131 protein-coding genes, 2 rRNA genes, 1 pseudogene and 1 other annotated feature are annotated in these 96,646 nt (G+C 45.0%); of the genes and pseudogenes, 126 read left to right on the top strand and 8 right to left on the bottom strand.

Features of this window, described 5'->3' with window-relative positions; translation table 11 throughout:
- From rrf to rpsI (ACU1JV_RS26855), 68 genes are all read left to right on the top strand, one after another.
- A 5S ribosomal RNA gene (gene rrf, locus ACU1JV_RS27190) occupies window positions 1-108 on the top strand; the annotation flags it as partial.
- 160 nt (window positions 109-268) lie between these two features.
- Window positions 269-1,456 carry a GNAT family N-acetyltransferase gene (locus ACU1JV_RS27185; RefSeq protein WP_013373296.1) on the top strand — a complete coding sequence of 396 codons (1,188 nt, stop codon included), beginning with the start codon at window positions 269-271 and terminating at the stop codon, window positions 1,454-1,456.
- 540 nt (window positions 1,457-1,996) lie between these two features.
- Window positions 1,997-2,461, top strand: coding sequence for a CtsR family transcriptional regulator (locus ACU1JV_RS27180; RefSeq protein WP_013373295.1), 465 nt, complete (start codon window positions 1,997-1,999; stop codon window positions 2,459-2,461).
- A gap of 84 nt (window positions 2,462-2,545) precedes the next feature.
- A complete protein-coding gene (locus ACU1JV_RS27175) occupies window positions 2,546-3,070 on the top strand; it encodes a UvrB/UvrC motif-containing protein (protein WP_013373294.1) in 525 nt (174 codons plus the stop codon).
- 29 nt (window positions 3,071-3,099) lie between these two features.
- Complete coding sequence (locus ACU1JV_RS27170) at window positions 3,100-4,164, top strand: protein arginine kinase (RefSeq protein ID WP_058831482.1); 1,065 nt, start codon at window positions 3,100-3,102, stop codon at window positions 4,162-4,164.
- Between the two features lie 44 nt (window positions 4,165-4,208).
- Window positions 4,209-6,653 (top strand): ATP-dependent protease ATP-binding subunit ClpC, encoded by a 2,445-nt coding sequence (gene clpC / locus ACU1JV_RS27165; RefSeq protein ID WP_016818634.1) that lies wholly within the window; start codon window positions 4,209-4,211, stop codon window positions 6,651-6,653.
- Window positions 6,654-6,895: 242 nt separating this feature from the next.
- Window positions 6,896-8,269 (top strand): DNA repair protein RadA, encoded by a 1,374-nt coding sequence (gene radA / locus ACU1JV_RS27160; RefSeq protein WP_058831481.1) that lies wholly within the window; start codon window positions 6,896-6,898, stop codon window positions 8,267-8,269.
- A gap of 12 nt (window positions 8,270-8,281) precedes the next feature.
- Window positions 8,282-9,358: a DNA integrity scanning diadenylate cyclase DisA gene (disA, locus tag ACU1JV_RS27155; RefSeq protein WP_058831480.1), complete on the top strand. Its 1,077-nt coding sequence runs from the start codon at window positions 8,282-8,284 to the stop codon at window positions 9,356-9,358.
- Window positions 9,359-9,412: 54 nt separating this feature from the next.
- Window positions 9,413-10,159, top strand: a complete 747-nt coding sequence (gene pssA / locus ACU1JV_RS27150; RefSeq protein ID WP_013373289.1) for a CDP-diacylglycerol--serine O-phosphatidyltransferase — start codon at window positions 9,413-9,415, stop codon at window positions 10,157-10,159.
- A gap of 190 nt (window positions 10,160-10,349) precedes the next feature.
- Window positions 10,350-11,435, top strand: a complete 1,086-nt coding sequence (locus ACU1JV_RS27145) for a PIN/TRAM domain-containing protein (protein ID WP_413987083.1) — start codon at window positions 10,350-10,352, stop codon at window positions 11,433-11,435.
- 70 nt (window positions 11,436-11,505) lie between these two features.
- Complete coding sequence (gene ispD / locus ACU1JV_RS27140) at window positions 11,506-12,204, top strand: 2-C-methyl-D-erythritol 4-phosphate cytidylyltransferase (protein WP_013373287.1); 699 nt, start codon at window positions 11,506-11,508, stop codon at window positions 12,202-12,204.
- Window positions 12,201-12,677, top strand: a complete 477-nt coding sequence (ispF, locus tag ACU1JV_RS27135; RefSeq protein WP_013373286.1) for a 2-C-methyl-D-erythritol 2,4-cyclodiphosphate synthase — start codon at window positions 12,201-12,203, stop codon at window positions 12,675-12,677. The genes ispD and ispF overlap by 4 nt, the downstream gene beginning before the upstream one ends.
- Window positions 12,678-12,716: 39 nt before the next feature.
- Entirely contained in the window at window positions 12,717-14,177 is a 1,461-nt protein-coding gene (gltX, locus tag ACU1JV_RS27130; protein ID WP_013373285.1) for a glutamate--tRNA ligase, read from the top strand.
- A gap of 481 nt (window positions 14,178-14,658) precedes the next feature.
- On the top strand, window positions 14,659-15,339 hold the full coding sequence (gene cysE / locus ACU1JV_RS27125) for a serine O-acetyltransferase (RefSeq protein WP_013373284.1): 681 nt from the start codon (window positions 14,659-14,661) through the stop codon (window positions 15,337-15,339).
- A gap of 24 nt (window positions 15,340-15,363) precedes the next feature.
- Complete coding sequence (gene cysS, locus ACU1JV_RS27120) at window positions 15,364-16,767, top strand: cysteine--tRNA ligase (protein WP_040102787.1); 1,404 nt, start codon at window positions 15,364-15,366, stop codon at window positions 16,765-16,767.
- Window positions 16,764-17,222, top strand: a complete 459-nt coding sequence (locus ACU1JV_RS27115; RefSeq protein ID WP_058712138.1) for a Mini-ribonuclease 3 — start codon at window positions 16,764-16,766, stop codon at window positions 17,220-17,222. The genes cysS and ACU1JV_RS27115 overlap by 4 nt, the downstream gene beginning before the upstream one ends.
- A gap of 56 nt (window positions 17,223-17,278) precedes the next feature.
- Complete coding sequence (rlmB, locus tag ACU1JV_RS27110) at window positions 17,279-18,025, top strand: 23S rRNA (guanosine(2251)-2'-O)-methyltransferase RlmB (protein WP_013373281.1); 747 nt, start codon at window positions 17,279-17,281, stop codon at window positions 18,023-18,025.
- Between the two features lie 4 nt (window positions 18,026-18,029).
- The gene (locus ACU1JV_RS27105) at window positions 18,030-18,551 is read left to right on the top strand and encodes an NYN domain-containing protein (protein ID WP_013373280.1); all 522 of its coding nucleotides are present in this window, start codon (window positions 18,030-18,032) and stop codon (window positions 18,549-18,551) included.
- Window positions 18,552-18,713: 162 nt separating this feature from the next.
- Window positions 18,714-19,358 (top strand): RNA polymerase sporulation sigma factor SigH, encoded by a 645-nt coding sequence (sigH, locus tag ACU1JV_RS27100; RefSeq protein WP_016324748.1) that lies wholly within the window; start codon window positions 18,714-18,716, stop codon window positions 19,356-19,358.
- A gap of 333 nt (window positions 19,359-19,691) precedes the next feature.
- On the top strand, window positions 19,692-19,841 hold the full coding sequence (gene rpmG / locus ACU1JV_RS27095) for a 50S ribosomal protein L33 (protein WP_013373278.1): 150 nt from the start codon (window positions 19,692-19,694) through the stop codon (window positions 19,839-19,841).
- Window positions 19,842-19,861: 20 nt separating this feature from the next.
- Window positions 19,862-20,053 carry a preprotein translocase subunit SecE gene (secE, locus tag ACU1JV_RS27090; protein ID WP_013312170.1) on the top strand — a complete coding sequence of 64 codons (192 nt, stop codon included), beginning with the start codon at window positions 19,862-19,864 and terminating at the stop codon, window positions 20,051-20,053.
- Between the two features lie 22 nt (window positions 20,054-20,075).
- Window positions 20,076-20,609: a transcription termination/antitermination protein NusG gene (gene nusG, locus ACU1JV_RS27085; protein ID WP_007432596.1), complete on the top strand. Its 534-nt coding sequence runs from the start codon at window positions 20,076-20,078 to the stop codon at window positions 20,607-20,609.
- A gap of 73 nt (window positions 20,610-20,682) precedes the next feature.
- Window positions 20,683-21,108 (top strand): 50S ribosomal protein L11, encoded by a 426-nt coding sequence (gene rplK / locus ACU1JV_RS27080; RefSeq protein WP_007432595.1) that lies wholly within the window; start codon window positions 20,683-20,685, stop codon window positions 21,106-21,108.
- An 87-nt stretch (window positions 21,109-21,195) separates the two neighbouring features.
- Complete coding sequence (gene rplA, locus ACU1JV_RS27075; protein WP_007432594.1) at window positions 21,196-21,888, top strand: 50S ribosomal protein L1; 693 nt, start codon at window positions 21,196-21,198, stop codon at window positions 21,886-21,888.
- 68 nt (window positions 21,889-21,956) lie between these two features.
- Window positions 21,957-22,108, top strand: a sequence feature (ribosomal protein L10 leader region).
- Window positions 22,109-22,181: 73 nt separating this feature from the next.
- Entirely contained in the window at window positions 22,182-22,685 is a 504-nt protein-coding gene (rplJ, locus tag ACU1JV_RS27070) for a 50S ribosomal protein L10 (RefSeq protein WP_058831478.1), read from the top strand.
- A 68-nt stretch (window positions 22,686-22,753) separates the two neighbouring features.
- Window positions 22,754-23,119, top strand: coding sequence for a 50S ribosomal protein L7/L12 (gene rplL / locus ACU1JV_RS27065; protein ID WP_013373275.1), 366 nt, complete (start codon window positions 22,754-22,756; stop codon window positions 23,117-23,119).
- Between the two features lie 156 nt (window positions 23,120-23,275).
- A complete protein-coding gene (locus ACU1JV_RS27060; protein WP_013373274.1) occupies window positions 23,276-23,890 on the top strand; it encodes a class I SAM-dependent methyltransferase in 615 nt (204 codons plus the stop codon).
- Window positions 23,891-24,233: 343 nt separating this feature from the next.
- Window positions 24,234-27,779 (top strand): DNA-directed RNA polymerase subunit beta, encoded by a 3,546-nt coding sequence (rpoB, locus tag ACU1JV_RS27055; RefSeq protein WP_058831477.1) that lies wholly within the window; start codon window positions 24,234-24,236, stop codon window positions 27,777-27,779.
- A 140-nt stretch (window positions 27,780-27,919) separates the two neighbouring features.
- The gene (gene rpoC, locus ACU1JV_RS27050; protein WP_013373272.1) at window positions 27,920-31,534 is read left to right on the top strand and encodes a DNA-directed RNA polymerase subunit beta'; all 3,615 of its coding nucleotides are present in this window, start codon (window positions 27,920-27,922) and stop codon (window positions 31,532-31,534) included.
- A 222-nt stretch (window positions 31,535-31,756) separates the two neighbouring features.
- Window positions 31,757-32,008: a ribosomal L7Ae/L30e/S12e/Gadd45 family protein gene (locus ACU1JV_RS27045; RefSeq protein WP_013373271.1), complete on the top strand. Its 252-nt coding sequence runs from the start codon at window positions 31,757-31,759 to the stop codon at window positions 32,006-32,008.
- Window positions 32,009-32,152: 144 nt separating this feature from the next.
- Window positions 32,153-32,575, top strand: coding sequence for a 30S ribosomal protein S12 (gene rpsL / locus ACU1JV_RS27040; protein WP_007432587.1), 423 nt, complete (start codon window positions 32,153-32,155; stop codon window positions 32,573-32,575).
- 50 nt (window positions 32,576-32,625) lie between these two features.
- Window positions 32,626-33,096, top strand: coding sequence for a 30S ribosomal protein S7 (gene rpsG / locus ACU1JV_RS27035; RefSeq protein WP_007432586.1), 471 nt, complete (start codon window positions 32,626-32,628; stop codon window positions 33,094-33,096).
- A gap of 47 nt (window positions 33,097-33,143) precedes the next feature.
- Window positions 33,144-35,222 (top strand): elongation factor G, encoded by a 2,079-nt coding sequence (gene fusA, locus ACU1JV_RS27030; RefSeq protein ID WP_016324746.1) that lies wholly within the window; start codon window positions 33,144-33,146, stop codon window positions 35,220-35,222.
- A gap of 93 nt (window positions 35,223-35,315) precedes the next feature.
- Complete coding sequence (gene tuf / locus ACU1JV_RS27025; protein ID WP_013373267.1) at window positions 35,316-36,506, top strand: elongation factor Tu; 1,191 nt, start codon at window positions 35,316-35,318, stop codon at window positions 36,504-36,506.
- 341 nt (window positions 36,507-36,847) lie between these two features.
- Entirely contained in the window at window positions 36,848-37,156 is a 309-nt protein-coding gene (rpsJ, locus tag ACU1JV_RS27020) for a 30S ribosomal protein S10 (protein ID WP_005544556.1), read from the top strand.
- Between the two features lie 32 nt (window positions 37,157-37,188).
- Entirely contained in the window at window positions 37,189-37,812 is a 624-nt protein-coding gene (gene rplC, locus ACU1JV_RS27015; RefSeq protein WP_013312161.1) for a 50S ribosomal protein L3, read from the top strand.
- A gap of 26 nt (window positions 37,813-37,838) precedes the next feature.
- The gene (rplD, locus tag ACU1JV_RS27010) at window positions 37,839-38,462 is read left to right on the top strand and encodes a 50S ribosomal protein L4 (RefSeq protein ID WP_013312160.1); all 624 of its coding nucleotides are present in this window, start codon (window positions 37,839-37,841) and stop codon (window positions 38,460-38,462) included.
- On the top strand, window positions 38,462-38,752 hold the full coding sequence (gene rplW / locus ACU1JV_RS27005; protein WP_013373266.1) for a 50S ribosomal protein L23: 291 nt from the start codon (window positions 38,462-38,464) through the stop codon (window positions 38,750-38,752). The genes rplD and rplW overlap by 1 nt, the downstream gene beginning before the upstream one ends.
- 30 nt (window positions 38,753-38,782) lie before the next feature.
- Window positions 38,783-39,613, top strand: coding sequence for a 50S ribosomal protein L2 (rplB, locus tag ACU1JV_RS27000; RefSeq protein WP_016818651.1), 831 nt, complete (start codon window positions 38,783-38,785; stop codon window positions 39,611-39,613).
- Window positions 39,614-39,685: 72 nt separating this feature from the next.
- Window positions 39,686-39,964, top strand: a complete 279-nt coding sequence (rpsS, locus tag ACU1JV_RS26995; RefSeq protein WP_007432579.1) for a 30S ribosomal protein S19 — start codon at window positions 39,686-39,688, stop codon at window positions 39,962-39,964.
- A gap of 35 nt (window positions 39,965-39,999) precedes the next feature.
- Window positions 40,000-40,332 (top strand): 50S ribosomal protein L22, encoded by a 333-nt coding sequence (rplV, locus tag ACU1JV_RS26990; protein WP_007432578.1) that lies wholly within the window; start codon window positions 40,000-40,002, stop codon window positions 40,330-40,332.
- A 13-nt stretch (window positions 40,333-40,345) separates the two neighbouring features.
- A complete protein-coding gene (rpsC, locus tag ACU1JV_RS26985; protein WP_007432577.1) occupies window positions 40,346-41,011 on the top strand; it encodes a 30S ribosomal protein S3 in 666 nt (221 codons plus the stop codon).
- 2 nt (window positions 41,012-41,013) lie between these two features.
- Window positions 41,014-41,448: a 50S ribosomal protein L16 gene (rplP, locus tag ACU1JV_RS26980; protein WP_007432576.1), complete on the top strand. Its 435-nt coding sequence runs from the start codon at window positions 41,014-41,016 to the stop codon at window positions 41,446-41,448.
- Window positions 41,438-41,635, top strand: coding sequence for a 50S ribosomal protein L29 (rpmC, locus tag ACU1JV_RS26975; RefSeq protein ID WP_007432575.1), 198 nt, complete (start codon window positions 41,438-41,440; stop codon window positions 41,633-41,635). Before rplP ends, rpmC begins: the two co-directional genes overlap by 11 nt.
- Before the next feature lie 50 nt (window positions 41,636-41,685).
- Window positions 41,686-41,949, top strand: coding sequence for a 30S ribosomal protein S17 (gene rpsQ, locus ACU1JV_RS26970; RefSeq protein WP_007432574.1), 264 nt, complete (start codon window positions 41,686-41,688; stop codon window positions 41,947-41,949).
- A gap of 34 nt (window positions 41,950-41,983) precedes the next feature.
- Window positions 41,984-42,352, top strand: a complete 369-nt coding sequence (gene rplN / locus ACU1JV_RS26965; RefSeq protein ID WP_007432573.1) for a 50S ribosomal protein L14 — start codon at window positions 41,984-41,986, stop codon at window positions 42,350-42,352.
- Window positions 42,353-42,388: 36 nt separating this feature from the next.
- Window positions 42,389-42,742: a 50S ribosomal protein L24 gene (gene rplX, locus ACU1JV_RS26960; protein ID WP_013312155.1), complete on the top strand. Its 354-nt coding sequence runs from the start codon at window positions 42,389-42,391 to the stop codon at window positions 42,740-42,742.
- Window positions 42,743-42,773: 31 nt separating this feature from the next.
- Window positions 42,774-43,319, top strand: coding sequence for a 50S ribosomal protein L5 (gene rplE, locus ACU1JV_RS26955; RefSeq protein ID WP_007432571.1), 546 nt, complete (start codon window positions 42,774-42,776; stop codon window positions 43,317-43,319).
- A 75-nt stretch (window positions 43,320-43,394) separates the two neighbouring features.
- Window positions 43,395-43,580 carry a type Z 30S ribosomal protein S14 gene (locus tag ACU1JV_RS26950; RefSeq protein ID WP_010348808.1) on the top strand — a complete coding sequence of 62 codons (186 nt, stop codon included), beginning with the start codon at window positions 43,395-43,397 and terminating at the stop codon, window positions 43,578-43,580.
- A gap of 32 nt (window positions 43,581-43,612) precedes the next feature.
- Window positions 43,613-44,011 (top strand): 30S ribosomal protein S8, encoded by a 399-nt coding sequence (gene rpsH / locus ACU1JV_RS26945; RefSeq protein WP_007432570.1) that lies wholly within the window; start codon window positions 43,613-43,615, stop codon window positions 44,009-44,011.
- A gap of 33 nt (window positions 44,012-44,044) precedes the next feature.
- On the top strand, window positions 44,045-44,587 hold the full coding sequence (gene rplF / locus ACU1JV_RS26940) for a 50S ribosomal protein L6 (RefSeq protein WP_013373263.1): 543 nt from the start codon (window positions 44,045-44,047) through the stop codon (window positions 44,585-44,587).
- Between the two features lie 115 nt (window positions 44,588-44,702).
- Window positions 44,703-45,071, top strand: coding sequence for a 50S ribosomal protein L18 (gene rplR / locus ACU1JV_RS26935; RefSeq protein ID WP_007432568.1), 369 nt, complete (start codon window positions 44,703-44,705; stop codon window positions 45,069-45,071).
- A 27-nt stretch (window positions 45,072-45,098) separates the two neighbouring features.
- Entirely contained in the window at window positions 45,099-45,596 is a 498-nt protein-coding gene (rpsE, locus tag ACU1JV_RS26930) for a 30S ribosomal protein S5 (RefSeq protein WP_013373261.1), read from the top strand.
- A gap of 12 nt (window positions 45,597-45,608) precedes the next feature.
- Window positions 45,609-45,794, top strand: a complete 186-nt coding sequence (gene rpmD / locus ACU1JV_RS26925; RefSeq protein ID WP_013373260.1) for a 50S ribosomal protein L30 — start codon at window positions 45,609-45,611, stop codon at window positions 45,792-45,794.
- Between the two features lie 43 nt (window positions 45,795-45,837).
- The gene (rplO, locus tag ACU1JV_RS26920; RefSeq protein ID WP_013312149.1) at window positions 45,838-46,278 is read left to right on the top strand and encodes a 50S ribosomal protein L15; all 441 of its coding nucleotides are present in this window, start codon (window positions 45,838-45,840) and stop codon (window positions 46,276-46,278) included.
- Entirely contained in the window at window positions 46,278-47,576 is a 1,299-nt protein-coding gene (gene secY, locus ACU1JV_RS26915; protein ID WP_013373259.1) for a preprotein translocase subunit SecY, read from the top strand. The genes rplO and secY overlap by 1 nt, the downstream gene beginning before the upstream one ends.
- A 90-nt stretch (window positions 47,577-47,666) precedes the next feature.
- Complete coding sequence (locus ACU1JV_RS26910; RefSeq protein WP_013373258.1) at window positions 47,667-48,311, top strand: adenylate kinase; 645 nt, start codon at window positions 47,667-47,669, stop codon at window positions 48,309-48,311.
- Between the two features lie 5 nt (window positions 48,312-48,316).
- Window positions 48,317-48,856: a M24 family metallopeptidase gene (locus tag ACU1JV_RS26905; RefSeq protein ID WP_413987082.1), complete on the top strand. Its 540-nt coding sequence runs from the start codon at window positions 48,317-48,319 to the stop codon at window positions 48,854-48,856.
- A 9-nt stretch (window positions 48,857-48,865) separates the two neighbouring features.
- Window positions 48,866-49,174, top strand: coding sequence for a KOW domain-containing RNA-binding protein (locus ACU1JV_RS26900; protein ID WP_013373256.1), 309 nt, complete (start codon window positions 48,866-48,868; stop codon window positions 49,172-49,174).
- A gap of 2 nt (window positions 49,175-49,176) precedes the next feature.
- Window positions 49,177-49,392 carry a translation initiation factor IF-1 gene (infA, locus tag ACU1JV_RS26895; protein ID WP_006212898.1) on the top strand — a complete coding sequence of 72 codons (216 nt, stop codon included), beginning with the start codon at window positions 49,177-49,179 and terminating at the stop codon, window positions 49,390-49,392.
- Window positions 49,393-49,510: 118 nt separating this feature from the next.
- Window positions 49,511-49,624, top strand: coding sequence for a 50S ribosomal protein L36 (rpmJ, locus tag ACU1JV_RS26890; protein WP_003333770.1), 114 nt, complete (start codon window positions 49,511-49,513; stop codon window positions 49,622-49,624).
- Between the two features lie 21 nt (window positions 49,625-49,645).
- Window positions 49,646-50,014, top strand: a complete 369-nt coding sequence (rpsM, locus tag ACU1JV_RS26885) for a 30S ribosomal protein S13 (protein WP_007432560.1) — start codon at window positions 49,646-49,648, stop codon at window positions 50,012-50,014.
- 19 nt (window positions 50,015-50,033) lie between these two features.
- Window positions 50,034-50,429, top strand: a complete 396-nt coding sequence (gene rpsK, locus ACU1JV_RS26880) for a 30S ribosomal protein S11 (protein ID WP_007432559.1) — start codon at window positions 50,034-50,036, stop codon at window positions 50,427-50,429.
- Window positions 50,430-50,564: 135 nt separating this feature from the next.
- Entirely contained in the window at window positions 50,565-51,509 is a 945-nt protein-coding gene (locus ACU1JV_RS26875) for a DNA-directed RNA polymerase subunit alpha (RefSeq protein WP_013373254.1), read from the top strand.
- A gap of 34 nt (window positions 51,510-51,543) precedes the next feature.
- On the top strand, window positions 51,544-51,909 hold the full coding sequence (gene rplQ / locus ACU1JV_RS26870) for a 50S ribosomal protein L17 (RefSeq protein ID WP_013373253.1): 366 nt from the start codon (window positions 51,544-51,546) through the stop codon (window positions 51,907-51,909).
- Window positions 51,910-52,060: 151 nt separating this feature from the next.
- Window positions 52,061-52,846 (top strand): tRNA pseudouridine(38-40) synthase TruA, encoded by a 786-nt coding sequence (gene truA / locus ACU1JV_RS26865; RefSeq protein ID WP_025365929.1) that lies wholly within the window; start codon window positions 52,061-52,063, stop codon window positions 52,844-52,846.
- 183 nt (window positions 52,847-53,029) lie between these two features.
- The gene (gene rplM / locus ACU1JV_RS26860) at window positions 53,030-53,467 is read left to right on the top strand and encodes a 50S ribosomal protein L13 (protein WP_013373251.1); all 438 of its coding nucleotides are present in this window, start codon (window positions 53,030-53,032) and stop codon (window positions 53,465-53,467) included.
- A 20-nt stretch (window positions 53,468-53,487) separates the two neighbouring features.
- The gene (rpsI, locus tag ACU1JV_RS26855) at window positions 53,488-53,880 is read left to right on the top strand and encodes a 30S ribosomal protein S9 (RefSeq protein WP_013373250.1); all 393 of its coding nucleotides are present in this window, start codon (window positions 53,488-53,490) and stop codon (window positions 53,878-53,880) included.
- Between the two features lie 100 nt (window positions 53,881-53,980).
- On the opposite strand, the gene ACU1JV_RS26850 is transcribed toward rpsI (ACU1JV_RS26855), so the two are convergent.
- The 3 genes and pseudogenes from ACU1JV_RS26850 to ACU1JV_RS26840 all read right to left on the bottom strand — a co-directional run.
- The gene (locus ACU1JV_RS26850) at window positions 53,981-55,177 is read right to left on the bottom strand and encodes a tyrosine-type recombinase/integrase (RefSeq protein ID WP_446724755.1); all 1,197 of its coding nucleotides are present in this window, start codon (window positions 55,175-55,177) and stop codon (window positions 53,981-53,983) included.
- A gap of 18 nt (window positions 55,178-55,195) precedes the next feature.
- Window positions 55,196-56,074, bottom strand: a complete 879-nt coding sequence (locus ACU1JV_RS26845) for an ImmA/IrrE family metallo-endopeptidase (RefSeq protein ID WP_446724754.1) — start codon at window positions 56,072-56,074, stop codon at window positions 55,196-55,198.
- 255 nt (window positions 56,075-56,329) lie between these two features.
- Window positions 56,330-56,566, bottom strand: a pseudogene (locus ACU1JV_RS26840) (helix-turn-helix domain-containing protein); the annotation flags it as partial.
- Between the two features lie 204 nt (window positions 56,567-56,770).
- On the opposite strand from ACU1JV_RS26840, the gene ACU1JV_RS26835 reads away from it, so the two are divergent.
- From ACU1JV_RS26835 to ACU1JV_RS26730, 22 genes are all read left to right on the top strand, one after another.
- A complete protein-coding gene (locus ACU1JV_RS26835; protein WP_023990550.1) occupies window positions 56,771-57,028 on the top strand; it encodes a hypothetical protein in 258 nt (85 codons plus the stop codon).
- Window positions 57,004-57,339, top strand: coding sequence for a DUF771 domain-containing protein (locus ACU1JV_RS26830; RefSeq protein ID WP_279836121.1), 336 nt, complete (start codon window positions 57,004-57,006; stop codon window positions 57,337-57,339). The genes ACU1JV_RS26835 and ACU1JV_RS26830 overlap by 25 nt, the downstream gene beginning before the upstream one ends.
- Window positions 57,336-58,091 carry a Rha family transcriptional regulator gene (locus ACU1JV_RS26825; RefSeq protein ID WP_446724753.1) on the top strand — a complete coding sequence of 252 codons (756 nt, stop codon included), beginning with the start codon at window positions 57,336-57,338 and terminating at the stop codon, window positions 58,089-58,091. The genes ACU1JV_RS26830 and ACU1JV_RS26825 overlap by 4 nt, the downstream gene beginning before the upstream one ends.
- A gap of 17 nt (window positions 58,092-58,108) precedes the next feature.
- Window positions 58,109-58,264, top strand: a complete 156-nt coding sequence (locus ACU1JV_RS26820; RefSeq protein WP_446724752.1) for a hypothetical protein — start codon at window positions 58,109-58,111, stop codon at window positions 58,262-58,264.
- Window positions 58,265-58,279: 15 nt separating this feature from the next.
- On the top strand, window positions 58,280-58,621 hold the full coding sequence (locus ACU1JV_RS26815; RefSeq protein WP_446724751.1) for a hypothetical protein: 342 nt from the start codon (window positions 58,280-58,282) through the stop codon (window positions 58,619-58,621).
- 98 nt (window positions 58,622-58,719) lie between these two features.
- Window positions 58,720-59,139: a hypothetical protein gene (locus ACU1JV_RS26810; protein WP_446724750.1), complete on the top strand. Its 420-nt coding sequence runs from the start codon at window positions 58,720-58,722 to the stop codon at window positions 59,137-59,139.
- Window positions 59,136-59,525, top strand: a complete 390-nt coding sequence (locus ACU1JV_RS26805; protein WP_446724749.1) for a hypothetical protein — start codon at window positions 59,136-59,138, stop codon at window positions 59,523-59,525. Before ACU1JV_RS26810 ends, ACU1JV_RS26805 begins: the two co-directional genes overlap by 4 nt.
- A 4-nt stretch (window positions 59,526-59,529) precedes the next feature.
- Complete coding sequence (locus ACU1JV_RS26800; RefSeq protein WP_446724748.1) at window positions 59,530-60,606, top strand: DUF4373 domain-containing protein; 1,077 nt, start codon at window positions 59,530-59,532, stop codon at window positions 60,604-60,606.
- Window positions 60,603-60,803 carry a hypothetical protein gene (locus ACU1JV_RS26795; RefSeq protein WP_446724747.1) on the top strand — a complete coding sequence of 67 codons (201 nt, stop codon included), beginning with the start codon at window positions 60,603-60,605 and terminating at the stop codon, window positions 60,801-60,803. The genes ACU1JV_RS26800 and ACU1JV_RS26795 overlap by 4 nt, the downstream gene beginning before the upstream one ends.
- Window positions 60,736-61,014 (top strand): helix-turn-helix domain containing protein, encoded by a 279-nt coding sequence (locus ACU1JV_RS26790; protein WP_446724745.1) that lies wholly within the window; start codon window positions 60,736-60,738, stop codon window positions 61,012-61,014. Before ACU1JV_RS26795 ends, ACU1JV_RS26790 begins: the two co-directional genes overlap by 68 nt.
- Window positions 61,015-61,102: 88 nt before the next feature.
- A complete protein-coding gene (locus ACU1JV_RS26785; protein ID WP_446724744.1) occupies window positions 61,103-61,513 on the top strand; it encodes a hypothetical protein in 411 nt (136 codons plus the stop codon).
- A 30-nt stretch (window positions 61,514-61,543) separates the two neighbouring features.
- The gene (locus tag ACU1JV_RS26780) at window positions 61,544-61,927 is read left to right on the top strand and encodes a hypothetical protein (protein WP_446724743.1); all 384 of its coding nucleotides are present in this window, start codon (window positions 61,544-61,546) and stop codon (window positions 61,925-61,927) included.
- Window positions 61,928-62,101: 174 nt separating this feature from the next.
- On the top strand, window positions 62,102-62,251 hold the full coding sequence (locus tag ACU1JV_RS26775) for a hypothetical protein (protein WP_209440977.1): 150 nt from the start codon (window positions 62,102-62,104) through the stop codon (window positions 62,249-62,251).
- Between the two features lie 51 nt (window positions 62,252-62,302).
- The gene (locus ACU1JV_RS26770) at window positions 62,303-62,587 is read left to right on the top strand and encodes a hypothetical protein (protein WP_446724742.1); all 285 of its coding nucleotides are present in this window, start codon (window positions 62,303-62,305) and stop codon (window positions 62,585-62,587) included.
- Window positions 62,584-62,805, top strand: a complete 222-nt coding sequence (locus ACU1JV_RS26765; RefSeq protein ID WP_446724741.1) for a hypothetical protein — start codon at window positions 62,584-62,586, stop codon at window positions 62,803-62,805. Before ACU1JV_RS26770 ends, ACU1JV_RS26765 begins: the two co-directional genes overlap by 4 nt.
- A 33-nt stretch (window positions 62,806-62,838) precedes the next feature.
- Entirely contained in the window at window positions 62,839-63,180 is a 342-nt protein-coding gene (locus tag ACU1JV_RS26760; RefSeq protein ID WP_446724740.1) for a hypothetical protein, read from the top strand.
- Window positions 63,181-63,265: 85 nt separating this feature from the next.
- Window positions 63,266-63,649, top strand: a complete 384-nt coding sequence (locus ACU1JV_RS26755) for a TFIIB-type zinc ribbon-containing protein (RefSeq protein WP_446724739.1) — start codon at window positions 63,266-63,268, stop codon at window positions 63,647-63,649.
- 299 nt (window positions 63,650-63,948) lie between these two features.
- Complete coding sequence (locus ACU1JV_RS26750) at window positions 63,949-64,185, top strand: hypothetical protein (RefSeq protein WP_446724738.1); 237 nt, start codon at window positions 63,949-63,951, stop codon at window positions 64,183-64,185.
- Window positions 64,186-64,239: 54 nt separating this feature from the next.
- Window positions 64,240-64,398 (top strand): hypothetical protein, encoded by a 159-nt coding sequence (locus ACU1JV_RS26745; RefSeq protein WP_446724737.1) that lies wholly within the window; start codon window positions 64,240-64,242, stop codon window positions 64,396-64,398.
- Between the two features lie 2 nt (window positions 64,399-64,400).
- Window positions 64,401-64,679, top strand: a complete 279-nt coding sequence (locus ACU1JV_RS26740) for a hypothetical protein (RefSeq protein ID WP_446724736.1) — start codon at window positions 64,401-64,403, stop codon at window positions 64,677-64,679.
- A gap of 89 nt (window positions 64,680-64,768) precedes the next feature.
- Window positions 64,769-65,311: a sigma factor-like helix-turn-helix DNA-binding protein gene (locus ACU1JV_RS26735; RefSeq protein ID WP_446724735.1), complete on the top strand. Its 543-nt coding sequence runs from the start codon at window positions 64,769-64,771 to the stop codon at window positions 65,309-65,311.
- Between the two features lie 107 nt (window positions 65,312-65,418).
- Entirely contained in the window at window positions 65,419-65,703 is a 285-nt protein-coding gene (locus ACU1JV_RS26730; RefSeq protein WP_446724734.1) for a hypothetical protein, read from the top strand.
- Window positions 65,704-65,801: 98 nt separating this feature from the next.
- Here the strand turns inward: ACU1JV_RS26730 and ACU1JV_RS26725 are convergent, their stop codons facing one another.
- Window positions 65,802-66,029 carry a helix-turn-helix domain-containing protein gene (locus ACU1JV_RS26725; protein ID WP_446724733.1) on the bottom strand — a complete coding sequence of 76 codons (228 nt, stop codon included), beginning with the start codon at window positions 66,027-66,029 and terminating at the stop codon, window positions 65,802-65,804.
- Between the two features lie 558 nt (window positions 66,030-66,587).
- Between ACU1JV_RS26725 and ACU1JV_RS26720 the strand changes: the two genes are divergently transcribed.
- From ACU1JV_RS26720 to ACU1JV_RS26610, 23 genes are all read left to right on the top strand, one after another.
- Window positions 66,588-66,821 (top strand): HNH endonuclease, encoded by a 234-nt coding sequence (locus tag ACU1JV_RS26720; RefSeq protein WP_446724732.1) that lies wholly within the window; start codon window positions 66,588-66,590, stop codon window positions 66,819-66,821.
- Entirely contained in the window at window positions 66,818-67,036 is a 219-nt protein-coding gene (locus ACU1JV_RS26715) for a hypothetical protein (RefSeq protein WP_446724731.1), read from the top strand. Before ACU1JV_RS26720 ends, ACU1JV_RS26715 begins: the two co-directional genes overlap by 4 nt.
- Before the next feature lie 165 nt (window positions 67,037-67,201).
- Window positions 67,202-67,552 (top strand): P27 family phage terminase small subunit, encoded by a 351-nt coding sequence (locus tag ACU1JV_RS26710; protein WP_069291499.1) that lies wholly within the window; start codon window positions 67,202-67,204, stop codon window positions 67,550-67,552.
- A complete protein-coding gene (locus ACU1JV_RS26705) occupies window positions 67,549-69,276 on the top strand; it encodes a terminase large subunit (RefSeq protein ID WP_446724730.1) in 1,728 nt (575 codons plus the stop codon). Before ACU1JV_RS26710 ends, ACU1JV_RS26705 begins: the two co-directional genes overlap by 4 nt.
- Before the next feature lies 1 nt (window position 69,277).
- Window positions 69,278-70,480 (top strand): phage portal protein, encoded by a 1,203-nt coding sequence (locus tag ACU1JV_RS26700; protein WP_446724729.1) that lies wholly within the window; start codon window positions 69,278-69,280, stop codon window positions 70,478-70,480.
- Complete coding sequence (locus ACU1JV_RS26695; protein WP_446724758.1) at window positions 70,473-71,045, top strand: HK97 family phage prohead protease; 573 nt, start codon at window positions 70,473-70,475, stop codon at window positions 71,043-71,045. Before ACU1JV_RS26700 ends, ACU1JV_RS26695 begins: the two co-directional genes overlap by 8 nt.
- 2 nt (window positions 71,046-71,047) lie before the next feature.
- A complete protein-coding gene (locus ACU1JV_RS26690) occupies window positions 71,048-72,358 on the top strand; it encodes a phage major capsid protein (RefSeq protein WP_446724728.1) in 1,311 nt (436 codons plus the stop codon).
- Window positions 72,355-72,912 (top strand): head fiber protein, encoded by a 558-nt coding sequence (locus tag ACU1JV_RS26685; RefSeq protein WP_069291504.1) that lies wholly within the window; start codon window positions 72,355-72,357, stop codon window positions 72,910-72,912. The genes ACU1JV_RS26690 and ACU1JV_RS26685 overlap by 4 nt, the downstream gene beginning before the upstream one ends.
- A 1-nt stretch (window position 72,913) precedes the next feature.
- The gene (locus ACU1JV_RS26680) at window positions 72,914-73,189 is read left to right on the top strand and encodes a hypothetical protein (RefSeq protein ID WP_446724727.1); all 276 of its coding nucleotides are present in this window, start codon (window positions 72,914-72,916) and stop codon (window positions 73,187-73,189) included.
- Window positions 73,186-73,497: a phage head closure protein gene (locus ACU1JV_RS26675; RefSeq protein ID WP_446724726.1), complete on the top strand. Its 312-nt coding sequence runs from the start codon at window positions 73,186-73,188 to the stop codon at window positions 73,495-73,497. The genes ACU1JV_RS26680 and ACU1JV_RS26675 overlap by 4 nt, the downstream gene beginning before the upstream one ends.
- Complete coding sequence (locus ACU1JV_RS26670; RefSeq protein ID WP_446724725.1) at window positions 73,490-73,879, top strand: HK97 gp10 family phage protein; 390 nt, start codon at window positions 73,490-73,492, stop codon at window positions 73,877-73,879. Before ACU1JV_RS26675 ends, ACU1JV_RS26670 begins: the two co-directional genes overlap by 8 nt.
- A complete protein-coding gene (locus ACU1JV_RS26665) occupies window positions 73,879-74,214 on the top strand; it encodes a hypothetical protein (RefSeq protein WP_446724724.1) in 336 nt (111 codons plus the stop codon). The genes ACU1JV_RS26670 and ACU1JV_RS26665 overlap by 1 nt, the downstream gene beginning before the upstream one ends.
- Before the next feature lie 4 nt (window positions 74,215-74,218).
- Window positions 74,219-74,821 (top strand): major tail protein, encoded by a 603-nt coding sequence (locus ACU1JV_RS26660; protein WP_446724723.1) that lies wholly within the window; start codon window positions 74,219-74,221, stop codon window positions 74,819-74,821.
- Entirely contained in the window at window positions 74,818-75,192 is a 375-nt protein-coding gene (locus tag ACU1JV_RS26655; protein ID WP_446724722.1) for a hypothetical protein, read from the top strand. The genes ACU1JV_RS26660 and ACU1JV_RS26655 overlap by 4 nt, the downstream gene beginning before the upstream one ends.
- A gap of 28 nt (window positions 75,193-75,220) precedes the next feature.
- A complete protein-coding gene (locus tag ACU1JV_RS26650) occupies window positions 75,221-75,391 on the top strand; it encodes a hypothetical protein (protein WP_336078527.1) in 171 nt (56 codons plus the stop codon).
- 12 nt (window positions 75,392-75,403) lie between these two features.
- The gene (locus ACU1JV_RS26645; RefSeq protein WP_446724721.1) at window positions 75,404-79,090 is read left to right on the top strand and encodes a phage tail tape measure protein; all 3,687 of its coding nucleotides are present in this window, start codon (window positions 75,404-75,406) and stop codon (window positions 79,088-79,090) included.
- Window positions 79,087-79,653 (top strand): distal tail protein Dit, encoded by a 567-nt coding sequence (locus tag ACU1JV_RS26640; protein ID WP_446724719.1) that lies wholly within the window; start codon window positions 79,087-79,089, stop codon window positions 79,651-79,653. The genes ACU1JV_RS26645 and ACU1JV_RS26640 overlap by 4 nt, the downstream gene beginning before the upstream one ends.
- Before the next feature lie 12 nt (window positions 79,654-79,665).
- Window positions 79,666-80,076, top strand: coding sequence for a phage tail fiber protein (locus ACU1JV_RS26635; RefSeq protein WP_446724718.1), 411 nt, complete (start codon window positions 79,666-79,668; stop codon window positions 80,074-80,076).
- An 18-nt stretch (window positions 80,077-80,094) separates the two neighbouring features.
- Window positions 80,095-80,991: a phage tail protein gene (locus ACU1JV_RS26630; RefSeq protein ID WP_446724757.1), complete on the top strand. Its 897-nt coding sequence runs from the start codon at window positions 80,095-80,097 to the stop codon at window positions 80,989-80,991.
- On the top strand, window positions 80,988-81,347 hold the full coding sequence (locus ACU1JV_RS26625; protein WP_446724717.1) for a hypothetical protein: 360 nt from the start codon (window positions 80,988-80,990) through the stop codon (window positions 81,345-81,347). The genes ACU1JV_RS26630 and ACU1JV_RS26625 overlap by 4 nt, the downstream gene beginning before the upstream one ends.
- Window positions 81,344-81,484, top strand: a complete 141-nt coding sequence (locus ACU1JV_RS26620) for an XkdX family protein (RefSeq protein WP_019686685.1) — start codon at window positions 81,344-81,346, stop codon at window positions 81,482-81,484. The genes ACU1JV_RS26625 and ACU1JV_RS26620 overlap by 4 nt, the downstream gene beginning before the upstream one ends.
- A gap of 32 nt (window positions 81,485-81,516) precedes the next feature.
- On the top strand, window positions 81,517-82,143 hold the full coding sequence (locus tag ACU1JV_RS26615; RefSeq protein WP_446724716.1) for a phage distal tail protein: 627 nt from the start codon (window positions 81,517-81,519) through the stop codon (window positions 82,141-82,143).
- Window positions 82,144-82,151: 8 nt separating this feature from the next.
- Window positions 82,152-84,068, top strand: a complete 1,917-nt coding sequence (locus ACU1JV_RS26610) for a phage tail spike protein (protein ID WP_446724715.1) — start codon at window positions 82,152-82,154, stop codon at window positions 84,066-84,068.
- On the opposite strand, the gene ACU1JV_RS26605 is transcribed toward ACU1JV_RS26610, so the two are convergent.
- Complete coding sequence (locus tag ACU1JV_RS26605) at window positions 84,062-84,598, bottom strand: stalk domain-containing protein (RefSeq protein WP_446724756.1); 537 nt, start codon at window positions 84,596-84,598, stop codon at window positions 84,062-84,064. The genes ACU1JV_RS26610 and ACU1JV_RS26605 overlap by 7 nt on opposite strands.
- 94 nt (window positions 84,599-84,692) lie before the next feature.
- Here ACU1JV_RS26605 and ACU1JV_RS26600 point away from each other — a divergent pair, with 94 nt between their 5' ends.
- On the top strand, window positions 84,693-84,857 hold the full coding sequence (locus tag ACU1JV_RS26600) for a hypothetical protein (protein WP_446724714.1): 165 nt from the start codon (window positions 84,693-84,695) through the stop codon (window positions 84,855-84,857).
- On the opposite strand, the gene ACU1JV_RS26595 is transcribed toward ACU1JV_RS26600, so the two are convergent.
- Window positions 84,801-85,205, bottom strand: a complete 405-nt coding sequence (locus tag ACU1JV_RS26595; RefSeq protein WP_446724713.1) for a hypothetical protein — start codon at window positions 85,203-85,205, stop codon at window positions 84,801-84,803. The two genes, ACU1JV_RS26600 and ACU1JV_RS26595, sit on opposite strands and share 57 nt — an antisense overlap.
- 219 nt (window positions 85,206-85,424) lie before the next feature.
- On the opposite strand from ACU1JV_RS26595, the gene ACU1JV_RS26590 reads away from it, so the two are divergent.
- The 9 genes from ACU1JV_RS26590 (at window position 85,425) to ACU1JV_RS26550 (ending at window position 93,292) form a co-directional block, all read left to right on the top strand.
- Window positions 85,425-85,886 (top strand): phage holin family protein, encoded by a 462-nt coding sequence (locus tag ACU1JV_RS26590; RefSeq protein WP_446724712.1) that lies wholly within the window; start codon window positions 85,425-85,427, stop codon window positions 85,884-85,886.
- Window positions 85,887-85,899: 13 nt separating this feature from the next.
- Window positions 85,900-86,730, top strand: coding sequence for a glycoside hydrolase family 25 protein (locus ACU1JV_RS26585; RefSeq protein ID WP_446724711.1), 831 nt, complete (start codon window positions 85,900-85,902; stop codon window positions 86,728-86,730).
- A 2-nt stretch (window positions 86,731-86,732) separates the two neighbouring features.
- Window positions 86,733-87,074, top strand: coding sequence for a phage holin, LLH family (locus ACU1JV_RS26580; protein ID WP_446724710.1), 342 nt, complete (start codon window positions 86,733-86,735; stop codon window positions 87,072-87,074).
- Window positions 87,075-87,192: 118 nt separating this feature from the next.
- A complete protein-coding gene (locus ACU1JV_RS26575; protein WP_446724709.1) occupies window positions 87,193-87,897 on the top strand; it encodes an RES family NAD+ phosphorylase in 705 nt (234 codons plus the stop codon).
- 98 nt (window positions 87,898-87,995) lie between these two features.
- Window positions 87,996-88,124, top strand: coding sequence for a 30S ribosomal protein S9 (gene rpsI, locus ACU1JV_RS26570; RefSeq protein WP_422615430.1), 129 nt, complete (start codon window positions 87,996-87,998; stop codon window positions 88,122-88,124).
- Between the two features lie 1,239 nt (window positions 88,125-89,363).
- Window positions 89,364-90,056, top strand: coding sequence for a phosphoadenylyl-sulfate reductase (locus tag ACU1JV_RS26565; RefSeq protein WP_413987081.1), 693 nt, complete (start codon window positions 89,364-89,366; stop codon window positions 90,054-90,056).
- Window positions 90,057-90,111: 55 nt separating this feature from the next.
- On the top strand, window positions 90,112-91,281 hold the full coding sequence (gene sat, locus ACU1JV_RS26560) for a sulfate adenylyltransferase (RefSeq protein ID WP_090738084.1): 1,170 nt from the start codon (window positions 90,112-90,114) through the stop codon (window positions 91,279-91,281).
- A 68-nt stretch (window positions 91,282-91,349) separates the two neighbouring features.
- The gene (cwlD, locus tag ACU1JV_RS26555) at window positions 91,350-92,126 is read left to right on the top strand and encodes an N-acetylmuramoyl-L-alanine amidase CwlD (RefSeq protein WP_013373246.1); all 777 of its coding nucleotides are present in this window, start codon (window positions 91,350-91,352) and stop codon (window positions 92,124-92,126) included.
- 59 nt (window positions 92,127-92,185) lie between these two features.
- The gene (locus ACU1JV_RS26550; protein ID WP_058831474.1) at window positions 92,186-93,292 is read left to right on the top strand and encodes an Mrp/NBP35 family ATP-binding protein; all 1,107 of its coding nucleotides are present in this window, start codon (window positions 92,186-92,188) and stop codon (window positions 93,290-93,292) included.
- Between the two features lie 33 nt (window positions 93,293-93,325).
- On the opposite strand, the gene gerD is transcribed toward ACU1JV_RS26550, so the two are convergent.
- Together gerD and pdaB are read right to left on the bottom strand one after the other, a co-directional pair.
- Entirely contained in the window at window positions 93,326-94,057 is a 732-nt protein-coding gene (gene gerD, locus ACU1JV_RS26545) for a spore germination lipoprotein GerD (RefSeq protein ID WP_013373244.1), read from the bottom strand.
- Window positions 94,058-94,163: 106 nt separating this feature from the next.
- Window positions 94,164-94,943, bottom strand: coding sequence for a polysaccharide deacetylase family sporulation protein PdaB (pdaB, locus tag ACU1JV_RS26540; RefSeq protein ID WP_025679930.1), 780 nt, complete (start codon window positions 94,941-94,943; stop codon window positions 94,164-94,166).
- 95 nt (window positions 94,944-95,038) lie between these two features.
- Between pdaB and ACU1JV_RS26535 the strand changes: the two genes are divergently transcribed.
- The 3 genes from ACU1JV_RS26535 to ACU1JV_RS26525 form a co-directional block, all read left to right on the top strand.
- Window positions 95,039-95,653, top strand: a complete 615-nt coding sequence (locus ACU1JV_RS26535) for a stage II sporulation protein M (protein ID WP_058831472.1) — start codon at window positions 95,039-95,041, stop codon at window positions 95,651-95,653.
- A gap of 195 nt (window positions 95,654-95,848) precedes the next feature.
- Window positions 95,849-96,079 carry a hypothetical protein gene (locus ACU1JV_RS26530; RefSeq protein WP_013312131.1) on the top strand — a complete coding sequence of 77 codons (231 nt, stop codon included), beginning with the start codon at window positions 95,849-95,851 and terminating at the stop codon, window positions 96,077-96,079.
- Between the two features lie 364 nt (window positions 96,080-96,443).
- Window positions 96,444-96,646: ribosomal RNA gene (locus tag ACU1JV_RS26525) — 16S ribosomal RNA — on the top strand; the annotation flags it as partial.

Raw genomic sequence — 96,646 nt, 5'->3', positions numbered from 1 at the left:
GATAGCGGAGGGGTTCCACACGTACCCATCCCGAACACGACCGTTAAGCCCTCCAGCGCCGATGGTACTTGGACCGCAGGGTCCTGGGAGAGTAGGACGTTGCCAAGCAAAAGTGAAAAAGGATGATAACCTTAGCAGGTTATCATCCTTTTTTATGTATTTTGTGGATGGACACGCGCTCTAAGGTTGACAGAGAGAAGATGCTTTGCGACACTCTAAGTGCGTATTTTTTTAAAAGGTCCAAGTATATGAGCGAGGTGACGAAGTTATGAAGATCAGGCAATTACAACGTGAGGAATTTGAAGCAGCTATTGAATTATCCCAGTATGCTTTTCAGTTTACAATGCCCCCGGAGGATCTGGAGAAAGCTAAGAAGAAATTCAAACCAGAACAAACATGGGGAATCTTCGACGGGCACGAATTGAATGCTAAACTGACCTTGCTGCCGCTACAAGTATACATACATGGTCAGGTTTTTGATATGGGGGGCATTGCTGGTGTGGCAACGTGGCCGGAAAAGCGTCGCGGGGGTATGGTTTCACGTTTGTTGACGCATGCGCTTGAAGAGATGAAGACTGCAGGACAAAGCCTTTCTTTTCTGCATCCATTCTCATTTGCCTTTTATCGTAAATTTGGATGGGAAACATATACGGAGTACAAAAAGTACGTCATTCCAATTGATAAATTCCCTGCTAAACTTAAAACAGAAGGTATAGTCAAACGGGATATCAAAAATATTTCAGAATTGGACCAAGTGTATCAATCGTATGCTTCACGTTACAATGGTACGCTGGTACGAGATAAGGAATGGTGGCAGGAACGGATTTTAAATGAAAATTATCGAACTGTAGTATATTACACGGATGCAGGCAATCCTCAGGGATATGCACTATACAAAATAGAAGATAAACAGTTAAATTGTGATGAGTTGGTATATGAAAATGAGACGGCACGTCGGGCTTTGTGGACTTATTTTGCAAATCATGACTCAATGATAACCCAAGGTAAATTTATTTACGTTCCAGCAGATGACAACCTGCCCTTTTTACTCGATGATCCGCGAATTCAACAGGAAACGGTGCCTTATTTTATGGGGCGTATTGTGGATGCAGTTGCTTTTGTAGAGAGATACCCTTTTGAGCAGATTGGAGAAGAAACAAGTTTGACCTTACATCTGACAGATCGGTATGCCCCTTGGAATGAAGGAGTATGGAGATTAACAATTACTACGGAGGGGCAAGGACATCTGGCAAGAGTGGATACAAGCAATTTATCTGACAACGCCTTAGCAGCTGACTTGAAACTGGGGATTCAGTCATTAACAACTTTAATGCTCGGCTACCAGCAAGCTGATAACCTGTCTAATTGGGGGCGTATTGAAGGAAGCAGTAAGTCTGTGGCTGCACTTAAACGTGTAATACCAATAAAACAAACGTTCTTATTGGATTTTTTCTGATAAAGCTCCAATTGGTTTTTCTTAATGTCCAACTTTTTTTTAACCAAATTGGATGTGGTTTATCATAATTACTCAAAGCTCTTTCCATAATGGGAAGAGTTTTTTGTAATATGGTATAAAACATAATTAGATTGCGAAAAATGGTATTGACCCCTTGGCAAAAATGAAATTTGTGCTATAATACGAATATAGTCAAAGAAAGTCAAAGTCAATTGGAATCAGTGTGATTCCACAAAAGTATTATGTTGTTGGATTGGCCGTATATAACAATTTGACAGCAAAAAAGTAAAAAATAACGACCTGATTTGCGTATAGTTAGGAGCTGCTTCTTATGGACAGAAGAGAAGTGTATGATTTATCGCAAATAAAGGTCACACTAGAAACAAAACGGTACAATTCCAATGGATGTAGAACAGGCAATAGCCTGAATACAGCTTAGATTCGTGACTATACCGTTTGGTTAAGTTCAATATACGGCGGACTCTGTGGAGCGTGAAATGTATTTGAATTCTTGCGTTTCCGTTAGTGGAGGATGATGAAATGCGCAATGTTTCCGACATTATTGAACAATATTTGAAGAGCATGCTGCTGGAAAGTCCCCAAGGCTTAGTGGAGATTCAGCGTAATGATCTGGCTGACCGCTTTTCCTGCGTACCGTCGCAAATTAATTATGTAATTAGTACCCGGTTTACGCTGGAAAAAGGTTATGTGGTGGAAAGTAAACGCGGTGGTGGAGGCTACATTCGAATTCAGCGAATTCAATTACCTGCACAACATGCGATCCATACACACCTTCATCAGAGCATCGGGGAGGAAATTAGCCAATCGGCAGCAGAAGGACTGATTTATCAGTTAGAGGAAGCTCATTTTTTAAGCAAAAGGGAAGCTGGTCTAATGAAGGCTGCTTTATCAAGAGATACATTATTGCTAAAGCTTCCCTATCGTGACCAACTGCGAGCAAGATTGCTTAAGGCTATGCTGATCTCGTTGCTGGCGGCCAAATAGCTAGTATCCATTAACCAGTGAATAGAGATTTGCAATTCAGATGTAGGGATTTGTAAAAATCCTGACGTTGAAGGAGGTGCTTTTATGCTGTGCCAAGAATGTAATATGCGGCCGGCAACTTTGCATTTCACCAAAATTGTGAATGGCGAAAAGACAGAGTTTCATATTTGTGAGACATGTGCGAAGGAAAAAGGGGAGATGATCCCTGGAACACCTAATGGCTTTTCGATTCATAGCTTGTTGTCGGGGATGTTGGATTTTGACTCCAGCACAAAGAGCCAGTCTTCAGGTCACACTGTTCCCCAAAATCTGCAATGCAAGGATTGCGGTATGACTTATACACAGTTTAGTAAGCTAGGACGTTTTGGATGTCCATCATGCTATCAATATTTTGATAGTCGTCTGGACCCTCTGTTCAAGCGTGTGCATGGTAGTACGAGTCATGTTGGGAAAGTTCCGGTCCGTACTGGAGGCCGATTAAAGGTTAAACGGCAAATTGATGATTTGAAAAAAGAGATGCAACAACACATTGTACAGGAAGAATTCGAATCAGCTGCTGAGCTTAGGGATCAAATCAGAAAGCTTGAAAAAGAAATGACTGAAGAGTAAAGTTTGTGAAGAGTAGGAGGGAATGCGTGATGCCCAATATCCGATTTACGGAAAAGCCGCTAAGTGATTGGATGCGTGGTGATGCTGCGGATTCGGAGATTGTCATTAGCAGCCGGGTAAGAATTGCGCGTAACTTGCAGCATCTGCCTTTTCCCATGCTTGCTACCAATCAGCAGTCGGAAGAAGTGCTTCAACGCTTAACGGATATCCTTCAGTATGATGATTTGCGTCGTTTTGGTACTTTTCATACCTTGAAAATATCCGAGTTGGATGAGATCGACAAGCAGGTACTGGTTGAGAAGCACTTAATTAGTCCTAATTTGGCGAACGAATCTCGCAACGGTGCTGTGTTGATTAGTGATGATGAATCAGTTAGTGTTATGATAAATGAAGAGGATCATCTGCGTATTCAGTGCTTATATCCGGGATGTCAGGTGAGAGAAGCCTGGGAACGCGCCATGGTCATTGATGATGCATTCGAAGCTCATGTTGATTATGCATTTGATGATCGGAGAGGTTTTCTGACCAGTTGTCCGACGAATGTCGGCACAGGTATGAGAGCTTCGGTGATGATGCATTTACCCGCATTGGTCATGACTCACCAAATCAATCGTATATTGTCCGCTGTTTCACAGGTAGGTCTTACGGTTCGCGGCATTTATGGTGAAGGCAGCGAAGCAGTTGGAAATTTATTCCAGGTATCTAATCAGATTACCCTGGGACAAACCGAAGCGGAAATTATCGAGAATCTGCATGGCGTGGTGCTGCAAATTATAGAGCACGAACGTTCTGCCAGAGAACGATTGATGAATGAATCCATGCTGCGGATTACAGATCGGGTGATGCGTTCATTCGGTATTTTGTCATATGCAGCAGTTTTGGATTCCAAGGAGGCTGCACAGCGGCTGTCCGATGTACGTCTCGGTGTAGATTTAGGGATTTTGGAGCGTCCTTCCATTGCAACGATGAATGAGCTTAATGTGATGACGCAACCTGGCTTTCTGCAAAAAAGCTTTGGGGATAAAATGAATACCGGTGAGCGCGATATGTACCGGGCGAAGCTGATCCGGCAAAAATTAGGCACAACCCTTTAATATATAGAATGATCTGAAATACACATTGTGGAGGTGCAGGATATATGATGTTTGGAAGATTTACGGAACGAGCACAGAAAGTGCTTGCCTTGGCCCAGGAAGAAGCTGTTCGATTGGGACACAACAACATTGGCACAGAGCACATTTTGCTAGGACTCATTCGTGAAGGCGAAGGAATAGCAGCGAAAGCCTTAATCGGTTTAGGGCTGGGACTGGAAAAAATCCAGGATGAAGTGGAAACACTGATTGGACGCGGTCAAGAGCAACCGACGAACATTGCCTATACTCCACGTGCCAAAAAAGTCATTGAGCTGTCTATGGACGAAGCGCGTAAATTGGGGCATACCTATGTAGGTACCGAGCATATTTTGCTAGGTCTTATTCGTGAAGGTGAAGGCGTAGCAGCACGTGTACTGAACAACCTGGGTATCAGTCTGAACAAAGCGCGTCAGCAAGTGCTTCAATTGCTCGGCAGCAGCGAGGCGGTTTCCAGCCATCACGGTGCTCCAGCGAATGTCAGCACGCCAACCTTGGACAGTCTGGCACGCGATCTGACAGCTTCTGCGAAGGAAAACAACTTGGACCCCGTTATTGGGCGCAGCAAGGAAATTGAGCGCGTTATTCAAGTGCTCAGCCGCCGTACAAAGAACAATCCTGTTTTGATTGGTGAACCTGGGGTAGGTAAAACAGCGATTGCCGAAGGATTGGCACAAAAAATCATAGCGAATGAGATTCCTGAAACGTTGCGCGACAAACGCGTAATGACACTCGATATGGGCTCTGTAGTAGCAGGCACTAAATATCGTGGTGAATTTGAGGATCGCTTGAAGAAGATTATGGACGAGATTCGTCAAGCCGGAAATATCGTACTGTTCATTGATGAGCTGCATACGCTGATTGGTGCTGGTGGAGCGGAAGGCGCAATTGATGCGTCCAACATCCTGAAACCTGCTCTGGCACGTGGCGAGCTGCAATGCATCGGTGCCACCACGCTGGATGAATATCGCAAATATATTGAAAAAGATGCTGCTTTGGAGCGTCGTTTCCAACCTATTACAGTGGATCAACCTTCTCCAGAAGAAGCAATCCAAATCTTGTATGGTCTGCGCGACCGTTACGAAGCGCATCACCGTGTAAAAATCACGGATGAGGCTATTGAAGCTGCAGTAAGATTGTCAGATCGTTATATTACTGATCGCTTCCTACCGGATAAGGCTATTGACCTTATTGATGAAGCAGGTTCTAAGGTAAGGCTGAATTCCTATACAGTACCGCCAAACCTGAAACAGCTGGAAAACCGTCTGGAAGATATCCGCAAGGAAAAAGATTCAGCGGTACAAAGTCAGGAGTTTGAAAAGGCAGCTGCGCTGAGAGATACAGAGCAAAAGATTCGTGAAGAGCTGGATGTCACTAAAAACCAATGGAAAGAACAACAGGGGCGTACAGATTCCGAAGTTACACCAGAGGATATCGCTCAGGTTGTTGCCATCTGGACTGGTGTCCCAGTCAGCAAGCTAAAAGAAGAAGAAACACATCGTTTGCTGAATATGGAGCAACTGTTGCATGAACGGGTGATTGGACAGGACGAAGCTGTTAAGGCAGTAAGCCGGGCGATTCGCCGGGCACGCGCCGGTCTGAAAGATCCGAAGCGTCCAATCGGCTCCTTTATTTTCCTCGGTCCAACTGGGGTTGGTAAAACAGAGCTGGCACGCGCCTTGGCTGAATCTATGTTTGGTGATGAAAATGCGGTTATCCGTATTGATATGTCCGAATATATGGAGAAGCACTCCACATCCCGTCTGGTAGGAGCGCCTCCAGGGTACGTTGGATATGAAGAAGGCGGTCAACTGACTGAGAAGGTACGTCGTAAGCCTTACTCTGTTGTGTTGCTGGATGAAATTGAAAAGGCACACCCAGAAGTATTCAATATTCTGCTGCAAGTGTTGGAGGATGGACGTCTGACGGATTCCAAAGGTCGTGTTGTTGACTTCCGTAACACACTCATCATCCTAACTTCCAATGTTGGTGCGCAGGCAATCAAACGCAACTCCACGCTTGGCTTTACAGCTGTTGTGGACGCTGGGGCGGATTACGATAACATGAAGGGCAAAGTGATGGATGAACTGAAGAAAAGTTTCCGTCCTGAGTTCTTGAACCGGATAGATGAAATTATCGTTTTCCATTCTCTCGAAGAAAAACATATTGCCGAAATTGTTTCACTCATGTCTGAGGAGCTGCGTAAGCGTCTGAATGAGTATGAGGTGGACTTTGAGTTGACAGATAAGGCTAAGAATTTCCTTGCCAAGGAAGGCTTCGATCCAGCGTATGGTGCGCGTCCATTGCGTCGTGCAATCCAGAAGCATATTGAAGATCGCCTGTCCGAGGAACTGTTGACTGGAAACATTTCTAAAGGCGACTCTCTCTACATTGATGAAGAGAACGGTGCATTGACAGTAACGAAAAAGGATAATGTATCCGCGAAGTCCTAAAGCAGTTTAGTAAATAAAACATTAGAAAAGGGTGTCTCGCAGGCTGGAAAGCTATTGCGAAGGCACCCTTTTTGTGTATTGAATACCTTGAAAGGGTAGGCTAAAAGCTTTGGGAAAGTTTGTGATACTGCTTTACGTCCGCCAAGCTTCAATGGTAAACTTTTATTGTTACAGCTCTTTCAGGTGCTGTGTGAAGATAAATTTGACATTATCGTCGTCAAGAAGGAGCCAGGGAATAAAGTATGGCTAAAGTGAAAACTAAATTTTCCTGTACGGAATGTGGCTATGAATCGCCTAAATGGTACGGAAAATGTCCTGGATGCCAGGCATGGAATTCCATGGTCGAAGAAACGGAAAGCGTTGTAAAAACTCAAGGAATGGGATCTTCCCTTCTTACTCATAGCACAAAAGACAAACCGCTTCCTATTGTTGAAGTGGAAAGTGGCAAAGAAACACGAATTTTGACGGGAATTGGTGAATTAAATCGTGTACTTGGTGGAGGTGTGGTGCCAGGTTCACTCGTTCTGGTGGGTGGTGATCCGGGGATCGGCAAGTCTACGCTTATGCTGCAAACCTCTAATGAGCTGGCTTTAACTGGTTTAAAGGTACTCTATGTGTCTGGTGAGGAATCCGTCCGCCAAACAAAGCTACGTGCAGATCGCCTCGGTGCCTTGTCTCCCAGTCTGTACGTATTATGTGAGACGAATTTGGAGACGATTGAAGAAGCAGTAGACAGCTTGAAGCCAGAGTTTTTGGTCATCGACTCGATACAGACTGTATATTTGCCTGAGGTGACAAGTGCGCCTGGTAGTGTAGCTCAGGTGCGCGAGTGTACTTCACGATTTATGCGGATTGCCAAGGGATTAGGTATTGCTACAGTACTGGTAGGGCATGTGACCAAGGAAGGCGCTATTGCAGGTCCGCGTTTGTTGGAGCATATGGTCGATTGTGTACTTTATTTTGAAGGAGAGCGTCATCATACGTATCGGCTGTTGCGTGCGGTTAAGAATCGCTTTGGTTCTACGAATGAAATTGGTATTTTTGAAATGGCCGAAAGTGGTTTGCGTGAGGTGGCGAATCCTTCTGAACTTTTCTTGTCCGAACGGCCACTGGGGGTGGCTGGCTCCACCGTCGTTGCCAGTATGGAGGGAACCCGACCTGTATTGGTTGAACTGCAAGCACTAATTGCAGCTACACATTTTCCATCTCCACGCCGAATGGGGACGGGGATCGACCATCATCGGATGGGATTAATCATTGCCGTCCTAGAAAAGCGGATGGGCATGTTTTTGCAAAACCAGGACGCTTATCTCAACGTTGCTGGAGGCGTAAAGCTGGATGAACCAGCGGTGGATTTAGCTATAGCGGTGAGCATTGCTTCCAGCTTTAGGGATGCTCCTACCAAGCCGTACGATGTGATTTTTGGTGAAGTAGGACTGACAGGCGAGGTGCGGGCTGTATCCCGAGCAGAACAGCGAGTGCGAGAAGCGGAGAAATTAGGTTTCAAACGGGTGATCATGCCCGAGAAAAGCTTAAAGGGCTGGACACATCCGAAAGGGATACAAATTATAGGAGTTGGAACGGTGGCAGATGCACTGGCAGCTGCATTAGATTAGGGGGCATTGAGAATGAAGGAAGCGAGCCAACTGGATAAAATGAACGATTTGCTGCGGCTTGTGGCACCGGGAACTCCCTTTCGCGACGGATTGGAAAACGTTTTGCGTGCCAAAACGGGTGCTCTTCTGGTCGTTGGCTATAGCCCGGAAGTAATGGAAGTCGTGGATGGCGGTTTCTCTATTAATTGTGATTTTTCACCGAACTATTTGTATGAGCTGGCTAAAATGGACGGCGCAATCATATTGAGCGAGGATTTAAAACGAATTTTATATGCCAATACGCAATTGATTCCCGATTCCTCCATTTCGTCCATAGAAACAGGGATTCGGCATCGCACGGCGGAACGAGTTGCGAAGCAGACTGGAAAACTGGTTGTGTCTATTTCCCAGCGTCGTAATATTATTACGTTGTATCAGGGGACTTTACGGTATGCGCTCAAGGAAATCGGGGTTATCTTAACGAAAGCTAATCAGGCCATTCAGACGCTGGAAAAATATAGATCCGTATTGGGGCAAGCCTCAACGAATTTAACTGCATCTGAATTCGAAGAACTGGTTACCATGCCGGAGGTCGTTAATGTCATTCAACGGATCGAAATGGTGCTGCGCATCAAAATGGAGATCAAACGATTTATTAACGAGCTCGGAAATGAGGGCAGGTTGATTAGCATGCAGATGGAGGAGCTTGTCAGCAATATCGAGGAAGAAGCTTGGTTGCTGTATAAGGATTATGCCAAAGACGACAGCGACGAGAAGATTCGTGAAATTATATTGGGACTCAAACGTTCTACGGACGACGAATTACTGGATGTAAATCATATTGTACGTTTATTAGGCTACCCTTCTTCAGCAGCGACATCAGAAGAATATATTGATGCACGCGGATATCGGGTATTGAACAAAATACCTCGTTTGCCAAATGTAATTATTCATAATCTGGTGGAGCGATTTGGGCGTTTTCCACATGTCATGACAGCAACGATTGAAGAACTAGATGAAGTAGATGGTATAGGAGAGGTTCGTGCGCGTACGATTAAAGAAGGGCTTAAACGTTTGCAGGAACAAGTTTTCATTGACAGACAAATGTAAATGTAATACAGTGAAAGGATTATAATGGAACAATTCATACATTGAGGTGAAGAGATGATTACCAAATCAATTCCGAACATGTGTACCTTGGGTAACTTGTTTCTCGGAATGATCGCCATTTTATTGGCCGTAGACGGAAAATACAGCCTTGCCGCTATTATGGTTATTGTCGCCATGTTGTTGGACGGACTGGATGGAAGGATGGCCCGGGCTCTGAATGCCCAGAGCGAATTCGGTAAAGAACTGGACTCCTTATCAGATATGATATCTTTTGGTGTTGCTCCCGCAGTTATTATGTACATGGTTGCTTTTCATGATGCGAATTCGGCTCTCGCTTGGACGGTTACAGCCATTTTTCCGATGTGCGGAGCATTGCGTTTGGCTCGTTTTAACGTACGTCCCGGTGTACCAGGTTATTTCACAGGTTTGCCCATTCCGGCAGCAGGTGGCGTATTAGCCACTTTGTCCTTATTCCATAACGAGATTTCTTTGTTATACATGTCGATTGCCATGTTGCTGGTCTCTTATTTGATGGTTAGCTCCATGAGATATCCGAATTTCAAAAAGGTCGGTCTTCCGAAAAAAGCGATCTGGATTGCTCCATGGGTCGTAATTGCAGCGGTGTTTCTGGCCGTTAAATTTCCTGATCAGCTGTCGAAGCTGATTTTTGTACCATTGGTGCTATATGCATTGTACGGTATGAAGCTGAACATTCGGAAGCTATCACGCAGACGTGGACGGGAACGAGATCGTTCTAATCAAGAAGAACAGGACGACCAATATCGTCATTCGCAACGTTAGTGTCAGACAAGAACTAGAAGAAGCATTTATTTCCTTGATTCATTCAGGGAGATAAATGCTTTTTTTATGCATAAAAAGTGAAAACACAGGGTTAGTTATGTGAGAAATGGATCATACTGGTAAGGGAAGTGCTATGTATCGAATAAATAGCAGACTATTGAAAAGAAAATAAAGGAGGTATAGAGACTCAATGTGGAGAAAGGCTATTTTAACTTTTACAGGATTGTGCGGCGCGTGGTTTGGCTATACGTTATACCAGCGGATAGGAGGCATCGTATCGTGGATGCCACAATGGTTGAGTGATGGTTCTTTACCAGGAATGGCTGTTTGGATGTTTGCGGGAGCAGTGCTATTTATGGCTGGCTGCTCATTCGCAGGGGCGTCCGTGGCGAATCGATTGCAGCAGGGTATTGAAGGCTTGGTACGAATCCCGATGAATGAGATGATGGCAGGTGTGATGGGGTTAGCAGTGGGGCTGATCCTTTCCTTGGCAGTTTACCCACTCTTTTCAGGATTGGGGGCACCTGGTCTACTTATCCAGACCGCGGTTACCTTGGTATGCGGATATGTGGGATTAATGGTAGGGCTAGAAAAACGGGACGAGCTGTCATCCTTTTGGAGTTCAGGTTTTTTTGGTCGGGGAGCGGATGTAGAAGAACGCAAGCTGGAGGAACATAAAATTTTGGACACCAGCGTCATTATAGATGGGCGTATTGCGGATATTTGCAAGACAGGTTTTATTGAAGGAACCATTGTGATTCCTGAATTTGTGCTGGAGGAGCTTCAGCATATCGCAGATTCTTCAGATTTACTTAAGCGTAATCGTGGACGGCGGGGTCTGGATATTTTGAATAAAATCCAAAAAGAGCTAGATGTGAATGTGCTCATTTATGAGGGGGATTTTGAGGAAATTTCAGAGGTCGACAGTAAGCTGGTTAAGCTTGCAAAGGTGTTGCAGGGTAAAGTTGTAACTAATGATTTTAACCTGAATAAAGTATGCGAACTTCAAGGTGTGTCTGTGCTGAACATTAATGATTTGGCGAATGCAGTGAAGCCTGTCGTACTGCCCGGTGAGGAGATTATGGTGCAGATTATCAAAGACGGCAAGGAGCATGGGCAGGGGGTAGCTTATCTGGATGATGGTACGATGATTGTTGTGGAGGGTGGACGTGACTATATTGGCTCTCTCATGGAAGTGCTGGTCACAAGTGTACTTCAGACCTCTGCGGGTCGCATGATCTTTGCTAAACCGAAATTATTGGAAAAAGCTCAATAAACGAGGTATGATGAAGTAGATGTGTTATCATACGGATCGTCCAAGTGCGATCAGGGCAGGAGTTATTTGAATGAACAATCAGGTAGGAGTCGTGATTGTGGCGGCCGGGCGCGGCTCCCGTATGGGAACGCAGGAGAGCAAGCAATTTCTGCTTTTGCGAGACAAGCCCATCTTCATACATACACTTGAAATATTCGCAGCAATGCCTGAAGTGGATGAAATGGTGATGGTTACTGGAGCTGGAGATGTGGAACGTTGCAGAGACTGGGTTCATCAATACAAGATCAGCAAAAATGTACGAGTGGTGGCTGGTGGCAGTGAACGCCAGCACTCGGTTTATCGTGGTTTGCGCCACTTGCAAACAGATTGGGTGATGGTGCATGATGGTGTGCGTCCACTGATTCAACCTGAGCTTGTACGTTCATGCCTGGAGGCTGCCCAGCGTACTGGTGCTTCTGTAGCGGCAGTACCTGTAAAGGATACAATCAAGCAAGTGAACGGGGATGGTATCATTACAGCAACGCCGGATCGCCGAAGTCTGTGGAGTATTCAAACGCCACAGACTTTTCGTCTTTCCGATCTGCTGCGGGCCTATGAGGAAGCGGAGCAGTCAGGATTTTTGGGGACAGATGATTCTATGCTGGTGGAGCGGCTAGGCATTCCAGTTACTGTCGTCCAAGGCAGCTATAAAAACATCAAAATTACTACGCCTGAGGATTTGGAGATGGCGGAGTTATGGGTAAAGACAGAGGGAGAGGATATCAAATGATCAGAATAGGGCAAGGATTTGACGTCCACCAGCTGGTGGAAGGAAGGCCATGCATCATCGGAGGCGTACATATTCCGTATGAAAAAGGTTTGCTAGGTCATTCCGATGCAGACGTGCTGCTGCATGCCATTAGCGATGCCATCCTGGGCGCGCTTGGCTTGGGAGACATCGGAAAGCATTTTCCGGATAACGACCCTGAATTTAAGGACGCTGATAGCCTGAAGCTACTGGAGCATGTGTGGGGGCTGGCTAAAGAGCGGGGATATCGCTTGGGGAATATTGATTCTACGATTATTGCGCAGAAGCCCAAGATGGCATCGTACATCCCGCAGATGAATGAAATCATCGCCCGGGTGCTGGAAGCAGAGGAGTCGTCCCAGGTAAATGTTAAGGCGACAACGACGGAGCAACTCGGGTTTACCGGGCGAGGCGAGGGAATTGCGGCTCAATCGGTTGTCTGTCTAATCAAGTAAATGCTATCATCTTGAGTAATTCTATTTGGAGGAGATTATATGAGCACGGAAGTTCGTGTACGCTATGCACCAAGTCCTACAGGGCATCTGCATATTGGCAATGCCAGAACAGCATTATTTAATTATTTGTTTGCCCGCAATCAAGGCGGGAAATTTATTATTCGCATCGAAGACACAGATGTGAAACGCAATATTGAAGGTGGAGAAGAAAGCCAGCTTAAATATTTGAAATGGTTAGGCATGGACTGGGATGAAAGTATAGACGTGGGCGGCGAGTTTGGACCTTATCGCCAGACCGAACGCTTGGACATCTACAAAACATACTGGCAGGATTTGCTGGATCGTGGTCTGGCATACCGCTGTTATTGCACGGAAGAGGAGCTTGAACGCGAGCGTGAAGAACAGATGGAACGTGGGGAGACACCACGTTACTCAGGAAAACACCGTGATTTAACAGAAGAACAGTGCCAAGCATTTGAAGCCGAGGGCCGTGTACCAAGTATTCGTTTTCGCGTACCTGAAGATCGTGAATATACGTTTGATGATATTGTTAAAGGTCAAATTACGTTCAATTCCAAGGAAAGCGGCGATTTTGTTATCGTCAAAAAAGACGGTATTCCGACATATAACTTCGCCGTAGCGGTTGACGACTATTTGATGAAAATATCGCATGTACTACGGGGCGAAGATCATGTATCTAATACACCGCGGCAGTTGATGATTTTTGAAGCTCTCGGCTGGGAGCCTCCACGCTTTGGTCATATGACGCTGATCGTAGGCGAGGATCACAAAAAGCTCAGCAAACGAAATGAATCCATTATTCAGTTCATGGAGCAGTACGATAAGCTGGGCTATCTGCCGGAAGCTATATTCAACTTTATTGCACTGTTGGGCTGGTCTCCGGAAGGCGAGGAAGAGATCTATGATCGGGAACAACTGATTTCGATTTTCGATCCTAATCGTTTGTCCAAAAGCCCAGCTGTATTTGATACAAACAAGCTTGCTTATTTGAATAATCATTATATTAAAAAAGCTGATCCTGAGCGGATTGCGAGCATGGCCATTCCACATTTGCAGGCAGCAGGGCTGTTGCCGAATGAATTATCGACGGAACAACAGGATTGGGCTAAAGCTCTTGTCCGCTTATACCAAGAACAAATGACTTCAGCGTCTGATATTGTGGCGTTGTCTGAGTTGTTTTTCCGTTCGCATCTGGAGTTGGATGCTGATGCGGCGGCTGTTCTGGCCGAAGAGCAGGTTCCTGATGTACTTAGAGCCTTTGCAGGCAAGGTTGAAACGAGCGAGGAATTTACAGCTCCACAAATGGCCAAGCTGATCAAGGAAGTCCAAAAGGAAACTGGTTTTAAGGGGAAACAGCTGTTCATGCCGATTCGTGTGGCCCTTACAGGTCAAACTCATGGACGGGATCTGAACGAGACCATCTATTTACTTGGACGTGACAAGGTGTTGGATCGTCTTAAGGCACAAATTAAAGGCTGATATTTCTTGTCAATTTGTTGTCTTTTCGCTATAATGACTCCATTGATATGGATTGATACTTACGTGTAAAGGCTGCGAACAGGAGAAGTACACTGCATAAGGGCATCTACCAGAGAGGACGGTCGAGGGGAAACCCCAGGCTGAGAACCGTCTAGATGACCTGCGGAGGAAATGCGCCTGGGAGCCGTGCGCCCGAACCCTCGTTAGCCTACAATGCTAATGCGGCAAGGGCTTGCCGATTCGTTCCCGTTACAGGACGCCAAAGACGGACTTTTCTGCTTTTTTTGTAGCAGATATGTTCGAAGCAGAGTGGGACCACGTATATGCGTCTCTGCAGCCTAGGCTGCGGAGGCGCTTTTTCATTTTTATCAGATTTAGACTCGCTGTAGATTGAAAATTGTCGAAGCGTGCTAGTGACTACGAAAATTGGCGAAATCTGAAGTGTGATGCGGCGAGGATATGGAGGGAAGAGGAGGGCGACATGTTCAGGCATTTCAAATCCGATATTCAAACTGTTTTGGATAATGATCCGGCCGCCCGGAGTAAGCTGGAAGTCATTTTTACGTATTCTGGCGTTCATGCCCTTTGGGCACACCGAATCGCACATTGGTTTTATTTGCGAAAGTGGTGTACTCTAGCCCGTGTTATATCCCAGGTATCGAGGTTTATGACAGGAATTGAAATTCATCCTGGCGCTCGTATCGGAGATCGGCTGTTCATTGATCACGGCATGGGTGTTGTCATTGGCGAAACCTGTGAAATTGGCGACGATGTCGTGTTATATCAGGGGGTTACTCTTGGAGGGACTGGAAAAGAGAAAGGGAAGCGCCACCCCACCATTGGGAATAATGTCGTTATAGGCTCGGGTGCGAAAATATTGGGTTCATTTACGATTGGGGCGCAATCCAACATTGGCTCCAACTCGGTTGTGCTAAAAGAAGTTCCGCCAAACAGTACGGTAGTGGGCATCCCAGGGCGAGTGGTCAGACAGGATGGCAGACGTCCAGATCGACTTAGTCACCAGTTGCCTGATCCGGTCGTCGATTCTATACGGTCTCTTCAAATGGAAATAGAACGATTGCGAGCAGAATTGTCTGATTTGAAGGAGGAGCAATCTGCTCAGAAACATCAGGTGACCCAAGAGAATAAATTACAAGGATAATTTTCATGAGGGAGGAACATAACGATGTCGCTTCAAATTTATAATACAATGACGAGGAGCCGGGAGCCTTTTGTGCCACTGGAGCCTGGAAAGGTTAAAATGTATGTATGTGGTCCTACAGTGTATGATTACATTCATATTGGTAATGCACGGCCTGTAATTGTGTTTGATGTGGTACGCAGCTACTTGGAGTATGTGGGCTATGATGTAAACTATGTGGTGAATTTTACGGATGTCGATGACAAGTTGATCCGCAAAGCTCGGGAACTTAATATGGAGGTTCCGGCAGTTGCTGAGAAGTTTATTGCTGCCTATCATGAGGATTTGGCAGGATTGAATGTTCCTGCTGCCAGCATAAATCCTCGTGTAACTGAGAGCATGGATCTGATTATTGATTTTATCAAGGATCTGGTAGACAAAGGCTATGCCTATGAGAATGATGGTGATGTCTTCTACCGAACCAAAAAGTTTAAAGACTACGGACAGCTGTCAGGTCAAAATTTGGAGGAGCTCCAGTTTGGGATTCGCATCAATGTGGATGAACGCAAGGAGAATGCCGAGGATTTTGTACTCTGGAAAGCAGCGAAACCGGGAGAAATTTACTGGTCAAGTCCTTGGGGAGATGGACGCCCAGGCTGGCATATCGAATGCTCTGCTATGGCTCGTCACTATTTGGGGGATACGCTGGATATTCATGGAGGCGGACAGGATCTGCAATTTCCGCATCATGAATGTGAATGTGCACAATCTGAAGTGATTACGGGTAAACCATTATCTCGCTACTGGATGCATAACGGATATATTCGCATAGATAATGAAAAAATGTCGAAATCACTCGGTAACGGTATTTTGGTTAAAGATCTGCGTGCTCGTCACAAGCCCGAGGCTTTACGTTATTTTATGCTGTCGACACATTACCGCAATCCTTTGAACTACAACCAAGAGACGATGAGTCAGGCGGAGAATAGTGTCGAACGGATTGCCAATGCAGTCGCCAATGTAAAGCATCGTTTAGCCATTGCATTGAAAGGTAATGAAGAAGTATCGGCTGAGCTGCAAATGAAGCTTGACGGGATATTGCAGCAATTTGGTGAAAAAATGGATGATGATTTCAATACGCCTGATGCGATTACTGCGGTGTTCGAATGGGTCAGCGAAGCCAATCTTTTGTTGCAGCGTGATGTTGTCAATCAGGCGGAATTGCAAGCGGTGCTGCATACCTTCCATTCGATGAATACGGTGCTTCGCATTTATTCAGAACCGAGTGAAGAACTGCTGGATGGCGAAGTTGAGCAGTTAATTGCAGAACGTGTCGAAGCTCGTAAAACTAAAAACTGGGGTAGAGCTGACGAAATTCGCGATTTGTTAGCTACTAAAGGCATTGTGCTTGAAGATACGGCACAGGGGATGCGGTGGCGGCGGAAATGAGTGATAAGCCACTGAATTCAGGAGCTGTGGAAGGCGCAGGAAACTGGTTTCCGTATCCTGCGTCCAAGCCGGCTCGCTTGATGCCCCCTATTGCGTTAGCTTACATTGGTGATGCAGTGTATGAGGTGGCTGTCCGGCAATATCTGTTGGCACACCCCAACCTGCGTCCCAATCATTTACATCGACGAGCTACAAAGCTAGTCTCTGCCAAGGCACAGTGTCGTATGTTGGGGTTGCTAGAAACAGTGCTGACGGATGAAGAGCGTGACATTGTCCGACAAGGGAGAAATGCCAAGTCAGGGAGCCTGCCCAAAAATGCTGATGTGCTTGAGTATCGACACGCCACAGCACTGGAAGGATTGATTGGTTATCTGTATTGTGATGGACATTTGGACAGATTGACAGAGTTGATTACGTACGGAATTGCACAAATGGAAAATACCGAAAAATCATAAATTGGAGACGGATTGGATGAATTGAATATCAACCGTTTTCCGGGAGGAAGCTAGAGATGGAAGAAGAATGGATTGCCGGTAAGCATTCGGTAACAGAGGCGCTGCGTTCAGGCAGGACGATAAATAAAATTTGGATTGCGGATAATGCACAAAAGCATTTGACATTGCCGATTACAGCTGAGGCGAAAAAAGCAGGAATCATTGTTTTGCAGGTAGACAAGCGTAAGCTCGATCAAATGGTTCCAGGCATTCAGCATCAGGGAGTGGTTGCGCAAGCAGCACCTTTTGCCTACGCTGAAGTGGAAGACTTGCTTGCTAGTGCTCGTGCTAAAGGCGAAGAGCCGTTTTTGATTTTGCTGGATGAAATTGAAGATCCTCATAACTTGGGCTCCATCCTTCGTACGGCGGATTGCACTGGAGCACACGGTATTATAGTGCCAAAAAGGCGTTCAGCAGCTGTAACTGTAACGGTGTCTAAAACATCGGCGGGTGCTGTGGAGTACGTTCCAGTGGCACGGGTGAGCAATCTGGGGCAAACCATTGACCGTCTTAAAGAAGAAGGTGTATGGGTAGTTGGCACGGATGTTACAGCAACCGATCCCGTCTTTGGGAATGGGGTATTCACCGGTCCTGTAGCGATTGTCATTGGTAACGAAAATAAAGGAATGGGCCGTTTGATCCGTGAGAAATGTGATGTACTTGTCAAGCTGCCGATGGCGGGACAAATCAATTCTCTCAATGCTTCTGTAGCTGCAGGTGTCGTCATGTACGAAGTCTTGCGCGGACGACAGGCACGGAGCTAACGATATGGCTGACACGCGGGATGTTCTGCTTGTGGACGGTTACAACATGATTGGAGCCTGGCCCGAACTTTCCGCACTGGTACAATCTGGTATGCAGGAAGCGAGGGACAGACTTCTTGAACGACTGGCGGATCATCAGGCGTATTCGGGCAGAAGAGTCATCGTCGTGTTTGATGCTTACAGGGTGCCAGGATTAGGTAAAACCTTTGCCCAGAGCAAAGTCCAGATTTATTTTACGAGAGAAAAAGAGACAGCCGACGAATGCATCGAACGATTGGTTCGGGAGCTGAGCAGCAAGAGAAGAAGCATTTACGTAGCGACAAGTGATCAGGTAGAGCAGCATGTTGCTTTTGGCCAAGGAGCACTCAGAGTATCGGCACGAGAATTGCTGATCGAGATTGAGGAATCTGAAAGGGAAGTCCAGAAGCGAATTCAGCAGGATAACGCCAAATTGTCCCGCAACTCGTTGGATGCCAAGCTGAGTCCGGAGCTTCGAAAGCTGTTCGAACGATGGAGAAGAGAATGATCCAATAATTGGTGCACTCTCCATTTTGAAACCATTGACAATTTTGTTAGCGCTCTTCTTTTTTAGGTTGTTGTGGTTGACGGTATCAGGTTACATCGCGTATACTTGTCGTATATTTGAGAGAGTAACGGGTACCTTGCGTTGCAGCCGGAGGGATTGTTAGTGAGTGTGGACCTCAAAGATATCATGTTGTCAAAGTTTGATTACAAAAATGATGAAGACATTGTCGGAGCAGTCCATGAAGGTGATGGGGAAGCGCTGGAGTTTCTGATTAACAAGTACCGGAACTTTGTGCGGGCCAAGGCCAGATCCTACTTCCTGATTGGTGCTGATCGCGAGGATATTATTCAGGAGGGCATGATTGGTCTCTACAAATCCATTCGTGATTTTAAGGGAGACAAGCTTGCTTCGTTTAAGGCTTTCGCCGAGTTGTGCATTACACGACAGATTATTACGGCAATTAAGACGGCTACACGACAAAAGCACATTCCTCTGAACTCTTACGTATCTCTGGACAAGCCCATCTATGATGAAGAGTCAGACCGGACGTTGCTCGATGTGATTTGTGGAACACAAGTAAGTGACCCTGAAGAGCTGATTATCAATCAGGAAGAGTTTGTGGGTCTTGAGGACAAAATGTCCGAGATTCTGAGCGAGCTAGAACGCAAGGTACTTATGTTGTATCTGGACGGACGTTCGTATCAGGAGATTGCAGAGGATCTTGACCGCCATGTTAAATCCATTGATAACGCGCTGCAACGGGTCAAGCGTAAACTTGAAAAGTATCTGGAAGTAAGGGATAGTTGAAAGTAGAGGCTGATATGGAAAAGGCTCGAGTTTGAGTCTTTTTTTATTCGTTTTGGGTAAGCTGTGCAGGTTTATAAGTGTTGTAAATGATTTATACTAAAAAAGATGAATAATAGATATCGCTTTGATTTTGAAGCAGTATTTCAGAGAACAGCTTCAAAGGATGGACAGATGTAAAAATGCACCACAACCGGGACTGCGAAATGTATGCAAACATTCGTTGACATGGAAAACCCCGTGTGATAAAGTGTTTTAGGTAGGCCTAAATTCGCGGTTTTTTTTAGGATCAATTATGAGACTTCCGGTGTTGGATGTCTTCGGGAGGTGCACATCATGCGGGTAATTATTACTTTGGCTTGTACAAATTGCAAACAAAGAAATTACACAACGACGAAAAACAAGCGTAATCACCCCGACCGCATGGAGATGAAGAAATTCTGTAAGTCCTGTAACGAACAGACTTCTCATCGGGAAACCAGATAGTTTTTGGAGGTGTAGTCGGCGTGAAACGCAGTTTCAAGTCTCTGTTTTCCTTTTTCTCTGAAAGCTGGGCTGAACTCAAGAAAGTTCGCTGGCCCAATCGTAAAGAACTGACCAACTATACGCTGATTGTCATAGGGACGATTGCGTTCGTCACGATTTATTTTTGGGTTCTCGATATCGGCATTTCCGCTGTGATCGAAGCGATTATCTAGGAAGGGTTCCAGGTGGCTTGATATGGAAAAAAGATGGTACGTCGTTCATACCTATTCAGGGTATGAGAACAAAGTCAAAGCCAATTTGGAAAAACGCGTTGAGTCCATGGGCATGGAAGACAAGATATTCCGTGTTCTTGTTCCTATGGAAGAAGAACTGGTAACCAAGGACGGTAAGAAAAAAACCGTTATGCGTAAAGTCTACCCTGGTTATGTCTTGGTCGAAATGGTCCAAACCGATGATTCTTGGTATGTTGTACGCAACACACCAGGTGTTACGGGATTTGTAGGGTCGACAGGCTCGGGTTCCAAACCGACGCCATTGCTTCCGGAAGAAGTTGAACAGATTCTGAAGCATATGGGCATGGTAGAGCCGAAACCGAAGATTGAATTCGATGTTAAGGAATCCGTGCGAATTAAAGTTGGTCCTTTTGCGAATTTTGTGGGCTCCGTGGAAGAAATTTTGGTTGAGAAGAGCAAGCTTAAGGTTCACGTCAACATGTTTGGACGGGAAACCCCGCTTGAGTTGGATTATACTCAAGTGGAGAAAATATAGATTTTTCTTACAGGTTTCTTGTGGGAGGATCAATAGGTCCGTCTACCACTATTGAGTCAAGGAGGTGTCATCCATGGCAAAAAAGGTAATTAAAATGGTAAAACTGCAGATTCCTGCAGGGAAAGCTAATCCAGCGCCTCCAGTAGGTCCAGCTTTGGGTCAAGCAGGTGTCAACATTATGGCATTCTGTAAAGAGTTCAATGCTCGTACTGCTGATCAAGCAGGCCTGATTATTCCGGTTGAAATTTCGGTATTTGAGGATCGTTCTTTTACGTTCATCACCAAAACTCCACCGGCTGCTGTTCTGTTGAAAGTTGCTGCTAAAATCGAAAAAGGTTCCGGTGAACCGAATAAAACGAAAGTTGCAACTGTAAATCGCGCTGCTGTTCGTCAAATTGCAGAGCAAAAAATGCCTGACCTTAACGCAGCTTCCGTAGAATCGGCAATGCGTATGGTTGAAGGTACTGCTCGCAGCATGGGTATCACCATCGTAGATTAATTTTATTAATCTACGTGTGCCGGCAGTTTGACTGTCCGGTAAGTGTGGGAGGAATATCCGCTAATACCACATAAGGAGGAAAAGATAATGGCTAAACATGGTAAGAAGTACCTGGAAGCTGCTAAGCTGATTGACAGCGAAGCAACTTATGAGCCTTTGGAAGCCGTTGAATTGGTGAAAAAGGCTGCAACTGCTAAATTCGACGAAACCGTTGAAGCTGCAGTTCGTCTGGGCGTAGATTCCCGTAAACAAGACCAGGCTGTTCGTGGTGTTGTTGTCCTGCCACATGGTACGGGGAAAACACAACGTGTTCTGGTATTTGCAAAAGGTGACAAAGTGAAAGAAGCGGAAGCGGCTGGCGCTGATTTTGTTGGCGATCAAGATATGATCAACAAAATCCAACAAGGCTGGTTCGAATTCGACGTCTGCGTTGCGACACCTGATATGATGAGTGAGGTTGGTAAACTGGGTCGTTTGCTCGGTGGTAAAGGTTTGATGCCTAACCCTAAAGCAGGCACAGTTACTTTCGATGTTGCCAAGGCTGTTCAAGAAATTAAAGCCGGTAAAATCGAATACCGTCTCGACAAAGCAGGTCAAATTCACGCACCAATCGGCAAAGCTTCTTTCAGTGCTGAACAACTGAACGAAAACCTTAAAGCCTTGATTGAAGCCTTGAACCGTGCGAAGCCAGCGGCTGCTAAAGGTGTATACCTGAAAAACATCGCTATTTCTTCGACTATGGGACCAAGTGCACGTGTGAACGCATCTGTTTACAGATAATATTTTTATTGACAGGTTCAATTGAATTTGTTATTCTGTAAAAGTTGTGAGTCATTGTGACTGACCGTTAAAGTTGAATATGCTTACCGTAGACAGTAGGTGCCTTCGGGCTTAATTTCCTACCGAGGTGTTATGATAGAACGTTTCATGTGACGGGCTTGTCCCGTTCATGTAGATTTATCAAGCCTTCGTACTCTACGGAGGCTTTTTTCATGCTCATGAAAACGACTTTGGTAGATCACCAGAATGGGTGTTTCGAACAAAGTAGATAAATTGATCAGGAGGTGTACAGTTTGGCAAATGCAAAGGTGATTCAAGCAAAACAAGAAGCTGTTGAAGTTGTAGCTGCAAAATTGCGCGAGAGCGTAACAACTGTAGTTGCAGACTATCGCGGTCTGAATGTTGCCCAAGTAACTGAGCTGCGTAAGCAGCTTCGCGAAGCCGGAATCGAATTTCAAGTGCTGAAAAACACACTGCTCCGCCGTGCAACTGCGGAAGCAGGATTGACTGAACTGGACGCAGTATTGACAGGTCCTACTGCAATCGCGTTCGGTAAAGATGATGCAGTGTCTGCAGCTAAAATCTTGAACGATTTCGCTAAGAAAAACAATGCATTGGAACTGAAAGGTGCAGTTGTAGAAGGTCGTGTGATCGGTGTTGAGGAAATCAAAGCGCTGGCAGAACTGCCATCCCGCGAAGGTCTCCTTTCCATGCTCCTCAGCGTGCTTCAAGCTCCTATGCGCAACTTCGCGCTTGCAGTTAAAGCTGTTGCAGAAAAAGAAGAGCAAAGTGCATAAGTTGGGATTTAAATCTGCTGTATAGCAGTTAGGAACAAAAAAATACGAATTTAAATGGAGGTTCAACCATGAGTAAAGAGCAAATCTTGGAAGCAATTAAAGGTATGTCCGTATTGGAACTGAACGATCTCGTGAAAGCAATCGAAGAAGAATTCGGCGTAACTGCAGCAGCTCCAGTAGCTGTAGCAGGTGGCGCAGCAGGTGGCGCAGCAGAAGCTGAGCAATCCGAGTTCGACGTAATCTTGACAAGCGCTGGCGCTTCCAAAATCAACGTTATCAAAGCAGTTCGCGAAATCACAGGTCTTGGCCTGAAAGAAGCAAAAGAACTGGTTGACAACGCTCCAAAACCACTGAAAGAAAAAGTTGCAAAAGAAGAAGCTGAATCCGTTAAAGCAAAATTGGAAGAAGCAGGCGCTTCTGTAGAAGTAAAATAATTGACTGCTCTCTGGCAGACAATGAATTAAAACAAACCCCTTGAGGTGATCTTCAAGGGGTTTGTTGCTGTAAAACGGTATTATGAACAGGTCTGAGATATTATTCTAAAGGCTATGATGTTAGTACGACCGTACAACCGAAAGAGGTGGGCGTGAATGGCTGATCATTATTACTCCAAACGGCCAGAGACGGCGCATGAACGACGAAGTTTAGAAACAGTGCTACGTGGACGTTCCTATCGATTTGCCAGCGATTCAGGCGTTTTTTCAAAGCAGGGAATTGATTATGGGAGTCGAGTGCTGATCGAAGCTATGCAACTTCCTACAAATGCCTCGGTATTGGATGTAGGATGTGGTTACGGACCGATTGGTTTGACGGCGGCAACGCTTGTCCCAGACGGACACGTTACAATGGTTGATATTAACGAGCGAGCCGTTCAATTAGCGATAGAGAATGCGGAGCGTAATGGGATTAAAAATGTCACCATTAAGCAAAGTGATTTGTTTGCAGAAGTGCAACACGAACGTTTTGACGTGATCTTGACGAATCCTCCTATACGTGCAGGGAAGGAAACGGTGCACACCATTTTTGAACTTGCATATGAGCATTTAAACGAGGGTGGAGCTTTGTGGGTCGTCATCCAGAAAAAACAGGGTGCTCCTTCGGCGAGCGCTAAAATAGAGAGCCTTTTTGGTTATGTGGAGGAAGTTACGAAGGATAAAGGTTATCGGATTCTGAAGGCAGAAAAAACTTTTAGAAAAATGCAATAGGACCATTGACTTGAATCCTGGTCTGTGATATCATTATAAAATGTCAGTATTAGGATGCCCTCCATGGCTTTAGTTTGTTGAAATGTCAATAGATTTATGCGTAACAGGGTATAGTATTTATACCTATTACGTATAATATAACCATTTTGGGCAAATCTACAAGTGGTGAAGATCTTCCGGCAAGAGGATTCCGCAGATACGTCGCTCTTTTTTCGAATGCATTCGAGTAAGGGCTTTTCTGTATTTGTAAGATCGAATCTTCTGTATGTGTCTTATTATAAGGTCACAAACAGAGGTTCGCAATGTATTTTTAAAGTGAGTAGACATGAGGGGTGAGTTTAAGTTGGCAGGACATCTTGTTCAATATGGTCGACGCACTCGGCGCAGTTATGCACGTATTAATGAGGTACTCGAGGTTCCCAACCTGATTGAGATCCAACAAAAATCCTATGATTGGTTTTTGGAGGAAGGATTACGGGAAATGTTTCGGGATATTTCTCCAATTCAAGATTTCACAGGAAATCTGATTCTGGAGTTTATTGATTACTCTCTCGGAGAACCCAAATATACCGTTGACGACGCAAAGGAACGCGACGTTACGTATGCAGCACCGCTTCGGGTAAAAGTCCGGCTTATTAATAAAGAAACCGGGGAAGTGAAAGAGCAGGAAGTATTCATGGGAGACTTCCCGCTGATGACTGAAACGGGTACGTTTATTATTAACGGTGCGGAACGGGTTATTGTCAGCCAGTTGGTTCGCTCTCCCAGCGTCTATTTCAGCACAAAAGTCGACAAGAATGCGAAAACAACATACACCGCAACGGTAATTCCTAACCGGGGGGCTTGGCTCGAACTGGAGATGGATGCGAAGGATATTATCTATGTCCGGATTGACCGTACCCGTAAAATTCCGGTTACGGTGTTGCTGCGTGCGCTTGGCTTTGGCACTGATGCTGAGATTCTGGATTTGCTCGGCAATGACGAATATATCCGCAACACACTTGATAAAGACAACACGGATTCCACGGAGAAAGCGCTGATCGAAATTTATGAGCGTCTTCGTCCGGGTGAGCCGCCTACATTGGATAACGCAAAAAGCTTGCTTGTTGCACGCTTCTTTGATCCAAAACGTTATGATCTGGCCAACGTAGGCCGTTACAAAATCAATAAAAAGCTTCACATCAAAAACCGTCTGTTCAATCAACGGCTTGCTGAGACCCTGATTGATACGACAACTGGTGAAATCATTGCTGAAGCAGGGCAAATGGTAGACCGCCGCCTGTTGGACGAGATTTTGGCTCAACTGGAAGAGTCGGTTGGACACCGTACGTATCATGTTGCTAGTGGTGTTTTAGAAAGCAACGATATTCCGCTTCAAACGATTGATGTATTCTCGCCAATTGAAGACGGTAAAGTGGTAAAACTGATTGCCAATGGGAATATCGATAAATCGGTTAAGAACATTACGCCTGCCGATATTATTTCCTCCATCAGTTATTTTATTAACTTGCTTCACGGAATCGGAAGTACGGACGACATTGACCATTTGGGCAACCGTCGTTTGCGTTCTGTAGGTGAGTTGCTTCAAAATCAGTTCCGGATCGGTTTGTCCCGTATGGAACGCGTGGTGCGCGAAAGAATGTCGATTCAGGATGCTAATGTAATCACGCCACAGGCGCTGATTAACATACGTCCGGTCATTGCGTCGATTAAAGAGTTCTTTGGTAGCTCCCAGCTGTCTCAGTTTATGGATCAGACAAATCCGCTTGCTGAATTAACGCACAAACGTCGTCTGTCTGCACTCGGACCCGGCGGTTTGACGCGCGAACGCGCGGGCATGGAAGTACGTGACGTCCATCCAAGTCACTACGGCCGTATGTGTCCTATTGAGACACCAGAGGGACCGAACATTGGTTTGATCAACTCTTTGTCCACTTTCGCACGTATTAATGAGTATGGATTTATCGAAGCTCCTTATCGTTGGGTAGATCCGAAAACCGGAAAAGTTACAGACCAGATTGATTACCTGACTGCTGATGAGGAAGATAACTACATCGTTGCTCAGGCAAATGCGGAACTAACAGAAGAAAACACCTTTAAGGATGAAATCGTTATTGTCCGCTATAACAAGCAGTCTGATAACATTATTCCAATGGCAAGTAGCCGTGTTGATTACATGGACGTATCGCCTAAACAGGTCGTATCGGTCGCAACTGCACTGATTCCGTTCCTGGAGAATGATGACTCGAACCGCGCACTGATGGGTTCCAACATGCAGCGGCAGGCTGTCCCACTGCTGATTCCGAAAGCGCCTTTGGTAGGAACAGGGATGGAACATAAGTCTGCAAAAGATTCTGGTGTTTGCGTTGTGTCCAAGTACAACGGGGTAATTGAACGTTCTTCGGCTAACGAAATTTGGCTGCGTCGTATTGAAACGGTAGATGGTACTGAAGTAAAAGGCGATATTGTTAAGTATAAATTACACAAATTTATGCGTTCTAACCAAGGAACATGCATCAACCAGCGTCCGATTGTGAACAGAGGTGATATTGTCAAGGCTGGCGATATTCTTGCCGATGGTCCTTCCACCGAGATGGGTGAGTTGGCACTGGGACGTAACGTTGTCGTAGCGTTCATGACTTGGGAAGGTTATAACTACGAGGATGCGATCTTGCTGAGCGAGAAGCTGGTTAAAGAGGATGTATACACCTCGATCCATATCGAGGAATACGAATCTGAAGCTCGTGATACGAAGCTTGGACCAGAAGAAATCACTCGTGATATTCCGAATGTTGGTGAAGAAGCGCTTCGTAATCTAGATGAACGCGGCATCATTCGCATCGGTGCGGAAATCGCCGCAGGTGACATTCTTGTTGGTAAAGTAACACCTAAAGGTGTGACTGAATTGACAGCTGAAGAACGTCTCTTGCATGCGATCTTCGGTGAGAAGGCGCGCGAGGTTCGTGATACTTCCTTGAGAGTTCCTCACGGAACCGACGGGATCGTTGTAGATGTTAAAGTATTTACACGTGAAAATGGCGATGAGCTGCCACCGGGTGTAAACCAGCTGGTGCGCGTATACATTGCTCAAAAACGTAAAATTTCCGAAGGCGATAAAATGGCTGGACGTCACGGTAACAAGGGTGTCGTTGCCCGTATTCTGCCTGAAGAAGATATGCCATTCTTGCCGGATGGCACCCCAGTACAAGTCGTACTGAACCCGCTGGGCGTACCTTCGCGGATGAACATCGGACAGGTGCTTGAAGTGCATCTGGGTATGGCTGCAATGCGTCTTGGTATTCATGTGGCAACTCCAGTATTCGATGGTGCCAAGGAGTATGACGTATTTGATACGATGGAAGAAGCGGGTATGCAACGCAATGGTAAAACGGTGTTGTATGATGGACGTACAGGTGATCGTTTTGAACGTGAAGTTACTGTCGGTGTCATGCACATGATCAAACTGGCGCACATGGTAGACGATAAGATCCATGCCCGTTCTACAGGTCCTTACTCTCTCGTTACGCAACAGCCATTGGGTGGTAAAGCCCAATTCGGTGGTCAGCGCTTCGGGGAGATGGAAGTATGGGCACTGGAAGCTTACGGTGCAGCGTACACGCTTCAGGAAATTTTGACTGTGAAATCCGATGATGTGGTTGGACGTGTTAAAACTTACGAATCCATCGTCAAAGGTGAAAATGTCCCTGAACCAGGTGTTCCTGAATCATTCAAGGTCTTGATCAAAGAGCTGCAAAGCTTGGGTATGGACGTGAAGATTCTGTCTGAAGACGAACAAGAGATCGAAATGAGAGAGCTTGATGATGAAGATGACACAACTGGCGATAAGCTGAGTTTGAATCTGGAAGGCTCTGAGGTTGGCGTAGAGTAGATTGACTGCTGACTGACTCATATCAGCTTTGTTATATGCTTTGATCCATTTTTGGATGGATCAGGCTTCTTGATACCGCCCGGTGCTGCCGGGCGGTATCAAACCTAAAAACTCAGGATTTGGTTAAGGAGGGTTGCTCCTTGTTGGACGTTAACAATTTCGAATATATGAAAATCGGGCTTGCTTCCCCCGAAAAGATTCGTTCTTGGTCCCGCGGAGAAGTCAAAAAACCGGAGACGATTAACTATCGTACGCTTAAACCGGAAAAAGAAGGACTATTTTGCGAGAAAATTTTCGGACCTACGAAAGATTGGGAATGTCACTGTGGTAAGTACAAACGTGTACGCTATAAAGGTGTTGTCTGTGACCGCTGTGGAGTAGAAGTTACTCGCGCTAAGGTTCGCCGTGAGCGTATGGGCCACATTGAGTTGGCTGCTCCTGTATCGCACATTTGGTACTTCAAAGGCATTCCGAGTCGTATGGGTCTTGCTCTTGATATGTCTCCAAGATCTTTGGAAGAGATCATTTACTTCGCATCTTATGTTGTAACCGATCCAGGAGATACGCCTTTGGAGAAAAAGCAACTCCTGTCCGAGAAAGAATACCGCAGCTATCGTGAGAAATATGGCTACGGATTCCAGGCGGGAATGGGTGCTGAAGCGGTTAAAAAGCTTCTTCAAGATTTAGATATAGACAAAGAATTAGAATTCTTGAAAGAAGAGCTACGTACAGCTCAAGGGCAACGTCGAAACCGTGCGATCAAACGCCTTGAAGTTATTGAGGCATTCCGTAACTCTGGTAACCAACCGGATTGGATGATCATGGACGTACTGCCTGTTATTCCTCCTGAGCTTCGTCCAATGGTACAGCTGGACGGTGGACGTTTTGCTACTTCTGACCTTAATGATCTGTATCGTCGTGTTATTAACCGTAATAACCGTCTGAAACGCTTGTTAGATCTGGGTGCGCCAGATATTATCGTGCAAAATGAAAAACGGATGCTGCAGGAAGCTGTTGACGCTCTGATTGATAATGGTCGTCGTGGTCGTCCTGTTACAGGTCCGGGTAATCGTCCTTTGAAATCCCTCAGCCACATGCTGAAAGGTAAACAAGGACGTTTCCGTCAAAACTTGCTCGGGAAACGTGTTGACTATTCCGGTCGTTCCGTTATCGTAGTAGGCCCGTACTTGAAGATGTACCAATGCGGTCTGCCGAAAGAAATGGCGCTGGAGCTGTTCAAGCCTTTTGTTATGAAAGAGCTTGTTAACAAAGGTTTGGCACACAACATTAAGAGCGCGAAGCGGAAAGTAGAGCGTGTGAGTGCTGAAGTGTGGGATGTACTCGAAGAAGTAATCAAAGAGCATCCGGTTCTTCTAAACCGTGCCCCTACGCTGCATAGACTAGGTATTCAAGCATTTGAACCGATCTTGGTTGAAGGTCGCGCGATTCGTTTGCATCCGCTCGTATGTACGGCATACAATGCCGACTTTGACGGTGACCAAATGGCGGTTCACGTTCCGCTGTCTGCAGAGGCTCAAGCGGAAGCTCGTTTGCTCATGCTGGCATCCGGCAACATTTTGAATCCGAAAGACGGCAAGCCTGTTGTTACTCCTTCCCAGGATATGGTGCTTGGTTCATTCTATTTGACAATGGACAACAAGGAAGAAGAAGGAAGCAACATGATCCTTCGCAACCCGAATGAAGCTATCTCGGCTTACCAGCGCGGAACAGCGGGTCTTCATGCTCGTGTAGCTATTCCGGTTAAAGCTTTGAATAAAACGAGCTTTACAGAGAAGCAACAGGATGCGATGTTGATTACAACCGTGGGTAAAATTATCTTTAATGAAATTTTCCCAGCAAGCTTCCCGTATATCAATGACGCTACTCGTGCCAACCTGCTTTATGGTACTGCTGAAGAGTTCTTTGTTTACGAGAAAGGTGTAAACCTTACTGAAGCCATTCAGAACGCTCCGCAAGCTGGTGGAGTGGGCAAGGATTACCTTGGTAATATCATCGCCCGTTGCTTTGAGATTTACCATACGACAGAAACCGCCGTGATTTTGGATAAGATCAAACAGCTTGGCTTTACGTATTCTACTCGTGCAGGTGTGACGGTTGCTGTGGCAGACGTAGTTGTACCTCAAGAGAAACAGGATATTCTTAAGGCATCTGATGATAAAGCACAAGTCGTGACCAATCAGTACCGTCGTGGTCTGATTACGAACGAGGAACGTTATGACCGGATTATTGATATTTGGTCTAAGGCTAAAGACGATATCACAGACATTTTGATGAAATCCATGGATCGCTACAACTCCATCATGATGATGGTTGACTCTAAAGCGCGTGGTAACAAATCACAGATTACCCAGCTTGGCGGTATGCGTGGACTGATGGCGAATCCATCTGGTCGTATTATCGAGCTCCCAATCAAATCGAACTTCCGTGAAGGTCTGACAGTACTCGAGTACTTTATCTCCACTCACGGAGCGCGTAAAGGTTTGGCGGATACAGCCTTACGTACGGCTGACTCTGGTTACCTAACTCGTCGTCTCGTTGATGTGGCGCAGGATGTTATCGTGCGCGAAGATGACTGCGGAACGGATAAAGGCTTTACAGTAAGTCGCATCCAGGATGGTAAAGAAGTCATTGAGGACCTGTACGATCGTCTGGAAGGTCGCTATTGCTTCGAAACCGTACGTCATCCTGAAACGGGTGAAATCTTGGCTAGACGCAACGAACTGATTGACTCCAACAAAGCTGAAGCGATCGTTAAAGCTGGTGTGGATAAAGTTCAAATTCGTTCCGTACTAAGCTGCCGTGCTAAACATGGCGTCTGCAAAAAATGTTACGGCCGTAATCTGGCTACTGGCAAGCACGTTGAGATTGGTGAAGCGGTTGGTATTATCGCGGCTCAATCCATCGGTGAACCAGGGACACAGCTCACCATGCGTACGTTCCACACAGGTGGTGTAGCGGGCGACGATATCACCCAAGGTTTGCCTCGTATCCAGGAGCTTTTTGAAGCGCGTAATCCTAAAGGTCAGGCAACCATCAGTGAAATTGACGGTGTAGTTAAAGAGGTTCGTGAAGGGAAAGACCGTCGCGAAATCGACATTCAGGGTGAAGCTGAAACAAAAACCTATTCGGTCACTTATGGTTCACGTCTGCGCGTAAGCGAAGGCATGACTGTGGAAGCCGGGGACGAACTGACGGATGGTTCGATTGACCCTAAAGAAATGCTGCGTATTAAAGGTATTCGCGGGGTGCAGAACTATATCCTTCAGGAAGTTCAACGTGTATACCGGAACCAGGGTGTAGAAATCAACGACAAGCACGTAGAAGTTATGATTCGTCAAATGTTGCGTAAAATTCGTATCATTGATGCGGGCGACACGACACTGCTTCCAGGTTCATTTGTTGATGTGCATGAGTATGAAAATGCAAACAAGATAGCAATTCTCAGCGGCCAAGAACCAGCGGTAGCCAAACCAGTTCTTCTTGGTATCACCAAGGCGTCTTTGGAAACTGACTCCTTCTTGTCAGCAGCTTCCTTCCAGGAAACTACTCGTGTCCTGACAGATGCAGCTATCAAAGGAAAAGTCGATCAGTTGCTTGGATTGAAAGAGAATGTAATTATCGGTAAATTGATCCCTGCGGGAACAGGTATGAACCGTTACCGTAGCGTGAAATTTGCCCAGCCTGAAGAGGGGCAATCCTCATCTGAGGAGCTCGAACCCATTTCAGCTGAGTAGTAATATAAAAAAAAGTATGATAAGCCCGGAACACCGTAGATATAAGCTTTGGTAAAGGTTGTAGCAACGGTGCTCCGGTGCTTCTTATAAAAATGTAACGTATTACTTTGTTTAAATAGATTATAGTTGATAATTGTCTTGACATTGTTCATAGTCAATGCTAATATAGCAAAGGTGCGTGAGCAGCCTATATGCTATTGGGTCTTTTCGGAGGAATGAGATATGTCTAAAGAACAGGGACTGCAAGATGCTCATGTCAAAATCGGTACCAAACAAACCATTCGTATGGTAGAATTGGGCTTCGCCTCGGAAGTATATGTGGCAGAAGATGCAGATCAGCGTTTCACTTCCAACATCATTGATTTGTGCAATAAGCACGGGGTCAAAGTGACTCTCGTAGATACAATGAAAAATCTCGGAGCTGCATGCGGGATTGAAGTGGGAGCCGCGATGGCTGCTATCGTAAAACAATAGGGTAAGGAACGTTTTTGTCTAGGGAATCGTTATTCTTGGCGGCAAAGACTTTTCATTTGTTCTTTTATGAACCGCCTGGGTCTGTGGGCTTAGATAAGGTTTATAAAGTAACAGCAAAAATTGAGGAAGGGGGTGGCAACCAACATGCCAACTATTAACCAACTGGTTCGTAAAGGACGTCAAGCCAAAATCGAGAAATCGAAATCACCGGCTTTGCAAAAAGGTTTTAATGCCTTGAAACGTGAAGCTACCGACATCAGTGCCCCGCAAAAACGCGGAGTGTGCACTCGTGTAGGTACTATGACTCCGAAAAAACCGAACTCCGCACTTCGTAAATATGCCCGTGTTCGCTTGACGAACCGTGTAGAGGTGACTGCTTACATTCCAGGTATTGGACATAACCTTCAAGAACACAGCGTAGTGCTGATTCGCGGTGGTCGTGTAAAAGACCTTCCGGGTGTACGTTACCACATCGTTCGCGGTGCTTTGGATACTGCAGGCGTAAACAACCGCATGCAAGCTCGTTCCAAATACGGCGCAAAACGCCCTAAAGCTAAAAAATCCTAATGAATATAAACCGCATATGCAGGTTTAACATGTAAGAAAGGGGGATATCCATGCCACGCAAAGGTCCAGTTACCAAAAGAGACGTGTTGCCAGATCCGGTATACAACAGCAAGTTGGTTACTCGCTTGATCAACCGCATCATGCTCGACGGAAAACGAGGCGTTGCTCAAAGCATTCTGTATAATGCGTTCAAGCTTATCCAAGAACGTACGGGTAATGACCCGATGGAAGTATTTGAAGCAGCTATCAAGAATATCATGCCAGTCCTGGAAGTTAAAGCACGCCGTGTCGGCGGTGCCAACTACCAAGTACCAATCGAGGTAAAACCAGAAAGACGTACGTCCCTGGGATTACGTTGGCTCGTGAACTACTCCCGCAACCGCGGCGAGAAAACTATGGAAGAGCGTTTGGCGGCTGAGATTATCGATGCTTCCAACAACACAGGCGCTTCCGTGAAGAAACGTGAAGACACGCACAAAATGGCTGAAGCGAACAAAGCGTTTGCTCACTATCGTTGGTAGGATTCAGCTCAAAAAAATAACTTCAATTTTGAAGGGAGACCCATTTCATGGCAAGAGAGTTCTCCTTGAAAAATACACGTAATATCGGGATCATGGCTCATATTGACGCGGGTAAAACCACAACAACAGAGCGGATCTTGTTCTACACAGGCCGTACGCACAAAATCGGTGAAGTTCACGAAGGTGCTGCGACAATGGACTGGATGGAACAAGAACAAGAGCGCGGAATCACGATTACTTCCGCTGCGACGACCGCTGCCTGGAAAGGTCACCGCGTCAATATCATTGACACCCCGGGGCACGTTGACTTCACTGTTGAAGTTGAACGTTCCCTTCGTGTATTGGACGGAGCAGTTGGTGTTTTCAGTGCGAAAGAAGGCGTTGAGCCTCAGTCTGAAACTGTATGGAGACAGGCTGATCGCTATGGCGTTCCACGGATCGCATATGTAAACAAAATGGACATTATTGGTGCCGACTTCTTGAACGTTGTAGCAGATATGCGTGATCGCCTTCAAGCGAACGCAGTTGCGATTCAACTTCCAATCGGTGCAGAAAATGACTTTTTAGGTATCATCGATATCGTTGGGCAAAAGGCTTATATGTACAAAGATGACCTTGGTCAAAATATCGAAGAAACCGAAATTCCTGCGGAATACAAAGACAAAGTCGAAGAACTCCGCAACGAATTGATTGAGAAGGTTGCCGAACTGGATGAAGATTTGACTATGAAATACCTTGAAGGCGAAGAGATCACGGTTGAAGAAATTAAAGCCGCTCTCCGCAAAGGTGTTGTAGAAGTTAAGATCTTCCCAGTTATCTGTGGATCTTCCTACCGTAACAAAGGTGTTCAGTTGATGCTGGACGCTGTTGTTGATTACCTGCCAGCTCCTATTGATGTACCAAGTATTCAAGGTCATCTGGAAGATGGAACGGAAGTTGAACGTCATTCTTCTGATGAAGAGCCTTTCTCCGCATTGGCCTTCAAAATTATGACGGACCCTTACGTTGGTAAATTGACATTCTTCCGCGTATATTCCGGTGTTCTTCAATCCGGTTCTTACGTATTGAATGCAACAAAAGGCAAACGTGAACGTATCGGACGTATTCTTCAAATGCACGCGAATAGCCGTCAAGAAATCACTGAAGTTTACTCCGGTGACATTGCGGCAGCCGTAGGTTTGAAAGATACAGGTACAGGTGATACACTGTGTGATGAGAAGAATCCTGTTATTCTCGAATCCATGAACTTTCCTGATCCGGTTATCGAAATCGCGGTTGAGCCTAAAACCAAAGCTGACCAAGACAAGATGGCAGTTGCACTCGGTAAGTTGACCGAAGAAGATCCAACTCTTCGTGCTTCTACTAACGAAGAAACTGGCCAAACTATCTTGGCAGGTATGGGTGAGCTTCACTTGGACATTATCATTGACCGTATGCGTCGTGAGTTCAAAGTGGAAACCAATGTTGGTAAACCACAGGTAGCATACCGTGAAACATTCCGTGCTCCAGCACGTGTTGAAGGTAAGTTTGTTCGTCAATCCGGTGGTCGTGGTCAATATGGTCACGTATGGGTTGAGTTCGAACCACTCGAAGCAGGTACTGGTAGCCAGTTTGAAAGCAAGGTTGTCGGTGGCTCTGTTCCAAGAGAATACATCGGACCTGCACTTGCTGGTATTGAAGAGCAAATGAAAAACGGTGTCCTTGCAGGCTTCCCGCTTGTGGACGTTAAAGCTACAATTGTGGATGGATCATACCATGATGTCGATTCCAATGAAATGGCATTTAAAATTGCCGGTTCAATGGCGCTAAAAGCAGCGAAAGACAAATGTAAACCTGTATTGCTTGAGCCGATTATGAAAGTTGAAGTAACGGTTCCAGAGGAATACATGGGTGACGTAATGGGTATGCTGAACTCCCGTCGTGGTCGGATTGAAGGTATGGATTCCCGTGGTGGTGCCCAAATTATTCGTGCAATGGTTCCATTGTCCGAAATGTTTGGATATTCCACTACACTTCGCTCCGGTACACAAGGACGCGGTGTGTTCTCCATGGAGCTTCATCACTATGAAGAAGTTCCGAAGAGCATTGCTGAAGAGATCGTTGCCAAAACCAAAGGCGGCGAGTAATACAGTGTATTAGCTGATCGGATACTCTAGGTTTTTTCAAAAGGTTTCCGACAGCCTAAAAATAAAACATGTTATTGAGGAGGAATTGTTCAAATGGCAAAGGCTAAGTTTGAACGTAACAAACCGCACGTTAATATCGGTACAATTGGTCACGTCGATCATGGTAAAACAACTTTGACTGCTGCAATCACAACTGTACTTTCCAAAACTTACGGTGGTGCTGCTGTAGCATTCGATCAAATCGATAAAGCTCCAGAAGAGCGCGAACGCGGTATCACAATCTCCACTGCACACGTGGAATACGAAACACCTAACCGTCACTATGCACACGTTGACTGCCCAGGTCACGCCGACTATGTTAAAAACATGATCACTGGCGCTGCACAAATGGACGGAGCGATTCTGGTTGTATCCGCAGCTGACGGTCCTATGCCGCAAACTCGTGAACACATCCTCTTGTCCCGTCAAGTAGGTGTTCCATACATCGTTGTATTCCTGAACAAATGCGACATGGTTGAAGACGAAGAGTTGCTGGAATTGGTTGAAATGGAAGTTCGCGACTTGCTGAGCGAGTATGACTTCCCAGGCGACGACACTCCAATCACTCGTGGTTCCGCTCGTGAAGCACTGCAAAACCCAGATGGCGACTGGGCTAAGAAAATCGTTGAAATGTTCGAAACAATCGACACTTACATCCCAACTCCAGAACGCGACACTGACAAGCCTTTCCTTATGCCTGTCGAGGACGTATTCTCCATCACTGGTCGTGGTACAGTTGCTACAGGCCGTGTAGAGCGTGGTACTGTTAAAGTGGGCGACGAAATCGAAATCATCGGTATTCAAGAAGAATCCCGTAAATCCGTAGTAACAGGCGTAGAAATGTTCCGTAAATTGCTTGACTCCGCTCAAGCTGGTGACAACATCGGCGCACTGCTTCGCGGTGTAGATCGTGCACAAATCGAGCGTGGCCAAGTATTGGCTAAACCAGGTTCTGTTAACCCACATACAGAATTCTCTGCTCAAATCTACGTTTTGACTAAAGAAGAAGGCGGACGTCACAAACCTTTCTTCACTGGTTACCGTCCACAGTTCTACTTCCGTACAACTGACGTAACTGGTATCATTACTCTGCCAGAAGGTTCCGAAATGGTAATGCCTGGTGATAACATTACGGTTACTGTTCAACTGATCAGCCCAATCGCGATTGAAGAAGGAACTAAGTTCTCCATTCGTGAAGGTGGACGTACAGTTGGTGCAGGCGCTGTAGCAACAATCTCCAAATAATAAGGCTACGAGCCTTGAATATAGCAACATTGTACTGGAACGAGTAACATCGTATTGGAACGAAGTAAAACGAGCCCTTGCCATGGTGCGAGGGCTTTTCTCTTGAGGAAAATTGCAAGCTACGAGCACAATTGTTATCTTTGAAAATAAGATGCATTGGTTTTTTGCGTTTTTGCTTGCAATAGGCAGAAGTATTCGATATAATAACTAATGTTGTTTGTGACTGTGCGATGATGTGAGAGGTTACTGACACACCCGGCCCCTTTGCCATGGGAGGACTGTCGGAAAATTTTCACGGAGTATGTCCGATACCAAATTGGGCGATAGAAGGAGGGACTAAAATGGCAAAGCAAAAAATTCGTATTCGTTTGAAAGCTTACGATCACAGAATTCTTGATCAATCCGCTGAGAAAATTGTTGAAACAGCTAAACGTTCGGGTGCAGGTGTTTCCGGACCAATCCCGCTGCCAACTGAAAAACAAATCATTACTATTCTCCGTGCGGTACACAAGTACAAGGATTCTCGGGAACAATTCGAAATGCGCACACACAAGCGTTTGATCGACATTGTTAATCCGACTCCACAAACTGTGGATGCCTTGATGCGCTTGGACCTGCCGTCCGGTGTAGATATCGAAATTAAATTGTAATATGTAATCAGGAAAAGAAAAGAGGTGTCAACATGAAAGGTATCTTAGGAAAAAAACTCGGAATGACTCAAGTGTTTACCCCTGAAGGTAACGTACTTGCTGTTACGGTTATCGAAGCTGGTCCTTGTGTTGTTCTGCAAAAGAAAGATCTGGAAAACGATGGATACGAAGCTATCCAACTCGGATTCTCTGATAAAAAAGAAAAAAGATCCAACAAACCTGAAGCAGGGCATGCTAAAAAAGCAAATACTGCACCTAAGCGCTACGTTCGTGAACTTCGTGGCATCGACCTTGCTGCGTACGAGGTTGGCCAAGAACTGAAGGCTGATGTCTTCACAGAAGGCGAATTCGTTGACGTAACAGGTATTTCTAAAGGTAAAGGTTTTGCCGGCGTTATCAAACGTTGGGGACAAAGCCGCGGACCAATGGCACACGGCTCGCGTTACCACAGAGGTCCAGGTTCTATGGGTTCCATTCAAGCTAACCGCGTTCCTAAAGGTAAACACTTGCCAGGACACATGGGGCATGAAACGGTAACGATTCAACGCCTTGAAGTTGTTAAGATCGATACAGAACGTAATGTATTGCTCGTGAAAGGTTCCATTCCAGGACCTAAAAACAGCTTCGTTAAAGTATTAGAAACGGTGAAAAAATAATCAACTGAGGAAAGGAGGAACACAAAATGCCAAAAGTAGCACTATTTAATATTAGCGGCAGCCAAGTTGGCGAAATTGAATTGAACGATGCAGTGTTCGGTATCGAACCGAATAAACACGTTCTTCATGACGCTGTTGTTATGCAATTGGCTTCCCTGCGTCAAGGTACTCACAAAGTAAAAGGACGTTCTGAAGTACGTGGCGGCGGACGTAAACCTTGGAAACAAAAAGGTACTGGTCGCGCTCGTCAAGGTTCAATTCGTGCACCACAATGGGTTGGTGGCGGTACTGTATTCGGTCCGACTCCACGCAGCTATGCTTACAAATTGCCTAAAAAAGTTCGTCGTCTGGCGATCAAATCGGCACTGTCATCCAAAGTGATTGAGAATGAAATCATCGTATTGGACGCTCTTACACTGAACGGACCTAAAACGAAAGAATTCGCAGCCATTTTGAATAACCTTAAAGCTGATCGTAAAGCATTGATTGTAGCTCCTAGCTATGATGACAATGTAGCACTGTCCGCTCGTAATATTCCTGGTGTGAAGTTTGTAGCCGCAGACGGCATTAATGTTCTTGATGTGCTCGGACACGACAAACTGATCATTACGAAGGAAGCAGTTCAGAAGGTAGAGGAGGTGCTCGCGTAATGAAGGATCCTCGTGATATTATCAAACGTCCGATTATCACCGAACGTACGGCTGGTATGATGAATGACTTGAAATATGTTTTCGAAGTTGACATTCGTTCCAATAAAGTCGAAGTTAAAAAAGCAATCGAAGCGATTTTTAACGTGAAAGTAAGTAACGTTAATACACTTCGTGTGCCTGCGAAACCAAAACGCTACGGTCGTCATTCCGGCTATACGAGCGAGTGGAAAAAAGCGTTCGTAACGCTGAGCAAAGACAGTAAGCCGCTTGAGTTTTTTGAAACAGTATAATTGAATCTGTAAAGTAAGGAGGGAAACTCAGTGCCAATTAAAAAGTATAAACCGACGTCCCCGGCCAGACGTGCAATGTCTGTATCTACTTTCGAGGAGATCACAACAAATCAGCCCGAGAAATCGTTGCTGGCACCTCTGAGCAAGCAAGCTGGACGTAATAACCAAGGTAAAATTACAGTTCGTCATCATGGCGGCGGACACAAACGTAAATACCGTATTATTGACTTCAAACGTAACAAAGATGGAATACCGGGTCGCGTTGCTACGATCGAATATGATCCAAACCGTACGTCCAACATCGCACTTATCCACTATGTGGATGGTGAAAAACGTTACATCATCGCTCCTAAAGGTCTGAAAGTAGGAGATGTAGTGGTATCCGGTCCGGACTCCGACATTAAAATCGGTAACTCCTTGCCATTGGAAAACATTCCAGTAGGTACGGTTATCCACAATATCGAATTGAAACCGGGTAAAGGTGGCCAACTTGTTCGTGCTGCTGGTACGGAAGCCCAACTTCTTGGTAAAGAAGAGAAGTATGTTACAATTCGTTTGACCTCTGGTGAAGTGCGTCGCATTCTGAAAGTTTGCCGTGCTACAATTGGATCTGTTGGTAACGAAGACCACGAACTTGTTAAGATCGGTAAAGCTGGTCGTAGTCGTTGGTTGGGACAACGTCCTGAAGTTCGCGGTGTTGTTATGAACCCTAACGATCACCCACACGGTGGTGGTGAAGGTCGCGCTCCAATCGGACGTAAATCTCCAATGTCTCCATGGGGTAAACCAACCCTTGGTTACAAGACACGTAAAAAAGGCAAAGCATCTGATAAGTACATCGTTCGTCGTCGTACTAAGTAATAAAACGTGCGCTTAAGTCGCACGTTAACATATTAAAGAACGACTACGTTTTAACGAAGGGAGGATTCACAAATGGGTCGCAGTCTCAAAAAAGGACCATTTATTGATGGTTACCTGTTGAAAAAAGTAGAGGTTTTGAACGAGTCTGACAAAAAAGTCGTGATCAAAACTTGGTCCCGTCGCTCTACGATTTTCCCGCAATTTATCGGACACACGTTTGGTGTATATGATGGTCGTAAACACGTGCCTGTATACGTAACGGAAGATATGGTTGGACACAAATTGGGCGAATTCGCTCCAACGCGTACGTACAAAGGCCATACGGATGACGATAAGAAAACAAGAAGATAATCAACACAGCGTAGTGTTTGAGAGGAGGTAACTCAATGGAAGCAAAAGCACATGCTAAATCCGTGCGGATTTCCGCTCGCAAAGTGAAACTTGTTATCGATTTGATTCGTGGCAAGCAGGTAGGTGAGGCGATTGCAATTCTTCGTCACACTCCGAAATCCGCTTCTCCAGTCGTTGAGAAATTGTTGAATTCTGCTATCGCGAACGCAGATCACAACTACTCTATGGACGTAAATAAATTGGTAGTGTCTGAGGTTTTTGTAAACCAAGGTCCTACAATGAAACGGTTCCGCCCGCGTGCAATGGGTCGTGCAAGCCGCATCAATAAACGCACCAGTCATATTACTCTGGTGGTATCTGAAAAATAAGGAGGGAAAACGTGTGGGCCAAAAGGTAAATCCCGTCGGACTCCGAATCGGTATTATCCGTGATTGGGAATCCAAATGGTATGCAGGCAAAGATTTCGGTGATCTTTTGCTGGAAGACGTTAAGATTCGTGAGCATCTGAAGAAAAGATTGAAAGACTCCGCTGTATCCCGTGTTGAAATCGAGAGAGCAGCTAACCGTGTCAACGTAACGATTCACACTGCGAAACCAGGTATGGTTATCGGTAAGGGTGGTTCCGAAGTTGAAAATCTGCGTAATGAAATCACTAAAATCGCAGGCGGTAAAAAGGTACACATCAATATCTCTGAAATTAAAAATCCTGAACTGGATGCAATTCTTGTTGCTGAAAGCATTGCACAACAATTGGAACGTCGTGTTTCTTTCCGTCGTGCGTTGAAACAAGCAATTCAAAGAACTATGCGTTCCGGTGCAAAAGGAATTAAAACTCAAGTAGGCGGACGTCTTGGCGGTGCCGAAATCGCTCGTTCCGAAGGATACAGCGAAGGAACTGTTCCACTGCATACACTTCGTGCTGACATCGACTACGGTACAGCAGAAGCTCATACTACTTATGGCCGTCTTGGCGTAAAAGTATGGATCTATCGTGGAGAGGTTCTTCCTCCAGCTAAGAAACAAGCTCCTCAGGAAGGAGGCAACTAATCATGTTGGTACCTAAACGCGTAAAACATCGTAAACAACAACGTGGTCACATGAAGGGTCGTGCAAAAGGCGGTACTACACTGAATTTTGGTGAGTACGGTTTGCAAGCTACTGAACCAGCATGGATCACTAACCGTCAAATCGAAGCTGCTCGTATTGCGATGACTCGTTACATCAAACGTGGTGGTAAGGTTTGGATTAAAATTTTTCCTGACAAACCAATTACTCAAAAGCCTCTTGAGGTTCGTATGGGTAGTGGTAAAGGTAACGTAGAAAAATGGGTTGCAGTAGTGAAACCAGGTAAGATCATGTTTGAACTTGCTGGTGTACCGGAAGAGATTGCTCGTGAAGCAATGCGTCTTGCCGCTCACAAACTGCCAATCAAAACTAAGTTTGTGAAACGTGAAGAATTGGGTGGTGAAGCAAATGAAGGCTAGTGAATTCCGCAACCTTACCACTGCTGAAATCGAACAAAAGATCTCTGGTTTTAAAGAAGAACTTTTCAACCTTCGTTTTCAACTCGCTACCGGTCAGCTTGATAACCCGACTCGGATCGGTGCTGTGCGTAAGGAAATTGCTCGTGCTAAAACTGTGATCCGTGAAAGAGAACTTGGGATTAGCTAAGATATTAGACCGGGTGGAAATTCCGCCTGTAATTAGGAAGGAGGCCAACAATGAGCGAACGTAATGCCCGTAAAGTATTAGTCGGTAAAGTAGTCAGCGACAAAATGGATAAAACGATTGTGATTGCTGTAGAAACTTACAAAAAACATGATCTCTACCATAAACGCATTAAAGTGACTAAAAAATTCAAAGCTCATGATGAAAACAACACTGCACAAATCGGTGATACTGTTAAAATCATGGAAACTCGTCCTTTGTCCAAAGACAAAAACTGGAGACTGGTCGAAATCGTTGAAAAAGCTGTTATAATCTAATGTAGTGTAGTTTTTCCGAAAGGAGGATAAATAAATGATTCAACCATTTACACGTTTGACTGTGGCTGACAATTCCGGCGCGAAGGAACTGATGTGTATCCGTGTGCTCGGTGGTACGGGACGTCGTACAGCTCAAATTGGTGACCTGATCGTTTGTTCCGTAAAACAAGCAACACCAGGCGGCGTTGTCAAAAAGGGTGATGTAGTAAGAGCGGTTGTCGTTCGTACTAAACGTTCTATCCGCCGTAAAGACGGTTCCTACATCGGATTTGATGAGAACGCAGCAGTGGTCGTTAAAGAAGACAAGAGCCCACGCGGTACTCGTATTTTCGGACCAGTTGCTCGCGAACTTCGTGATAAAGACTTCATGAAAATCGTTTCCTTGGCTCCGGAAGTGATCTAAATTCACCTTAAAATGTGCCCGTAGGAGGTGTACGAAATGCCAAAAGTGAAAAAAGTTCTGGAATCCCATAACAACAAGCTGCACGTCAAAAAAGACGATACTGTTCTGGTGATTACAGGTAAAGATAAAGGTAAAAAAGGTCGCGTTATCGCTGCTTACCCTCGTCAAAACCGTGTGCTTGTGGAAGGTGTTAACATGATTAAAAAACACCAAAAGCCTAATCAGCTGAATCCACAAGGCGGCATCATCGAGAAAGAAGCTCCGATTCACGTTTCCAACGTTATGCACATTGATCCGAAGAGCGGAAAAGTAACTCGTGTGGGTTACAAGGTTTTGGACAACGGAAAAAAAGTGCGTATTGCAAAACGTTCAGGCGAAGTGATCGACTAATTATTTTTTGAAGAAAGGAGGACTATGATTCATGGCAACAACAAGAATGAAAGAACGTTTCTTGAAAGAAATCACTCCTGCTTTGATGCAGAAGTTCAACTATACAACAGTGATGCAAGTGCCTAAAATCGAGAAAGTTGTAATCAACATGGGTGTTGGCGACGCAGTCCAAAACTCCAAAGTACTTGATTCGGCTCTCAACGACATGCAGCTGATCGCTGGTCAAAAACCAGTTATCACTCGCGCAAAAAAATCTATTGCAGGTTTTAAATTGCGTGAAAACATGCCGATCGGTGTAAAGGTAACACTTCGTGGCGAGCGTATGTATTATTTCTTGGACAAATTGTTCAACATCACACTCCCTCGCGTACGTGACTTCCATGGCGTATCAACAAAAGCTTTCGACGGACGTGGTAACTACACGCTTGGTTTGAAAGAACAGTTGATCTTCCCGGAAATCGAGTACGATCAAGTTGATAAAGTTCGTGGTATGGATATCGTTATCGTAACGACTGCCAAGACTGACGAAGAGTCCCGTGAGCTTCTGACTCAGCTGGGCATGCCTTTCGCGAAATAATGTTGGCATAACGTTTCGGGCGTCTGATTTAAAGACACCCTGTTCTCCGAAACTATTTAGGAGGTGTCAGGCTAAGTGGCAAAAACTTCAATGAAAGTCAAACAACAACGCGCACCAAAGTTTAAAGTTCGTGCTTATACTCGTTGCGAACGTTGTGGTCGTCCACATTCGGTGCTGCAAAAGTTTAAGATCTGCAGAATTTGCTTCCGTGAATTAGCTTATAAAGGCCAGATTCCTGGCGTGAAAAAAGCAAGCTGGTAAAAAGTCCTGTTTGGGAAGGAGGTTTATACACAATGACTATGTCTGATCCAATTGCAGATATGCTTACTCGTATTCGTAACGCGAACACTGTTCGCCACGAAACAGTAGAAATGCCTGCATCAACAATGAAAAAACAAATCGCCGACATCCTGAAACGTGAAGGATTCATTCGTGATGCGGAATTTGTTGAAGATAGCAAACAAGGGATCATCCGTATTTTCTTGAAATACGGTGCGAACAACGAGCGTGTTATCACAGGTTTGAAAAGAATCAGTAAACCAGGTCTTCGCGTTTACACGAAGAGCAATGAGATTCCACGCGTACTGGGTGGACTCGGGATCGCAATCATTTCAACATCCAAAGGTATCATGACCGACAAAGAAGCACGTCAGTCCAAAGCCGGCGGAGAAGTGGTTTGCTACGTTTGGTAATTTAACGTTTAAAAGATAGGAGGTGCAACAGATATGTCCCGTATTGGTCGTAAACCAATCACAGTACCAAGTGGTGTTGACGTGACTTTGAACAACACAGTGATCACAGTTAAAGGTCCTAAAGGAACATTGACTCGTGAGCTTCATAAAGACATGTCCGTTACTGTGGAAAATAATGAAATTAATGTAGTTCGTCCTTCGGACAACAAACTTCACCGCTCTTTGCATGGAACAACCCGCAGCGTTGTCAATAACATGGTAAGTGGTGTAACTGAAGGCTTTTCAAAATCTCTGGAGCTGGTTGGGGTCGGATATCGTGCAAGCAAATCCGGAGATAAAATCGTTCTGAACGTTGGATACTCTCATCCGGTTGAAATTTCACCGGAAGCGGGCATCGAATTCGAAGTTCCTTCGAACACTAAAATCATTGTTCGCGGAATTGATAAAGAGCGCGTAGGTGCCTATGCTGCTAAAATCCGTTCCGTTCGTGAACCTGAACCGTACAAAGGTAAAGGGATTAAATACGAAGGCGAGCGCATCATTCGTAAAGAAGGTAAAGCCGGTAAGAAGAAATAAGTTTCTTACCGACTTTTGTGCGGTCTTTCTACTGGAAAGACTTGTACTTCTTTTTTACCCAGTGCGTCTTAGTATAAAGTTTTAAAAGGCAAACTGAAGGGAGTGAAAACTTGAGATGATTACAAAACAAGATAAAAATAAAGCGCGTGTCAGAAGACATCTGCGTGTACGTAAGAAAATCGAAGGTACGGCTGTACGTCCTCGTTTGAACGTATTCCGCTCTTCCAAGCATATCTACGCACAACTGATTGATGATGTTGCTGGTGTAACATTGGTTTCTGCATCCACTATGGATAAAGAGCTGAGCAGCGAAATCAAAAACGGTGGTAGTGTAGAAGCAGCTCGTAAGGTTGGCGAACTCGTTGCTAAACGTGCGAAAGAAAAAGGCCATGCTAACATCGTATTTGATCGTGGTGGATACTTGTATCATGGACGGATTCAAGCTTTGGCTGATGCAGCTCGCGAAGCAGGCCTTGAATTCTAAGATATTTCTCAAAAGGAGGTTAACGACTTGCGTGTAGATCCGAATACTTTGGAACTGACTGAAAGAGTAGTAAATATTAATCGTGTAGCTAAAGTTGTCAAAGGCGGACGCCGTTTTAGCTTCAGTGCTCTGGTAGTAGTGGGCGACGGCAACGGCTGGGTAGGCGCTGGAATCGGTAAAGCGGGCGAAGTACCTGATGCGATTCGCAAAGGTATTGAAGATGCTAAGAAAAACCTGGTTCACGTTCCACTCGTAGGCACAACAATTCCTCACCTTGTTACAGGTAAGTTCGGTGCTGGCCGGGTTCTGTTGAAACCGGCATCGGAAGGTACTGGGGTTATCGCTGGTGGTCCGGTTCGTGCTGTTCTGGAACTTGCTGGTGTAGGTGATATCTTGACAAAATCTTTGGGTTCTTCGAATTCCATGAATATGGTCAATGCGACTTTGGAAGGTTTGTCCCGCTTGAAACGCGCTGAAGATGTTGCTAAATTGCGCGGCAAATCCATCGAAGAGCTGCTGGGCTAAGGAGGGAATATCATGGCGAAATTAGAAATTACCCTCGTTCGTTCGTTGATCGGCCGTCCTGGTACTCAGAGAACGACTGTTAAAACGCTCGGCTTGCGTAAAATCAACCATAAAGTAGTTCAACCCGACAATGCAGCGATTCGCGGGATGATTAATCAAGTTAGCCATTTGGTTTCTGTTAAAGAAATCGAGGCTTAAGAAATAAAGTATTTTAACAATAATCAAGGAGGTGCAACGAACGATGAAGTTACATGAGCTTTCCCCAGCTCCAGGCTCTCGCAAAGAACGTAAGCGTTTGGGTCGTGGTCCTAGTAGCGGTACGGGTAAAACTTCTGGTCGTGGTCATAAGGGTCAAAACGCTCGTTCCGGCGGTGGTGTACGTCCGGGCTTCGAGGGTGGTCAAAACCCACTGTATCGTCGCTTGCCTAAACGCGGTTTCGTAAATCCTACTCGTAAAGAGTATGCGGTTTTGAATATCGAAGATTTGAACAGTTTTGCAGCGGGTACAGAAGTAAGCCCTGAGTTTTTGCTGAACAATGGTATTGTGAAGAACGCGAAATCCGGGATTAAAATTCTGGGTAACGGTGAAATCACTGTGAAATTGACAGTTAAAGCGAACAAGTTCTCTCAATCTGCGGTAGAGAAAATTGAAGCTGCCGGCGGTAAAACCGAGGTGATCTAATGTTCAAGACCCTGAAAAATATATGGCGGGTTGAGGATCTTAGAACCCGAATCCTGTTTACCCTGTTTATACTCTTTGTATATCGTATTGGCTCCTTCGTGCCGGTTCCCGGTGTGAATAAGCAAGTCTTTACTTCTCAGGATCAGGCAGGAAGCGAGTTGTTTGGACTCCTTAACACCTTCTCAGGGGGCGCGTTGTATCAGTTTTCGATCTTCGCCCTCGGGATTATGCCATATATTACAGCGTCCATCATTGTACAGTTGCTGTCAATGGACGTGATTCCGAAACTTGCGGAATGGGCTAAACAAGGAGAGCATGGTAAAAAGAAATTGGCTCAAATTACACGGTATGGTACTGTAATACTGGGCTTAATCCAAGCATTCGGAACGTCGATTGGTTTCAATCGACTGTACGGTGCAGCAATGATTCCAGGTGCTACTTTTGCCGATTATCTGGTTATTGCCATTGTGCTTACAGCAGGGACTACGTTCCTTATGTGGCTCGGTGAGCAAATTACCGAAAAGGGAATCGGTAATGGTATCTCTATTGTAATCTTTGCAGGGATCGCGGCAGGTATTCCAAGACATATTCGGACGATTGTAGAATCTCAGTTTATTCAAGCAGATCAGCTGTTTATGAATATCCTGAAGGCAATTATCATTGCCTTGGTGGTTGTTCTGATTATTGTGGGTGTTATCTACATCCAACAAGGTATTCGGAAAATTCCAGTACAATACGCTAAACGTGTAGTTGGCAACAAGATGTACGGTGGCCAGAATACGCATATTCCGATGAAAATAAATGCGGCAGGCGTTATTCCGGTAATCTTTGCGGTATCATTGCTGCAATTCCCGACAATTATTGCGAGTTTCTGGGCAGATCATGCTTGGGCTAAGTGGATTACCACTTACTTGTATTATGACAAGCCGCTGGGCATGGTTTTGTATGTCGTAATGATTATCGGTTTCACATTCTTCTATACCTTTGTACAGATGAATCCGCAGCAAATGGCCGACAACATGAAGAAAAACGGCGGTTATATCCCGGGTATTCGCCCAGGTAAAGCTACGGAGAAATACTTGACACGAGTAATGTCACGTTTGACAATGACAGGAGCTTTGTTCCTGGCAGTCATATCCGTTTTGCCGGTATTCTTCGGTTCGCTTTCGGGCTTGCCTCGTTCCGTGCAAATTGGCGGTACTTCATTGCTCATCATTATTGGTGTAGCATTGGATACGATGAAGCAAATCGAAAGCCAACTGATCAAACGCCATTACAAAGGCTTCATCAACAAATAGGCAATAGGTACCGGCATAGGATGTTCGCATGCTTACCGGCACCTTTTGTGCTGTTTCTTGTGTAGGGGTCGTCTTGAGGAGTGACAGATTGTGAATATTTTGATCATGGGCCCTCCGGGGGCTGGTAAAGGTACACAAGCAGATGTCATTGTGAAGGAGTTCGGCATTCCTCATATCTCGACAGGTGATGCGTTTCGCCTAGCGATGAAACAGGGAACACCTATTGGCATTAAAGCCAAAGAGTATATTGACAAGGGTGAACTTGTTCCGGATGATGTAACAATCGGTATCGTTGAAGAACGACTACAGCAGCCGGATTGCAAGAAAGGTTTCTTGCTAGACGGTTTTCCAAGAACTTTAGCTCAAGCTGAAGCCTTGGATCAAATTTTGGGTCGTTTGAACACGAAGCTGGATGATGTCATCAACCTGAAAGTGGATCGTGACAACTTGTTGGCACGAATCACAGGACGGCGAGTTTGTAAAAGCTGCGGAGCTAGCTATCATATTGTCTTTAATCCTCCTAAGGTTGAAGGCATTTGCGATAAAGACGGTGGTGAACTCTATCAGCGTCCTGACGATAACGAAGATAGCGTAAGAACACGACTTGACGAATATAGTAATAAAACAGCACCACTCCTCACGTTTTATGAGAACCAGAATCTTCTGCGTCATATTGACGGAGAACAGGATATTGATGTGGTTTCCCAAAATATCGTGTCCTTGTTGCGGGGTTAGCTGTAATGATCATTTGCAAGTCGGGGACGGAATCAAGCTTTATGAGGAAAGCTAGGAAAATGAATTCGGCAACGAGTCATTTCTTAGCAGGACACATCGAGCCCGGTATTACGACCGGTGAACTTGATCATTTAGCTGATCGGTATATTCGCAGTCAGGGAGCTGTGCCGTCTTTTAAAGGTTATAACGGTTTTCCTGCTAGCATTTGCGCTTCAGTCAACGAACAACTGGTGCACGGATTTCCCGGCAAACGCAAGTTAAACAAAGGCGATGTCCTTACAAAAACTCGCCAGTTTACAATGTCGCATGCCATTCGGCAATATATTGAGAATCCAAACCGTGGTATTTCCGAGCAGGGACCGAGGCTGAAAACCGGCATTGTGCTGGCTATTGAATCAATGATTCCAATAGGTACTCACCTTGTAGGGACGCTAGAAGACAACTGGACGGTCGTTACGATGAACGTAATCTCTTGTACTCCTTATGAGCAATTGGTGACGGACGAAGCGGACGACATGGACATTTTCACGAAACTGAGTGCGTAGGTGATTGGAATGAATCAGCAAGGAAACCTGCAAATCGGTCAGCTGGTGAAGATTCTGAAAGGCAGAGGTGCCGGACAGATTGCGGTTGTCGTTTCAATAGCAGATAGCAGGTTTGTGTATATTGCGGATGGGGATAAACGAAAGTTTGATCAAGCGAAGAAGAAAAATGTTCTTCATTTGGTGCCTCAGCCAAAGATTAGTAGCGAGATTGTAAATAGTTTAAACGAAAGCGGTCGGGTGACGAACGGAAAACTGCGGCATGCAGTGAAAACTTTCCTGGACTCGTCCGAATACCAAGCTGAAGAGAAAGGAGACTGACTTTGGCCAAAGAAGATGTCATTGAGGTTGAAGGTACGGTAATCGAGCCACTGCCGAACGCTACGTTCAAGGTAGAGCTGGAGAACGGTCATCAAATTCTTGCTCATGTTTCCGGAAAGCTGCGGATGCACTTTATCCGTATTTTGACAGGCGACAAGGTGGTTGTACAGTTATCGCCTTACGATTTAACCAAAGGCCGTATAACGTACCGCAAGTAATTCATGCAGGTTTTTATTAAACGTATGTCATTTAAAAAAACTTGTTTTGCTCGGCAAAACGATGTGAATGTTCACGAAGCGAGTTTTACCAGGGTAAAGCTTGGAGGAGGTAATCAACATGAAGGTAAGACCTTCTGTAAAACCTATTTGCGAGAAATGCAAAGTCATTCGCCGCAAAGGGAATGTAATGGTTATTTGCGAAAATCCGAAACACAAACAAAAACAAGGTTAATAGAAGGGGGTGTAGCGTAAAATGGCTCGTATAGCTGGTGTGGATTTGCCACGTGACAAACGCGTTGAGATCGCCTTGACTTACATTTTCGGAATCGGTAAGACGACTTCTCAGAAAATTTTGAAGGAAACAGGCATCAGTGCAAACACGCGTGTTCGTGATTTGACTGAAGATGAAGTGAGCAAATTACGTGAAACGATCGACAAAGAAGTTAAAGTAGAAGGCGATCTGCGTCGTGAAATTTCCTTGAATATTAAACGTCTGACTGAGATTGGCTGCTACCGTGGTGTTCGTCACCGTCGTGGATTGCCTGTTCGCGGACAACGTACTAAAACTAATGCTCGTACCCGTAAAGGTCCTCGTCGGACTGTAGCGAACAAGAAGAAATAAGAAGGGAGGATAACATTCAATGGCTAAACCGAAAAAAGTTGTACGCACAAAACGCCGTGACCGTAAAAATATCGAGAGTGGCGTGGCACACATCCGTTCCACGTTCAACAACACGATCGTTACGATCACAGATCCACACGGTAACGCAATCTCTTGGGCCAGCTCAGGCGGCATGGGATTCCGTGGTTCCCGTAAATCTACTCCATTCGCAGCGCAAATGGCCGCAGAAACTGCTGCTAAAGCTGCTATGGAACACGGCATGAAGACAGTCGAAGTCATGGTTAAAGGACCTGGTGCAGGTCGCGAAGCAGCAATCCGCTCTTTGCAAGCTGCTGGTCTGGAAGTTAACCTGATCAAAGACGTAACTCCGGTACCTCATAACGGATGCCGTCCTCCAAAACGTCGTCGCGTCTAATGAGATTTCTCCTCTGCGTGTAGTATAGATCTGGCACAAACTGCCAAGAATGGATGTTTAGGTATACTGCATGATAGACTATGGATAAGGTGAATGTTTCATATAGGAGCGACGTTTTGAAGGAGGGATATTGCAGTGATAGAAATCGAAAAGCCGAAAATTGAGACGGTTGACGTCAATGATGATGGCACCTATGGAAAATTCGTAGTAGAACCGCTGGAACGCGGATACGGTACGACGCTTGGGAACTCGCTTCGCCGTATTCTGTTATCCTCGTTACCGGGGGCAGCAGTCACATCGGTTCAGATCGATGGGGTTCTGCACGAGTTTGCAACGGTTCCCGGTGTGAAGGAAGACGTAACGGAGATCATTCTGAACTTGAAAGCTTTATCGCTTAAAATCCACTCAGATGAAGAGAAAGTACTCGAAATCGATGCGGAAGGCGAAGGAGTTGTAACGGCAGGTGATATCCGTGCGGATAGTGATGTGGAAATTCTTAATCCGGATCTTCACATTGCAACGCTCGGACCGGGTTCGAGACTTCACATGCGTATTTTTGCCAATCGCGGTCGCGGTTACGTTAAGCAGGATCGGAATAAACGTGATGACCAGCCGATCGGCGTCATTCCCGTCGACTCCATCTACACTCCGATTGCACGCGTGAACTACGGCGTAGAAAATACGCGTGTCGGCCAGGTTACGAATTATGACAAGCTGACACTTGAGGTTTGGACTGACGGAACTATTCGTCCTGAAGAAGCTGTGAGCCTTGGAGCCAAAATTTTGACCGAGCATGTGATGCTATTCGTGGGTCTCACGGATGAAGCAAAAGATGCAGAAATTATGGTCGAAAAAGAAGAAGACAAAAAAGAAAAAGTTCTTGAAATGACGATCGAAGAGCTGGATCTCTCCGTCCGTTCCTATAACTGCCTTAAGCGCGCTGGTATCAATACGGTACAAGAACTCACGACTAAATCTGAAGAAGATATGATGAAGGTCCGTAACTTGGGTCGCAAATCTTTGGAAGAAGTACAAGAGAAGCTCGAGGAACTTGGTTTAGGACTTCGTACGGAAGAATAGCACAGCAACGTTTTTGTGAAGGAGGGGAAACTACATGGCATACCAAAAATTGGGCCGTAATTCTAGTGCCCGTAAAGCTTTGTTTCGTGATTTGGTAACCGATCTGTTCTTGTATGAGCGTATCCAAACTACTGAGGCTAAAGCGAAAGAAGTTCGTTCTATTGCTGAAAAACTGATCACCAAAGCGAAAAAAGGAGATCTGCACGCACGTCGTCAAGTGGCTGCGTTCGTTCGCCGTGAAACTTTGGATGGTGAGCAGGATGCAATCCAAAAGCTGTTTAGCGAATTGGCTACACGTTACAATGAGCGTCCAGGTGGATACACTCGTATCCTGAAACTGGGACCTCGTCGTGGCGACGCCGCTCCAATGGTATATCTGGAATTGGTTGACCGCGCGTAAACAGGCGAAGATGAGGGAAGGGTGGACAGAATCGGCTTGATTCTGAACAACCCTTTTTTTCTCTTGGAGGAGTCCTTGAGGGGCTTCTCCTTTGTTATGTTCGGTTATTTCCTGTAAGGCCAGAGAATACCCCTACAAAGGTGTGAGAAGCATGCGGAACTTGTGCATGAAGGTGAACTATGATGGAACCCACTATGATGGCTTTCAGACGCAACCTAGTGGCAACACTATTCAGGACTGCCTTGAAAATGCTATATACTCATTGACGGGCGAACGTCTGAAAATTACGGGCTCAGGACGGACAGATGCAGGTGTGCATGCATACGGGCAGGTATTCAATTTTCATACTGAATCGCCGATTCCGATACATCGCTGGTGTCTGGCACTTAATGCCTGGCTGCCTCGTGATATCATCGTTACGGATGCGAGAGAGGTGCCACTGTCCTTTCATGCACGCCGCATGGCGAAGCGGAAGACGTATCGGTACAGTATTAATGCGAACCGTTTTCCAGACATCTTTCACCGTCGTACACAGGCCCATCATCCAACGAGTCTGGATGTAAGAGCGATGGAAAAGGGGTTGGCTCATTTAGTGGGCACCTTTGACTATACTTCGTTCGCATCTCGACGTTCCCAAAAGACGAACCATGTTCGCACTATTTACGAAGCCTATATAACGGTAGACCATTCCTTTTCGCGTCCAGGGTCGGATGATCAGGGAATTATTCATACGTATATTACAGGTAGCGGATTTTTGCAGCACATGGTCCGGATTATAATGGGGACTTTGCTGGAAGTGGGAGAAGGCAAAAAATCGCCGGATGATATTCCTTCCATTTTGGAAGCAAAAAACCGTTCAAAGGCCGGGCCTACTGCCGTTGGACATGCTTTAACGCTCTGGAATGTAGAGTACGAAGAAAACATCAAAAAACATTGATTTTTCCCTTGCAGAATTGATGGTTATCCTGTAATATAAAAGTTGTGTTTTCTTAATGGCTTTCCCACAGCCCCAATTAAGATAATCACTTTATAGCAACATCTAATCCATCAATAATGCAGCAACTTAACGAACGAAGATAAATGATGATTTCTGTTAACGAACTTAAGGAGGATACTTTTCATGCGTACTACGTATATGGCGAAGCCAAATGAAGTTGAGCGCAACTGGCACATCATTGATGCCGAAGGCAAAACGCTCGGCCGTCTGGCAAGCGAAGCGGCTGCGTTGATTCGCGGCAAACACAAGCCACAGTTTACACCACATGTGGACACAGGTGATTTTGTTGTTGTAATCAATGCGGAGAAAATCGTATTGACCGGTAAAAAAATGGAGAACAAGAAATACTATCGTCACTCCCTGCACCCAGGTGGTCTGAAAGTAACAGTTGCACAAGATATGGTTAAGAACAAACCTGAACGTATGTTGGAATTGGCTGTTCACGGTATGCTTCCTAAAACTCGTCAAGGCGACAAAATGAAGCTGAGACTTAAAGCTTACAGAGGTACAGAGCATCCACATGCAGCACAAAAACCTGAAGTTTACGAACTTCGCGGATAATTAAAAGGGAGGACAGTTTCATGGCACAAGTACAATACTATGGGACAGGTCGTCGTAAACATTCGGTAGCTCGTGTTCGTCTCGTACCGGGTGAAGGACGCATTGTCATCAATAAGCGTGATATTAATGAGTATTTCGGTTTGGAAACTCTCAAACTGATCGTAAAACAACCACTGAATCTGACAGAAACACTTGGCAGCTATGACGTACTCGTTATCGCTCATGGTGGTGGTATCTCTGGTCAAGCAGGCGCAATCCGTCACGGTATTTCCCGTGCTCTGTTGAAAGCAGACCCAGAATTCCGTCCAGCTTTGAAAAAAGCAGGATTCTTGACTCGTGACCCACGTATGAAAGAACGTAAAAAATACGGCCTCAAAGCCGCTCGTCGTGCACCACAGTTCTCGAAACGTTAATATCCCTTGTGTATCAAGGAATTTCAGCCCTTGGCCTTCACTGGTCAGGGGCTTTAATTTTGAGCTAGAAAGTGTCGTGACCATATTTTGACCATTTTTATTATTCTTGATCATTCGTGACCACATCTGAACCAGCGATTGGAGGTTCAAACTCCATGAATTTTTCAAACCGATCAGCAGTTTTTTCTTTTACTGCTTTTGTTACATGCGTGTAAATGTTCATAGTCATTTTAATATCTGAATGTCCAAGACGTTCCTGAACTTCTTTAATGCTGGCCCCAGCTTCAAATAAAAGGGATGCATGGGTATGTCTTAAGCCATGTACGGTTATTTTGTGTAATTTGTTAGAACGAATGATTTCATTCAGTTTGTCGTTTGGATAGGCCAAGCGAATTGGTGTTCCATCCTCACGTGTAAATACCATTCTGTCATCGTTAGAACCTATTGGCTGCACAATGCCTCTGCTTTGCTCTGTACGGTGTTTTTTTAGTAAGGCAAGGGTTGTGTCGTCTAAACTAAGAACACGTCTGGAAGCAGGTGTTTTAGAGGTCAAAGGTGTAAAAGTTTTTTTATCAAAAAACAATGTTTTATCGAAATTAATTGTTTTTTCTCTAAAATCAATATCGTTCCAACGCAAGGCGAGAACTTCTCCTTTTCTCGCGCCAGTATAAATTAATAGGTGAAACATCAAGTGATCACGATAGCTGTATGCTTGTTTGGTTATTCCAAGGAATTTTTTTATTTCGTGTTTTTCCCAATAATTTCTCATCTTCTTTCCCTCCGCTAAATGATCACTTTCTTTTTTTGGAATGATAACACCTTCCATTGGATTGCTCTTACTTATTTCCATCAGGATTGCAAACTCGAAAACTTGATTGGCATACATCTTCATGTTTTCTACTGATTTTATTTTTTTGGCTATTTTATTAATCACTTCTTGGCAATACGAACGGGTTATATCGTTTATTTTTACATTACCGAAGTGAGGCAGAATCTGACTTTTGAATTTTGAACGAACCGCCTTCCTGGTTGGTGGCTTGAAAGTGGGGGAGTTTGTTTCGTACCACTGCTCATAAACCTCTTCAAAAGTAATTGTCTTATCCTGTTTAATGAACGTACCATCAGCTACTTCCTTTTCAGTTTGAGCTGCGTCTAACTTTGCTTCTGCTTTAGTTTTAAAACCACGTTTGGTGGACGGTTTTTTCTTCCCCGTTACTGGATTAATTTCACCAGTATAATATTTATACAGCCACATAGTTCCGTCTTTCTTTGTTGTGTACTTCTGAAAGCTTGCCATAATACATTCCTCCAAGAATCAATAAATTCTACCTCGATTTATAACTTCTTCTAAGTCCTTCATTTGCAATAGTAAAGTTTTAGCACCTGTGCCGTATCTGCGACTTATTCGGCCTAGCATGAGCTTTATATTTCCAGGTTCGAAATAAACAATGTCATGCTGGAGAATTTTCACCCCTTCAAAGTGCAATAATTCATCAATTTCGATCTGCTTAAAAGGACCATTCAAAGGTATTGGAAGTTCTCTTTTTTGAGTTAACGTAATTTCATCTAGATGGAATACCAATTGGGACGGACCCTCATAAGTAAAAGATGGATCGTAATAGGCATAAATTGTTGGTTCACAAATCTGTGGTATTTTTTTAGACATCACCCCTTTCGCAGTATTGGTTTGCTGTTCAATATTTGTCCGTATTTGCCCTTCATAATTCCTTCTCATGATTTGATTCAATCTTTTTCTAGCCAGATAAATAGGGACCTCGAATATATCAGATAGATATAAAAGGGCATCGTTGTATAAGGCTGGGAGCTTGAATCTAGACAGCATAAAAAAAGGCATTGAAGCATAAAGGACGAATTGATCGGCATCGGCTTCTTGGAGTTCTACAAATGCTTTAGGCATAATCATTTGATTGCCTGAGTGCCTAAGCAAATGGCTGACTTCGTGAAGAAACTCAATACGTTGTTCCTTCAAGGGCAAGCGATTATCCAAAAGTACGCTGCGTAATCCCGCTGCTGATTCATACGCCTTGCTTTTTTGTGAAGATGGATAAATCCATATATTCAAAGCAGCAGTAATTTTTTCGATGGTTATATGTTGAGGTTCAGTAATACCATTCTTTAAATACATATTTTCTATAGAGTGTTCCAAGTATGTAGCTTCATAATGAGATATCATGGCAATTCTCCTGTAAACAAGAATATATGTTCGTATGTATGGGTAGGAGGAGACAGCCCGCTGGCTGAAACCGCGATTAATGGTATGAAATAATTATTCTCCTTGGCGATCTTTGGGCTTACGGTTTTTTTCTGTTTCCTGAATGAATTTCCAAAATTGCATTAACTCCCGTTTTCGTTCCTCTGGCGCTTCTAAATAATCCTTGAAAAATATCCCGTGTTCAGGATTCTTAATAAATGCCTCAAATTCAGCTATTTCAGCTGCTTCCAAGGCTGAAATTTCTTCCTTACCTGACGCAAGTCTCTCAAGTTCATCTATTGTAATTCCGAGTCCCTTCGTAACCTTTAAAACATTATCAATTGCAGCTCCACCTACACCACGAGTTAACATTGACTGAAGCGTGGTTGATGGAATCCCTACTGACTCTGCGAAAGCTCGTCTACTGTATCCTTTTTCTTCGATCAATCGTGATATCACTTTGGCTCTTTCCACGTTAACCCTAACCCCCACGTTTCTTTATTGTACGATATTTCGTACATGACTATATATTACATTAAGACAATAATGTTGTAAATGAATTTTGTACGAAATTTAGTATGAAATTCATTTTGCCCACTTGACCATGAACGAAATATCGTTTATAGTTCAAAACAAGACGAACGAAATATCGTTCATGAGGAAGGGGGGCAGGCGATGCTGTACAGAAATCTTCGCTCAGAAATGAAAAAAAAAGGAGTAACAATTTCAGATATCTCTCGCGATCTAAAAATGAGACGAGGAACAGTGAGCGATAAAGTACATGGCAGATTCAGATTTTACTATGATGAGGCTCAAATGATTAAAAATAAGTTTTTCCCAGAATGCGAAATTGAATATCTGTTTTCAACAGAAATTGATTTCAAATCTAAAGTAGTAAAGGAGGAGGTAGAATGGTATCCCCAAATTTCAAAATAGTCATTGATCCTGAGTTTATTCGGGATCTAGCAGAAAAAGAGATAAAAAAATCGCTTGAGGGGTTTGGAAATGGATCTTGGTGGGATATGAAGCGATTAGAATTAGAAACCTGTCGCAAACGTGACTGGCTGTTGGAAAACATCTTACTTAATCCTAATTATAAAAGTGAAATGTCAGTTATCACCAATGGCTGTGATGGTGGACGTTGGATGATTCGAGGGCCAGAAATGAGTGCTTTCTTAGATAAGCACTTTCATTATTTGAATTGTCCTTCTCATAGAGGTGTCAGCAATAAAGGGGGAATAGCATGACTCAGTTGGTATTTATACACGAAGGACAAGCCGTCACAGATAGTTTGACCGTTGCTAAGGTGTTCGGAAAAGACCATGACCATGTAATGAGAGATATTCGCCAGCAGCTTAACAAGCTTCAAGAGGCTGGGGAAGCTGAATGGGGTGTCTCCAACTTTGGGGAAACCCAGTATCAACATCATCAAAACAGACAATGGTACCCGAAATTCGATATGACAGAAGATGCTTTTGCTATTGTGGCAATGTCATATACGACTCCAGAAGCCATGAAGATGAAAGTTAAGTTTCTGGCAGAGTTTAAGCGTATGCGACAGCAGCTACAGGCAGCAGCCGTAGACACAACCCAACTAAGTCCTATTCTCCAGCTATTAATTCAACAGGAGCAACAGCAACAGGCAATCATTGAGCGTCAGGATGCGACAGACAAACGTGTTGCTGTAATACAGGAAACAATTTTGCAGCGTGACGACGATTGGAGAGACAAGCTAAATGGGATGCTCAACGGAGCAGCTAGGCGGTCAGGAGGATTGTTCCGAGATTTGAGGACGCGGAGTTATGAAATGTTGGAAAGTCGGGCTAAATGCGATCTTAACCGCCGTTTGCGTAATCTCAGGGATCGGCTTCAAGAGACTGGAGCCACCAAAACCAAGATAGCAGAGACAAACCGATTGGACGTAATAGAGGCCGATCCGAAGTTAAAAGAGATTTACACCACAATTATTAAGGAATTGTCCATTGGGACATTAACCTAAAAGGAGTGTGGATGTGTATGGACTACACACAACAACGACTTGCCGATCTTGAAAATATGTACGATCTACTGGCTGAAAATCCTGCGTGGGTACATCCGAAAGTATCCCAAGCAGCTTTTGGCTGGCTGTTGAAAGAGATTTTGGACTTACGCGCTGTGCTAGGTATCGTATGAGGGAGGGAGTACACATTGGAAACACGCTTAATACCAGTAATAGACGCTTCCGGCTTACGCAGTTACCGAGAAGCTACGGGAGAAACATACTTCGAGGCTGTGCAGAACATAAACAGTTTGCTTGATAACGGTGATTGTCTGGATACGGATTTATTGGAATTGTCTGAACAGGAAATTAGGCTTCTAGAGAAACAGAGTGAATGCACTCGTATAAGGAAACAGATTGGAGAAATAAACGACAAAAAGGTTGAGGCTATAGCAACGAACCGTAACCCACGGCAGTATTTGAACCAAATTAACGGCCTGAGCGCCCAACTATGGCGATTAGAAAGGGAAATAAAAAAAGCCTGCCCATGATGGACAGACCCATAATCGTGCTACCAACACGATTGCTTTACAAATCAATTAACGGCATTATAACACAATTTTAAATTTTTGGAAACAGGAGTCCCTTCATGGACCATAAGGAGCTTGAAAAAATTAAGGAGATTAAGTTGTACATCCGAGAGATTCAGAAATACCGGGATACAGCAGAAGGCATCCCTACGGATTCACCGGGCGCGTTAATTCAGAAGGTGGAGCTGCTTACCAAGGCACATACCCTCATGGGTCGCGTAGCGGCGTATATGGACGGACGGTACCGTCAGACCTATAGCCATCGAAAGCGGGTGTACGCGGAAACTCTCCGTGATACAACCAAGAGAAACAAGCAGAATGCCGCAGAATTGGCGGTACTGAATATTCGCGATCAGGAGGCGAAAGACCAGGAACGTATGGTCCTCTGGAAAAACGAATTTAGGTCTATTGCAGAGCAGTTGTATGAATTACGTCTACGGCTTCGGGTGGACATGCACATAGGAGGCGGTCAGGAATGATTTACGAGTACAATCCTGCCCCTAAGCCTACGCATAAGCGTGGCAGGAAGAAGCGGGGGAACTACACGGCTATAACTTCCGCTGTACGGGATGAAGTGGATCGTCGGGCGGCAGAGCATACCGGATATGTGATATGTGAGCGCTGCGGAGTTTCCCGCCCCGCGTTATGGTTTGAGAAAGCACATTTGGTGAATGCCAGCCAGTACGGTAGCGGGTCGGAGCCTTGGAACATCGCTAACCTTTGCGGCCCCCGTTCTGAGACGGGGACCTGTCACCAGTGGGTAGATGATACAGCGGCAGGGAGAGCATGGAAAATGAAAAAGCGTGATGAACTGATTGAATACTACTTCCGTGGCTCCGGCCGGGAATGGTGGAAAGGGGACTGATGCCATGGCGCGGCCGTTAAAGGAAAGCCTGGATTACTTCCCGCTTGATATCGACTTTGACCAGGACGACAAACTAGTCGTGCCGATAGCTAAATATGGGATGCAGGGACTAGGGGTCATTATTAAGGTTATGATGAACATTTATCGCAACAGTTATTATTACGCGTGGGGAGAACGTGAACATTTTTCACTGTCAAGCAAAGTAAATGTAGACATTAACTTCGTAATAGATGTCATTAATGAATGCATTAAATGGGATTTCTTTAATCAGAAAGTGTATGAGTCTCATAAAATCCTTACTTCACGAGGATTTCAAAAGAGATATATTGAAGCTGCCAAACGGAGGAAGTCAATATCATTCAGAGAAGAATGGATGCTGATTGACCCCGCAGAGGAATGTAAAAAGGTAGCATATTCCATTTCTATAGTTAATGCTGACGGAAAACTAGTAAATGAATACATTAACCCGGATAAATGTAACTCAATGTATACAGGAAATACACAAAGTAAAGTAAAGGAAAGTAAAGTAAAGGAAAGTAAAGAACCTAAAAGATTAAAAGATTCTTCTCCTGAACAGCCTCCGGCAGTTCCGGGCAAGCCTCCTGTTACGCCTTCGGGAAAAGGGAATAAGCCGGATAAATACGGACCTGACAACACGTATTACAAAATGGCTGTGTACTTCAAGGGAAAAGTCGATGAAATGGCAAAGGGCGAAGGTATTGAGCATCTAACAGCCCGTAGCAATATGCAGACTTGGGCAGATGATTTTCGCAAGCTTGTGGAGCTGGACAAGCAGTCTGATACCCGACTTATACAGGACGTAATGGATTGGGTGGTCAAGGACAATTTTTGGTGCAGGAATGTGTTAAGTGCAGAGAGCTTCCGCAAGCAGTTTGGAAAGCTGGTTCTAGCTATGCGTAAACCGGACCGTCAGCCCCGGCCTGCTGGTAGGAGCGATAAGCAGTCTATAGATATCGTTAAACCGCAGGAGGATGTAGAGGACGTTTCACAGGCCGAGGTGGACGAGCTTATGCGGCTTGCTGAACGTATGCAAGCAGGCAAAGGAGGCCACCAGAATTGACACCAACTGCATATATGGCAAAACAGTCTGTTCCCCGGCTACGCGAATTGTTAAATGACGAACGATTGGATTATGACATTCGGGCATATGCCGAAGTGGAGTTATTAAGGCGGATCGGAGGTGCCGGACTTGGGAAAAAGGATATACACGCCAGAAGATTGGGACAAGCGTCTGGAACAACAGGGAAAACAGACTAGGAAAATTTATGTTGCGTGCGAGGAATTGAACTTTATTTGGTCCGCAGACGATTTAAAAAAGTTTCGTGATATGTGGAGACAAGGCAAAAGCGTAGAACAGATTCGGAAGCACTTTAAGCGGGATAGTTGGCAGGAAGTAATTATTATCGCTTTGGATCAAATACGATGGGGCTACATCAAAATACGCCCTGACGTATTGATCGTTGATTAGGCCCCGGTTATGGACAGAGGCCGCAGCCCTCCACAGCCGTTTAACCAAACGTATGTACTTATAAATTAAATATTTGGAGGTTATTAACATGAAAAATCGTGTCGAACTGAGCGGACTGGTACGAGGTGGAGTACAGGAGAAATTTGAAAAAGAGTGGGACCGTGTCATGGAAAACATTGATGATCCTAATACGTCTGCAACGGCTGTACGCAGCATCACAATAAAGGTGAATCTTAAACCGGATGCAAAACGAAAAACCATTAATTCTGCCGTTGAAGTCAAGTCAACCATTGCGCCCGACAATCCATTGGATACTACCTTTATCATGGGTACTGATAAGGATGGGAATGTGGTGGCACAGGAATTGCTTTTCGGGGACGAAGAAGACCAAACGTTTTTTGATAATGAAGGCACTGTTCGTACTGGTACTGGAGAAGAGGTTGACCCGGAGACAGGGGAATTAAAGTCCGGTACAGGTAATGTGGTTAGCTTTAAATAATATAAAACCAAAAATTAGGAGGAACTACAAATGATTAAAGAAGCAATGCAGTATATCGCGGGTTTGGCAAACAAGGAAATTAAAGAAGTTGGTGGTCAAGTATTTTCTACCGGAAAGCTGGAAGAGATTAATGAACCCACTACCACCGCGTTAAAGGTAAATACTCTTTCCGCAATGGTCACGTATCTGAAAGAAAACTATGACAAGGTAGACCCCGTGTTGGTCCATGTAGTTAGTGAAACTGACGTGCGAGTTCTCAGCACCTTCAACCGAGACAAACGCCGCAACGTGTTGGTAAATGCATCCGCTGTGCTTCCAGATATTAATTTTGAACGCTTCATGGATGTAGAGAACTTCAACATCCAATTGCAAGCCTGCTTTGTAAAAAACGATGATCGGGATGCTGTATTGTAGCTAGTAGGAAACGTCAAGGAAGAGACAGGAAATACCTATGCAGACGATGGGGTAACGCAACAGGTAACAGCGAAAAGTGGGGTCGCCAGTCTTGAAAAAGTAACGGTTCCTAATCCCGTTAAACTGAAACCGTACAGAACGTTTATTGATATCCCACAACCAGAATGTAGCTTTGTGTTCCGTTTGCAAAATGGTCCGAAAGCAGCCCTGTTTGAGGCGGACGGTGGAGCATGGAAGCTACAGGCCATGGCAAGTATTAAGGAGTTTCTAGAAAAAGAACTGAAAAATGAAATTGAATCCGGTTTTGTAACCATTATTGCTTAATACATCCTTGGGGCGGCTAAGGCTGCCCCTCTACCAAGGGAGATATCACATATGCCGAATGCAAACGGTTGGCTTTCGAGAGACGAGGTAAAACAAATCAATGTTCCCGTGCTGGTACCGGACAAGGACGCACAGCGGGGCAAATGGCACAATGGACTGCCTCCGGCTGGAGGGTTATTGCTTACGCGAACGAGCTGCGTAACCATGAATTGTCCGGTAGCGGAAAACGAAACGCCTGTAGCATACATGTACAATCCAAAGTACCGATCCGAATACAGATATGCCCCTTTTTACTTCCGTACTAAAGAGCAGTTGAACGGCGGGGAAACGGTATGACGCAGTTGGAATTTAACTTTTACCAAACGGACGTTGTGCCTGAGACACCGGATTTACGCAAAGGGCATGACGGACAATTTCTTAATGGCTGTTATTACGAACGCAGCACTGGAGATTTTGTATCTTATGTGCTGGGAAGACGACACCACGTATTCAATGTGGAGGTTCTTACAAAGGAATGGATGGAAAAGACCAAGCGGGAACGTTGGATCGAATAGACCGCCCCCAAGGGCAGAGAGGACATAACACACATGGATAAAGCAATTTTAACCCAAGCGCAGGCGGAGGCAATTGATTCAATTCAAGCCGCATTCCATTGGACAGCAGAGGCGTTTGTCCGCAGCCATGCAGCAGATCCGCACCAATGGGTGGAGCCTTGCGATGTGCTCAACGGAGTTCCTTTGGATTTAATCATACGCGCGTTTTACATCGGTTATGAAGTAAGGCAAACGATGGAAGAACAGATGCTTGCACATTTCAAAGAACCAAAAGGTTATTTAGCGGAATATGACACGGAGGACGTAATTTATCGAAAAGGTATGGCGAAAGCTCTTGAAATAGCAGGCATTAAAGTACCCGGCATTAACGATTAAGCCCCATAGGGGATAAGAAGGAGGCTTAGCCCTCCATAAGGGGGAGAGACACAATGCATCCCCTATACCAAAGGAGAGATATACCATGTGGCAAATAAGAAAATACGATATGAAGCATTTTTGGGACGAAAACTATGAGTTGATGGAGCTTATAAAGGATGTTCCCGAAGAACCCGAGCCAGACTGTATTCTTGAGATTGATGGAAAAAATTATCGTTGGTGTGCTGTCAGTCATAAAGAAAGGGTTTATGGAGTGAAGGAAATCACCTTGAATCAAGATCCAGAAGAAGAAGCATATGGAGATTTCAAATGTCCTTATTGTGGGTCTGTTGACGATGATGCTTGGGAACGTCCAGACGATGGCACTGTTGAGTGTGGTTCTTGCGGATCGAAGATTGAATATGAGAGAAATGTGGAGGTCACATATACAGTTACACCTGTGAAGATGGCAAAGATCGTAAGGCTTTAACGTGTGGGAGAGGCATAACAGCCTCTTACCCTATACTCCTATATACCACCTATAAGGAGCTGATAGAGCAATGAACGCAGCGAGTGAATGGATCAAGTATGATCCAACAGATAGATCAATCGAAAGTCACGTAGACCACTTGGTTATAACGAGTTCAGGGGGTTGCAGTATTGCACAACATGCTAAGTCACTGGTTAGTGATGGATATGTTTGGTACGGCATTGGTGGTTACAGAATCAACAATGTAACCCACTATGCAGCAATAAAGCCACCGACAGATACCCAAGGAGGCGGTAAAGGTGAGTGAACGGACATATAAGCTGCTGAACGGCAAAGAGTTGATATTAGATGGTGATGGCTTATGGATGCGGCATCCTGAACTTGGGATAGAAACAATGAGAGTAGAGTCGGTATTAGGTGACCTGCTTGCCCTGGTAGACTCACTCCAGCAAGCGTTGGAGCAAACACAGTATCATCTGCATCGAGAGCAGTATATGTCTGCTGAATCTGTAGTCGACGCAGCATTAGGGGAGTAACCACCAATACAATACGCTCCTGCACTCTGACGGAGCGTTGGAAGGATGATAGATATGGCAAAAGGAACCTTTATGTATGAGTTGAAGCTAAACAAAAATGACAATGTTCCAGCGGTCATACAGCTTCCGGGACAAATGATTGAGTTTGAAATAACAGAGAGGGACTTAAACAGAATGTTGCATCTTTATTTCATGAAGCGGATGGAGGGATGATATTGCCTAAATTCAAGCGAAACATTAGATTACCTGGTCCTCCAAAAGTGAATATCAATAGAATACGGTTTGAGCTAACTTTGGGCGGTAATTCATATTGGCAAGGCATAGCTAAACAGCTTCTTGATGAAATAGACCGGATGAAAACTATCATGAAAGAATCTTCTTCTGCTTTATCTGAAACAATCAGGCTGTCGGACGAGCTAATAGAGGATCATAAGCAAATAGCACGTATGTGGCATGATAAATATTTGGAGTTGCAAAGGAAATATGAAGGATGAACACAACAAAGCCCCCGCAACCTTGTCAGGGAGCACGGGGGCCTGTTACTTCATTTCTCAATCCCAGTATATCACAAGGGGGAATGAGGATGCTTGCAAATGAGGATAAGCCCATGAAACAACTAATGGAACCTATAGATTTAGGAGCAGCGACACCCCTCAACTATCGCAAGGCAAGGAATATAGCAAAGCGAATATATGAAGAAGCAACTGCTGCTGAAAAGGAAGTTATCTCCGATATGATCAGAGATTGTGAATTTGTGGAGGAATGGCTAGTAACTGGGAGAAGACCGGGGAATAAGCGAGGGGTTGAAAGGCTGGCTGCCTACCAGCGAGAGCGGCCTGTAGACCCATTGAGGATGCAGGCATATGTACAAAAGAATCACGCAGGTAGTCCGGCTAATTTATCTGATTGGCAGCTATTCCAAATAGAGGACGCACTATCTACACTCAGTCCACGCGAGCGCGAATGCTACACTATGGCACATGGACAATGTTTTAGCCGGAGTCAGATTGCTGAGTATTTGGGTATTACTAAGGATAGTGTTACCGAATATGTGGAGAGGGCACAGAAAAAAGTTTCACAGGCAGTCTCAGAAAGCTTATTTTTGTCCCCCAACTGCCACCTATAGGTAGAAACTATTTTGTGGTTGTCACTGATAGTTTTAAAACATAAGCAGACATAAGGGCGCAGGGTAACCGCGTCCTTTTTGTTATGCAAACAATAGGAGGAAACAAAATGCCAGCAGAAGCAAGTGCAGTGAGAAACGGTGGGTTTGGTTATCTGGACAAGAATGGAATCTTTCACGTTGAGTCCACTGAAGAAAGAGCAAAGACAGAAAGCAAGACAGGCAAAGTGATTAGTTACGCTGGACCACACACCTATGGTTATCCGGCTGTACCACGTAATGACGGAGAGTATGACCAATTAGCTATTACGTTGCATGCAGACGGTACACTAACCGAGCATGACGGTATTGCTATTCCGGCTCACATCGCCAAGGTAGTGCTAGAGCTTAAATAATACCTTACCCGGTTTATGCCGGGCTTGTGGTGCATACAGGACTATGGGCGGTTCGATTCCGCCGTGCGTCAAAAAAGAAAACCCACCTTTCGGCGGGTTCAATTCTTGCGATTGTATATGCTGGCTTCTTCCTTACGCTCCAGGACATCAGAGCGCAGGAATAGCCGTTCGCGGTTAGTTTCTTTAACTGGGACGAGCTTGCCGCGTTTCACGAAGCTGTGAAGGTTCTGGCGTGAGCAATCCAGTAGTTCCATAGTTTCATTGGTGCTGACTATCTCAGTCTGTATCCAAGCAATTAATTCGTCTTTATCCTTAAAGGTGTACATTCGTTTTCACCACTTTACAATGATAATGGTTATGGCGGCTAAGTTGATAATCATGGATGCTACACACATTACCATTGTAGCCTTGTTCATGTTGGATGCATTCATACATTCAGCCCCTTGTGGTATAATGTGAGTAAAGAAGAACGAACCTCGTGTATTTCACCAACCCTCAGGAGAAAGCCGCTTGCGCGGCTCCCTTGAAGGGTCGTCTGATTAGCGAACCAGAGCGGTGATGAGGGTGATGATTGAAGTTGTCAGGCTAATGATTGCAGTCACTAGCACGACTTTAGCAATTCTTTCATCACGTCGTTCTTCTTTTCTCGTTTTACGCATATTGTTCACCTCCTTTCTATACTTTAATTATACTATATATATTTACGTACGTCAATATATATTTACGAGATAAGTCACTTTTTGAGTGGCTTTTTTTGTTGTTTAAAAACAGGTGAGGAAAATTATCCTGAGCAGAACGAGGTGACCGATACATTGACCAACCCATTCTATAAATCAAAACGTTGGAGGCGAAAGCGTGCTGCTATCCTGAGGCGTGATAAATACATGTGCCAAGAAAGCAAAAGGTACGGCAAAGCTGAATCGGCTGTCACGGTACATCACATCTATCCGCTGGAGCATTACCCAGAGCTTGCGCTAAAGGATTGGAACTTAGTATCACTATCGGACAAGCAACACAACGCAATGCATGATAGACAATCGCATGAGCTTACAGAGCTAGGCAAAGCATGGCAAGCAAGAGTAAGGGAACATTTCGACAGAGAGCAGGGCAACACATGAGGTTGTACCGTGCTTACAATCAGTACACAGGTGATGCACCGATACACGTTATCGTTATAGCTGACAGTGATGAGGAAGCAAGTTCATTAGCTGCTAAACAGTTCAAGGCTGACGAACGCAGTAAACGACACGATGCTTCATGGTGGAACAATATACAGGTTGAGCTGCTTCATGAAAGTTGTGAAGATTCTTTTGTAAGCGAGCTGAGCGAATAAATTTGAAATTATTTTTTTGGAAATATTTTTTTTAGAAAGCCCCCCCTTTTTATTTTTTTAAAAAATTTTATCTGGGGACCGGGCAGGGGAGCCTTTTCCAATAGAGCGGGGTCCCAAAAACTTTTTTTGGCCTAAAAATATACAGTAAATGGGAGGTGAAGGCATGTGGCGAAGTCACCAACAAAGGAGACGATCAAGCGGGCAACTGTTGCGGATATGAAAGCACTTGGTATTCATAAACCGCAGTACAATAGGATAATTGACATATACGCGGAACTGGTTTTTCAGTACAACACGCTGACCAAAGAGTTTGAGGAAGGTGGTTACCAATATGAGGTAAGTACCGATCAGGGAGGCGCAAAAAAAAGCCCAATTCTTGCATCTCTTGAAACGTTGCGTAAGGACATTTTGGCATACTCCGACCGCCTCTGTCTGAATCCGAAGTCCCTTGAGACTGTGACGGTTGAAACGAAAGGGAAATCCGCTCTTGCGGCTGCATTAAGTGAGCTTTCATGAACAAATTTAAGAATTATGATTTGGTTATGGAGTATGCCAACAGTATCATTGAGGGTAGAAAGATTGCGGGGAAAGAGATTGTCCAGGGCTGTGAACGATTCATGCGCGATCTGGAAAACCCGGAATACACATTTGACCCTAAAGACGCTGAATTTGTCATTGGGATCATAGAAAAAACGTTCGTTCATGATGTGGGGGAACGATTAGACGGCACTCCATTAAGTGGGGAGCCTTTTTTATTGGAACCGTGGCAAAAGTTTATCATTTACAATCTGCTGGGGTTCTATCATAGGGGCAGCATCCTGCGAAGGTACAAAGAAGCCTTTATTTTCATTCCTCGTAAAAACGGAAAGACGCGGTTTGTGGCTGCATTGTCTTGGGCACTGGCATTACTGAATCGACGTTCCGGTTCAAAGATTTACATTGTCGGCGCTGCGCTTGAGCAGTCGTTACAAAGTTTCAATTTTATCAATTACAACCTAGACAAAATGGGCGAAAAAGAAAATTTCCGCGTTCTGGACAATAACCAAGAGCATAGCATAAGCGGCGATTTAGGCGATGGTACTCTGTACATTAAGGCATTAGCCGCTAACCCGGATAAGCAGGATTCTTTAATCTGTAATATCGCCATTGCTGACGAGCTACACGCTTACACCAAGCCGAAGCAATATAACATCATCAAAGAAGCCATGAAGCCGTATTCCAACAAGTTAATGATTGGTATTACTACTGCGGGCGATAACATGACAACCTTCTGTTATCAGCGGTTGCAGCTTTGCAAAAAAATACTGGATCAAACGGTACAGGATGAAACTTACTTTGTATTTATTGCTAAGGCGGACGAGGACCCGGATACAGGTGAAGTTGATTACACTGACCCGGTGCAACATGAAAAAGCGAATCCGAATTATGGCATAACCATTCGTCCAGATGACATCCTTAATGATGCTCTGCAAGCCCAAAATGATCCACAGCAACGTAAAGACTTCTTTTCCAAGTCATTGAACGTGTACACCGCCGCAATGCGGGCTTACTTCAATTTGGATGAATTTAAAGCGTCTGACCGTAAATATAAATGGACACTTGAGGAATTGGCGAAGCTTCCTATTGACTGGTATGGCGGGGCTGATTTGTCTAAGCTGCATGACCTGACAGCATCGGCACTGTATGGTAGCTATGGGGAAATAGATATTGTGGTTTCACATGCTTGGTTCCCAGTGGTAGCCGCAGCCAAGAAAGCGGAAGAAGACAACATTCCGCTATTCGGCTGGAAGGAAGATGGCTGGCTGGATATGTGCAATAGTCCTGTAGTCAATTACGCAGATATTGTGAACTGGTTTGTCAAAATGAAGAAGATGGGCTTCAAGATTAAACAGGTGGGTTTTGACCGGAAATTCAGTCGAGAGTTTTATTTGAACATGAAGCGGTCTGGTTTTTCCATGATTGACGAGCCTCAATATTTCTGGCGTAAATCTCAGGGGTTCAGACGTATTGAACAAAAAACGAAGGAAGGAAAATTTTATTACCTTCATTCGCAGGCATATGAATATTGTGTGCAGAACGTTAGCGCCATAGAAAAGACGGATGACATGATTCAATACGAAAAGGTGAACCCTCAGCAGCGCATAGATATATTCGATGCGTCTGTTTTTGCATGTGTAAGAAAGCTTGAAAATATGGAAAAGTCCACGAGTGCTTCAAAGTGGCTTAATGGAGGTGGGTGATTTGGGGCTAAGAGACTGGATGCGCAAGAAACGTGACACACGGGCTGCACCGGAAAGTAGTATTGGTTATTTCCTGACACAGGATGCATATGACACGCTTTGTGTACCTGGTTATACAAGGCTTTCCGATAATCCTGAAGTGAAGATGGCTGTTCATAAGATTGCTGACTTGATCAGCAGCATGACAATTCACCTGATGCAGAACACGAGTGATGGGGATATTCGCGTTAAGAATGAGCTTTCTCGCAAGCTGGACGTTAATCCTTACAGCCTCATGACGCGTAAAGCATGGATATACAACATCGTTCAAAACCTACTGCTTTCGGGCGAGGGGAATAGTGTGGTATATCCCAAAATATCAAATGGTTTGATAGCCGATTTAATCCCACTCAATCCGTCCAGCGTCAGCTTTATGGAGACATTGGACGCATATCAAATTTTATATAAGGGAAAGACCTATCAGCATGATGAGGTACTTCACTTTATCATAAACCCTGATCCTGACCGACCATGGAAAGGGCAGGGGTACCGGGCTGTACTCAAGGATATTATTCATAATCTCAAGCAGGCTACGGCGACCAAGAAGGGGTTTATGTCCGGTAAGTATATGCCCTCACTCATTATTAAGGTTGACGCGAATACGGCGGAACTGAGCAGCGAAGAGGGCCGCGAAAAAGTATTTGATATGTATTTGAAACGATCTGAGGCAGGGCAACCGTGGATCATTCCAGCGGAAATGATTGACGTGGAGCAGGTCAAGCCCCTGAGCCTGAACGATTTGGCAATAAACGATTCGGTACAACTGGATAAACGGACAGTGGCGGGCCTCTTCGGAGTGCCGGCTTTTTTTGTTGGCGTGGGTGACTTCCGGAAGGATGAATATAACAGCTTCATCAATACGACGATTCTGCCGATGGCTACCGGACTTGTCCAAGAATTGACCCGCAAGCTGCTTTTTAGCCCGGATTTATATTTCAAGTTTAATCCCCGTAGCCTTTACGCTTATGACCTCAAGGAGCTGGCAGATGTCGGAAGCAACCTTTTTGTTCGCAGCCTCATGTTAGGTAACGAGGTACGGGATTGGATCGGTTTATCGCCGCTTGAAGGATTGAACGAACGCATCATTTTAGAAAATTATATCCCTGCTGGCATGATTGGTGATCAGAAAAAATTAAACCAGGGGGGAGGTGAGGATGATGGATAGGAGTCAGAAGGTTGTGCGCAGCCTGTACACGGAGCTAAAAACCCGATCTGAACAGGATGGACAGGACATGTTCATTGAAGGCTATTTTGCCGTGTTCAATCGTCAAACGGAGTTATGGACCGGAGCATTTGAAGAGTTGGCCCCTGAAGCTTTTAATACCACGCTGGGGAACGACGTACGGGCGCTCATTAACCATGACACAACGCTGGTACTTGGTAGGAATAAATCTGGCACGCTGGAGCTTAAAGCCGATTCTCACGGCCTGTGGGGGCGTGTGAAGGTGAATCCGAACGATAGTGACGCAGTGAACATGTACGAGCGCGTCAAGCGCGGAGACGTGGACCAGTGTTCCTTTGGCTTCAACATTTTGAAAGAGGACACGGATTGGCGAGACGATGGAACTGTTAAATGGACCATTCGAGAAGTTGACCTTCACGAAGTTTCCGTTTGCACCTTCCCCGCTTATGCAGATACGGGAGTACAAGCGCGAAAATCTGAGGTTGAGCAGCACCGGGAGCGACAGCTCCAGCAACGAAAACACCAATTGAAAGCGAGGCTGAAATAATAATGGCACTTAGACAAATTATGCTGGCAAAAAAGATTCAGCAGCGTAAAGCTGCTCTTGAAGAACTGTTGGGGCAAGAACGCAGCTTGCAAACGAGAGCCGATGAGTTGGAATCCGCAATTGAGGAAGCCGCCACCGACGAAGAAATTGCAGCTGTAGAAGAAAGCGTTACGGAACTGGAGCAGGAGAAGACGGGGGTTGCTGAACAGAAAGGCGTATTGGAAGGCGAGATTGCAGCACTTGAAGGAGAACTGGAACAACTCAACAGCCAAGCGCCTGATAATAAATCAACCCCTTTACCAACTCCAGCACCATCCGAAAGAAACCATACACAAACAGGAGGCGAAACAAGAATGAGAGGCAACAAATACGAGACACGGGCGCAAACACTTGAAAGATTGAACCAACCGGAGGTACGTGATTTTTATTCCGCACTGGCTACGGCTGTGAAAGAAAATCGCGCACTCACTGGAGCAGATGCAACGATTCCTACCGTTGTTATTGACATGATCCGCACACGAATTGGCGATTTTAGTCGGTTGTACAAAGAAGTTGAGGTTGTCCCGCTGAATGGTGATGCACGTGTTATTTTGGACGGTGCAATTCCTGAAGCAATTTGGATTGAAATGTGTGATCCGGTTCAAGAGCTGACAGATGCCTTCACACAAACCGAACTGGATGGCTTTAAAGTGGGCGGCTTTATTCCTCTGTGCAACGCCATTTTAGAGGACAGCATGATTGATTTGGCGAATTTTGTCGAACGTCGTTTAGCGATGGCTATCGGTAAAGCTTTGGACAAGGCTATTTTGATCGGTGCAGGCCCGACAGCAAAACAGCCGCTTGGTGTGGTTACAGCTTTGGCATCTGAGGCTGACCGAAACGTTGAGGTTGACGGTTCCATAGAAAGCATCGTTACCAAAATGGCTTTGATTGATGATGGAGAAGATGGCGCACCGATTGAGGAAGTTATTGCCGTTATGCGCCGTTCCACTTATTACAAGCACATTGTGCCGCAAACTCTTGTGAAAACGGCGGACGGTAGAGTGGTTGTCCAAACTGTCACCAATCCAATGTTGCCCGATGGCACACGTATTGTCTGGTCACAATATGCACCTGCTGACACGATCATCCTGGGTGACTTCAAAAAGTACCTTTTGGCGGAACGTGCAGGCGTCAAAATTGAAAGCTCGAAGGAAGTCCGTTTCATTCAGGATCAAACTGTTTTCAAGGGAACGGGGAGATACGATGGTAAACCAGTTTACACAGAGTATTTTGCCGTTATCAAAATTACAGTGGGGGGTGCTCAGGGATGAGCAAGTTTACAGCGGTAGTAACTGAGGATGTGGCAGCAAACCGACTCCTATCTAAAACGGTAGGAGCAGAGGGCATCACGTTGGCGGCAACTACAGCGGGTGGTACTCCAGACTTCCGCTCCACAGGGAGACTGAAAAAGGACGAGGAAATCACCGTGACCATTAACAACAGTCCATCTTGGTTGGTGGAAGCTGGTGAGGATATCACGGCAGGTGCAACGGTGGCAGCCGGGGCGGGTGGCGTGGTTGTAGCGTCAGCAACTGGATTCGGATACATCGTTAAGGCGGTTAAGGCTGGCGAATTGGCTTCCGTGATTCGGTCTACTACCGGAGGGGGCGCAGGGCAACCAGGGCCAAAGGGTGACAAAGGAGCAACAGGCCCAGCGGGACCAACCGGGCCAGCAGGACCAAAGGGCGATAAAGGCGATACTGGGGCAACGGGCGCAGCCGGGGCAAAAGGTGACAAGGGCGATAAAGGCGATCCGGGCGAGGTCACAAAGGCCCAGTATGACGCTCTAGCGGCCCGCGTAACGGCTCTAGAAGGCGCGGGTTAATATGGACGCCACCGCTATTGTCGAACTTGTAAAAGAACGGCTGGGCATTCGTACAACTGTGCGTGACACCTATCTGGAGGCTATTGCAAAATCAGTCATTACCGAATTGGAAGATGAAAAAGAGCTTACGCTTGATACGGAGAACTTCAATCATCTTCTTTTTTGTGCTGATTATGCTACATGGCGGTATCAGTCCCGGGATGAATCCGGGGCTATGCCGCGTCACCTTCAATTCAGATTACACAACCTAATCCTTCATAACCGGAGGTCGTTATGAGTTGGGATTATGAACTTACATTAATCAGGCCCGGTGAAATTACACAGGACGATATAGGCAATCAGATTCCCGGCGATCCAGTAGAGACGGTCGTTTTGTGCAAACTCCAATCTGTGGGACGTACTGAGTTTTACAATGCAGCGGTTGCAGGGCTACGGCCTGAAATGGTGTTTGTTATTCATGGCTATGAGTACAACTATGAACAGTCTGTCCGTTTTGATGGCGTACTGTACAGGGTGGTTCGTACCTATGCAACCGGATTTGAAGAATTGGAATTGACTTGTGAGAGGGTGGCGGCAGATGGCTAGTGACATTGAGATTGATCAGCTTGTTTCCGAAATCACCCGCGCCGTACAGGAATACACCGATGATGTGGAAAAAGGGATTGACCAGCATTTGGATGAAGTAGCGGAGAAGGTACGCCAAGAAGCGGAGACAAGCGCACCTAAGCATACCGGGAAGTACGCCAAGGGATTCAAGGTTTCCGATCAAAGCAAAGGCACACTAAAACGGCTGGTGGTCTGGAATAAAAAGTATTCCCGCCGTGTGCATTTGCTGGAATTTGGACATGCCAAGCGCGGAGGTGGGCGGGTAAGGGCTTATCCTCACTTGCGGCCTGCATATGATCACCATGCGGCACATCTCGCTGATGATATCAAGCGCATCATTCGTAACGGAGGTAATGGGTAGTGGAACAATCTGAGCTATTTGTCGAACTTAAATCACTGGGAATGCCAGCAACATATAGTCATTTTACAGTGACAGAGAAAAATCCTGCCCCGGCCCCACCGTTCATTACATTTCAGTTTGCATATAGTTCTGACATGATAGCGGATAACAAAAACTATCTGGAAATCAGCAATTTCCAAGTGGAGCTGTACACCACTAAAAAGGATTTGGCTTCTGAAAAGAAAGTCCAAGACAAGCTGAAGGAACTGGACTTACCCTACTCAAAGCTGGAAAGCTGGCTAGATGATGAAAAACTGTATCAAATTTTATATGAAATTCAATTAATTGGAGGGTAATGATATGCCAGAAAATAAAGTGACCTATGGTTTAGAGAAAGTTCATATTGCTTTTAAAGACACAAACAGTGCCACACTTGCATGGGAAAAACCGCAGCACATTGACGGAGCGGTTCGCTGGACACCAGAAGCACAAGGTGAGTCCAGTACCTTTTACGCGGAAAACCGAGCTTATTTCATTGCCACATCAAATAACGGCTACACGGGAGAATTGGAGTTTGCACTGATTCCAGATGCCATTATCGCCCGCATGTTGGGCTGGGAAATTGATGAGAACGGTATGCTGGTCGAAGTTACGGACGGTATCCCCCAACCATTTGCTATTCTTGGGCAGGTGCAGGGTGACCAAAAAAACCGCCGTTTTGTCTACTATGAAGCCCAAGCTAGTCGTACCGCAAAGGAACGGACAACCAAGGGTGCCAGCGTGGAGCCTTCGACAGACGTTCTCTCTGTTACAGTTTCCCCGATTGAGATAGCAGGAAAAACAATTGTAAAGGGCGACATGGAACTCAATGATACGAATGCTGCTGCTTATAATGCGTTCTTCGAATCTGTATATACACCAGTTCTCACAGGTACTGGAGTAACCGGAGGTGCTGAAGCATGAGAGAACTGAACATGGGTGGAGGTAAAACGGTAAGAGTCAAGGCGACCCCCTTGGCTCTTTTGTTTTACAAACAAGAATTTAAGGCCGATTTGCTGGCGGATCTGCTGAAATCATTTGGACCGGGATTTAAGCCGGGCGCATCGGATAAAATCGACCCCACAAAATTTATGGAGCGATTCGACACCATACTCATTTTGCAAATTGTGTGGGCCATGGCAAAGGCGGACGCTTTCGGCAAGCAGTTCCCGAGCTTCCCAAACTGGCTCAGTGAGTTTGATGATTTAGACGTATATGGTGATTTTCTGAAAGATGCCTTGGAGGAGGCCGGAGACGGATTTTTTCGTAAAGGGAGATCCAAACCAAACAGATAAGCCATCTCAGAATAATACCCGTGACCGAATGGAAATTGAATTGCTTGTGATCGGTAAGCGTGTAGGCCTTAGCTTTTCAGAAATGAATGAACTCAGGGTAACGGATCTACTGGACATGGCTCACAGCTTCACAGGCAACAAGCCGGGCGGTTCGAGGGAAGCAGTACAAGAAGATATTGATTCATTTTACAGCAGATAGGGGGTGCAGTAGTTGGCTGAAACAATCAAGGGTATTAACGTCGTCATTGGAGCGGAGACAACCGGACTATCTGCGGCCCTGTCTGACGTGAATAAGCGAAGTAAGGATTTACAGGGGGAGCTAAAGCAGGTTGAAAAACTCCTGAAATTAGACCCCGGAAATACAGAATTATTGGCACAAAAGCAAAAGATTTTAACGGATGCAGTCGCCAACACATCGGATAAATTGAATACTTTGCGTGCTGCACAGCAACAGGTTAACGAACAGTTTGCCCGTGGGGACATTACCGAAGGACAGTATCGGGCCTTTCAGCGCGAATTGGTTCAGACAGAGCAGGAATTGAAAAAGCTTCAAAACAGTCTGAATAGCCTGAATGCACCACAAATTGATGTCGTGATTAACGGTGACACACGTAGTTTAAACGATGCCTTAGCAGATGCCAATAAGAGAAGCAAGGATTTACAAGGGGAGTTAAGACAAGTAGATCAACTCTTGCGATTCGATCCAAGTAACACGGAGCTTCTGGCGCAAAAGCAAAAGCTACTGACGGATGCTATTGCTAACACAAGCGACAAACTCAACACGCTTCGCAGCGCTCAACAACAGGTCACAGAGCAGTTTCAGCGTGGAGATATATCAGAAGAACAATATCGAGCCTTTCAACGTGAACTGGTCCGTACTGAACAGGAGTTAAAACGCTTTGAGAATGGATTACGCGAAGCCCGTGGCGAACTGGACGATCTGGAAGATGAAGCAGGAGACGCAGGCGATCAGCTTGGGCAAGTAGGGGACAAATTCAAAGCAGCTGGAGACAAAATGAAGGGAGTCGGCACCGCCTTGACTGTTGGCGTGACGGCTCCTCTTTTGGCTCTTGGTACGGCTGCGGGAAAAGTTGCCTTGGATTTGGATGCGGCTTCCGGTAAAATGCGGGCTTCGCTGGGCGTGACCGCAGATCAGGCAGATAAACTGGCGTTGGCTGCTCAAGGCATTTGGAAGAACGGGTTCGGTGAAAGCCTAGATGAAGTAAATGAAGCGCTTATCACTACCCGTACTAACATCCAAGGTCTGGACGATTCAACATTAACGGATCTGACCCAAAAGGCGGTCATTTTAAAAGAAGCATTTGATGCTGAGGTCAATGAGACTACCCGAACCGCTTCGGTACTCATGAAAAACTTTGGTATCGACGGTTCCGAGGCAATGGATCTTATCACGGTCGGCTTTCAGCGAGGCGGCAACTTTTCAGATGAATTGCTGGATACCTTACGGGAGTATGCACCGCAGTTCAAGGGGTTGGGATACAGTGCAGACGAGTTCACCGCTATTCTGATTGCAGGCGCAGAAAAAGGCGCGTTTAATCTGGACAAAATTGGGGATTCCGCAAAGGAGGCATTCCTCAAGATTGGGGACGGCAGTGGTGGTTCACGTGATGCCCTGAAGGCTTTGGGTCTGGACTTCAAGCAAGTTGAAAATGACATTGCCAGCGGCGGCGAATCGACGAAGAAGGCATTCACGGCTGTTGTAACGGCTATTTCTTCGATCAAGGACCCTGCGCAGCGGGCGCAGACCGCAATTGCTTTAATGGGTACCCCGTTAGAGGATTTAGGACCTCAATTCCGGGACTTCTTTGCCACGGCGAACACAGATCTTGGAACCTTTATTGGCTCTACGGATGCAGCAGGTGAGGCACTACAGGACAACTTTGGAGCGCGGGCTTCGAAGATGTGGCGAGAACTGCAAACCGATTTGGTTCCACTGGGGCAAGCGCTATTGGATCTGGCAGAGGAACTGCTTCCCAAAGTGCAAGAAGCGCTAAAGGGTGTAACGGATTGGTTGAAAAACCTGTCGCCCGAGAGCGCAAACACGGTTTTAGCTATTGGAGGCATTGCGGCAGCAGTAGGACCTTTGTTAATTGGACTTGGGGGATTAGTGTCCACGATCGGGACGGCGGTTACGGCCTTGGGTGCCATTGGAGGCGCGGCGGGTGTGACTGGGGGCGCTATGGCGTTACTCAGTAATCCTGTAGGTTGGGTTGTTGCTGGTCTGGCAGCCATTACAGCAGCAGGCGTAGCGCTTTATGCCAATTGGGAAGATATCATGGAACTGTCCCCGGTGTTACAGGGAGTTATTTTTGCCCTTGCAGGGCCTGTTTCTATCGTTGTAGCAGCCATTAAAGGCATTCAAGATGTCATGTCAGATTCTATTCCGGCAGTAGAACGATTCGGGGAGGATATTTCCGCCAGCACGCAAGAGGCGGCAGGCGCATTCCTTGATTTGAATGATAAAGCCACTGTAGCTCTTAACCAACTTCAATGGTCAGGTCAGGCTGTTACACAAGCTACGGCACAAAGCATTATAGATACCTTTTCACAAATGGGGGACCAAGTTCTAGCAGCCATGCAGGAGGATCATGCTGCACAGCTCCAAACCATGACAGATTTTTATGCTAATTCTGCTGCGCTCACTGAGACGGAAGAAGCCGCCATTCTGGAGAAGATGAAGGCCCACCAAGCCGCTCAGGAGTCTAATGTTCAGGAAGGACAACGTAAAATTGCGGCGATTCTGGAGGAAGCCAAGAACCAGAAACGGGATATTACAGATGCCGAGCGTACCGAGATTAACCGCATCCAACAGCAAATGGTGGAAACTGGAATTCAGCATATGTCCGAAAATGAGCTGGAGCAACGCGCCATCATGGAACGGATGAAGCAGAATGCAAGCGATCTGAGCGCACAGCAAGCGGCGGAAGTCGTTGCCAACAGCGTCAAGCAGCGGGACGAAACGATCAAGGCGGCTGATGAGCAGTTCAATGATGTGATTAAGACGATCATCCAGCAGCGTGACGAGGCCGGCACGATCACGGCGGAACAGGCAGATAAGCTTATTAAAGAGGCGACAAGACAACATGACGAAACAGTTGCCAAAGCTAAAGGAATGCACGAATCAGTCATTGCCGAAGCCAAGAAGCAGGCAGGGGAACACGTTAATGAAATTGATTGGGAAACGGGGCAAATCCTGAGCAAGTGGGATGTGTTTGTTACCAGTACAAAGACCAAACTCAATGATTTATGGACAGCTACCAAAGGTATATTTTCCAAAATGTATCAATCAGTAGCGGATGAAATGAAGAAAATCTGGAAGAACATTACCGACGAATGGAACGAAATCGTTGCTTTCTGGAAGAGTATAGACCTTACACAAATTGGTGCGGATATCATAAACGGGCTGGCAAACGGAATAAAGAGCAAAGCGGAGTCTGTTGCCAAAGAAGCCAGAGCGGTTGCGAAGAAAATCAGTGACTCTATTACTGAATTTTTCGATATGCACTCACCTTCAAGATTAACGACAGGGTACGGGCGATTTGTCAGCGAAGGGTTAGCGATTGGTATTCGTAAGGCGGGTTCAGATGCAGCGCGAGCAGCACAGGAAGTGTCTGCTATGGTTGCGGATTCGATTCAACCAACAATGGACGACCTGAATGATGTTTCAATTCCGAATCTGTCTGGATTGCAGTCGTCAACTGGTGCGGCTGCTGCTGCTTTTGGGCAAAACAGCAACACAACCACATACAACATGGATGGTATGTTTTCAGGAGCCACATTTAGCGTGCGGTCTGACAATGATATTAAGCAACTGGCCCGCGAAATTTGGTCTATGACCGAGCAGCAAAGCCGGGCAATGGGAGGTGCAAGAGCATGAGTGCAAGTCTTTGGCTGGGGAATAAGTCAAACGAAGATCTTGGTTTCTTAGTGCTAGGCACATCAAAACGCCCGGCGCTTCCGGGTACCGTGGATCGTACACTAGCAATCGCGGGACGTAATGGCGTATGGGATTACGGAGCCGACTTGGGAGCAAGACAGTTTACTTTTGACTGTGCATTTAACGGACGTGATCCTTTCCGACTACAACAACTCACTATGCAGCTTGCTGCTCATTTGGTTGACAGCTACGGCAAGCCACGAGAGATGGAAATGCGGCTGAGAGAGCGGACGGATCAGTATTTTATTGTCCGTTTATCTGGCAGTCTTGATATAGAACGTATCATGGGGCTAGGAAAATTCTCTTTACCCTTTATCGCCTTTGATCCGTTCGCATACAGCAATCAGGAACGTATATACGAAACGACAATCACTCATTCTCCTGAGGATATTCAGATTTTCTCAGGCGGGAATATCAGGGCATTTCCATACATCGTCCTAACTAATGTAGGAACCACGACATTACGCAGCTTCCGAATTGCGAACGAATATCAAGTAGAATAGGAGGTCTTTATATTGGCAGATATATTACTAAGTAAGTCGAACTGGTGGAAAACAGCCTGTATTAATGCGGCTTTGCGTGGAGTGAACTTTGCTTCTCCTCAAACGCTTTACATTGCCCTATACACCAGTAGTCCTACGGATGCGGACACAGGGCAGGAGGTAAGCGGTGGAGGCTATACGCGCCGTGCTGTGACGTTCTCTGAACCAGTTATAGCGGATCGTAGGGCTGTTACGTCCAGCGTGGGGGATGTCTCTTTTCCTATCGCTGGAGCAGATTGGGGATTGATAACACACATAGGCATTCGGACAGCAGCAACCGGGGGCAATCTTGTCTATCACGGTGCAGTCAAAACACCGCGCACGGTACAGACCAATGACACACTTCGGTTTCTTGCCGGGCAAATAAAAGTAGATGAAGGGTAGGTGTGAAGCGTGGAAAAAATGTATCCACCAATTGTAAATTCACCGAAGACGGAGCTTTCAGAGCTGATAACGGACACGCAAACGGAAATTACTGTTGCTAATGCGTCCGTGCTGCTTCAAGGCGAGGGGATTGCAGTCATTGGGAACGGGGATGTAGCAGAAACCATTACGTATACATCGGTAGAGGATAATGTACTGAAAGGCTGTGTGCGCGGATATGAGGGCGTTGCCCGTGCTTGGCCTGTCGGTACACGGATTGCACGCAATTTTACCGCTGCTGACTTTCGGACAGTGCAGGATAACATCAATGAAATAGACAACAAGGTAACTACCCTTAATACTACAGTTGTAGAGAAGACGCAGAATGCTTCTCTAACTAAAAAGGGTATCACTCAACTATCCGAGGCTGTTGACGGAACGCGGAATGATATAGCAGCTACAGAGAGTGCAATAAAAAAAGCTTATGATCTGGCTAATAGCAGAGAAACACCAGCAGGAGCGCAGGCAAAAGCGAATACGGCAGAAACAAATGCTAAAAACGCAAGTTTTCCTAAATCCGGTGGTCGTCTTACTGGGGATGGTCCGATGATAAGTTTGGTTGGTACTACGCATGCATACATTGAATTTTTTCCGAAAGGAGTAAGTGAAGGGCGAAAGGCCTATTTAGGGTTTGGTGATCCGGGAAAACTTGACGTAAATTTTGTTGCCGATTCGGGAGAATTGAGTTTTGCAGATATGAACGGAAGAGTTGGTTTAAAAACCATCATGGACATGTACACAGGTAATGGGAGTCCCGAGGGGGCCGTATCTGCATATCCAGGCTCTTTATACCGGAGGAGAGACGGAGGCCCAGGTTCTACTTTGTATGTAAAAGAGGGCGGCGCTGGCGGTAACACTGGATGGAGGGCGTTATGATAAAAGAATGCGTGATACTAAATGGCGAGGTAATCAATATTGGCCCTTGGGACTACCGAAAACAACAAGTACAGACTGGGGTAGATAAGGACCAAAACCCAATCTATGAGGAGCAAGTCACGAACCCGCTGCCTGAGGGTGTGGTAATCGAGGAACGGGAAATTGAAGTTGCACCGGATGGCGGTCTGATTGTAAAGGGTTCTGCACAGCCGACCAGTCATGAACTTCTTGGACAGCAACTCGCAGAAATGAAGATTCAAACCATGCAACAAACTCAACTTTTAGCCAGCATGGGCGCTGAACTAGCAGCTACAAAATTAGAACTAATCAATCTGAAAGGGGCTAATCAGTCATGACATTTTGGACTCTTGCTTTTAAGTGGAACTGGGTAACGGCAGAGAAATTGAAGGGCGCAGTAATCACGGAGACAAATCGTTTCGGAGAAATCACACCGGAAGAATACAAGACCATTACAGGCGTGGACTTCCAGTAAGGAAAATTTTCCTTGCCTGATAGGAGGACGCTATGTTTAATGGTGGATTTAATAGCCTTGGTTTTAATATAGGGGATGTAGAAGGGAACATTATTGACCTTTCTGCATCTCTTTCTGGTTCCGGGCAAGTGTACTCTAGAAAGCTTGAGACGGATGGAACCGAAAGCGATAATGCGTTTAACCTCATGTCGTTTAATGTGGATGAACCCGGTACAATAACGGAATACATTTTGGAGTTTGTTTTGGATATGACAGCAGAGGCTAATCTGTCCGGTGAAGGTCAGGCGCAGGCCGATTTTGTCCGTGAATATGCCTTGGAAGCCGTACCAATGTCGGGCGAGGGACGTATAACGGATGCTGTATACATTAGAGAAATCTTGGCGCAGGCCGTACCTATGCACGGTGAAGGTCGCATAACAGCGGATGCCAGCAGATTCCATACGGACTATATTGAGCTTATAGGTTTATTTGCTCCAGGGGATAAGGTCATTATTGATTCTAAGAATCTCAAAATAACAAAGAATGGCCAGAATGCTTTGCACGAGATGCAGGGCAATTTTTTTGATCTAAATCTTGGGAACAACGTCCTGACATGGACGGACCCGGAAACTGGGCGTGACATTTTGTTCCGTATCACATACCGAGATCGGTACGTATAGGAGGGCTTATGAAAAGATCACACGTAACCATATATGACTTGCAAATGCGGAAAGTTGCCTATCTGGAGAATGCATATGATATCGGCTATGACGCAACGATGAATGCGCTTTGGACAGCTCAATTTTCTTTGCCGGCAGGAGACGAAAAGAATGCCGAGTGTAAGCCGCTGTACTTCGTTGAAATCTTTGACGGTGATGTTCGGCTTGAACTATTCCGCATCCTGTCCAGTGCAGCAAAGCGAGGGAGCGGCGGGGAGACAATCACATACCAGTGTGAACACGTTTTAGCTACGCTGCTCGATGATGTACTGTTTCAATACCACACGATTGGGAATTTGGGAGTGTATACGCGGGATGTACTGCAATATATTTTGGCCAAACAAACTACACAACGTTGGCGGCTGGGAAATATTCAAATCTCACATCAATATGAATACAACTGGGAGAACGAAAACCTTTTGGGCGCTCTATTCAGTGTTCCGCAGCCATTCACGGATGAATATATGTGGACGTTTGATACTACGTCCTACCCGTGGACTCTGAACCTTGTACAGCCCTCTGCACGAGAGGAAGCGTACATTCGATACGGAGTGAATTTGCAGGGCATAGAACGCAAGGTAGACCCGTCTCAGGTTACTACACGCATTTATGGCTTGGGCTATGGTGAAGGGGTTAATCAACTCACGTTTGCTGATATTAATGGCGGTAAGCCATATATTGACGCAGAACCGGAATACATTCAGCGCTTTGGCCTTGTACAAACCATTTTTGCAGACAAACGTTTTGAATTTGCTGACACCTTATTAGCGAGATGCCGGGCCACACTCAATGAACTGAAAGTGCCAAGCATGCAATATACGGTTGATGCTGCTGAAATCTACGCGCTAACAAAGGACCCTATTGACCGCTTTAAGGTGGGGGCAATGGTTCGGGTGCAGGATGAGGAAATGGGTGTTGATATCGTTGCGCGGGTGCTTAAGGTAAGCAAAGGCGATCTGTTAGGCAGGCCGGGAGAAGTGAAGCTGGAGATTGCTAACAAAACTCAGGATATCGCCAGCAGTATAGCCGACTTACGAAACCGGATGCATATAAGCGAGGTATACGCACAAGGCGCAACAAATTTGGATACCAGGGACTTTGCAGATAATTGCGATCCAGACCATCCAGCCATACTGAAATTCTATGTACCTGATGAAACTGTCCGAATTAATAAGGTTATGCTGTCTTTCCAAACGGAAGCTTTCCGGGCATACAGCAAGGCTATTGAAGGCGGTGGGGGTGTCAGTACAACAACAGCAGCGGGTGGGGCTTCTGTACCATCCACATCCACGTCAGCAGTTCAAACGCCAACAACTACTACACTAGCGGCAACTGTTGAATCTGCTAGTACATCTGATAAATGGTCTCAGTATTCCACCTTTGTTCCTCAAGCAGTTGATATGGGAGGGGAACATAATCACGGTATACCGGACGGGACTAATCTCGTTACAAGCACAGGAGAGAACGTCACATTTTCCATGTCTGGTAGTCATAGTCATGCTCTGACTTCGGATCATAGTCATAGAGTAACAATCCCTGGTCATAGTCACAGAGTAACGATACCTGGTCATAATCATACGGTTGAGATACCGGAACATTCACACGACATCAATTTACCTGACCATACACATGAAATTGAGTACGGGATATATGAAGGACCACAGCCAAACAACGTTTCTATTACGGTTGATGGGAATGCAGTCCAGATAAGTGGAACTAGCGGAAATGACATCAATATCATTCCGTATTTGTCCAAAGATGGGGATGGGCGTGTTTCACGAGGGAACTGGCATGAAATACAAATAGCGCCCAATAGCTTAGGGCGCGTGGTGGCTAACGTGGTTACTCAATTGTTCGTGCAGAGCCGTGGCGGTGGTAATTATTGATTTACACCTAAGAGTTGCAAAGTGTCATTACCTAAATAAGGCACACCGTTTTTAAACATAAGAGATGCTGTTTTTTCAGCATTGGTAAAAGTCTTACCATCTGGATTTTCGTACATGGATACAGGAAAGACTACGCTGTTTTCTCCATAAGAGAATGTGCTTTCTTTATCTACAACGTATTTGATTCCGTATTTTTCATTCGCTTCTCTTGCGGTAATCCATGAAACTTTTTTCTCAGTAGGTTGGTTTGTAGTCGGACTCACTGTTGAACCTCCTTCCGCTTTAGATTGCAGAGCGATTTTTTTACCCTTTGCATCAAATTGCAAATCATACCCGGTCAACCCGGCAACCTCTCTGACTGGTAAATATGTAGTGCCTTTATATACGAGTGGATCTGATTTAAGTGTTTGCTGCTGGCCATCTACAGTAATTGCATATTTACTTACTACAGCTTGGACAGTTGGGGAGGTAGCAGCTACAGCCGCCGTTGCCGATCCGATCAACATACCAGCTACTAAACCAATTATCATTTTTTTCAAGGGGTACAGCTCCTTTTTTCATAGATTATACCATTTATTACGGTATTTCAGACCAAAAGTTTTATATTCCAAGGAGGAATCTCAAATGAAAACTACAATTGAAAGTGATAAAGACAAAGGTCAACTTATTGATGCCCAGCCGATTTTTATTATTAAAGATGGTGCTGATTTAGATCAAATCTGCAAAGATATATCATCTCAAATTATTGATGCTTCCCGCAGAGACCCCCACTATTTGGTCAGAAAATAACGAGAATATTGGTAAGTCTGTAATTTCATTCTGACTAAAAGGTTTTAATCGCGCATTTTTTATTGTGATTAATGATGTTTCATTCACAAATTCAGATTTATCAGCTATGTTCATTTCCACTCCAAGAAGTAATTTATGCATTGGTGAATTGTTGTCCAATTCACATTCAATGAGGCCGAAGTTAGTAAGAATAATCAATTTGGAGCTTGGTTCCGAAACTGATATTTCTTTCACTTCTGGGTCTTTGGCGAGATCTATAGCTTGAGCATAGGCTCTAATGACCATTTCTTTATAATCGATTTTCTCTGCTTGATGTTCATGATTGGTTGCTGTTTCTTTTTCACTCATTTGAGATGCTCCTTTGTTCGGCTGGGCATCATGGATATTCGACAGAATAGGAGTTATTTCCTTTTATTAACTCAAAGAAGGTGGTTCCAATGAACTAAATACTTGTAGTAGCCTCCGTTAATCTGGAGGTTTTTTGTGCTTGAATATTTAACGGAATAATTTACACGGATTTTGACAAAGGGCAGGACAATTTTCCTGGCCCAAATAGGGGGAAGAGTTATGCATGAGAAAGTCGATCAGGCAATTAAAAGCTTGTCCGCAGGGGCCATGATCGGTTATTTTTTCGGGGGGTGGACAACGATGCTAACGCTATTGTGGTGGATGGTCGTTATCGACTTCTTCACTGGATGGGCAGCGGCCTGGATTAATGGGGAGCTGAAAAGCAGGAAAGGGTACTATGGCATAGCTCGTAAAGTAGCAATATTTCTAATGGTTACAATTGCTCATTTGATTGATCGTATTTTGGGAGATGCACACTATTTCCGAGATGCGGTCATTTTCTTTTATTTGGCTAACGAATTGCTATCAGTCATTGAAAATGTAGGCCGCATGGGTGTACCTATGCCGGATATTTTACGGAATGCCGTGAAAATATTTGAATCCCGGTCACAGGTCCCTAAAAATCCAAATATGGCGGAGCCAGATCCGGAAGACAAAGACCAGCAGAAGCCTGCTGTATAAGGGGAGAACAAGAATGCAAGCGAGGAAAAAGGGTAATGCAAAGGGGATCGACGTATCCCGTTATCAAGGAAAGATTGACTGGAAGGCGGTCAAGGCTGACGGTATTTCATTTGCCTTCATCAAGGCCAGCCAGGGGCAACGTTACGTTGATCCTACATTCAATACGAATGCTAAAGGAGCCAGAGCAGCCGGGGTATTGCTGGGTGCATATCACTTTCTAGATGCCACCAGTGTTGAAGCAGCGAAAGCGGAAGCAAGGCATTTTGCAGAGGTATTGGAACAGGTAGGGGGTGGGAAGTCACTGGACTTGCCGCCTGTAATGGACTATGAAAACAATCCCGGCAAGCTGTCTAAAACACTTATTAGCGCTGTAGCGTTGGCCTTCCTGATTGAGCTGGAGCGACTTACAGGGCGCAAGCCTATTATCTATACAGGCAATGCATTCGCAGCCAATTTTAACGCCTCAATGGGCGGTTACCCACTATGGATAGCCCGGTACAGTGAAACGCGCTTACCAAGCGATACAGTGACGTGGAAACGATGGGATATTTGGCAGTACAGCGATAGCGGCAAGGTCAAAGGAATTGCTGGTAATGTTGATCTAAATGAATTTGATGGAACTGCGGATGAGATTCGTACACGGTTCAATAAGAAGGGAGAAAATAAAGTGGCAGAACAACAGAGAGACATTAACAAGGTTAGCCCGTGGGCAGCTGACGTATGGGAGGAAATGACCAAGAATGGTTACTTTGATGGAACGCGTCCCGGCGCACCGATTACACGGGAAGAAGCTGCGGCAGCTCTAAGCCGTCTACGTCAAAACATTCTCAAGGGGGATAAATAACCATGATCGAACAATACATCATAAATATTACGCTGTCCCTGATTGGACTTGGTACGCTTGGCCTGCTTATACTGGCAGCTTCCTTGTATCGCAAGGTTAAACCGATCTATGAAGCACGTTTTAACATTGAGCAGCGCAACAGAATTGGACAACTGGCCCAAGACGCTTATGCATGGGTAGAACGAAACTATGCTGGAGCTGGCGTGGAAAAGTTTCACGAGGCTGTTAAGTACCTAACCGTCAAACTGAGTCAGATTGGAGTATCTATCAAGCCGGAGGAAGTTGAGGCGGCAATACAAAAGGCCTGGGAAGAATTTAATCTGAATAAAATTAAATCCGCTTAATATATTTACAGAATCACCCAGTGATACTATACTTACATTGTATCCGAAAGCATCGGTACAAAGGCCCTGTTAACCTGATAGTTAACAGGGTACTACTTTATTAGGAGGAAGATAAGTTTTGACTGAAAAAAATGATTATGTTGTTTACAAAGGGGCGGCAAACACACAAGACGGACAGCAGAGTTATTCAGATTTAGCTATGACAATGAGGGTTACACATGATAAGGAAGTTACACAAATTTGGAATGATTACGTTGGTAACTTGAAAAAATTGTTAGAGGAATTTTTTCCATACATAGCTACATTAAATATTTCTAGCCATGACGGACCTTATTTCAGGGGTAGAGCTGAAAAAGAAGACAAGCAGCCATACTATAAAGCAAAGGATCTAAAAGCTCCTCCAGCACAATGGTGCGGGGTAGGTAGAGTTAACCCAGCTGGTTTACCTTTTCTTTATATAGCGGACTCAATAGAAACTGTTTTGCAAGAAGTACACAAAAAGTCAGGAACTTCTGTCAGTATTGCAGAATGCAAGCCTAACCAGGACTTAAAGTTGCTTGATTTAACACATGGTGTAGAGGAATACAGCAAGAGTAATAGCTTTCGAAAAATTATTAATGATAGCTTTGCGGCCCCTATAGATTACAATAAGCCTGAAATTGATTATCTACCTACTCAGGCAATTGCGCTTTATGTAAAGGATTTTATGAAACTTGACGGTATTAAATATAAAAGTGCTGTTCACGACGGAGGATATAATTTAGTACTCTTTGATGACTCTGTTATTAACGTTTCATATAGTCAATCCAGATTGGTTCCATAGAAAAATTAAAAAGAAACTCCTGCCGTCTTCATGGTCAGCAGGAGTTTCTTTTTTTGACCATATTTTGACCATATTTGAACCAGAACAGACCCTAAAATATCGGAATAAAAATTTTTTTCTTCCTATTATACTGCGGAAAACTGAACGCATCCGAATGTTATATTTTCGAACGTAAAAAGTACGGTCTCAAAGCCGCTCGTCGTGCACCACAGTTCTCGAAACGTTAATATTTCGAATACAGAAGAACCTTTTCCTTATGGAAAGGGTTCTTTTTTATTTAGATTATTTGCTGCTCATTAACCATATGTGGATAAATGGATCTACACTAGAGTTTTATGGCTTCATCTGCTCTGCGATACATAAATAAGCGCATATACTGTCTGGAATACGTAAGTTATCCACGATGTTACTAAAGTAGGTATAGTTATGCACAAATATAGTTTGCTATTTTAACACGGTTTATCCTGTAATGTTCACAACCTGTGACTAATTAAAAAGATCAGAGAATTTTTTTGTTTTCCCAATTTGATAAAAGCTTATATATCTTCTGGTTGAGCAATGGCTATTCTATCCTGTGTAGCTGTTTTGGTGACGTCCAGGATACAGCAAGGGATACATCGTTTAGCTTATGCGTACTAGCTGTAGAGCAATCTCTAGCCTACTACTGCCCATCTCCTCGGCTACCGTATTGCAGCGATGATGATGAGTTTTTCTAACCATTGAGAACGAGCCTATAATAGGGCTCCAGTTACGTTAAGGGCTTATTTGTGCCCCAATGTATTAATTCATCTTAAAGGGCTGCTGTGAGCGCTATAGGAGTGGATAGAGGCTTATTAGCGATCTGGGTGCCATTTCTTTTTAATATTCCTTAATAGAAGCACGATTAGTGTCAGAGCTGGTTTACCTTGAGCTGATGCCGGCCACGTAAACTTCATCTTTGAATGAAAATGAAAATAAGATGTTCGATCCCTAAATATATCTCCTCGTACAAATTCAAGGATAATCATGGATCTATGGAACGACGCTTTTATCCTCAGCTATTTTCATCTGATCATAATAATCAAATCTAGTCAGGAATACGATAGCAACCGTGTAGCGGGTATATCTTTGGCACTGGTGGAGTAGAGAAAGCATCTTCATTGACCTAAAATATTTACGTTCAGGCATACCCTCTGCTATAAATAGTTACTTTTAGTTAAGAAGCAACCTAAGGACAATTTTCAAACGTATGATATAAGAATATTTTATATAAAGCCAATGAACTTGATTGGATATGCAGGAGAGCGTTAAAGAATGCTGACAGAACAACGTTCCTGCATCATGCGAGAGGATAAATGTTTACAGTATGACGATTTTGCTTGGATTGACAATGGATATGAAAGTTTTATACTGTATTTAATCTTATTAGTTTAGTCGGCTTTGAAGCATCACTTATTTATGAATCTTCATATGGAGGCGCATTGATAATGAATTTATTGGAGAAAGAAGCGTTGATTAGAGTCAAGGCAAGTGAACTGGAAGAGGCTACGCCTGAAGAAATTATCAAGTATGCAGTTCATACATTTCCTAACCTTACCTTTGCTTGTAGCTTCGGAGCAGAAGATGTAGTACTAGTAGATATGCTTCAAAGAATTAGCCCTTCTACCGATATTTTTTATTTAGATACCGACTTTCATTTTCAAGAAACTTACGATACACGAGATCAGATGAAAGCTAGATACAATTTGGATTTTGTTAGAGTCTCTCCCTTAATCACTCCAGAAGAGCAAGCTGCGGAGCATGGAGAGGAGCTGTGGAAATCAAATCCTAATGCATGCTGTGGTATACGCAAAGTTGAGCCGCTGACACGCATTCTGTCTCAATACGATGCATGGATTACCGGTATTCGCCGCGATCAGGCTCCTACGCGTGCGAATGCAAAGAAGGTAGAGTATGATGAAAAGTTTGGCCTCGTTAAATTTAACCCCTTGGCGAGCTGGACTTCCGAGGATGTATGGAACTATATTCGCACTCATGAAGTATTGTATAATCCATTGCATGACCGCAATTATCCTAGTATTGGCTGTGAGCAATGCACGCGTGAAGTCCTGCCAGGTGAAGACCCACGTGCTGGTCGTTGGTCAGGGAATGAGAAAACGGAGTGTGGGCTCCATCAATAAAATGGTATATAGGTAGCGCTGAGACTTTATTTATGCTATAGAAAGGAAGTGCATTATGACTGCGATTCTTCCGCATGGCGGAACGCTCGTTGACAGAAATATTACAGGACCGGAGCAAGAAGCACTCTTGCAGGCTGCAGGTGAATTGTTTCCTATCCCTGTAAACCCATGGACGATTTCTGATCTGGATTTGATTGGAGTAGGGGCCTTCTCTCCATTGACGGGATTTATGAATGAGTCGGATTATCGTTCGGTGGTAACGGATATGCGTCTTGCGGATGGTACAGTCTGGAGTATTCCCATTACTCTTGCAGTAGTAGAAACCATAGCCAGTGAACTGAAACTAGGTCAACAGGTGGCTTTGGTGGGGGAAACAGATGGTATCATCTATGCTGTACTTGATATCGAGAGTATTTATCAGGTTGACCAGGCAGAGGAAGCCAGATGTGTATTCAAGACGGATGACCCGGCCCATCCTGGCGTAAACAAATTGTTAGATCGACCTGCTACCTATGTAGGTGGAACGGTGCAAGTGCTGAATCGACCAGAACCTACACAATTTAGCGAATTTTATTACACGCCAGCACAGACACGTAGCCTTTTTGCTGAAAAGGGATGGAAGACAGTGGTCGGTTTTCAAACACGAAATCCGGTACACCGGGCACATGAGTACATCCAAAAAAGCGCGATGGAAATTGTGGATGCTTTATTTCTAAATCCGCTCGTTGGAGAGACCAAGTCAGATGACGTTCCAGCAAATGTGCGTATGAAGAGCTATCTGGTGTTGCTGGACAACTATTATCCGGCTGATCGAGCCTTACTGGGGGTCTTTCCTGCCGCCATGCGATACGCTGGTCCTAGAGAGGCCATTTTCCATGCTATTGTGCGAAAGAACTTTGGTTGCACCCATTTTATTGTCGGAAGAGATCATGCCGGTGTAGGGGATTATTACGGTACCTATGAAGCACAGGAAATTTTCAAGCACTTTACACCTGAAGAGCTGGGGATTACCCCGTTGTTTTTTGAACACAGCTTTTACTGCACCCAATGTGGAAATATGGCCTCAAGCAAAACATGCCCACATCCTAAGGAGCACCATTTGACGCTCTCCGGCACCAAAGTGAGGGAATTGTTGCGCTCCGGGGTTTGTCCGCCACCTGAATTTACACGACCTGAGGTCGCTCAAGTGCTGATTGAAGGTATGAAAGAATATGTTCATGCCTGAGTTGTACTAACTACACGCCTCGTCCCATATAGATTATTAGTATCTGTATAGGACGGAGGCGTTTTGTTATGCAAAAAAACAATCGTAAAAAAGAGGTCACACTGTGGATTCGCTATCGGACGCTGCAAAAAGTGCTGTTAGGCTGTTGTCTCGCTGTTCTATTTATCATGCTGACATTGTATGAGATACCTGCTTCGAGAGCGTGGATTCATTGGAGTCTACCGCTTACTGGTAAGGTAATTGCTATAGATGCCGGACACGGAGGGCCTGATGGAGGAGCGGTTAGCAAAGAGGGGGTCATTGAAAAGGATATTAATTTGGCGATCGCTTTTTATTTGCGGGATTATTTGCAGCAAGCAGGAGCTGTTGTCGTCATGACACGTGAGGATGATCGTGATCTGGCGCAGCAAGAAACAAAAGGCTACTCCAGAAGAAAAACGGAGGATTTAAAGCAACGGGTACGTATGATTGAGGAGCAGAAAGCGGACCTCTTTTTAAGTATTCATATGAACAGTATTCCGTCGAGCCGTTGGAGTGGAGCCCAGACCTTTTTCGTACCTAATCATGCAGATAACGAGAATTTGGCGTCCTTAATTCAGGAAGAAATCAAGCGCAACTTGGAAAATACGGACAGAGTGGCTAAGACCGTAAACACGGTCTATTTATTAAAGGCACTCAAAATGCCGGCAGCTCTTGTAGAAGTCGGATTCTTGTCCCATCCAGAGGAAGCCAGACGACTCAGTGACGAGAACTATCAAAGACAAGTGGCTGCATCCATATATAAAGGGATTTTGCGTTACAGTGCCGGGGAAAAGGGAACCTCATCAGCACCTGAAGTCAGATAGTGGTATACTGTAAGTGTTTACCACTACGTAAATCAATAAAGCAGAGGTGCTGATTATTCATGCAATCGAGAGAGCAAGTTATAGAGCTACTTCAGCAAGTGCGAGAGCCTCAAACGGGACGCCGTTTGGTTGATCTCCATTTTATTCGGGATGTGGTTGTTAAAGAGGATCGGGTATCATTGACTGCTATTGCCCTGGATAGCCAGGAAGAGACGCGGACAGAACTGGATCGGGAAATCCGGCAGACGTTAGAAAAGGCAGGATTAAGTCACGTCCATATTCGTATTCGTGAGGCATCTGAGTCTGAAAAGTCAGCTATTCAAAATGGAGAGGATACCGAGGAGGTAGCTGATCCGGTATTGACCAAAGGACATGCTGTCGGTATGGAAGAACATGAGCTACTTAACCCAGCATCTAGCGTACGATTTATTGCCATTGCAAGCGGAAAAGGTGGTGTCGGGAAATCGACAGTAGCTGTGAATTTGGCTGCAGCTCTAGCCAGACAGGGTAAGCGAGTGGGATTAATTGATGCTGATATCTATGGATTCAGTGTGCCGGATATGATCGGGGTAGAGGATGTACCTTCTGTCGAAGATGGTATCATTCAGCCAGTGGAACGATTTGGTATCAAGATCATGTCCATGGGCTTCTTTGTTAGAGAAAACAATCCGGTTATTTGGAGAGGTCCCATGCTGGGAAGAATGCTTAGACAGTTTTTTAGTGATGTCGAATGGGGCAAGCTGGATTATATGATACTTGATTTACCGCCAGGTACTGGTGATGTAGCGCTTGACGTACATCAAATGATCCCGCAGAGTGAAGAAATCATTGTCACTACTCCGCATGCGACGGCAGCTTTTGTAGCTGCACGTGCAGGGGCAATGGCCCTTCAAACGGATCATAAGGTCATAGGCGTGGTGGAGAACATGTCCTATTATGTGTCCTCCACGGGAGAAAAAGACTATGTTTTTGGACGGGGAGGCGGGGCTATGTTGGCAGATACACTTCATACGAAACTTTTGGCGCAAATTCCGCTGGGTATCCCAGATAATCATCCGTCAGAAGCTGATTTTTCTCCATCAGTATATAAATCGGAGTCGGCGACAGGAGCTATTTATGGTGATATAGCCGCCCAAATTACGAGGTTGCACATGGAATCTAAATAATAAAAAAGGCTGGTTGTTGAACCAGCCTTTTTTTTACTGACCTCCTCCTTGCCCTCCTTCACTACCGCCTTGTTCTCCTTCACCTCCACCACCATCTTGTTTTTGATCCCCAGATCCACCTTGCTCTCCGCCTTTTTTCTCAACCTTAGGTTGAAGTTCTTCTTGAACGACAGTTTTGAGTAAATTCATGACCTCAAGCCGAAAAATCGGATTCTGCATAGCATCATGCATGACTGTCATAGATTGTTTGCGATATTCGGGAGTTTTAGTTAAGTCCATGTACATCTTGGTTAGTTCAGGCGATTTTAGCATCGCTTCAATTGATTTTTGGTAAGAAGGGTCTTTTATAAGCTGCATATGAAGCTGTTTGCTTTGACTGTTGATGGCTTTGGCAAATTCTCCGGCAAAACGCGGATCAGTCATAATTTTTTCGATTTCTTTTTTATATTCGGGTGAGATTAAAGTATCTTTTACTGCGATTTTCATCTGTTCAGCGGATTGCGTGGGCATAAGCATTTTCATTCCCATGCTGCCCCCAGCTCCACCTCCTCCACCACTTTGACCGGATTGCCCCTCTTTTTCCCCGGTTAAAGCTTCTTCTACGGCTTTTTTTCCATCATCACTTTTCAAGATATCGACAACCATCGTTTTCATCTCTTTATAACTGGTCTGGGGAGGTGCAGAACCCTGATCCGAGCCGCAGCCGCTCAGTGCAACGCCCAGCACGCATACCATGCTAACAAATCGCAAACGAGTCCAATTCATGGCCGTATTCCTCCTTTATCATGAATGTGGATAGTATGCGGATGATTGGGGAGAAATATGTCGAGTTGTTTTTGGTTTTTAGCTGAGAACGATGTAAAATAACTCCTTAAAGACCCAGAGCTTGATCGCGAACCTCTTTACCTTTTACTGTACCCTGTTGAAGCAGTTCGGATACAGTCACGAATTCATAGCCTTGTGCCCGCAACTTGTCGATAATGATGGGCAACGCTTCATGAGTTTGTTTGCAAGAATCACTGGCATGAAGAAGGACGATATCACCGGGATGAGCTTTATTTACAACACGGTCGATGATGACCTGCGTACCAGGGTTTTTCCAGTCCAGGGAGTCAGTATCCCATTGAATGGTTTTGTAGCCTAAAGTGCTGGCAACTTGAAGTACCCTTTTGTCAAAGTCACCATTAGGCATGCGGATTAACTTCGGGGATTGTCCAGTCAGCTCGGTTAATGTGGTATGAGCCGTTGAAATCTGTTTACGAATCTCTTCATCGCTTAAGCTGCTATAATTTTCGTGTTTATGGCCATGACTGCCAATCTCAAATCCGCTTTCTTTAATTTGATTCACGAGTTCTGGATGTGTTTTGCTCCAAGGGGCAGAAAGAAAAAAGGTGGACTTGGTCACTTTTTTATCTTCGAGAACTTTTAAAATGGGAGCAGTACGCTTATCCCCCCAGCTAATGTCGAAGGTGAGAGCGATCAGCTTTTTATCCGTTGGTACACTGTAAATGGCAGTTGGCGCTTCCTCGGAAAAGACCGTAACATTATCGGTTTCTACATAAATGACTCCAGCAGTAAAGATGGCCGCTGCCATTACGATCAAGAATCGTTTGATTTTTTTGCCGTTCAATACATAGAAAAAAGAATTCATGGTTAATGCCCCTTTCATCCTAGAAGTGCTTGTTTACTTAAAGCTATGCCAGGGGTTGTCAATTATTCCATTGGACCAATAGGAGGCATCAACAAATGGGACTAAAAGCATTTTTTTATGATTTACGCACGACAAGACGGCTAATTTTGATCGCTGCACTTTTTTTCTGCGCAAGTATTGTAGTGGGATGGTTAAGTACAGGTGTTATTCAGGCTATGTTGGCACAACAAATGAAGGGACTGGGGGGAGTGGCGCAACGATTGCAGAACTCTGAGCATCCACAATGGAGTTTTTTTGTGTTTATTTTTTTCAATAATGCAATCAAATGCGTGCTGGTTATATATAGCGGGGCTCTTTTTGGAATCGTACCGTTTATATTTTTGATTGTGAACGGAATGGTTTTAGGTTTCGTAGTACACCTGCAGACAGATATGGGAAGAAGTATGTATGAAATTGTCGTAAAAGGATTATTGCCTCATGGTGTGATTGAATTGCCTGTTTTAATTATCGCCTGTGCCTTCGGATTGAAGTTTGGAGTCAATATAATATCTACCCTAGGTACAAGCATAGGACTAAAACGCAAAGGTACTGGCCCATCGTGGGAGGTTTTTTTGAAACAAACGTTGACCGTGTCAATATGGTCTGTCATCTTTCTGTTTATAGCAGCTGCGATTGAGAGCGGCATAACTTATCGTTTATTGTCGCATTAAAATAATATGGCCAATTATTTATATATTTCCCGAAAATTGAACATAACAAAGGGGAGAGCGTAAAGAAAAAGATTAAAGATTACTTGGAGTAAGTTTGAAACCTTAGCAGTTGAGTTTAAAAACAGGTAAAGTTTGGAACAATTAATTGGGCAAATATAAGTACTATATAATCTGCTGATAAGGGAGTATGGTCATATGTTGGGAATGCTGTTTAATGAAAAAGAATGCAAGGAACTTGACTATGTTCTTCGTAAGGAACTAGATGAAATGCTGCTTGATATGAGCGATACCCGATTGGACCAGGATATCCGTTATGCTATAGCACTTCGATATAAAACAGTTTTCCGCATGTATGCCCGTTTTGCACCCGCTAAGGAACTATCCAAATATGCACGCAGAGGCCGTGTCCCGCAAACCAAACAATGATAAGATAAAGAAGAACTATATCAGACCGAGATATCAGGAAGTAAATATACTTTCTGATATCAAAAAAAGTATTGACTCTATTCAATATTCATGTTAAATTAATTTTCGTTCCTTTTTGAAGGATTTGCTCGAAAAAAGAATTAAAAAAACTCTTGCAAAATTCAAAAAGAGATGATATATTATAAAAGTCGCCGCTGAGATGCGGTGGTGAAACAAAGTGAGATATAATGAAGGTTTGATCTTTGAAAACTGAACAACGAGTGAGTAAATGATTTTGTTCGCAAAATCAAACAAAGAGATATTTTATCTCGTCAGTTTCAACATGAGCTAATCGCTCTTTCGATAAACCGACTTTGGTTGGTCTTTAATGGAGAGTTTGATCCTGGCTCAGGACGAACGCTGGCGGCGTGCCTAATACATGCAAGTCGAGCGGGGTTATTTAGAAGCTTGCTTCTGCATAACCTAGCGGCGGACGGGTGAGTAACACGTAGGCAACCTGCCCACAAGACAGGGATAACTACCGGAAACGGTAGCTAATACCCGATACATCCTTTTCCTGCATGGGAG

It is taken from the genome of Paenibacillus sp. T2-29, from assembly GCF_052921365.1.
Note: the sequence above shows the minus strand (reverse complement) of the source record. Positions and strands in the feature narration are given on the sequence as shown.

What these genes read in the sequence shown, in the direction of transcription:
- rplF (WP_013373263.1), top strand. Translation starts at nt 44,045, where the DNA reads ATGTCCCGTATTGGTCGTAAACCAATCACAGTACCAAGTGGTGTTGAC.
- secY (WP_013373259.1), top strand. Translation starts at nt 46,278, where the DNA reads ATGTTCAAGACCCTGAAAAATATATGGCGGGTTGAGGATCTTAGAACC.
- ACU1JV_RS26615 (WP_446724716.1), top strand. Translation starts at nt 81,517, where the DNA reads ATGTTTAATGGTGGATTTAATAGCCTTGGTTTTAATATAGGGGATGTA.
- ACU1JV_RS26695 (WP_446724758.1), top strand. Translation starts at nt 70,473, where the DNA reads ATGGATAGGAGTCAGAAGGTTGTGCGCAGCCTGTACACGGAGCTAAAA.
- ACU1JV_RS26600 (WP_446724714.1), top strand. Translation starts at nt 84,693, where the DNA reads ATGAAAACTACAATTGAAAGTGATAAAGACAAAGGTCAACTTATTGAT.
- ACU1JV_RS26745 (WP_446724737.1), top strand. Translation starts at nt 64,240, where the DNA reads ATGGCAAAAGGAACCTTTATGTATGAGTTGAAGCTAAACAAAAATGAC.
- rplA (WP_007432594.1), top strand. Translation starts at nt 21,196, where the DNA reads ATGGCTAAACATGGTAAGAAGTACCTGGAAGCTGCTAAGCTGATTGAC.
- ACU1JV_RS26780 (WP_446724743.1), top strand. Translation starts at nt 61,544, where the DNA reads ATGATTAAAGAAGCAATGCAGTATATCGCGGGTTTGGCAAACAAGGAA.
- ACU1JV_RS26755 (WP_446724739.1), top strand. Translation starts at nt 63,266, where the DNA reads ATGTGGCAAATAAGAAAATACGATATGAAGCATTTTTGGGACGAAAAC.
- ACU1JV_RS26825 (WP_446724753.1), top strand. Translation starts at nt 57,336, where the DNA reads ATGACTCAGTTGGTATTTATACACGAAGGACAAGCCGTCACAGATAGT.
- rplQ (WP_013373253.1), top strand. Translation starts at nt 51,544, where the DNA reads ATGGCATACCAAAAATTGGGCCGTAATTCTAGTGCCCGTAAAGCTTTG.
- fusA (WP_016324746.1), top strand. Translation starts at nt 33,144, where the DNA reads ATGGCAAGAGAGTTCTCCTTGAAAAATACACGTAATATCGGGATCATG.
- rpmJ (WP_003333770.1), top strand. Translation starts at nt 49,511, where the DNA reads ATGAAGGTAAGACCTTCTGTAAAACCTATTTGCGAGAAATGCAAAGTC.
- ACU1JV_RS26725 (WP_446724733.1), bottom strand. Translation starts at nt 66,029, where the DNA reads ATGTACACCTTTAAGGATAAAGACGAATTAATTGCTTGGATACAGACT.
- cwlD (WP_013373246.1), top strand. Translation starts at nt 91,350, where the DNA reads ATGCAAAAAAACAATCGTAAAAAAGAGGTCACACTGTGGATTCGCTAT.
- rplD (WP_013312160.1), top strand. Translation starts at nt 37,839, where the DNA reads ATGCCAAAAGTAGCACTATTTAATATTAGCGGCAGCCAAGTTGGCGAA.
- ACU1JV_RS26850 (WP_446724755.1), bottom strand. Translation starts at nt 55,177, where the DNA reads ATGGCAAGCTTTCAGAAGTACACAACAAAGAAAGACGGAACTATGTGG.
- sat (WP_090738084.1), top strand. Translation starts at nt 90,112, where the DNA reads ATGACTGCGATTCTTCCGCATGGCGGAACGCTCGTTGACAGAAATATT.
- ispF (WP_013373286.1), top strand. Translation starts at nt 12,201, where the DNA reads ATGATCAGAATAGGGCAAGGATTTGACGTCCACCAGCTGGTGGAAGGA.
- ACU1JV_RS27185 (WP_013373296.1), top strand. Translation starts at nt 269, where the DNA reads ATGAAGATCAGGCAATTACAACGTGAGGAATTTGAAGCAGCTATTGAA.
- rplV (WP_007432578.1), top strand. Translation starts at nt 40,000, where the DNA reads ATGGAAGCAAAAGCACATGCTAAATCCGTGCGGATTTCCGCTCGCAAA.
- ACU1JV_RS27060 (WP_013373274.1), top strand. Translation starts at nt 23,276, where the DNA reads ATGGCTGATCATTATTACTCCAAACGGCCAGAGACGGCGCATGAACGA.
- ACU1JV_RS26605 (WP_446724756.1), bottom strand. Translation starts at nt 84,598, where the DNA reads ATGATAATTGGTTTAGTAGCTGGTATGTTGATCGGATCGGCAACGGCG.
- gerD (WP_013373244.1), bottom strand. Translation starts at nt 94,057, where the DNA reads ATGAATTGGACTCGTTTGCGATTTGTTAGCATGGTATGCGTGCTGGGC.
- cysS (WP_040102787.1), top strand. Translation starts at nt 15,364, where the DNA reads ATGTCGCTTCAAATTTATAATACAATGACGAGGAGCCGGGAGCCTTTT.
- ACU1JV_RS26900 (WP_013373256.1), top strand. Translation starts at nt 48,866, where the DNA reads ATGAATCAGCAAGGAAACCTGCAAATCGGTCAGCTGGTGAAGATTCTG.
- tuf (WP_013373267.1), top strand. Translation starts at nt 35,316, where the DNA reads ATGGCAAAGGCTAAGTTTGAACGTAACAAACCGCACGTTAATATCGGT.
- rplO (WP_013312149.1), top strand. Translation starts at nt 45,838, where the DNA reads ATGAAGTTACATGAGCTTTCCCCAGCTCCAGGCTCTCGCAAAGAACGT.
- rplL (WP_013373275.1), top strand. Translation starts at nt 22,754, where the DNA reads ATGAGTAAAGAGCAAATCTTGGAAGCAATTAAAGGTATGTCCGTATTG.
- rpsQ (WP_007432574.1), top strand. Translation starts at nt 41,686, where the DNA reads ATGAGCGAACGTAATGCCCGTAAAGTATTAGTCGGTAAAGTAGTCAGC.
- ACU1JV_RS26550 (WP_058831474.1), top strand. Translation starts at nt 92,186, where the DNA reads ATGCAATCGAGAGAGCAAGTTATAGAGCTACTTCAGCAAGTGCGAGAG.
- ACU1JV_RS26805 (WP_446724749.1), top strand. Translation starts at nt 59,136, where the DNA reads ATGATTTACGAGTACAATCCTGCCCCTAAGCCTACGCATAAGCGTGGC.
- ACU1JV_RS27115 (WP_058712138.1), top strand. Translation starts at nt 16,764, where the DNA reads ATGAGTGATAAGCCACTGAATTCAGGAGCTGTGGAAGGCGCAGGAAAC.
- rpsJ (WP_005544556.1), top strand. Translation starts at nt 36,848, where the DNA reads ATGGCAAAGCAAAAAATTCGTATTCGTTTGAAAGCTTACGATCACAGA.
- ACU1JV_RS26640 (WP_446724719.1), top strand. Translation starts at nt 79,087, where the DNA reads ATGAGTGCAAGTCTTTGGCTGGGGAATAAGTCAAACGAAGATCTTGGT.
- rpsL (WP_007432587.1), top strand. Translation starts at nt 32,153, where the DNA reads ATGCCAACTATTAACCAACTGGTTCGTAAAGGACGTCAAGCCAAAATC.
- ACU1JV_RS26735 (WP_446724735.1), top strand. Translation starts at nt 64,769, where the DNA reads ATGCTTGCAAATGAGGATAAGCCCATGAAACAACTAATGGAACCTATA.
- rpsI (WP_013373250.1), top strand. Translation starts at nt 53,488, where the DNA reads ATGGCACAAGTACAATACTATGGGACAGGTCGTCGTAAACATTCGGTA.
- rpsS (WP_007432579.1), top strand. Translation starts at nt 39,686, where the DNA reads ATGGGTCGCAGTCTCAAAAAAGGACCATTTATTGATGGTTACCTGTTG.
- nusG (WP_007432596.1), top strand. Translation starts at nt 20,076, where the DNA reads ATGGAAAAAAGATGGTACGTCGTTCATACCTATTCAGGGTATGAGAAC.
- ACU1JV_RS26800 (WP_446724748.1), top strand. Translation starts at nt 59,530, where the DNA reads ATGGCGCGGCCGTTAAAGGAAAGCCTGGATTACTTCCCGCTTGATATC.
- ACU1JV_RS26670 (WP_446724725.1), top strand. Translation starts at nt 73,490, where the DNA reads ATGGCTAGTGACATTGAGATTGATCAGCTTGTTTCCGAAATCACCCGC.
- ACU1JV_RS26580 (WP_446724710.1), top strand. Translation starts at nt 86,733, where the DNA reads ATGATCGAACAATACATCATAAATATTACGCTGTCCCTGATTGGACTT.
- ACU1JV_RS26660 (WP_446724723.1), top strand. Translation starts at nt 74,219, where the DNA reads ATGCCAGAAAATAAAGTGACCTATGGTTTAGAGAAAGTTCATATTGCT.
- ACU1JV_RS26590 (WP_446724712.1), top strand. Translation starts at nt 85,425, where the DNA reads ATGCATGAGAAAGTCGATCAGGCAATTAAAAGCTTGTCCGCAGGGGCC.
- pdaB (WP_025679930.1), bottom strand. Translation starts at nt 94,943, where the DNA reads ATGAATTCTTTTTTCTATGTATTGAACGGCAAAAAAATCAAACGATTC.
- radA (WP_058831481.1), top strand. Translation starts at nt 6,896, where the DNA reads ATGGCTAAAGTGAAAACTAAATTTTCCTGTACGGAATGTGGCTATGAA.
- rpmC (WP_007432575.1), top strand. Translation starts at nt 41,438, where the DNA reads ATGAAGGCTAGTGAATTCCGCAACCTTACCACTGCTGAAATCGAACAA.
- truA (WP_025365929.1), top strand. Translation starts at nt 52,061, where the DNA reads ATGCGGAACTTGTGCATGAAGGTGAACTATGATGGAACCCACTATGAT.
- pssA (WP_013373289.1), top strand. Translation starts at nt 9,413, where the DNA reads ATGATTACCAAATCAATTCCGAACATGTGTACCTTGGGTAACTTGTTT.
- ACU1JV_RS26820 (WP_446724752.1), top strand. Translation starts at nt 58,109, where the DNA reads ATGGACTACACACAACAACGACTTGCCGATCTTGAAAATATGTACGAT.
- rplK (WP_007432595.1), top strand. Translation starts at nt 20,683, where the DNA reads ATGGCAAAAAAGGTAATTAAAATGGTAAAACTGCAGATTCCTGCAGGG.
- ACU1JV_RS27105 (WP_013373280.1), top strand. Translation starts at nt 18,030, where the DNA reads ATGGCTGACACGCGGGATGTTCTGCTTGTGGACGGTTACAACATGATT.
- ACU1JV_RS26595 (WP_446724713.1), bottom strand. Translation starts at nt 85,205, where the DNA reads ATGAGTGAAAAAGAAACAGCAACCAATCATGAACATCAAGCAGAGAAA.
- ACU1JV_RS26655 (WP_446724722.1), top strand. Translation starts at nt 74,818, where the DNA reads ATGAGAGAACTGAACATGGGTGGAGGTAAAACGGTAAGAGTCAAGGCG.
- ACU1JV_RS26730 (WP_446724734.1), top strand. Translation starts at nt 65,419, where the DNA reads ATGCCAGCAGAAGCAAGTGCAGTGAGAAACGGTGGGTTTGGTTATCTG.
- ACU1JV_RS27170 (WP_058831482.1), top strand. Translation starts at nt 3,100, where the DNA reads ATGCCCAATATCCGATTTACGGAAAAGCCGCTAAGTGATTGGATGCGT.
- ACU1JV_RS26765 (WP_446724741.1), top strand. Translation starts at nt 62,584, where the DNA reads ATGACGCAGTTGGAATTTAACTTTTACCAAACGGACGTTGTGCCTGAG.
- rlmB (WP_013373281.1), top strand. Translation starts at nt 17,279, where the DNA reads ATGGAAGAAGAATGGATTGCCGGTAAGCATTCGGTAACAGAGGCGCTG.
- ACU1JV_RS26650 (WP_336078527.1), top strand. Translation starts at nt 75,221, where the DNA reads ATGGAAATTGAATTGCTTGTGATCGGTAAGCGTGTAGGCCTTAGCTTT.
- ACU1JV_RS26705 (WP_446724730.1), top strand. Translation starts at nt 67,549, where the DNA reads ATGAACAAATTTAAGAATTATGATTTGGTTATGGAGTATGCCAACAGT.
- ACU1JV_RS26810 (WP_446724750.1), top strand. Translation starts at nt 58,720, where the DNA reads ATGGACCATAAGGAGCTTGAAAAAATTAAGGAGATTAAGTTGTACATC.
- ispD (WP_013373287.1), top strand. Translation starts at nt 11,506, where the DNA reads ATGAACAATCAGGTAGGAGTCGTGATTGTGGCGGCCGGGCGCGGCTCC.
- rpsK (WP_007432559.1), top strand. Translation starts at nt 50,034, where the DNA reads ATGGCTAAACCGAAAAAAGTTGTACGCACAAAACGCCGTGACCGTAAA.
- rplC (WP_013312161.1), top strand. Translation starts at nt 37,189, where the DNA reads ATGAAAGGTATCTTAGGAAAAAAACTCGGAATGACTCAAGTGTTTACC.
- ACU1JV_RS26630 (WP_446724757.1), top strand. Translation starts at nt 80,095, where the DNA reads ATGTATCCACCAATTGTAAATTCACCGAAGACGGAGCTTTCAGAGCTG.
- ACU1JV_RS26770 (WP_446724742.1), top strand. Translation starts at nt 62,303, where the DNA reads ATGCCGAATGCAAACGGTTGGCTTTCGAGAGACGAGGTAAAACAAATC.
- ACU1JV_RS26845 (WP_446724754.1), bottom strand. Translation starts at nt 56,074, where the DNA reads ATGATATCTCATTATGAAGCTACATACTTGGAACACTCTATAGAAAAT.
- ACU1JV_RS26585 (WP_446724711.1), top strand. Translation starts at nt 85,900, where the DNA reads ATGCAAGCGAGGAAAAAGGGTAATGCAAAGGGGATCGACGTATCCCGT.
- clpC (WP_016818634.1), top strand. Translation starts at nt 4,209, where the DNA reads ATGATGTTTGGAAGATTTACGGAACGAGCACAGAAAGTGCTTGCCTTG.
- rpmG (WP_013373278.1), top strand. Translation starts at nt 19,692, where the DNA reads ATGCGGGTAATTATTACTTTGGCTTGTACAAATTGCAAACAAAGAAAT.
- ACU1JV_RS27045 (WP_013373271.1), top strand. Translation starts at nt 31,757, where the DNA reads ATGTCTAAAGAACAGGGACTGCAAGATGCTCATGTCAAAATCGGTACC.
- ACU1JV_RS26905 (WP_413987082.1), top strand. Translation starts at nt 48,317, where the DNA reads ATGATCATTTGCAAGTCGGGGACGGAATCAAGCTTTATGAGGAAAGCT.
- rplN (WP_007432573.1), top strand. Translation starts at nt 41,984, where the DNA reads ATGATTCAACCATTTACACGTTTGACTGTGGCTGACAATTCCGGCGCG.
- ACU1JV_RS26680 (WP_446724727.1), top strand. Translation starts at nt 72,914, where the DNA reads ATGGACGCCACCGCTATTGTCGAACTTGTAAAAGAACGGCTGGGCATT.
- ACU1JV_RS26720 (WP_446724732.1), top strand. Translation starts at nt 66,588, where the DNA reads ATGTGCCAAGAAAGCAAAAGGTACGGCAAAGCTGAATCGGCTGTCACG.
- ACU1JV_RS26685 (WP_069291504.1), top strand. Translation starts at nt 72,355, where the DNA reads ATGAGCAAGTTTACAGCGGTAGTAACTGAGGATGTGGCAGCAAACCGA.
- ACU1JV_RS27145 (WP_413987083.1), top strand. Translation starts at nt 10,350, where the DNA reads ATGTGGAGAAAGGCTATTTTAACTTTTACAGGATTGTGCGGCGCGTGG.
- ACU1JV_RS26625 (WP_446724717.1), top strand. Translation starts at nt 80,988, where the DNA reads ATGATAAAAGAATGCGTGATACTAAATGGCGAGGTAATCAATATTGGC.
- rpsG (WP_007432586.1), top strand. Translation starts at nt 32,626, where the DNA reads ATGCCACGCAAAGGTCCAGTTACCAAAAGAGACGTGTTGCCAGATCCG.
- ACU1JV_RS26675 (WP_446724726.1), top strand. Translation starts at nt 73,186, where the DNA reads ATGAGTTGGGATTATGAACTTACATTAATCAGGCCCGGTGAAATTACA.
- rplW (WP_013373266.1), top strand. Translation starts at nt 38,462, where the DNA reads ATGAAGGATCCTCGTGATATTATCAAACGTCCGATTATCACCGAACGT.
- ACU1JV_RS26535 (WP_058831472.1), top strand. Translation starts at nt 95,039, where the DNA reads ATGGGACTAAAAGCATTTTTTTATGATTTACGCACGACAAGACGGCTA.
- ACU1JV_RS26715 (WP_446724731.1), top strand. Translation starts at nt 66,818, where the DNA reads ATGAGGTTGTACCGTGCTTACAATCAGTACACAGGTGATGCACCGATA.
- ACU1JV_RS27175 (WP_013373294.1), top strand. Translation starts at nt 2,546, where the DNA reads ATGCTGTGCCAAGAATGTAATATGCGGCCGGCAACTTTGCATTTCACC.
- ACU1JV_RS26690 (WP_446724728.1), top strand. Translation starts at nt 71,048, where the DNA reads ATGGCACTTAGACAAATTATGCTGGCAAAAAAGATTCAGCAGCGTAAA.
- ACU1JV_RS26785 (WP_446724744.1), top strand. Translation starts at nt 61,103, where the DNA reads ATGAAAAATCGTGTCGAACTGAGCGGACTGGTACGAGGTGGAGTACAG.
- disA (WP_058831480.1), top strand. Translation starts at nt 8,282, where the DNA reads ATGAAGGAAGCGAGCCAACTGGATAAAATGAACGATTTGCTGCGGCTT.
- rplE (WP_007432571.1), top strand. Translation starts at nt 42,774, where the DNA reads ATGGCAACAACAAGAATGAAAGAACGTTTCTTGAAAGAAATCACTCCT.
- ACU1JV_RS26830 (WP_279836121.1), top strand. Translation starts at nt 57,004, where the DNA reads ATGGTATCCCCAAATTTCAAAATAGTCATTGATCCTGAGTTTATTCGG.
- cysE (WP_013373284.1), top strand. Translation starts at nt 14,659, where the DNA reads ATGTTCAGGCATTTCAAATCCGATATTCAAACTGTTTTGGATAATGAT.
- rplX (WP_013312155.1), top strand. Translation starts at nt 42,389, where the DNA reads ATGCCAAAAGTGAAAAAAGTTCTGGAATCCCATAACAACAAGCTGCAC.
- gltX (WP_013373285.1), top strand. Translation starts at nt 12,717, where the DNA reads ATGAGCACGGAAGTTCGTGTACGCTATGCACCAAGTCCTACAGGGCAT.
- ACU1JV_RS26565 (WP_413987081.1), top strand. Translation starts at nt 89,364, where the DNA reads ATGAATTTATTGGAGAAAGAAGCGTTGATTAGAGTCAAGGCAAGTGAA.
- rplR (WP_007432568.1), top strand. Translation starts at nt 44,703, where the DNA reads ATGATTACAAAACAAGATAAAAATAAAGCGCGTGTCAGAAGACATCTG.
- rplP (WP_007432576.1), top strand. Translation starts at nt 41,014, where the DNA reads ATGTTGGTACCTAAACGCGTAAAACATCGTAAACAACAACGTGGTCAC.
- rpmD (WP_013373260.1), top strand. Translation starts at nt 45,609, where the DNA reads ATGGCGAAATTAGAAATTACCCTCGTTCGTTCGTTGATCGGCCGTCCT.
- ACU1JV_RS26610 (WP_446724715.1), top strand. Translation starts at nt 82,152, where the DNA reads ATGAAAAGATCACACGTAACCATATATGACTTGCAAATGCGGAAAGTT.
- rpsM (WP_007432560.1), top strand. Translation starts at nt 49,646, where the DNA reads ATGGCTCGTATAGCTGGTGTGGATTTGCCACGTGACAAACGCGTTGAG.
- ACU1JV_RS26530 (WP_013312131.1), top strand. Translation starts at nt 95,849, where the DNA reads ATGTTGGGAATGCTGTTTAATGAAAAAGAATGCAAGGAACTTGACTAT.
- ACU1JV_RS26620 (WP_019686685.1), top strand. Translation starts at nt 81,344, where the DNA reads ATGACATTTTGGACTCTTGCTTTTAAGTGGAACTGGGTAACGGCAGAG.
- ACU1JV_RS26760 (WP_446724740.1), top strand. Translation starts at nt 62,839, where the DNA reads ATGGATAAAGCAATTTTAACCCAAGCGCAGGCGGAGGCAATTGATTCA.
- rpsH (WP_007432570.1), top strand. Translation starts at nt 43,613, where the DNA reads ATGACTATGTCTGATCCAATTGCAGATATGCTTACTCGTATTCGTAAC.
- ACU1JV_RS27180 (WP_013373295.1), top strand. Translation starts at nt 1,997, where the DNA reads ATGCGCAATGTTTCCGACATTATTGAACAATATTTGAAGAGCATGCTG.
- rplM (WP_013373251.1), top strand. Translation starts at nt 53,030, where the DNA reads ATGCGTACTACGTATATGGCGAAGCCAAATGAAGTTGAGCGCAACTGG.